The 113,566-nt window shown below is 73.3% G+C and carries 94 protein-coding genes and 3 pseudogenes (1 of these 97 only partly in view); 48 read left to right on the top strand and 49 right to left on the bottom strand.

All coding sequences use genetic code 11. The annotated features are described in order from the left end of the window. Positions 1–164 precede the first annotated feature (164 nt). Complete coding sequence (locus ACH4J0_RS09855) at positions 165–1,406, bottom strand: Mu transposase domain-containing protein (RefSeq protein WP_396238055.1); 1,242 nt, start codon at positions 1,404–1,406, stop codon at positions 165–167. Positions 1,407–1,834: 428 nt separating this feature from the next. Between ACH4J0_RS09855 and ACH4J0_RS09860 the strand changes: the two genes are divergently transcribed. Next, positions 1,835–2,092 carry a hypothetical protein gene (locus tag ACH4J0_RS09860; protein ID WP_396238057.1) on the top strand — a complete coding sequence of 86 codons (258 nt, stop codon included), beginning with the start codon at positions 1,835–1,837 and terminating at the stop codon, positions 2,090–2,092. Between the two features lie 88 nt (positions 2,093–2,180). After that, complete coding sequence (locus ACH4J0_RS09865) at positions 2,181–2,996, top strand: hypothetical protein (RefSeq protein ID WP_396238059.1); 816 nt, start codon at positions 2,181–2,183, stop codon at positions 2,994–2,996. Between the two features lie 52 nt (positions 2,997–3,048). On the opposite strand, the gene ACH4J0_RS09870 is transcribed toward ACH4J0_RS09865, so the two are convergent. Then, the gene (locus ACH4J0_RS09870; protein ID WP_396238283.1) at positions 3,049–3,444 is read right to left on the bottom strand and encodes a VOC family protein; all 396 of its coding nucleotides are present in this window, start codon (positions 3,442–3,444) and stop codon (positions 3,049–3,051) included. A 145-nt stretch (positions 3,445–3,589) separates the two neighbouring features. Here ACH4J0_RS09870 and ACH4J0_RS09875 point away from each other — a divergent pair, with 145 nt between their 5' ends. Continuing rightward, positions 3,590–4,486 (top strand): LysR family transcriptional regulator, encoded by an 897-nt coding sequence (locus tag ACH4J0_RS09875; protein ID WP_396238061.1) that lies wholly within the window; start codon positions 3,590–3,592, stop codon positions 4,484–4,486. A gap of 219 nt (positions 4,487–4,705) precedes the next feature. On the opposite strand, the gene ACH4J0_RS09880 is transcribed toward ACH4J0_RS09875, so the two are convergent. From ACH4J0_RS09880 to ACH4J0_RS09890, 3 genes are all read right to left on the bottom strand, one after another. Continuing rightward, positions 4,706–5,548: a hypothetical protein gene (locus tag ACH4J0_RS09880; protein ID WP_396238063.1), complete on the bottom strand. Its 843-nt coding sequence runs from the start codon at positions 5,546–5,548 to the stop codon at positions 4,706–4,708. A gap of 259 nt (positions 5,549–5,807) precedes the next feature. Next, positions 5,808–7,163: a metallophosphoesterase gene (locus ACH4J0_RS09885; protein ID WP_396238065.1), complete on the bottom strand. Its 1,356-nt coding sequence runs from the start codon at positions 7,161–7,163 to the stop codon at positions 5,808–5,810. A 178-nt stretch (positions 7,164–7,341) separates the two neighbouring features. Beyond that, positions 7,342–8,499 carry a LacI family DNA-binding transcriptional regulator gene (locus ACH4J0_RS09890; RefSeq protein WP_396238067.1) on the bottom strand — a complete coding sequence of 386 codons (1,158 nt, stop codon included), beginning with the start codon at positions 8,497–8,499 and terminating at the stop codon, positions 7,342–7,344. Between the two features lie 357 nt (positions 8,500–8,856). Here ACH4J0_RS09890 and hisC point away from each other — a divergent pair, with 357 nt between their 5' ends. The 6 genes from hisC to ACH4J0_RS09920 all read left to right on the top strand — a co-directional run bounded on the left by hisC (position 8,857) and on the right by ACH4J0_RS09920 (position 14,813). Further along, positions 8,857–9,942 (top strand): histidinol-phosphate transaminase, encoded by a 1,086-nt coding sequence (gene hisC / locus ACH4J0_RS09895; protein WP_396238069.1) that lies wholly within the window; start codon positions 8,857–8,859, stop codon positions 9,940–9,942. 285 nt (positions 9,943–10,227) lie between these two features. Then, complete coding sequence (locus ACH4J0_RS09900; RefSeq protein ID WP_396238072.1) at positions 10,228–11,586, top strand: efflux RND transporter periplasmic adaptor subunit; 1,359 nt, start codon at positions 10,228–10,230, stop codon at positions 11,584–11,586. A gap of 2 nt (positions 11,587–11,588) precedes the next feature. Next, entirely contained in the window at positions 11,589–12,386 is a 798-nt protein-coding gene (locus ACH4J0_RS09905) for an ABC transporter ATP-binding protein (protein WP_396238074.1), read from the top strand. Further along, entirely contained in the window at positions 12,383–13,594 is a 1,212-nt protein-coding gene (locus ACH4J0_RS09910) for an ABC transporter permease (protein ID WP_396238076.1), read from the top strand. The genes ACH4J0_RS09905 and ACH4J0_RS09910 overlap by 4 nt, the downstream gene beginning before the upstream one ends. Before the next feature lie 13 nt (positions 13,595–13,607). Beyond that, positions 13,608–14,216, top strand: a complete 609-nt coding sequence (locus ACH4J0_RS09915; RefSeq protein ID WP_396238078.1) for a hypothetical protein — start codon at positions 13,608–13,610, stop codon at positions 14,214–14,216. A 177-nt stretch (positions 14,217–14,393) separates the two neighbouring features. Continuing rightward, on the top strand, positions 14,394–14,813 hold the full coding sequence (locus ACH4J0_RS09920; protein ID WP_396238080.1) for a hypothetical protein: 420 nt from the start codon (positions 14,394–14,396) through the stop codon (positions 14,811–14,813). A gap of 146 nt (positions 14,814–14,959) precedes the next feature. On the opposite strand, the gene ACH4J0_RS09925 is transcribed toward ACH4J0_RS09920, so the two are convergent. Next, the gene (locus ACH4J0_RS09925) at positions 14,960–15,406 is read right to left on the bottom strand and encodes an anthrone oxygenase family protein (protein ID WP_396238082.1); all 447 of its coding nucleotides are present in this window, start codon (positions 15,404–15,406) and stop codon (positions 14,960–14,962) included. Positions 15,407–15,497: 91 nt separating this feature from the next. On the opposite strand from ACH4J0_RS09925, the gene ACH4J0_RS09930 reads away from it, so the two are divergent. Further along, positions 15,498–16,076 (top strand): TetR/AcrR family transcriptional regulator, encoded by a 579-nt coding sequence (locus ACH4J0_RS09930; protein ID WP_396238084.1) that lies wholly within the window; start codon positions 15,498–15,500, stop codon positions 16,074–16,076. A gap of 86 nt (positions 16,077–16,162) precedes the next feature. On the opposite strand, the gene ACH4J0_RS09935 is transcribed toward ACH4J0_RS09930, so the two are convergent. Further along, complete coding sequence (locus tag ACH4J0_RS09935) at positions 16,163–16,933, bottom strand: MerR family transcriptional regulator (RefSeq protein ID WP_396238086.1); 771 nt, start codon at positions 16,931–16,933, stop codon at positions 16,163–16,165. A gap of 4 nt (positions 16,934–16,937) precedes the next feature. Next, entirely contained in the window at positions 16,938–17,777 is an 840-nt protein-coding gene (locus ACH4J0_RS09940; protein WP_396238088.1) for an alpha/beta fold hydrolase, read from the bottom strand. A 113-nt stretch (positions 17,778–17,890) separates the two neighbouring features. Between ACH4J0_RS09940 and ACH4J0_RS09945 the strand changes: the two genes are divergently transcribed. After that, entirely contained in the window at positions 17,891–18,625 is a 735-nt protein-coding gene (locus tag ACH4J0_RS09945) for a helix-turn-helix domain-containing protein (protein ID WP_396238090.1), read from the top strand. Between the two features lie 6 nt (positions 18,626–18,631). On the opposite strand, the gene ACH4J0_RS09950 is transcribed toward ACH4J0_RS09945, so the two are convergent. Continuing rightward, a complete protein-coding gene (locus ACH4J0_RS09950; RefSeq protein WP_396238093.1) occupies positions 18,632–19,690 on the bottom strand; it encodes a nuclear transport factor 2 family protein in 1,059 nt (352 codons plus the stop codon). A 177-nt stretch (positions 19,691–19,867) separates the two neighbouring features. Here ACH4J0_RS09950 and sigJ point away from each other — a divergent pair, with 177 nt between their 5' ends. From sigJ to ACH4J0_RS10005, 11 genes and pseudogenes are all read left to right on the top strand, one after another. Next, positions 19,868–20,755, top strand: coding sequence for an RNA polymerase sigma factor SigJ (gene sigJ / locus ACH4J0_RS09955; RefSeq protein ID WP_396238095.1), 888 nt, complete (start codon positions 19,868–19,870; stop codon positions 20,753–20,755). A gap of 137 nt (positions 20,756–20,892) precedes the next feature. Continuing rightward, positions 20,893–21,369 carry a carboxymuconolactone decarboxylase family protein gene (locus tag ACH4J0_RS09960; protein WP_396238097.1) on the top strand — a complete coding sequence of 159 codons (477 nt, stop codon included), beginning with the start codon at positions 20,893–20,895 and terminating at the stop codon, positions 21,367–21,369. Between the two features lie 175 nt (positions 21,370–21,544). Then, entirely contained in the window at positions 21,545–22,372 is an 828-nt protein-coding gene (locus ACH4J0_RS09965; protein WP_396238099.1) for a response regulator transcription factor, read from the top strand. Positions 22,373–22,384: 12 nt separating this feature from the next. Continuing rightward, complete coding sequence (locus tag ACH4J0_RS09970) at positions 22,385–23,893, top strand: sensor histidine kinase (RefSeq protein WP_396238101.1); 1,509 nt, start codon at positions 22,385–22,387, stop codon at positions 23,891–23,893. Positions 23,894–24,324: 431 nt separating this feature from the next. Then, positions 24,325–24,447, top strand: coding sequence for a hypothetical protein (locus ACH4J0_RS09975; protein WP_396238103.1), 123 nt, complete (start codon positions 24,325–24,327; stop codon positions 24,445–24,447). Continuing rightward, on the top strand, positions 24,440–25,807 hold the full coding sequence (locus tag ACH4J0_RS09980; RefSeq protein ID WP_396238105.1) for an oxygenase MpaB family protein: 1,368 nt from the start codon (positions 24,440–24,442) through the stop codon (positions 25,805–25,807). The genes ACH4J0_RS09975 and ACH4J0_RS09980 overlap by 8 nt, the downstream gene beginning before the upstream one ends. A gap of 327 nt (positions 25,808–26,134) precedes the next feature. Further along, entirely contained in the window at positions 26,135–27,697 is a 1,563-nt protein-coding gene (locus ACH4J0_RS09985; RefSeq protein WP_396238107.1) for a cytochrome ubiquinol oxidase subunit I, read from the top strand. Positions 27,698–27,734: 37 nt separating this feature from the next. Beyond that, on the top strand, positions 27,735–28,763 hold the full coding sequence (gene cydB / locus ACH4J0_RS09990; protein WP_396238109.1) for a cytochrome d ubiquinol oxidase subunit II: 1,029 nt from the start codon (positions 27,735–27,737) through the stop codon (positions 28,761–28,763). A 4-nt stretch (positions 28,764–28,767) separates the two neighbouring features. Continuing rightward, positions 28,768–32,265, top strand: a complete 3,498-nt coding sequence (gene cydD / locus ACH4J0_RS09995) for a thiol reductant ABC exporter subunit CydD (protein WP_396238111.1) — start codon at positions 28,768–28,770, stop codon at positions 32,263–32,265. Positions 32,266–32,313: 48 nt separating this feature from the next. Further along, complete coding sequence (locus tag ACH4J0_RS10000; protein WP_396238113.1) at positions 32,314–34,122, top strand: GAF domain-containing protein; 1,809 nt, start codon at positions 32,314–32,316, stop codon at positions 34,120–34,122. Between the two features lie 84 nt (positions 34,123–34,206). After that, a pseudogene (locus tag ACH4J0_RS10005) lies at positions 34,207–34,459 on the top strand (ATP-binding cassette domain-containing protein); the annotation flags it as partial. On the opposite strand, the gene ACH4J0_RS10010 reads toward ACH4J0_RS10005, so the two are convergent. After that, complete coding sequence (locus ACH4J0_RS10010; RefSeq protein WP_396238115.1) at positions 34,456–35,304, bottom strand: HAD family hydrolase; 849 nt, start codon at positions 35,302–35,304, stop codon at positions 34,456–34,458. The pseudogene ACH4J0_RS10005 and the gene ACH4J0_RS10010 sit on opposite strands and share 4 nt — an antisense overlap. A 197-nt stretch (positions 35,305–35,501) precedes the next feature. On the opposite strand from ACH4J0_RS10010, the gene ACH4J0_RS10015 reads away from it, so the two are divergent. The 7 genes and pseudogenes from ACH4J0_RS10015 to ACH4J0_RS10045 all read left to right on the top strand — a co-directional run bounded on the left by ACH4J0_RS10015 (position 35,502) and on the right by ACH4J0_RS10045 (position 42,336). Beyond that, entirely contained in the window at positions 35,502–35,711 is a 210-nt protein-coding gene (locus tag ACH4J0_RS10015) for a hypothetical protein (protein WP_396238117.1), read from the top strand. 608 nt (positions 35,712–36,319) lie between these two features. After that, positions 36,320–37,225, top strand: a pseudogene (locus ACH4J0_RS10020) (LLM class flavin-dependent oxidoreductase); the annotation flags it as partial. An 812-nt stretch (positions 37,226–38,037) separates the two neighbouring features. Next, positions 38,038–38,628, top strand: a complete 591-nt coding sequence (locus ACH4J0_RS10025; protein WP_396238119.1) for a hypothetical protein — start codon at positions 38,038–38,040, stop codon at positions 38,626–38,628. 106 nt (positions 38,629–38,734) lie between these two features. Next, positions 38,735–39,745: an ABC transporter ATP-binding protein gene (locus tag ACH4J0_RS10030; RefSeq protein ID WP_396238121.1), complete on the top strand. Its 1,011-nt coding sequence runs from the start codon at positions 38,735–38,737 to the stop codon at positions 39,743–39,745. Beyond that, positions 39,729–40,628, top strand: coding sequence for an ABC transporter permease (locus ACH4J0_RS10035; RefSeq protein ID WP_396238123.1), 900 nt, complete (start codon positions 39,729–39,731; stop codon positions 40,626–40,628). Before ACH4J0_RS10030 ends, ACH4J0_RS10035 begins: the two co-directional genes overlap by 17 nt. Positions 40,629–40,649: 21 nt before the next feature. Continuing rightward, positions 40,650–41,567, top strand: coding sequence for an ABC transporter ATP-binding protein (locus ACH4J0_RS10040; RefSeq protein WP_396238125.1), 918 nt, complete (start codon positions 40,650–40,652; stop codon positions 41,565–41,567). A 52-nt stretch (positions 41,568–41,619) separates the two neighbouring features. Next, entirely contained in the window at positions 41,620–42,336 is a 717-nt protein-coding gene (locus tag ACH4J0_RS10045) for an ABC transporter permease (protein ID WP_396238127.1), read from the top strand. A gap of 7 nt (positions 42,337–42,343) precedes the next feature. Here the strand turns inward: ACH4J0_RS10045 and ACH4J0_RS10050 are convergent, their stop codons facing one another. The 11 genes from ACH4J0_RS10050 to ACH4J0_RS10100 all read right to left on the bottom strand — a co-directional run bounded on the left by ACH4J0_RS10050 (position 42,344) and on the right by ACH4J0_RS10100 (position 54,590). Then, complete coding sequence (locus tag ACH4J0_RS10050) at positions 42,344–43,582, bottom strand: CynX/NimT family MFS transporter (protein ID WP_396238129.1); 1,239 nt, start codon at positions 43,580–43,582, stop codon at positions 42,344–42,346. A 93-nt stretch (positions 43,583–43,675) separates the two neighbouring features. Continuing rightward, complete coding sequence (locus ACH4J0_RS10055; RefSeq protein ID WP_396238131.1) at positions 43,676–44,407, bottom strand: FadR/GntR family transcriptional regulator; 732 nt, start codon at positions 44,405–44,407, stop codon at positions 43,676–43,678. Between the two features lie 122 nt (positions 44,408–44,529). Beyond that, entirely contained in the window at positions 44,530–45,363 is an 834-nt protein-coding gene (locus ACH4J0_RS10060) for an HAD family hydrolase (protein ID WP_396238133.1), read from the bottom strand. Continuing rightward, on the bottom strand, positions 45,360–46,634 hold the full coding sequence (gene serS / locus ACH4J0_RS10065; protein WP_396238135.1) for a serine--tRNA ligase: 1,275 nt from the start codon (positions 46,632–46,634) through the stop codon (positions 45,360–45,362). Before serS ends, ACH4J0_RS10060 begins: the two co-directional genes overlap by 4 nt. Positions 46,635–47,152: 518 nt before the next feature. Continuing rightward, the gene (gene pheA / locus ACH4J0_RS10070) at positions 47,153–48,088 is read right to left on the bottom strand and encodes a prephenate dehydratase (RefSeq protein WP_396238137.1); all 936 of its coding nucleotides are present in this window, start codon (positions 48,086–48,088) and stop codon (positions 47,153–47,155) included. A gap of 121 nt (positions 48,089–48,209) precedes the next feature. Further along, positions 48,210–49,508 carry an iron uptake transporter deferrochelatase/peroxidase subunit gene (gene efeB / locus ACH4J0_RS10075; RefSeq protein WP_396238139.1) on the bottom strand — a complete coding sequence of 433 codons (1,299 nt, stop codon included), beginning with the start codon at positions 49,506–49,508 and terminating at the stop codon, positions 48,210–48,212. After that, positions 49,505–51,568: a FixH family protein gene (locus ACH4J0_RS10080; protein WP_396238141.1), complete on the bottom strand. Its 2,064-nt coding sequence runs from the start codon at positions 51,566–51,568 to the stop codon at positions 49,505–49,507. Before ACH4J0_RS10080 ends, efeB begins: the two co-directional genes overlap by 4 nt. Positions 51,569–51,581: 13 nt before the next feature. Next, a complete protein-coding gene (locus tag ACH4J0_RS10085; protein WP_396238143.1) occupies positions 51,582–52,085 on the bottom strand; it encodes a copper chaperone PCu(A)C in 504 nt (167 codons plus the stop codon). After that, entirely contained in the window at positions 52,082–52,750 is a 669-nt protein-coding gene (locus ACH4J0_RS10090) for an SCO family protein (RefSeq protein WP_396238145.1), read from the bottom strand. Before ACH4J0_RS10090 ends, ACH4J0_RS10085 begins: the two co-directional genes overlap by 4 nt. Positions 52,751–52,833: 83 nt before the next feature. Continuing rightward, on the bottom strand, positions 52,834–53,589 hold the full coding sequence (locus tag ACH4J0_RS10095) for a YcnI family protein (protein WP_396238147.1): 756 nt from the start codon (positions 53,587–53,589) through the stop codon (positions 52,834–52,836). Positions 53,590–53,786: 197 nt separating this feature from the next. After that, a complete protein-coding gene (locus ACH4J0_RS10100) occupies positions 53,787–54,590 on the bottom strand; it encodes a hypothetical protein (RefSeq protein WP_396238149.1) in 804 nt (267 codons plus the stop codon). Positions 54,591–54,819: 229 nt separating this feature from the next. Here ACH4J0_RS10100 and ACH4J0_RS10105 point away from each other — a divergent pair, with 229 nt between their 5' ends. Next, positions 54,820–55,446 (top strand): ATP-binding protein, encoded by a 627-nt coding sequence (locus tag ACH4J0_RS10105; protein WP_396238151.1) that lies wholly within the window; start codon positions 54,820–54,822, stop codon positions 55,444–55,446. 127 nt (positions 55,447–55,573) lie between these two features. Here the strand turns inward: ACH4J0_RS10105 and ACH4J0_RS10110 are convergent, their stop codons facing one another. After that, entirely contained in the window at positions 55,574–56,347 is a 774-nt protein-coding gene (locus ACH4J0_RS10110) for a hypothetical protein (protein ID WP_396238153.1), read from the bottom strand. A gap of 207 nt (positions 56,348–56,554) precedes the next feature. Between ACH4J0_RS10110 and ACH4J0_RS10115 the strand changes: the two genes are divergently transcribed. The 3 genes from ACH4J0_RS10115 to ACH4J0_RS10125 all read left to right on the top strand — a co-directional run bounded on the left by ACH4J0_RS10115 (position 56,555) and on the right by ACH4J0_RS10125 (position 59,140). After that, the gene (locus ACH4J0_RS10115; RefSeq protein WP_396238155.1) at positions 56,555–56,785 is read left to right on the top strand and encodes a hypothetical protein; all 231 of its coding nucleotides are present in this window, start codon (positions 56,555–56,557) and stop codon (positions 56,783–56,785) included. A 25-nt stretch (positions 56,786–56,810) separates the two neighbouring features. Beyond that, positions 56,811–58,124, top strand: a complete 1,314-nt coding sequence (locus ACH4J0_RS10120; RefSeq protein ID WP_396238157.1) for an amidase — start codon at positions 56,811–56,813, stop codon at positions 58,122–58,124. 407 nt (positions 58,125–58,531) lie between these two features. Beyond that, a complete protein-coding gene (locus ACH4J0_RS10125; RefSeq protein ID WP_396238159.1) occupies positions 58,532–59,140 on the top strand; it encodes a TIGR03086 family metal-binding protein in 609 nt (202 codons plus the stop codon). A 127-nt stretch (positions 59,141–59,267) separates the two neighbouring features. On the opposite strand, the gene ACH4J0_RS10130 is transcribed toward ACH4J0_RS10125, so the two are convergent. Next, complete coding sequence (locus ACH4J0_RS10130) at positions 59,268–59,420, bottom strand: hypothetical protein (protein WP_396238161.1); 153 nt, start codon at positions 59,418–59,420, stop codon at positions 59,268–59,270. 207 nt (positions 59,421–59,627) lie between these two features. On the opposite strand from ACH4J0_RS10130, the gene ACH4J0_RS10135 reads away from it, so the two are divergent. Continuing rightward, positions 59,628–60,449: an integrase gene (locus ACH4J0_RS10135; RefSeq protein ID WP_396238163.1), complete on the top strand. Its 822-nt coding sequence runs from the start codon at positions 59,628–59,630 to the stop codon at positions 60,447–60,449. A 67-nt stretch (positions 60,450–60,516) separates the two neighbouring features. Here the strand turns inward: ACH4J0_RS10135 and ACH4J0_RS10140 are convergent, their stop codons facing one another. Both ACH4J0_RS10140 and ACH4J0_RS10145 read right to left on the bottom strand, forming a co-directional pair. After that, positions 60,517–61,476: a pirin family protein gene (locus tag ACH4J0_RS10140; protein ID WP_396238165.1), complete on the bottom strand. Its 960-nt coding sequence runs from the start codon at positions 61,474–61,476 to the stop codon at positions 60,517–60,519. 125 nt (positions 61,477–61,601) lie between these two features. Continuing rightward, the gene (locus tag ACH4J0_RS10145) at positions 61,602–62,105 is read right to left on the bottom strand and encodes an SseB family protein (RefSeq protein WP_396238167.1); all 504 of its coding nucleotides are present in this window, start codon (positions 62,103–62,105) and stop codon (positions 61,602–61,604) included. 216 nt (positions 62,106–62,321) lie between these two features. Here ACH4J0_RS10145 and ACH4J0_RS10150 point away from each other — a divergent pair, with 216 nt between their 5' ends. Then, positions 62,322–64,151, top strand: coding sequence for an acyl-CoA dehydrogenase (locus ACH4J0_RS10150; protein WP_396238169.1), 1,830 nt, complete (start codon positions 62,322–62,324; stop codon positions 64,149–64,151). Between the two features lie 582 nt (positions 64,152–64,733). Beyond that, positions 64,734–66,047 (top strand): M18 family aminopeptidase, encoded by a 1,314-nt coding sequence (locus ACH4J0_RS10155; RefSeq protein ID WP_396238171.1) that lies wholly within the window; start codon positions 64,734–64,736, stop codon positions 66,045–66,047. 99 nt (positions 66,048–66,146) lie between these two features. Here the strand turns inward: ACH4J0_RS10155 and ACH4J0_RS10160 are convergent, their stop codons facing one another. Then, positions 66,147–67,961, bottom strand: a complete 1,815-nt coding sequence (locus ACH4J0_RS10160) for an NHL domain-containing thioredoxin family protein (protein WP_396238173.1) — start codon at positions 67,959–67,961, stop codon at positions 66,147–66,149. A gap of 156 nt (positions 67,962–68,117) precedes the next feature. Here ACH4J0_RS10160 and ACH4J0_RS10165 point away from each other — a divergent pair, with 156 nt between their 5' ends. Beyond that, positions 68,118–68,717: a hypothetical protein gene (locus ACH4J0_RS10165; protein WP_396238175.1), complete on the top strand. Its 600-nt coding sequence runs from the start codon at positions 68,118–68,120 to the stop codon at positions 68,715–68,717. 155 nt (positions 68,718–68,872) lie between these two features. On the opposite strand, the gene ACH4J0_RS10170 is transcribed toward ACH4J0_RS10165, so the two are convergent. Then, positions 68,873–69,379, bottom strand: coding sequence for a GNAT family N-acetyltransferase (locus ACH4J0_RS10170; RefSeq protein ID WP_396238177.1), 507 nt, complete (start codon positions 69,377–69,379; stop codon positions 68,873–68,875). Positions 69,380–69,468: 89 nt separating this feature from the next. Here ACH4J0_RS10170 and ACH4J0_RS10175 point away from each other — a divergent pair. Beyond that, positions 69,469–69,942: pseudogene (locus ACH4J0_RS10175) on the top strand (NAD(P)-dependent oxidoreductase); the annotation flags it as partial. A 23-nt stretch (positions 69,943–69,965) separates the two neighbouring features. Then, complete coding sequence (locus ACH4J0_RS10180; RefSeq protein WP_396238179.1) at positions 69,966–70,535, top strand: GNAT family N-acetyltransferase; 570 nt, start codon at positions 69,966–69,968, stop codon at positions 70,533–70,535. Positions 70,536–70,788: 253 nt separating this feature from the next. Here ACH4J0_RS10180 and ACH4J0_RS10185 read toward each other — a convergent pair whose 3' ends face one another. Then, positions 70,789–71,844: an aldo/keto reductase gene (locus ACH4J0_RS10185; protein WP_396238181.1), complete on the bottom strand. Its 1,056-nt coding sequence runs from the start codon at positions 71,842–71,844 to the stop codon at positions 70,789–70,791. Between the two features lie 402 nt (positions 71,845–72,246). Between ACH4J0_RS10185 and ACH4J0_RS10190 the strand changes: the two genes are divergently transcribed. The 4 genes from ACH4J0_RS10190 (at position 72,247) to cutA (ending at position 75,477) form a co-directional block, all read left to right on the top strand. Beyond that, positions 72,247–73,014, top strand: coding sequence for a hypothetical protein (locus tag ACH4J0_RS10190; RefSeq protein ID WP_396238183.1), 768 nt, complete (start codon positions 72,247–72,249; stop codon positions 73,012–73,014). A gap of 88 nt (positions 73,015–73,102) precedes the next feature. Continuing rightward, positions 73,103–74,071: an NAD(P)/FAD-dependent oxidoreductase gene (locus ACH4J0_RS10195; protein WP_396238185.1), complete on the top strand. Its 969-nt coding sequence runs from the start codon at positions 73,103–73,105 to the stop codon at positions 74,069–74,071. Between the two features lie 46 nt (positions 74,072–74,117). Beyond that, a complete protein-coding gene (locus tag ACH4J0_RS10200) occupies positions 74,118–75,035 on the top strand; it encodes a class I SAM-dependent methyltransferase (protein ID WP_396238187.1) in 918 nt (305 codons plus the stop codon). A 112-nt stretch (positions 75,036–75,147) separates the two neighbouring features. Then, a complete protein-coding gene (cutA, locus tag ACH4J0_RS10205; RefSeq protein WP_396238189.1) occupies positions 75,148–75,477 on the top strand; it encodes a divalent-cation tolerance protein CutA in 330 nt (109 codons plus the stop codon). Between the two features lie 4 nt (positions 75,478–75,481). Here cutA and ACH4J0_RS10210 read toward each other — a convergent pair whose 3' ends face one another. Together ACH4J0_RS10210 and ACH4J0_RS10215 are read right to left on the bottom strand one after the other, a co-directional pair. Continuing rightward, a complete protein-coding gene (locus ACH4J0_RS10210; RefSeq protein WP_030290358.1) occupies positions 75,482–76,132 on the bottom strand; it encodes a response regulator transcription factor in 651 nt (216 codons plus the stop codon). Further along, positions 76,096–77,460 carry a sensor histidine kinase gene (locus ACH4J0_RS10215; protein ID WP_396238190.1) on the bottom strand — a complete coding sequence of 455 codons (1,365 nt, stop codon included), beginning with the start codon at positions 77,458–77,460 and terminating at the stop codon, positions 76,096–76,098. The genes ACH4J0_RS10210 and ACH4J0_RS10215 overlap by 37 nt, the downstream gene beginning before the upstream one ends. 262 nt (positions 77,461–77,722) lie before the next feature. On the opposite strand from ACH4J0_RS10215, the gene ACH4J0_RS10220 reads away from it, so the two are divergent. Beyond that, positions 77,723–79,774: a serine hydrolase domain-containing protein gene (locus ACH4J0_RS10220; protein ID WP_396238191.1), complete on the top strand. Its 2,052-nt coding sequence runs from the start codon at positions 77,723–77,725 to the stop codon at positions 79,772–79,774. Between the two features lie 355 nt (positions 79,775–80,129). Here the strand turns inward: ACH4J0_RS10220 and ACH4J0_RS10225 are convergent, their stop codons facing one another. The 12 genes from ACH4J0_RS10225 to ACH4J0_RS10280 form a co-directional block, all read right to left on the bottom strand. Then, entirely contained in the window at positions 80,130–80,330 is a 201-nt protein-coding gene (locus ACH4J0_RS10225; protein ID WP_396238192.1) for an acyl-CoA carboxylase epsilon subunit, read from the bottom strand. Between the two features lie 151 nt (positions 80,331–80,481). Further along, entirely contained in the window at positions 80,482–81,591 is a 1,110-nt protein-coding gene (locus tag ACH4J0_RS10230; protein ID WP_396238194.1) for a methyltransferase, read from the bottom strand. Between the two features lie 40 nt (positions 81,592–81,631). Next, a complete protein-coding gene (gene fabG, locus ACH4J0_RS10235; protein WP_396238196.1) occupies positions 81,632–82,372 on the bottom strand; it encodes a 3-oxoacyl-ACP reductase FabG in 741 nt (246 codons plus the stop codon). Continuing rightward, positions 82,369–83,397 (bottom strand): beta-ketoacyl synthase N-terminal-like domain-containing protein, encoded by a 1,029-nt coding sequence (locus tag ACH4J0_RS10240; RefSeq protein WP_396238198.1) that lies wholly within the window; start codon positions 83,395–83,397, stop codon positions 82,369–82,371. Before ACH4J0_RS10240 ends, fabG begins: the two co-directional genes overlap by 4 nt. Further along, complete coding sequence (locus ACH4J0_RS10245; RefSeq protein WP_396238200.1) at positions 83,394–84,626, bottom strand: beta-ketoacyl-[acyl-carrier-protein] synthase family protein; 1,233 nt, start codon at positions 84,624–84,626, stop codon at positions 83,394–83,396. The genes ACH4J0_RS10240 and ACH4J0_RS10245 overlap by 4 nt, the downstream gene beginning before the upstream one ends. Continuing rightward, on the bottom strand, positions 84,623–84,871 hold the full coding sequence (locus ACH4J0_RS10250; RefSeq protein ID WP_396238202.1) for an acyl carrier protein: 249 nt from the start codon (positions 84,869–84,871) through the stop codon (positions 84,623–84,625). Before ACH4J0_RS10250 ends, ACH4J0_RS10245 begins: the two co-directional genes overlap by 4 nt. A gap of 35 nt (positions 84,872–84,906) precedes the next feature. Beyond that, a complete protein-coding gene (locus tag ACH4J0_RS10255) occupies positions 84,907–85,113 on the bottom strand; it encodes an MbtH family protein (protein WP_396238204.1) in 207 nt (68 codons plus the stop codon). Positions 85,114–85,205: 92 nt separating this feature from the next. Further along, the gene (locus ACH4J0_RS10260) at positions 85,206–92,360 is read right to left on the bottom strand and encodes an amino acid adenylation domain-containing protein (RefSeq protein ID WP_396238206.1); all 7,155 of its coding nucleotides are present in this window, start codon (positions 92,358–92,360) and stop codon (positions 85,206–85,208) included. Beyond that, positions 92,357–100,168, bottom strand: a complete 7,812-nt coding sequence (locus ACH4J0_RS10265; RefSeq protein WP_396238208.1) for an amino acid adenylation domain-containing protein — start codon at positions 100,166–100,168, stop codon at positions 92,357–92,359. Before ACH4J0_RS10265 ends, ACH4J0_RS10260 begins: the two co-directional genes overlap by 4 nt. Before the next feature lie 32 nt (positions 100,169–100,200). After that, positions 100,201–101,205 (bottom strand): 2,3-diaminopropionate biosynthesis protein SbnA, encoded by a 1,005-nt coding sequence (sbnA, locus tag ACH4J0_RS10270; RefSeq protein ID WP_396238210.1) that lies wholly within the window; start codon positions 101,203–101,205, stop codon positions 100,201–100,203. Positions 101,206–101,239: 34 nt separating this feature from the next. Then, a complete protein-coding gene (locus ACH4J0_RS10275; RefSeq protein WP_396238212.1) occupies positions 101,240–101,410 on the bottom strand; it encodes a hypothetical protein in 171 nt (56 codons plus the stop codon). A 255-nt stretch (positions 101,411–101,665) separates the two neighbouring features. Continuing rightward, on the bottom strand, positions 101,666–101,968 hold the full coding sequence (locus ACH4J0_RS10280) for a hypothetical protein (protein ID WP_396238214.1): 303 nt from the start codon (positions 101,966–101,968) through the stop codon (positions 101,666–101,668). 164 nt (positions 101,969–102,132) lie between these two features. Here ACH4J0_RS10280 and ACH4J0_RS10285 point away from each other — a divergent pair, with 164 nt between their 5' ends. After that, positions 102,133–103,137 (top strand): LuxR family transcriptional regulator, encoded by a 1,005-nt coding sequence (locus tag ACH4J0_RS10285; protein ID WP_396238216.1) that lies wholly within the window; start codon positions 102,133–102,135, stop codon positions 103,135–103,137. A gap of 101 nt (positions 103,138–103,238) precedes the next feature. Here the strand turns inward: ACH4J0_RS10285 and ACH4J0_RS10290 are convergent, their stop codons facing one another. After that, the gene (locus ACH4J0_RS10290; protein WP_396238218.1) at positions 103,239–104,057 is read right to left on the bottom strand and encodes an ABC transporter permease; all 819 of its coding nucleotides are present in this window, start codon (positions 104,055–104,057) and stop codon (positions 103,239–103,241) included. Then, positions 104,054–105,169 carry an ATP-binding cassette domain-containing protein gene (locus tag ACH4J0_RS10295; protein ID WP_396238220.1) on the bottom strand — a complete coding sequence of 372 codons (1,116 nt, stop codon included), beginning with the start codon at positions 105,167–105,169 and terminating at the stop codon, positions 104,054–104,056. The genes ACH4J0_RS10290 and ACH4J0_RS10295 overlap by 4 nt, the downstream gene beginning before the upstream one ends. Before the next feature lie 403 nt (positions 105,170–105,572). Between ACH4J0_RS10295 and ACH4J0_RS10300 the strand changes: the two genes are divergently transcribed. Both ACH4J0_RS10300 and sbnB read left to right on the top strand, forming a co-directional pair. Then, entirely contained in the window at positions 105,573–107,801 is a 2,229-nt protein-coding gene (locus ACH4J0_RS10300) for an MMPL family transporter (RefSeq protein WP_396238222.1), read from the top strand. 61 nt (positions 107,802–107,862) lie between these two features. Then, the gene (sbnB, locus tag ACH4J0_RS10305) at positions 107,863–108,870 is read left to right on the top strand and encodes a 2,3-diaminopropionate biosynthesis protein SbnB (protein ID WP_396238224.1); all 1,008 of its coding nucleotides are present in this window, start codon (positions 107,863–107,865) and stop codon (positions 108,868–108,870) included. A gap of 151 nt (positions 108,871–109,021) precedes the next feature. On the opposite strand, the gene metG is transcribed toward sbnB, so the two are convergent. From metG to ACH4J0_RS10320, 3 genes are all read right to left on the bottom strand, one after another. Further along, on the bottom strand, positions 109,022–110,743 hold the full coding sequence (metG, locus tag ACH4J0_RS10310) for a methionine--tRNA ligase (protein WP_396238226.1): 1,722 nt from the start codon (positions 110,741–110,743) through the stop codon (positions 109,022–109,024). 141 nt (positions 110,744–110,884) lie between these two features. After that, positions 110,885–111,091: a DUF397 domain-containing protein gene (locus ACH4J0_RS10315; RefSeq protein WP_030289510.1), complete on the bottom strand. Its 207-nt coding sequence runs from the start codon at positions 111,089–111,091 to the stop codon at positions 110,885–110,887. Further along, complete coding sequence (locus ACH4J0_RS10320) at positions 111,088–111,996, bottom strand: helix-turn-helix domain-containing protein (protein ID WP_396238229.1); 909 nt, start codon at positions 111,994–111,996, stop codon at positions 111,088–111,090. Before ACH4J0_RS10320 ends, ACH4J0_RS10315 begins: the two co-directional genes overlap by 4 nt. Before the next feature lie 255 nt (positions 111,997–112,251). Between ACH4J0_RS10320 and ACH4J0_RS10325 the strand changes: the two genes are divergently transcribed. Beyond that, the gene (locus ACH4J0_RS10325; RefSeq protein ID WP_396238231.1) at positions 112,252–112,407 is read left to right on the top strand and encodes a hypothetical protein; all 156 of its coding nucleotides are present in this window, start codon (positions 112,252–112,254) and stop codon (positions 112,405–112,407) included. Positions 112,408–112,550: 143 nt separating this feature from the next. Here the strand turns inward: ACH4J0_RS10325 and ACH4J0_RS10330 are convergent, their stop codons facing one another. Then, positions 112,551–113,153 (bottom strand): GNAT family N-acetyltransferase, encoded by a 603-nt coding sequence (locus ACH4J0_RS10330; RefSeq protein WP_396238233.1) that lies wholly within the window; start codon positions 113,151–113,153, stop codon positions 112,551–112,553. A gap of 126 nt (positions 113,154–113,279) precedes the next feature. Beyond that, positions 113,280–113,566 carry the 3' end of an adenylosuccinate synthase gene (locus ACH4J0_RS10335; protein ID WP_396238235.1) on the bottom strand. The gene runs 997 nt beyond the window's last position, so the window shows 287 of its 1,284 coding nt (coding positions 998–1,284); its start codon lies beyond the right edge, outside the window; the stop codon is at positions 113,280–113,282.

The raw sequence follows: 113,566 nt of genomic DNA on the forward strand, positions 1-113,566 counted from the left end.
CGGGCTGGCCGTCTCAGCCCCCTGATAGCCCCCCCCGGGCAACCGGGGACCCCCCCCCCCCCCCCGCCCCCCCCCGCCCGGGGGGGGGGGGGGCCCCCCCCCCCCCCCCCCCCCCCACAGCCGTGTTCCGCCGGGCGGAGGGCCGGGCCTCGGGCGGTGGCCGCTCAGCTCCCGGCGCCGCCGGTCGGGCGGTCCCGTGGGGCGGGCACCTGCGGCGTCGCGGCGCTGCCTTCCCCGGCGGTCCGGCGGGTGCGCTGGAGGGCGATCCGGGTGCGCAGCGCGTCGGCTTCGGCCAGGGCCTGCGGGGACGGTGGACGCGGCGTGTTCCGCCGGCAGAGCGGGGCGTCGGCCGGTACCGGTGCCGAGTGGCGCTCCAGCACGGTGATGGCACTGCTGTGCTCGACGACCGTCAGCCCGGCCTCCGCCGGAGCGAGCGGGCAGCGGGCGATCACGGCGCCGGCGGGGGTGGCGATGGACAGGTGGGACTGGTCGAGGCGTCGGCGGACTTCCACCGGTGCGTCGACCAGGTGCTCCGGCAGGGTGTAGAAGTTGCCGCGGAAGGGGACCAGTCCCCGGGCGGTGACGGTGCGGCGGGCGCGGACTCGGACCGGGTAGGGCGTGGGCAGCTCCCGGAGGGCCGCCGCGGTGCCGGTGCTCCCCCACCGGGCGTCCAGGCGTGCGGCGCACCGGGCCAGACCGTCCCAGGCGTCCCGGAGGCCGGCGTCGTCCGGCAGCCCGCGCCACCACGAGCGGAGGGCCTCGTCCAGGGTCCGGCGGGTGTACGAGCGCTGGTCGGCCGGCAGTCGACACTCGACGTGCACGCCGTAGTGCTCGGCCACCTGCCGGAACTCCGGTGTCACCCGGTCGGTCCGCTGGCACCAGACGGTCGGCGTCGGGCCGAACCGCCAGCATCCGGCGGTGCCCCCGAGCCGTCTCAGCACGATGTCGACGGCTTCGACGAGGTGGGGCAGCTCCTGGTCCTCCGCCAGCGCCACCGCCCAGCGGCCGATGCCCCAGCCGGCATCCGCGCCGGCGCCGGTGAGCGAGCCCACCAGCAGCCCCGCCCGGGGGCCGTAGCCCCAGGACGGCGGCGGCTCGGGCAGTCGCAGCCAGTCGAACTCGACGGCCCCTACGCCCGGTCCGGGAGCGGGCTGTCCGTTCCCGGCCGCGGCCAGGTCCTGGCACTGCCGGCAGCGCGGCCGGGCCTGGTGTCTGCGCAGGGCCCCGGTGAAGGTCGAATAGCCGCCCGAATAACCGAGATCGACGATCTCGTCGAAGAGGACGGTGGCGGCCAGGTGGGGGTCCTCGGCGAGACGCTGGCGGCAGTACGGCAGGAACTGGAGGAATCCGTCCTGAGGGGGAATTCTGATGCCAGGGATCCGCTCTCCCCGGAGGTAGGTCCCCACGGTTTTCCGATCACGCCCGAGGTGTCGGGAGATCCTGATTAACGACCATCCTTGGCGATGCAGCATTACCGCTTCCAGGTATTCCTTCCAGGACAGCAAGAAGCCTCCCAGGGTCGGTCCGACCCGGCGCAAGCCGATGAATATGCCAAGAGCAAGTCGGAAACATAGCATCGCGCGAAAAGCAGAAACGTTTCTCTTGTCATTGTTTTACTTGGGGATTTTTGGCGAGCGGTGCTGGTGGTGAGTATAGGATTACCCGAACTCCGGCCCTTCGTGTCGACCCGTCGCACCCGCTCCACGGGTGACGGGAAAATATTCACCCCCCGGCTCTTCGTCCTGGGTAATTTTGCAGAGCATCATCGATATCGAATATGGAAGGACGCCCGTACGCCGTAAAACCGCGCCCGCCGCTTCTCGTTGATGAACCCGTGACTTCACCTTGCCTGCCCTACGCCTCGTCGCCTCCGGTGCGGGAGCCGATCGCCCCGCTCGGGACATGGCTCTTCGTCCCCGACCGCCGCAACGCCGTGGGCGACGTGTCCACCGGCTACCTGTCGCGCAACGGCGAGCGTGTCGTCCTGTCGCACACCTCGCGCCCGCTGGCCGACCTCGTGCGGAAGATCAGCCAGCTGGAGAACGACTTCGCGGCGCGGATCGGCGCCCTGCTCTTCCCGGAGGAATCGTGACGCCACCGGTCCCACCGAACTGCTCCGCGCCGGACCGGGCCGGCCGCCGGAGCGATCCGAAGTCGGCCGACCGCGTGGGGAGCCTGCCGTGTACGACCGGATGACCGACCTCCTCGGCGCCTACGGGACCCGCGGTTACGGCGAGGTGGACCACGATGGGTGGGCCGCCTCCGGGGACCGGGGCCGCGAAGCGGCCCACCCTGCGGGCGACTGGTACGACGACGGATTCTCCTACGGCCTCGGCGCCGCGCCCGGTGACGCACAGGCGTTCAGCCCCGTCGTCGCGTCGGCCGTCGGCTGGGAGAACGAGACGGCGTTCGTGCCGCCCCCACGCGCCCCGGGGCTCACGGAGACGGCGTTCGTGCCGCCTCCACGCGCCCCGGTCGAGCCGTCCGGGCCTCGCGGGACGGGCGGACCGGTCGGGCCGTCGACTTCCCGGCACCGCCGACGCCCGCCCTTTCCCCGCCCGGCCTGGCCCCACCTGGTCAGCTCCGTCTTCGGTGCGCTGACGGCGCTGACGGTGACCGCGGCCTGCGCGCTGGGCCTGGTGTTCTCCTACGGGCCCCTCCAGGAACTGGCGTTCTCGTGCGTGCCGCGCGGACTGTCGCAGTTGTGGCCGGTGGTCGTCTACGGACCGTGGCTCGCGGGTTGTCTGTCGGTCCTGCGCGCCGTCCAGCACGGGCGCCAGCCGTTCCACTCCTGGGTGGTGGTCGTGCTCTTCTCCGGCCTCGCGGCCGGACTGTGCGTCGCCGATGTCCCCTGGACGCCGACCGCCGTCGTCGTCGCCGGGCTGCCACCGCTCACCGGCGTCATCTCGCTCCACCAACTGGTGCGCCAGCTCACCGCGGTCAGGGGGGCGCGCCAAGGGATGGACCGGCAGACCGGACACCGGGCGCGCCGGTGAACCTTCCCCGCGCCGTTCGGTTCGTGGCGGTCACCCTGTGCTCAGCCGGTGGTCAGTCCGTGTCCCCGGCGGCGTCCTGGGGGTACCAGCGGAGTTCGACGGTGTTGCCGTCCGGGTCCTGGACGTAGAGGGAGGTGGCGGTGCCGCGGGCGCCGTAGCGGGGGCCGGGGCCGTCGAGGACGGTGAAGACGCCGGAATCGACGACCTCCTGCCAGTCGAGGGGCTCCACGGTGAGGCAGATGTGGTCGACGTTGGACTCGTGCCGGGGGCGGTCGAACAGGTCGATGATCGTCGCGGAGTTGACCCGGACGGACGGAAAGGAGACCTTGCCGGCCCGCCATTCGTCGACCCGGACCGGCTCCAGGCCGAGGAGGCCGGTGTAGAAGGCCAGGGACCGCTCGATGTCGGCGACGTTGAGGACCAGGTGGTCGAGGGCGACGACGCGCATGGTGATCGGCTCCGGTGGTGTGGGTTCGCTGTGGACGGGCTCCACGATCCTCCGGAGGGAGGCGATCATCAATGCCGGATCGCCGTAGGATCGTTGAGCGGGATTGAACGATGCCGGGTGCGCGACGGCAGGGACGGGGGCGGGCATGCTGGAGCGGCTGGAGACGGAGGTCTTCCTCGCCCTCGCCGGGGAACTGCACTTCGGCCGGACCGCCGAGCGGCTGGGCCTCACCACCGGTCGGGTCAGCCAGGTCGTCAGGAAGCTGGAACGCCGGGTCGGTGCAGCGCTGTTCGACCGAACCAGCCGGTCCGTGCGGCTCACCCCGGTCGGCCGCCAGCTGGCCGATGACCTCGCCCCGGTGGTGGCCGCCATGGAGCAGGCGCTGCGCCGGGCGGTGGACGCCGGCCGGGGGGTGACGGGCGAGCTGCGGGTCGCGTTCCTCGGCGAGTGGACGGCCCCGGTACTGCTCAGGGCGGTCGCACTGTTCGGGGAGCGGTACCCGGACTGCCGGGTGGACGTGCGGGAGGTGCACCTCTCCAACTCCCGTTCCAGCCTGGAGGACGGCTCGATCGACGTCCTGATCGCCTCCCACCCTTTCGACGGCATGGCGCTCGGCCCGGTCCTGCTCACCGAGCGGCGTGCCCTGGCCGTCCCGGCCGGGCACCCGCTGGCCGCCGAGGCCTCGGTGTCGCTGGAGGTGCTCGCGGACCACCCGGTGGTGCAGTACCCGGCGGTCACCTCGGTCGGCTTCAAGCGCGACCGCACTCCCGAACGCACCCCGTCCGGCCGTCCCGTCCCCAAGGGCCCGTCCGGCGACACCTTCTCCGAGATGCTCAGCCTGGTCGCCATGGGACGTGGCGTCCTCCCGGTCGGCGAACACTGCCGCCAGTACTACCCCCGCCCCGACCTCGCGTACGTCCCCATCCACGACGCCCCGCCGATCGAACGCGGCCCGATCTGGCTCCCCGCCAACACCACGGAGCGCGTCCGGGCGTTCGTCCGCGCCACCGCTGACGTGGCCGGTGCCGGCGCGGTCCGATAGCGCTCGGCTTGCCGGGAGGAGTGGCGGGAGGGGCGGCGGGAGGGGCAGGAGACCGCGCGGAGGCGGGGTGGGGCGGGTCGGGTGAGTTGGGGGGCGCGGCGCCCTGCGGTTCGCGCCGCCGCTGACGTGGCCGGCGCCGGCGCGACTGCTGGACGGCCGATCCCGCGCAGCCGATGCCCCGCGGCCGGCCCCCGGCGGCCGGCCCCCCGCGCGGCCGGTTCAGCCGACGTCGTCGGGGCTGGTGAAGGCCGGCGGGGTGTAGCCGGGGCCGGTGAAGTCGGGGGTCGTGAAGGCGGTGGGCCGGGTGGTGCGGCCCTCGGAGTCCGTCCGTTCCTCGGGGCCGGTGAAGCCGTCGGACCCGGGGCTGGTGAAGGCGGGCGGGGTGTAGCCGGGGCCGGTGAAGCCGGGGGCCGGGCGGCCGGGGGCGGCAGGCAGGCGGGTGTGGAGGTACGGCAGCAGGCCGCGCTCGCGCAGTGCGGTGCGCCATTCGGCCCGGGCGGTGGCGAGTTCGGCGGCGAGCTCCGGGTCGGTGCCGGCCGGGGCGGCGGCTCCGTCGCGTACGGCGGTGAGCAGCAGCCCGACGATGCCGACGGCCATCGTGGCGACCCCGGCGGCGAGCGCGACCCAGCCGGCGGTGACCATCGAGCGGCCGAGGAGGAGGTCGGAGTCGGCGGCGCGCAACAGGTAGCCGACCAGCAGCAGGACCAGCCCGGCGGGCCAGGCGAGGATCGGGGTGAGCACGGTGAGGACGGGGAACAGCCCGGCGCCGCCGTCGGTGGAGCGCAGCTGGCTGACCAGCCCCGGGGCGTGGGGTTCGACGTCGGCCGGCGGCGGGGGTGTGGCGCGCAGGCTCTCGCGCAGCGCGGTGTAGTGGGCGTACTCGGTGCCGGCCGCGGTGTTGACGGCGTCGGCGTCGCGCAGGGCCAGGATGCGGAGCTGGTCGGCGGTGAGCGCGCCCGGGGCGCGCAGGGCGGCGAGGACGGTGCGGTCGCGCAGGGCTTCGCCGAGGAGGCGCTCGTACTCCGGGCGGTCCTCGGCGTGCAGCGGCGGGGGGTTGGACATGGGGACCCCGTTCATGCGGACCCCGGCCGGCATCGAGGGCGCGGGGCCGCATCGGGGACGCGGGACACCCTCGGGACGCCGGGACGGGCGCGGAGGCGGGCCGCCGGACGGGCGGCCGGGTGTGGTGTGCCTCATGGTAGGGGCGGGTGTGGCCGTGCTGACAGTCGGTTTCCGGAATTTCGCGCCCCGGGCGGCGTGTGTGCGGGGGCCCGAGCGCCGGGAACGAATGTTCCAGTGGCGCCGCGTTCTTGATCGGTCGTCAGATGGGGAGCCGGGCTACCAGCAGCCGGCCCTCCATGGTGACCCCGCCGTCCATCGCCACCGCCAGGTCGTCCGCGTACACGTACGGCCCCGGGATGTGCGGCGGCTGCCCGTCGTCCGCGTGCACCGCGCCGGTGAGGTACGGGATCGGGCTGTGCCCGTGCACGATCCGGGAGCCGCCGTAGGTGTCGAGCAGCTCGTGGACGGCCGTCGGGCCGGCGTCGCCGCGGAAGGCGAAGCGCTTGGTGAAGCGGCGGAAGCAGTCCCACCACTCGTCCACGCTGCCGTCCGCGAGCAGGCTGTGCACCGCGTCGTTGACGTCGGGGATGGACTCGCCGTACTCCAGGTACGCGGTGGTGTCGGAGTGCAGCAGCAGGTGCCCGTCCTCCAGCCCGATGGCGGGCAGCCGGGACAGCCAGCTGATGTGGTGGGCCTCCAGCCGGTCCAGGTCGTTCTGCTGGCCGCCGTTGAGCCGCCAGGCGGCGAGGAAGGAGGCGGTGCCGGCGGTGGACTGGACGGGCTCGTCGCCGTACTTGTGGGCGCCGAGGAACAGCAGTTCGTGATTGCCCATCAGGGCGCGGCAGTAGCCGCCGGCCGCGGCCGCCTCAGCGGCGAGCTGCATGACCAGGTCGATGACGCCGATGCCGTCCGGGCCGCGGTCGGTGAAGTCACCGAGGAACCAGATCCGGGCGCGGCCGGCGGACCAGTGGCCGTCGGCGTCGATCAGGCCCTGGTGGTGCAGTTCGGTGCGCAGCTCCTCCAGGTAGCCGTGCACGTCGCCGACCACGTACACCGGGCCGGGCGGCTCGCCGGGGCCGGGGGCCGGGTACGGGTAGGTCGGGGCGGACGGGTCGGGCAGCGGCGGGCCGAGCTCGATGGTCGGCGGGTCGTCGCGGTCGGGGAGCCGGAGGGCCGGGGAGGGCTGGTCGGGCAGGGTGGGCTCGTAGCCGGTGTGGTCCTGCGAGTTGTGGCCGGTGTGGTCCTGGACGTCGTGACCGGTGTGGTCCTGGACGTCGTAGCCGCCCTCGTACCCGGCGGCCTCGTAGCCACCCTCGTAATCACCCTGGCCCTGGTGGGAGAAGACCGTCGACTGGTCGACCGCCCCGTGGTCGCTGCCGAGTCCCTGGGCGTGCACGGTGTGCCCGTGGCCCTGGCCGTCGACGGGCCAGTGCTGTTCCAGGTAGCGTGCGCCGCCGTAGCCGCTGTAGGTCTCCGCTTCGTACGGCGCGCCCTGGTAGCCCACGGTGGGCTCGGGTTCGTAGTAGGTGCCGTACGGCAGCACATCGAGGTCCGGCTGGTGGCGGGGGCCTGAGTGGGGGTGCTCAGGTCCGGGGAAGCGGTCCTCGGGTGTCATTCGCCCATCATAGGAAGACCACTCTCCCGGCGTCGTCACCTGGTGGGTATCCAATCCTCCGGAGCGTCAGCCGGGCGGTCCCACAAGGTCCGTTTTGTCCCGGCTCGGTAGGGTCTCGTCGGCGTATCGACGGTGCTTCGTCGGCGTCTCGACGGTCGTCGGCCGATGCGGGTGAGGGCTACACCTCGCCCGGCTGGCGGGGCGGGCTGACGGTGGTGCGCGGGCTCCGCCGCTGGGAGGAGGCGCGGACGATCAGCTCGGTCGGCATCAGGGTGCCCGGTGGCGGGCCGGTGCCCGCGGTGCGGAAGCGGGGCGGGAAGAGCCGGGCGATGTCCACGCCCGTCCCGGAGTCGACGCCCTCGATGGCGTCGATCAGCAGGTTGACCACGGTGGTGCCGATCTTGCGCGGCTTGAGCGAGAGCGTGGTGATCGGCGGTTCGGTGGTCGCGTAGACGTCGCTCTCGCTGCAGCAGACCAGCAGCAGGTCGTCCGGCACCCGCAGGCCGTAGCGGCGGGCGGCGGCCAGCAGGTCGGTGCCGTTGGGGTCGAACAGGCCGTACACGGCGTCCGGCCGGTCGGGGCGGGCGAGCAGCCGGTCGGCGGCCACCGCGCCGGCCGCCGGGTCGTGGGCCGGGTAGGCCTCGTACACCGGCTCCTGGCCGACCTTGGCGCACCAGCCGAGGTAGGCCTCGGTGGAGAGCCGGGTGTAGGTGTCGGTGCTGGTGCCGGTGAGCAGGCCGATCCGGCGGGCGCCGGCCTCGGAGAGGTGGTCGAGGATGCCGAGCACGGCGGCCTCGTGGTCGTTGTCGACCCAGGCGGTGACCGGGCAGTTGCCGGGCTTGCCGTCGCTGACCACCGGCACGCCGGACCGGTACAGCTCGCTGACCAGCGGGTCCTGGTCGGGCGGGTCGATCACCACGGTGCCGTCCAGGGCGATGTTGCCCCAGACGTCGTGGCGGGAGGAGGCGGGCAGCACCACCAGCGCGTAGCCGCGGCCCAGGGCGGCGCTGGTGGCGGCCCGGGCCATCTCGGCGAAGTACGCGAACTCGGTGAAGGTGAAGGGCTCTTCGCCGTAGGTCGTGACGGTCAGCCCGATCAGGCCGGACCGTCCGGTGCGCAGGGTGCGGGCCGCCGCGGAGGGGCGGTAGCCGAGGCGCTCGGCGACCTCGCGCACCCGGCTGCGGGTCTCGTCGGGCAGGCGGCCCTTTCCGTTCAGCGCATCGGAGACGGTGGTGATCGACACTCCGGCGGCTGCTGCCACATCCCGGATGCCGGCCCGCTCCAGACGCCGTGAGGTGGTGGGTCGCCGACCGCTCTGGTTGGCTGCTGCTGTCATGGCGGACCGATCGTATGGCTCCTGACAAGGGTCTGTGACCGGCGCATCGGGAGCCTTCGGAGATACGTTTCTCCAAGAGTGAGCCGGGGTGCGCCCCTTCGATCCCCTCCTGAAACCAGGCGTCTTACCTCTGACATGTGCCAAAGGAACCGGGCAGAATGGCTGATCTGCGCCTGTAACCCGTCCGGGCATCTCACTCCTACGGGTGAGGGGCGGTCGGTATCGTGCAAGGCACCCGACCGGGGTGGTCCGGGCGCGCTCCGGGATCCCGGGGCGAAGCCGGGTCCCGGGGCACGGCGGCGATCCCGACCGTGCAGAGGGCGGGCGGACCGGCAGAGAACACGAAGGAGTACGACCGTGAGCAGTGGTACCTCAGCGCAGGGCCCGCGACTGCGCCCGAGCCTGGACGGCATCCCCACCTACAAGCCCGGCAAGCCGGCCGGCGCCGACGCCTACAAGCTGTCCTCGAACGAGAACCCGAACAACCCGCTGCCCGGCGTCCTGGAGGCGGCGGTCGCGGCGGCCGGCTCGTTCAACCGCTACCCCGACATGGGCGTCAGCGAGCTGACCGCCGTCCTGGCCGAGCGCTTCGGCGTCCCCACCGAGCACATCGCCCTCGGCACCGGCTCCGTCGGCGTCGCCCAGTCGCTGGTGCTCGCCACGGCCGGCCCCGGCGAGGAGGTGATCTTCGCCTGGCGCTCCTTCGAGGCCTACCCGATCATCACCCAGATCGCCGGTGCCACGCCCGTCCCGGTCCCGCTCAAGGCCAACGGCGACCACGACCTGGACGCGATGCTCGCCGCCGTCACCCCGAACACCCGGCTGATCTTCGTCTGCAACCCCAACAACCCCACCGGCAACGTGGTCCACCGCGCCGAGCTGGAGCGCTTCCTCGACGCCGTTCCCGGCGACGTCCTGGTCGTCGTCGACGAGGCCTACATCGAGTTCATCCGCGACCCCGAGGTGCCCAACGGCATCGACCTCTACCGGGACCGCCCGAACGTCTGCGTGCTGCGCACCTTCTCCAAGGCGTACGGCCTGGCCGGCCTGCGGGTCGGCTTCGCGATCGCCCACGAGCCGGTGGCGAACGCGCTGCGCAAGACCGCCGTGCCGTTCGGGGTCAGCCAGCTCGCCCAGGACGCCGCCGTCGCCTCGCTGCGCTCGGAGGAGGCGCTGCTGGTCCGGGTCGAAGCGCTGGTCGAGGAGCGCAACCGGGTCGTCGCCGGGCTGCGCGCGCAGGGCTGGGACATCCCCGACTCGCAGGCCAACTTCGTCTGGCTCGGGCTCGGCGAGCGCTCTGCGGACTTCGCCGCGGCCTGCGCCGCGGCCGGGGTGATCGTCCGGCCGTTCCCGGAGGGCGTACGGGTGTCGATCGGCGAGGCCGAGGGCAACACGATCTTCCTGACGGTGGCGGAGGCCTTCCGCAAGGAGATCGTCGGCTGATCGGCCGCCGGTGCCGGTGCCTCGCCGGTCCTCGTTTCCACAGGGGCGCACTCCTCGGGGGTGCGCCCCTGCCGCGTCCGTGGGTGTGAGCTGTCTGAGGATGCCCTGCCGGATGGCTGAGGATCGCTGGGAGGCCGCTGGGAGTTCGGCCAACGACCGCCCACGGCCCGGCCAAGCCGCCCGTCCGGAGCGGGCGATTGGGGCGGAATGCCCGGATCCGGCCGGTCAGTCTTCTCCCAGCCGCCGCCCAGGGTAGCGCAAGAGCGCCCCGCGAAGCTGTCCGCCATGAAGGTGCTCCCACGGCGGCGAGGTGCCGTCCTCGTCAACTCCGCGCTCGGCGTGGCACTCCTGGGCGGTGCCGCCCTGGTGTACGCCACCGTCAACGGCAGCGGCGGCACGGCGGCCGCCAAGCCGGTCGCCCGTACCGCGACCGTCGCCAAGGGGACGGTCCTGGCCACCGTGTCCGGAACCGGCACCCTGGTCTCGCCGACCGACGCCGCCCAGGACTTCACCACCGGCGGGCGGCTCACCGCCGTCAAGGTCGCGGTCGGGGACGTCGTCAAGAAGGGGCAGGTCCTGGCGACCGTCGACACCACGGCGGCCCAGCAGCAGGTGGACGCCGCCCAGGCGGCCCTCACCACGGCGAACGCCAACCTCACCAAGGCGCAGGCCGGTGTCACCACGACCACCACCGAGCCGCTGCCCGGGGCCACCACAGCCCCGCAGGGCGGCAGCGGCGGCGGTCGCGGGGCGGGCGGGAGCAGTACGCCCGCCCCGCAGACCACCACCATCACCACCACCAAGGTCGACGACGCGGCGGTCGCCCAGGCCCAGCAGCAGGTCGCCACCGCGCAGACCACGCTCTCCAACGCCCAGGCCGCGCTGGCCGGGACGACGCTCACCGCCTCGGTGGACGGTACGGTCGCCTCGGTCTCGGCGAAGGTCGGGGACACGGTGGGGGCGCCGTCCTCGGGTTCGGGTTCCTCCTCCACGACCAAGTCCACCGGGACGAGCGCCGGTTCGGGCTCGCCGAGCGGCTTCATCGTGCTGACCAACCCGACCGGGATGCAGGTCACCGCCAACTTCTCCGAGCTGGACTCGCTCAAGCTGAAGAAGGGCGAGGCGGCGACCGTCACCCTGAACGCCCAGTCCGACACCAAGCTCAACGCGACCGTCCTGTCGGTCAGTTCGCTGCCCAGCAGCGGTTCCTCCGGCGGCGCGGCCGGTTCGTCCGCCGTCCAGTACGCGGCCACCCTGCAGCTCAGCGGGGACACCAGCACGCTGCGCACCGGCCTCAGTGCGACCGTCCAGGTGATCACCGGCGAGGCGGACAACGCGCTCTCGCTGCCGACCTCGGCGCTCTCCGGCACCGGCTCCTCGCGGACCGCGACGGTGGTGCACGAGGGCGGCGCCACCGAGCGGGTCGACGTCGGCGTGGGCGTCGAGGGAGACAGCACCGTGCAGGTGGTCTCCGGGCTCAAGGAGGGCGACAAGGTCGAACTCCCCACCACCAGCGGCAACAACGGCTTCCCGAACGGGTCCTTCCCGGGCCTGGGCGGCGGCGGTGGCGGCCGGGGCGGCAACGGCGGCGCGGTCGGCATCCCGGGCGGCGGCGGTGGCGGCGGCCGGGGCGGTAAGGGCTGAGCATGCAGCACGTCATCGACAACCGCGTCCCCGCGCACCCCGTACCGGTGATCCGGATCCGCCGGCTCACCAAGTCGTACGGGCACGGCGACGCCACCGTGCACGCCCTGCGCGGCCCGTCCCGGCCCGGGACGGACGAGCCGGCCGGCGTCGACCTGGACATCGAGCAGGGCGACTACGTTGCCGTGATGGGCAGTTCGGGCTCCGGCAAGTCCACCCTGATGAACATCCTCGGCTGCCTCGACGTCCCCACCTCCGGCCGCTACCTGCTGGACGGCACCGACGTCGGCCACCTGGACGAGCAGCAGCTCGCCCTGGTCCGCAACCGCAAGATCGGCTTCGTCTTCCAGTCCTTCAACCTGGTCCCCCGCACCACCGCCCTCGCCCAGGTCGAGCTGCCGCTCGCCTACGCGGGCGTACGGGCCGCTGAGCGCCGGCGGCGGGCGATGGCCGCGCTGTCGCTGGTGGGCCTCGGCGAACGCGCCGGGCACAAGCCCAACCAGCTCTCCGGCGGCCAGCAGCAGCGCGTCGCGGTGGCCCGGGCGCTGGTCACGGCGCCCGCCATGCTGCTCGCCGACGAACCCACCGGCAACCTGGACAGCCGCTCCACCGAGGAGGTGCTGGGCCTGATCGACGGGCTCAACGCCACCGGCCGCACCGTCGTGATGATCACCCACGAGGACGAGGTCGCCCAGCACGCCAAGCGGGTGCTGCGGCTGGTCGACGGGCAGATCGTCAGCGACGTCCGGCAGGCGCCGGCGGACGGGCTGCCGCCGGCGCTCCTGGGGGTCCCGGCATGATCCTCTGGCAGACGCTCCGCTTCGCGGTCGGCGGGCTCGCCGCCAACAAGGTGCGCTCGGCGCTCACCATGCTGGGGGTGCTGATCGGTGTGGCCTCGGTGATCCTGCTGCTCGCGGTGGGCAACGGCTCGTCGCAGGCGGTGAAGGACTCCATCACCTCGCTGGGCACCAACTCGCTGACGGTCAGCGCCGGTTCGGCGTCCGGCGGCTCGCGGGCCACGTCGTCGGTGAAGAAGCTGACGGTCGCCGACGCGAAGGCGCTGGCGAGTGATGCCGACTCCTCGGCGATCAAGTCGGTCGCGCCGGTGGTCACGACCAGCGCGACCGCGCTGTACGGGAACGTCTCGTACAGCCCGGGCTCGATCGTGGGGACGTACCCGGCGTACTTCGAGACCGCCAACCAGAAGGTCGCCCACGGCGAGTACTTCACGGACGACGACGTGCTCGGTTCGCGCAAGGTCGCGGTGCTCGGCTCGACGACGGCCAAGCAGCTGTTCGACACCGAGGATCCGGTCGGGAAGAAGATCGCCCTCGGCGGGACGCCGTTCACCGTGGTGGGCGTGCTGCAGGCCAAGGGCGGCAGCGGGTTCACCGATCCGGACGACGTGGTGATCGCACCGCTGCCGACGGTGCAGAACGCCTTCACGGGCTTCGGCGCGGTCAACCAGATCCTGGTGCAGGCGTCCTCCGCCGACACCACGACGGCGGCGCAGTCGGAGATCACCCGGGTGCTGCTCGGCACCCATGCGATCGCCGACCCGACGAAGGCCGACTTCCGGATCACCAACCAGGCGTCCCTGCTGACCGCCCGGGAGAGCACGACGAAGACCTTCACCGTGCTGCTCGGCGCGGTCGCGGCGATCTCGCTGCTGGTCGGCGGGATCGGGATCACCAACATCATGCTGGTGACGGTCACGGAGAGGACGCGGGAGATCGGCATCCGCAAGGCGCTCGGTGCGCCCCGGGCCGTGATCCTGGGGCAGTTCCTGACCGAGTCCACGCTGCTGTCCGTGATCGGCGCGGGGCTGGGTGTCGCGGCCGGGATCGTCGGCTCGCACTTCAGCATCGTCGGCATCAAACCGGTGGTGATCCCCGAATCGGTGTTCGGCGCGTTCGGCATCGCCGTCGCGATCGGACTGTTCTTCGGCAGCTACCCCGCCAACCGGGCCGCCTCCCTGCGGCCGATCGACGCCCTCCGGCATGAGTAGGAGCACTTCTTCGATGGAGCACGACGAACAGGTTGCGCTGCTCTCGACCCCGCCGGACGCGCGCGACGTGACCGCGGAACTGGCCGCACCGCCGAGGCGGAAGTTGCCCTGGCTGTCGCTGGTGCTCGCGGGCGGAGTGATCGCCACCGGGGCGTTCGCGGGCGGCGTCTGGTACGAGCAGGGGAACGGCACTTCGAGCGGCAAGTCCTCCTCTCCCAGGGCGGCTGCGGCCGCTTCCGCGGGCGGCGGGTACGGCGGCGGGCAGAACGCCGGGCGTCGGGGCGGGCAGGGCCAGGGGCCGGGTCAGGGCGGTGCCCAGGCAAGCTTCACGCGCGGGACGGTGAAGGCCGTGGACGGGAACACGGTGTATCTGACCGACGCCAACGGCAACACGGTGAAGGTCACGACGGCTGACTCGACCAAGGTGCAGCTGAACAAGGACGGCAAGGTCTCGGACCTCCAGCCCGGGCAGAGCGTGACCGTCGTCGGGACGCCGGACTCCAGTGGTGGGTACAGCGCCAGTCAGCTCGTCGAGGGCTCCGCGGCCGGCGGCTTCGGTGGCGGCGGGTTCGGCGGTGGTGGGTTCGGTGGCGGCTCACCCCGGAAGCCGTCCGGCGGCTGACCCGGAACCCCTCCGGCGGCTGACCCTGAACCCCTCCGGCGGCCCCTTGCGCGGAGCAAGGGGCCGCCGGCCTGTCCGGGGTGGGTCTGGACCCACCCCAGGTGTGGGGCCAGACCGGTGTCACGCCCCTCGCGCCCTCCGTAGATTCGTTCTCACCACGACACGGAGGACAGAACCATGGCGATCACCGCGACTGCGAACCTCGACGACTCCCGTACCCACGAGGCCTTCGAGACCGCGAAGAAGTGCATCACGCTCTTCGGTGCCATCGGCCTGATCACCCTCGCGACCGTCGCGGTCATGGCCTCCACCGGCCACGGGACCACCCCGTTCATGTGGATCCGAGGTGTCCTCTTCCCCGCCCTTGCCCCGGTGCTCCTCCGTCTGACCACCCGTGCCGCCGGGGGCTCCCACAAGGCCTTCGACCGCATCCGGACCCTCTCCACCGTGATGCCGATCGCCGTGATCGCCGTCGACCTGATCCCGGGCATCTGCCCGGCCTGGTACGCGGTCCTCCAGGGCCTCTCCGCCCTCGCCCTCGTCCCCGTCGCCGTCCTCACCCGCACCAAGGCCGTCGTCGCCGCCTTCCGGCAGTGAGCCCGAGCCCCGTGCGGGAAGTCGGAAAGGCGGAGCGCGGGACGTCGGCCGGTCCGACTTCCCGCGCGGCCCCTCTTTCCCCGGCGGCTCCCTGCAGCTCGCAGGGAGCCGCCGGGGAAAGAGGGGCGACCACTTCCGCCCGGCGCTCAGACGAGGGCCGCGACCAGCAGGGTGAAGGCGGCGACGAGGACGGCGACGCGGGCGTAGTGGTAGCGGTCCCAGCGGTTCGACTGCTCCCTCCAGTCCGCCGGCCGGTTCTCCGGAGTCCAGGTCTTGCTCCGGTTGTTGATCGGGACGAGCAGCAGCACCGACATCACCACGCTCACGATCAGCAGTCCGCTGCCGGTGACCACCAGGCCGGTGCCGGGGTGGTGCCATCCGGCGACGGCCCAGACGGCGGCGAGGACGAGCGAGCCGATGTACCAGAACGGCATCACGGCGCCGAGCATCCGGCCGCCGTGGGCGCGGCCGAGCTGGTGGGCGTCCTCGGGGAGTGCGTTGAGGATCCGGTTGACGACGAAGGCGACGGAGAACTCCACCCCCACCATCACGCCGACGACCACCGTGGTGAAGACCTCTAGTGCGTTGAGCATGACGTTCCCTCCTGGCATCTAGCACTGCTAGCTCATGAAGCAACACTAGACCTGCTGCCGCTCTATTGTCTAGCGGTGCTAGGATCTCCTCATGTCGGTACAAGAACGCAAGCAGCGCGAACGGGCGGAGCGCGAACGCCTCATCGTGGCCACGGCCCGGGAACTCGCCGAGCAGCAGGGCTGGGACGCGGTCACCACCCGCCGCCTCGCCGAGCGCATCGAGTACAGCCAACCCGTCCTCTACAGCCACTTCCGCGGCAAGCGCGAGATCATCGGCGCCGTCGCCCTCGAGGGCGCCGCCGAGATGGCCGCGGCGGTGCGGGCCGCGACCGCCGCCGCGGACGGCCCCCGCGACCGCGTCGCCGCCCTCGCCCGCACCTACCTCGACTTCGCCGCACGCAACCCGGCGGTCTACGACGCCCTGTTCCAGCTCGACGGCGGCCTCCCCTTCGCGCGGGAGGACACCCCGGAGCCCCTGAAGGACGCCTTCGCCGCCCTGCTGGAGAGCCTCGGGGAGGTGGCGGGTGACGGTGTCCACCCAGGGGTGTTCACCGAGACGTTCTGGGCGGCCCTGCACGGACTGGCCACCCTCACCCGGGCCGGACGGCTCCCGCCGGAGTACGTCGAGCAGAGGGTGGCACTGCTGGTGGACCGGCTCGCCGTCGTCTGACGCAGGCCCAGTGCCGGGACGGTGCCGTCGCCGCCGCGCAGCACGGGCGGCAGTGGATCCGGGCGCTGGGGCGTGTCTGACAAGCCCTACGGGACGTCGACGCCCGCGGCGCGCAGCTTCTGCTCGATCAGTGCGGTCAGCCGGGTCCAGCCGGGCCGCTCGTCCTCGCCGTGGTGGGTGAGGAGTTCGTGGCGGGTGTCGCCGTCCTGGCGGGTCCGGAGGCCGCCCAGGGTGGGCAGCAGGGAGGGGTCGGCGATGAAGTGGGCGGCGACCTCCTCGGCGAGCTCCTCGATCCTGGGGTCGTCCGCGTCCCACTTCCCGGCGCTCCAGGTGAGCTTGACGACGGCGACGTGCCCCGGGTCCTCCAGGCCGTGCTCGATCTGGGCGAGGTAGTCGTCGAACCCCTCCGGCATCAGGGCCCGGACCAGGACCAGCCCCTCGTGGGCCGTCCTCACGTCGTCCGCGTCGAAGCCGAGTCCGGGCATCCGGTCGAGCAGGGCGCGGGCCCGGGCGGGCAGCAGGACCCGGTCCCCGGTGGCGAGTTGGCGCAGGGTCTCGCGCCTGGCGATCAGTTCGTCGATCCTGGCGGTGAGGTTCTCCTCGACGTCGACGAGGGCGGTGGCGAAGTCCTCGGGGGCGGCGTCGAGGATGGGGGCGATCTCGGCGAGCGGCACGCCCGCCCCGGCCAGGGTCCGCACCTGGACCAGCCGCAGCAGCTCCGGGCTGCCGTAGCGGCGGTAGCCGGAGCGGTCGCGCGCGGGCTCCTCGACCAGGCCGTTCTTGTGGTAGTGCCGGATGGTCTTCACCGTCACACCGGCGAAGGCCGCGGCCTGGCCGATCGTCACTCCTTCTGTCATGGCGTCAGTCGACCAGGCCGGGCCGGAGGGCGGCAACCTCCCGGACGGCGGTGGCGATGGCGCGGAAGTCCTTGCGGACGACGGTGGTGTGCTTGCTCGGGACGGTGGCGCTGACCCGGACGTCGGGGTTGCGGGCGAGGATCGGGTCGAGGGTGGCGCGCATCGCGGCGAGGCCTTCGGCGGTGCCGCCGAGGCTGGCGCCGGTGGCGACGAGGTAGCGCATCGGGAAGGTGACGAGGTCGAAGACGGGGGCGCTTGCGGCGACGATCTCGTTGAGTTCTATGTTGATCTCGGCGTGCTCGGCGGCGGACATCCGGGCGGCCATGCCGAGCGGGCGGACCAGCGGCATCAGCGGGGCGAACCGCTTGAACAGCGTGCGGATCTGCTCCTTGCCGGCCTCGCGCCCGCCTTCGACGGTGGCGAGGTAGTCCCAGGGGTAGCCGCCGTCGACCATGACGGCGCCGGCCAGGCGGTCGGGGTTGCGGGTGGACCAGTGCAGGGCGAGGGCGGCGCCGTAGGACCAGCCGACGACGATCGGGTTGCGGGCGCCGGTGGCGGCGAGGACGGCGTCGATGTCGCGCAGGCAGGCCTCGAAGGAGTAGTCGGCGGACTTCCGGGACTTTCCGCGGGCCCGTTCGTCGAAGGTGATGTGCCGGTAGCCGTCACCGAGTTCGGCGATGACGCGGCGCCAGTCCTTCTGGGTGCAGTAGGAGCCGTTGAGGTAGAGGACCGGGCGGCCGGAGCCCCCGGTGTCGGTGACCGCCAGGGCGGTGTCCTCCACCGGCAGCATGGCGGTCCTGGCGGGGCGAGTGGTGTTCCGTCGCACGTTCGGGTTCGTCGTCATGCCCTCAGCGTGTGGGTTGACCTTGGGTCAAGGTCAACCCCGTTCCGGGCGTGCTGCTTTCTTATGATGGAAAGCTACGGAGGGACCGACCACGGAGCACGAAGGGAGCCGCGATGCCGGGCGGCAGACTCACCCAGCAGGAACGCCAGCAGATCGCGCTGGGACTGGCCGACGGCCTCGCCTACGCGGAGATCGCCCGGCGCCTCGACCGGCCGACCTCGACGGTCACCCGCGAGGTGATGCGCAACGGCGGCCCCACCGCCTATCGCGCCGACCTCGCCCAGCGCGCCACCGGACAGCGCGCCCAGCGCCGTCGGCAGCCCGTGGCCCAGGGTCCGAGCGCCACCCCGCAGCCGCACGGCCGCGACGCCGAGGCGGTGCGCGCCTTCGAGGAGGTGCTCACCACCGTCATGATGCAGTCGGGCATGCCGAAGATGATGGCGCGGGTGCTGGCCTGCCTCTACGTCACCGACGAGGGCAGCCTCACCGCCGCCGAACTCGTCGAGCGACTCCAGGTCAGCCCCGCGACCGTCTCCAAGTCGATCGCGTTCCTGGACAGCCAGGGCATGGTGCGCCGGGAGCGCGACGAACGCCGCCGCGAGCGCTACTTCATGGACGACGACATGTGGTACCGGTCGATGATGGTCAGCGCCCGGACCACCGCCGAGCTCGTCGGCACCACCCGCCAGGGCGTCGGCATCCTCGGCGCCGGCACCCCGGCCGGCGCCCGGCTGGAGAACACCGCCCGCTTCCTCGACTTCATCTCCGAGGCCATCGCGCGTGCCGCCGAGCAGGGCCGCCAGGTGCTCCACGCGAAGCCCGAGAAGCCCTCGGACGCCGACGCCTGAGCCGTGTCAGTACCCGATGGCCTCGCGCAGCAGCAGCACGGTGCCCCGGGCGAAACGGGTCGGTGCGTTGAGCACCAGGAGCTGGTTGACGGCGCTGGGCTGGCCGTAGGCGGCCCGGGCGCGGGTGTCCTCCAGGGGCAGGACGTGCTCCTCCAGTCGCCGCAGGGCGGCGGGCAGGTCGGGCACCACCTTCTGGGCGCCGACGACCCAGATCGTCTCGCCGGCGCCACCGGCGTTGCCGGGCAGCTGGCTGCCGCTGGCCGAGGCGATCACCAGTGAGCCGGTCTCGGTGAGGGCGGCGACGCTGCCCACGGCGACGTCGGGGGCGGCGAGCAGGCGCCGGATGCCGTCGGACTCGGTGGTCCGGTCCATGGCCAGAACCCGGGACTTGACGGACCGGTAGCGGCTGCCGGAGTTGAGGTCCTCGTCGATGCCGGAGAGCCGGAGCGTCTCGCTGGCGGCGGTGAACACGGTGGAGTCCGCCGGGATCAGCTCCCGGACTCGGGTGCGCGCGGCGGCGGCGTCGTCGAGGAGTTCGGCGGTGAAGCCCCGCGCCGCCAGTGCGGCGGCCGTCCGCTCCAGGCGCTCCGCGTCCGCGGGGGCGGTGAAGGCGGTGCGGTCCCGCGCACCGCGCGGTGCCGAGCCGCCCAGTGGGCTGGTGTCGACGTACCGGACCTCGTAGACCCGCTCGGCGAACCGCCAGCCGTCCGCAGTCCGCCGGTAACGGTCGTGGTAGATCGCGTAGTTGAGGCCTTCCCGGCCGTCCAGCAGTCGGACGACCTCGTGCATGTGGGCGCGGCCGGTCGCGGTGTCGCCGTCGATCCGGATCGCTCCGGGGTGGGTGTTCTGGACGAAGAAGTCCCACTGCTCCTGGAGCTTCGCCCGTCCGGCGTGGATCTGCTCCGGCCCGACCAGCTCGATCGGGACGTTGGGCATCCGCAGGACGCCGTCCGGGGCGAAGAGGGCGGCGAGGCGGGCTCCGTCGCGCATCATCACCGCGTCGGTGAACTCGGCCTGCAGCGCCTGGATCTCGACGCGGTCGGCGATGGCCTGGAAGTCGTTCACGGGGGTTCCTCCCGGTGGTTCGGTTCCGTCTGCCCCCTACGACAAGGCAGCGCGCCGGAATGTGAGGCGCGGGGGCGGACGTGGTGGCGGAGGCGGGCGTGGGGCGGAGGCGGGGGCGGACGTCACATTCCGGCGCGCTGCCTTGTCGTAGGAGCAGGAGACGACAGGAGACGGAGCATGGACCAGGACCTGAGCGTGATCACGAGTGAGCGGCGCCAGCTGATCAACGTGGCGTACCGGCTGCTCGGCTCGCTCGCCGACGCCGAGGACGTCGTGCAGGAGACCTACGCCCGCTGGTACGCGATGCCTCCGCAGGAGCGGGAGGCCGTCGTCTCGCCCGGTGGCTGGCTGACCACGGTCGCCAGCCGGATCTGCCTCAACCAACTCGGTTCCGCCCGGGCCCGGCGGGAGCGCTACGTGGGCGAGTGGCTGCCCGAGCCGCTGCCCGGGCACCGGGAGGAGCCCGACGGCGCGGCCGCGGACCCGGCGGACCGGATCACCCTCGACGAGTCGGTCAACATGGCCTTCCTCGTCGTCCTCGAGGCGATGACCCCGGCCGAACGGGTGGCGTTCATCCTCCACGACGTCTTCCAGTACCCGTTCGCCGAGGTGGCCGCGGTGGTCGGCCGGTCGGCGGCGGCCTGTCGCCAGCTGGCCTCCTCGGCACGCCGCAGGATCCGGGCGGCGCAGGCCCCGGCGACGCCGACGGGCGTGCAGGCCGGGATCGTCCGGGAGTTCAAGCGGGCCTGGGAGGCGAAGGACGTCAGGTCGCTGATGGAGCTCCTGGACCCGGACGCCACCGTGATCGCCGACGGCGGCGGCCTGGTCGGTGCCCTGTTGGAGCCGCTCACGGGCAGCGAGTGGATCGCCCGGGCGTACGCCGACTCCGCCCGGCTCATCGGCGGCCGGGCGCTGCGGGAGTGCACGGTCAGCGGTTTGCCCGGTCTTGTGGTCCAGCAGGACGGTGTCACCGACACGGTGATCGCCTTCCGGATCGCCGGGGAACGGATCACCCACATCTGGGCGGTGCGCAACCCGGAGAAGCTCCGCCCGTGGAACGAGTGACGCAGGTCACGGGCAGGGCCGTCACGGGACGCCCGGCCACCTTGTCCAAGAGGGCGCCGGCGTCCTCGCCGGCGAGAACACCGGCGAGGACGGCCCACGAGAACGCCGACGAAGAACGAAACCCGAGGGAGCACACCATGGAAGCCCGTCTGAACGCCTCCGCCAGCCCGGTCATGGGCAAGGTCTACAAGCACCTCGTCGCCGCGCACCAGCCGATCGCGGACTCGACGCTGCCGTACGCGACCCAGGAGCTGGTGCGGCTGCGGGCCAGCCAGATCAACGGCTGCGGATACTGCGTCGACATGCACTTCAAGGACGCCGTGCACGCGGGCGAGGAGGCGACCCGGCTGAACCTGGTGGCGGCCTGGCGCGAGGCCACCGTCTTCACCGACGCCGAGCGGGCCGCCCTGGAGCTGGCCGAGCAGGGCAGCCGGCTGGCCGACGGCGGTGGGGTCACGGACGAGGCGTGGGCGAACGCGGCGAAGCACTACGACGAGGAGCAGCTCGCGGCGCTGGTCTGCGTCATCGCGCTGATCAACGCGTTCAACCGGGGCAACGTCATGATCCGCCAGCCCGCCGGCGACTACCGTCCGGGCCAGTTCGCCCAGCACTGACCGCCACGTAGCGTGTGGTTGCGGCCGGGGAGGGCGCTCCCCGGCCGTTCGGCGTTCCCGCACACCCGTACGCACACCACCGAGCCCACCCCTGGGGCCTTGTCGCCCAAAAACCGACCGATAAGGTGTTAATCCAACATTCATCCATGCCGCATAGCCTCCGGGGGCTAGCCTCATGCTGAACGTCATCGTCCGACCGGGAGGCGAAACCCCCGTGCAAGGCACTGTCACCACACCGGGCGGCTCCACCGTGGCCGGGGGCCAGGGCGAGGCCTTCCTCCTCGTCGTGGACGACGAGCCGAACATCCGCGAGCTGCTCGCCGCCTCGCTGCGGTTCTCCGGGTTCCGGGTGGCCTCCGCCGCGAGCGGGACCGAAGCCCTCGAACTGATCGCCGCCGAGCGGCCGGACCTGGTGGTCCTCGACGTGATGCTGCCCGACCTCGACGGTTTCACCGTCGTCGAGAAGCTGCGCGAGCGCACCAGCCGGGGCCAGATCGCCGGCCCCGCGCACGGACACCCCGGCGACCACCTGCCGGTGCTCTTCCTCACCGCCAAGGACGGCGTCGGCGACAAGGTCCAGGGGCTGGCCGCGGGCGCGGACGACTACGTCACCAAGCCGTTCAGCCTGGAGGAACTGATCGCCCGGATCCGCGCCATCCTGCGCCGGGCCGGCGGCCCCGCCGAGGACGGCCGACTGGTGGTCGCCGACCTCTGCCTCGACCCGCTCGCCCACGAGGTCACCCGGGCCGGCACCCCGGTCGCGCTCTCCCCGACCGAGTTCAAGCTGCTGCACTACCTGATGGCCAACGTCGGCCGGGTGGTGTCCAAGGCGCAGATCCTCGACCACGTCTGGGCCTACGACTTCGGCGGCGACCTCTCCATCGTCGAGTCCTACATCTCCTACCTGCGCCGCAAGCTCGACTCCGGCCCGGCGCACGGCCCCAAGCTGATCCACACCGTGCGCGGCATCGGCTACGCGCTGCGCCGCCCCCCGCAGGGCTGACCGGATCCGCTCGTGTTCAACCGTTTCACCTCCCGGCTGTCACTGCGCGCCCGGCTCCTGGTCCTCGCGCTCGCGCTGGTGACCACCGGGCTCGCGGTCAGCGACACCTTCGTGCTGGGCACCGTACGGGCCCAGCTGGTGGAGCAGCTGGACGAACAGCTCCAGCGCTACGGGCAGCCGCTGTCCCGCAAGGCCCCGGTCCAGCTGACCGCGCCGGGCGCCAAGCCGGTCGTCAGCGGGCGGCGGATCAGCCTGCCCAGCCAGTACCTGGTGCAGTGGCTGTCCTCGGACGGCAAGGTCCAGGCCGTCCTGCGCCAGCCCGTCTCGGACAGCGACCCGGCGCCGCAGTTGGCCGGACTGGACCCCACCCAGACCGCCCCGGACACCCCTTTCGACCTGCCCGACCAGCGCGGCCACCACAGCTGGCGGGTGCTGGTGCTGCCGCTCCAGCCACCCCGCTCACCGTCCCCCGGGCTCGGCGCGTACGTCTCGCCGGCCACCACCCCGACCTACGTCATGGTCGCCGTCTCCCGCGAGGACATCGACGCCACCACCGGCCGGCTGAGCACCTCCTTCCTGGCCATCGGCGGCGGCGTGCTGGTGCTGATCACCGCACTCGGCTTCTTCGCCGTCCGGGCCGGGCTGCGGCCGCTGCGGCGGATCGAGGCCGGTGCCGCGCGGATCGCCGCCGGCGAACTGTCCCACCGCATGCCGGAGCTCTCCCCGGCCACCGAGGTCGGCCGGCTGTCGATCGCCCTCAACGGCATGCTCACCCAGATCGAGGCGGCCTTCGCCGCCCGCGCCGAGTCCGAGGCCCGGATGCGGCGCTTCGTCGCCGACGCCTCGCACGAGCTGCGCACCCCGCTGGCCGGCATCCGCGGCTTCGCCGAGCTGTACCGGATGGGCGCACTGCCCACCGAGGCGGACGTCACCCGGACCATGAGCCGGATCGAGAGCGAGGCGGTCCGGATGGGCACCCTGGTCGAGGACCTGCTGGTGCTCGCCCGGCTCGACGAGGAACGCCCGCTCGACCTCGCCCCGATGGACCTGCGCACCCTCGCCGCCGACGCCCTGCACGACCTCACCGCCCTCGACCCGAGCCGCCCGGTCGCGCTCACCGGCCCGGCGGGCAACGGCGCGCCCGGCGCAGCGCCCGTGCTCGGCGACGAGGCCCGGCTGCGGCAGGTGGTCACCAACCTGGTCGGCAACGCCGTCAAGCACACCCCGTCCGGGACCCCGATCCGGATCGGGGTCGGCGGCGGCGCCGACGGGGTCTGCCTGCTGGAGGTCGCCGACTCCGGGCCCGGCCTCACCGAGGAGCAGGCCCAGCGGGTCTTCGACCGCTTCTACCGGGTCGACGCCTCCCGCAGCCGCGACAACGGCGGCGGCGGCGGACTCGGCCTGGCCATCGCCACCGCCCTCACCCGCGCCCACGGCGGCACCCTCACCCTGGACACCGCCCCGGGCGCCGGCGCCACCTTCCGGGTCGAACTGCCCACGAACGGCGACCGGCTTTCCTGAGCTTTTGTCGGTTCGTCAGTTCCTTGGCTAACCGGTCAATCCGGCGACCCATTTCGTTGCCGGAAGTCGGCACGGAGGGTGGAGAATCCGTGTGCCTCTGATCAGCGCTGCCGGGACGTCAAGGCCCGCCCGGACAAAGGATTCCCCCTTCTCCTCGACCCGGAAGGGGTCATAGTGAAACCCCGCCGCGCCTTGGTATCGGCCGCCGTTCGCGCCCGCTCGGGAGGAGGCCGCGAACCCCACCGCACCCCGGACCGCAGGGCGGGCCCCGGCCCGCCCTGCGGTTCTGCGTCTCCGGCCCCGGAAACACCTCGATCGGGTGAAGCCGCCCCCGTTCACCCGGTCGGTCCTCCGGTCGTGTGCGACCGTGCTGCCGTTGCTCGTGCGGGATCGCGCGGGCTGACCGGACCGGACGGGAAAGGGGTGTTCCCATGGGCGCGCTCGCTACTGAGGTGACCGTCGTGAACCTGGACCAGGTGCTTCGGGAGCTGTGGAAGTCCTCGGACCTGCCCGAGGGCTATCGCCCGGAGATCACCGGGGAGCCCCGTGTCTGACCGGACCGTCTCCTTCAGGCGCGACCTGTCCGAGTGGCGGATCGCCCTGGTCGCGTGGCGGCTCCTGGTGCTGCAGGCCGCGGACCCGGCGGTGGGGGCCGGGATGCAGGAGCACTCCACCTACCGGGCGCACCCCTGGCGGCGGATCGAGCACACCCTGGGGAGCGGCCGGCGGCTGTTCTACCAGGACGCGGACACCCTGCGGCGGGAGGTCGCGCGGCTGGACCGGTCGCACAAGCGGATCCGCGGGACGATGCCGGACGGCCGCCCCTACGACGCACGGGACCCTGCCACCAGGGTGTGGGTGCTGCTGACGCTGTTCGAGTGCGTGGCGGCCATGCGGCGGCTCGGTGGGGATCCTTACGGCGTCGGTCAACTGGAGTCGGCGTACCGGGATTTCAGGGAGTCGATCGCCGCCTTCGAGCTGCCGGATGAGGAACTCCCCAAGACGGCCGCCGACCTGCCCGCCTACTTCGCCCGGTACGCCCGCGAGAAGCTCGAGTTCACCGAGTCGGCCCGCTACCTGCTGGACGACATCCTGCGCGAGGCCCCCCGGCCGCGCCGGCTCTGGTTCCTCGGGGACGCCGGCTGGCGGGCCGTCCGGGGGGTCGTGGCCAGGGTGATCCGGGAGCTGACGGTGGCGGACCTGCCGCCGGTGGTGCGGGAGCGGTTCGGTCTGGCCCGGACCCGCCGCGGGGCGCTGCTGTCCGCCGTGCTGCACCGGGGTGCCGGGGCCGTCGTCCCGCTCCTTCCGGACCGGGTGCGCTACCGCTCCCCGGACGCGCGGCAGCGGCCGCCGGGCCGGCTGCGTCCGCAGCGGAAGGACGCCCGCGTCTCCCGGGTGGACCGGTTCTTCCGGGAGGTGCTGGACCAGACCGGGGACGGCTTCATCACCGTGCACGACCTGCGGGCGATGGCCCACAACGTGTGCTGGCAGCTGGAGTTGGACGAGGAGGCCGAGGCGCGGGTGTACCGGGCCTTCGACGGCTGGTGGGAGCAGCTGCGCACGGCGATGGACGCCAACGGGGACGGCAAGGTGAGCCGGGAGGAGTTCACGGCGGCCACCCTGGCGGGCCTCGACCGGGACGAGGCCTACCTGGAGCAGGGGCTGCTGCCCGCGCTGCGGGCGGTCTTCGTCGCGGCCGACACCGATGGCAGCGGCTTCCTGGAGTTCGACGAGTACCGCGCGGTGTTCGGTGGCCCGCGCGTCCATCCGGCCGAGCTGTCGCACGGCTTCCGCCGGCTGGACGCGGACGGGGACGGGCGGATCACCCTGGACGAGTTCGTCGGCGGTTTCACCGGGTTCTTCACGGCCCGGGCCGACTCCACCCCGGGGGCGCAGCTCCTCGGCCGCCCGTAATCACGGCGCTAGCACGCCCCGTTCGCCGGAGCGAGCGGGGCGTACTGCTGTCAAGCGCCGGTTCGGCCAAGAGCGGGCGGCCGTCCGCCGGGTCGTTCGTTGCCGCGCCCCACGCCGGTCCGCAGACTGTGCTCACCGTCACGCACCGCCACGCCCTGTCAACCCCACCCCACCTGCGGTTCCCCCGTAAGGATGGTGGATACTGTGCTTGTGAACGTGTTCACGTTCACAAGCGGACAAGTCTGCGTGGTTGAGCAGCGGTCTACGACCAGAGATGAAGTTTGTCCGAAACAGCCCTGGAAGCAGGGCCGGCGGAGAGAGGGCGACGTGGAACTGGCAATCGCTCACGAGACGATCGCGCGATGGCAATTCGGCATCACCACCGTTTACCACTTCCTCTTCGTGCCGCTCACCATCAGCCTGGCCGCGATCGTGGCCGGGCTGGAGACCGCCTGGGTGCGTACGAACAAGGAGAAGTACTTCCACGCGACCAAGTTCTGGGGAAAGCTCTTCCTCATCAACATCGCGATGGGCGTCGTCACCGGAATCGTGCAGGAATTCCAGTTCGGCATGAACTGGTCCGACTACTCCCGCTTCGTCGGTGACGTCTTCGGCGCCCCGCTCGCGATGGAGGCGCTGATCGCCTTCTTCTTCGAGTCCACCTTCATCGGCCTGTGGATCTTCGGCTGGGACAAGCTGCCGAAGAAGATCCACTGCGCCTGCATCTGGATGGTCTCGCTGGGCACCGTGCTCTCCTCCTACTTCATCCTGGCGGCCAACTCCTGGATGCAGCACCCGACCGGCTACGCGATCGACAAGGCCACCGGCAAGGCGCGGCTCACCGACATCACCGAGGTGCTGTTCCAGGACACCACCCTCACGGTGGTCTTCCACACCCTGACCGCCGCCTTCCTCACCGGCGCCGCCTTCATGGTCGGCATCGCCTCCTTCCACCTCTGGAAGGCCAGGCGGCTGCTCGTGAAGAGCGGAGGGGTCGAGACCGCCGACCCCAGGAAGACCGCCGTGATGCGCACCTCGCTGCGCCTCGGCCTGGTGCTCGCGGTCGTCTTCGGCGCCGGCACCGCGCTCAGCGGCGACACCCTCGGCAAGGTCATGTTCGAGCAGCAGCCGATGAAGATGGCCGCCGCCGAAGCGCTGTGGGACACCCAGTCGCCCGCGCCGTTCTCGATCTTCGCGGTCGGTGACGTCGGCAAGGGCCACAACTCGGTCGCGCTGGAGGTCCCCGGGGTGCTGTCCTTCCTCGCCCACAGCGACTTCAGCTCGTCCGTCCCCGGCGTCAACGACACCGCCGCCGCCGAGGCCGCCGCCCACGGCGGCAACCCCAAGGACTACATCCCGAACGTCTTCGTGACCTACTGGGGCTTCCGGTTCATGATCGGCTTCGGGATGACCTCCTTCGTGGCCGGCCTGATCGGCCTCTGGACGACCCGTCGGAAGTTCCTGCTGCGCCCCGAGTTCCGCACCGGCGACACCGAGGTGCCCCGGCTGATGCTCACCCCGAGGCGGGAGCTGAGCCCGCTGCTCACCAGGTGGAGCTGGCGGATCGGCATCCTGACCATGGGGTTCCCGCTGATCGCCAACAGCTTCGGCTGGATCTTCACCGAGATGGGCCGCCAGCCCTGGGCGGTGTTCGGACTGATGACCACCGCCAGCGCCGTGTCCCCCAACGTGGGCGTCGGCACCCAGATCGGCGCCCTGGCCACCTTCACCACGCTGTACGCGGTCCTCGCCGTCGTCGAGGTCCGGCTGCTGGTCAAGTACGCCAAGGCCGGTCCGGTGGTGACCGAGCAGCCCCCGGCCGAGGACCCGTCGCTGCGCGGCCCGTCCGGGGGCGAGGACGCCGACAAGCCGCTCGCCTTCGCCTACTGATCCGCGGAACTGACCCACAGATAGGAGACCCAGGGTCATGCAACTCCACGACGTCTGGTTCGTGCTGATCGCGGTCCTGTGGATCGGCTACTTCTTCCTGGAGGGCTTCGACTTCGGGATCGGCATCCTCACCAAGCCGCTCGCCCGGGACACCGCCGAGCGCCGGGTGCTGATCAACACGATCGGCCCGGTCTGGGACGGCAACGAGGTCTGGCTGCTGACGGCCGGCGGCGCCACCTTCGCCGCCTTCCCGGACTGGTACGCGACGCTGTTCAGCGGCTTCTACATCCCACTGCTGGCCATCCTGGTCTGCCTGATCGTCCGCGGCGTGGCCTTCGAGTACCGGGCCAAGCGCGATGGCGCCCGGTGGCAGCGCAACTGGGAGGAGGCCATCTTCTGGACCTCCCTCCTGCCGGCCTTCCTGTGGGGCGTGGCCTTCGCCGACATCGTCCGCGGCGTGGACATCGACGCGCAGAAGAACTACGTCGGCGGCCTCGCCGACCTGCTCAACCCGTACGCGCTGCTCGGCGGACTGGTGACGCTCACCCTGTTCACCTTCCACGGCGCGGTGTTCGCCGCCCTCAAGACCGTGGGCGAGATCCGCGAGCGGGCCCGCAAGGCCGCCCTCCAGGCGGGCCTGGCAGCCGCCGTCCTCGCCCTCGTCTTCCTGGTCTGGACCCAGACGGACAGCGGCAACGGCCGCAGCCTCGCCGCCCTGGTGGTCGCCGTGCCGGCCCTGGCCGGCGCCCTGGTGGCCAACCGGCTCGGCCGCGAGGGCTGGGCGTTCGTCCTCTCGGGGGCGACCATCGTGGCCGCGTTCGCGATGCTCTTCCTGGCGCTCTTCCCGAACGTCATGCCGTCCACGCTGAACCCGGCGTGGAGCCTGACCGTCGGCAACGCGGCCTCCTCGCCGTACACCCTCAAGCTGATGACCATCGTGGCCGCCGTGTTCACCCCGCTGGTGCTGCTCTACCAGGGCTGGACGTACTGGGTGTTCCGCAAGCGGATCGGGGTGCAGCACATCCCCGCCGGTCACGGGCCGGCCGCCCCGACCGACCGGGCCTGACGCCGTGAAGCCGGTCGACCCCCGACTCCTCGGGTACGCCCGCACCACCCGTGCCTTCCTCGCCGGATCCGTGCTCCTCGGCGCGGCGGGCGCGGCCCTGGTGGTCGCCCAGGCGAGCCTGATCGCCGAGATCGTGGTCCGCGCCTTCCAGCGCGGCGCCACCCTCGGCGAACTGACCACCCCGCTGGCGCTGCTGGCGCTCACCGCCGCCGGACGCGGGCTGGTCGGCTGGCTCACCGAACTCACCGCGCACCGGTCCGTCGCCCGGGTGAAGTCCACCCTGCGGCGCCGACTGCTCGACCACGCCACCGCGCTCGGCCCGTCCTACCTGGCGGGCCGGCGCACCGGCGAACTCACCACCCTGGCCACCCGGGGCATCGACGCCCTCGACGACTACTTCGCCCGCTACCTGCCGCAGCTCGCCCTGGCCGTGGTCGTCCCGGTGATCGTGCTGCTGCGGATCGCCGGCGCCGACGTCACCTCGGCCGCGGTCATCGCCGGGACGCTGCCGCTGATCCCGCTGTTCATGGTGCTGATCGGGATGGCCACCCAGTCCCGGATGGACCGGCAGTGGAACACCCTGGCCCGGCTCTCCCACCACTTCCTCGACGTGGTCGCCGGCCTGCCCACCCTCAAGGTCTTCAACCGGGCCCGCAGCCAGGCCGCCACCATCGCCCGGATCACCGCCGACTACCGCAGGGCCACCCTGCGCACCCTGCGGATCGCCTTCGTCTCCTCCTTCGCGCTGGAACTGCTCTCCACCCTGTCCGTCGCGCTGGTCGCGGTCACCATCGGCTTCCGGCTGGTGGACGGCTCCCTCGACCTGGAGACCGGACTGCTGATCCTGATCCTCGCCCCCGAGGTGTACTTCCCGATCCGCCAGGTCGGCGCGCTCTACCACTCCAGCGTGGAGGGGCTCACCGCCGCCGACGAGGTCTTCCGGGTGCTGGAGACCCCGCTGCCCGCCGCCGGGACCGTCCCGGCCCCCGACCTCACCGGCGCCGTGATCACCGCCGAGGGCCTGATCGTACGGCACTCCGGGCGCGCCCTGCCCGCCCTGGACGGCGCCGCGCTGACCCTGGCCCCGGGCTCCAGCACCGCCCTCACCGGCCCCAGCGGAGCCGGCAAGTCCACCCTGCTGGCCGTCCTCCTCGGCCTCACCGCCCCCGAGGCCGGCACCGTCCGGATCACCGCCGCCGACGGGCGCACCCACGACCTCGCCGAACTGGAGCCCGGCAGCTGGCGGCGCCAGATCGCCTGGGTGCCGCAGCACCCGCACCTGTTCGCCGGAACCGTCGCCGACAACCTGCGGCTCTACCGGCAGGAGGCCCCGGACGAGCAGCTGTGGACGGCGCTGCGTGCCGCGCACGCGCTCGACTTCGTCACCGACCTGGACGCCGAACTGGGGGAGGACGGTGCCGGACTCTCCGCCGGACAGCGCCAGCGCCTCGCGCTCGCCCGGGTCCTGCTCGCCGACGACCGGCCGCTGGTGCTGCTGGACGAACCCACCGCCAACCTGGACGGCGCATCCGAGGCCGCCGTCGTGGACGCCGTCCGCACCCTCGCCGAGGACCCGGCGCGCACGGTGCTGGTGGTCGCCCACCGGCCGGCCCTGCTGGCCGTCGCGGACCGGCGGGTCCGGCTGGCCGGGACCGAGCGCCCGGAGGCGAGCGGGCGGGGCACCGAAGCGGTTGTTCCGCCGGCCCACGGCGGGAAGCCGACCCCGGCACCCGCCGTGCCCGAGGAGCCCGGGGCCGAGCCCGCCGCCCCCCGGCTGGCCCTGTCCGTCCTGCTCGGCGCGCTCGCCCTCGGCAGCGCCGTCGCCCTGATGGCCACCTCCGGCTACCTCATCTCCCGGGCCTCCCAGATGCCCCCGGTGCTCTACCTGATGATGGCCGTCACCTCCGTACGGGCCTTCGGCATCGGCCGCAGCGTCTTCCGCTACGCCGAACGGCTGGTCTCCCACGACGCCGTGCTGCGCACCCTCGGCACCCTGCGGGCCGCCGTGTACCGCCGGCTGACCGTGCTCGCCCCGGCCGGGCTGCCCGCCTTCCGGCGCGGCGACCTGCTCTCCCGGCTGGTCGCCGACGTCGACGCGGTCCAGGACCACCACCTGCGGTGGCGGCTGCCCGCCGCCGTCGCAGCGGTCGTCGCGCTGGCCTCGACGGTCGCGATGGGCGCCTTCCTGCCCGCCGCCGGACTGGTGCTCGGTCTCGGGCTGCTGCTCGCCGGGGTGCTGGTGCCCGCGTTCGCCGCTCGCTGGTCCGCCGGTGCCGAGCGCCGTCAGGCCCCCGCCCGCGGGCACCTGGCCACCTCCGTGGTGGACGCCTTCACCGGCACCGCCGAGCTCACCGTGGCCGGCGCGCTGCCCCGCCGACTGGCCGCCGTCCGCACCGCCGACGCCGCGCTGACCGGGCTCGCCGCCCGCTCGGCCGCCACCACCGCGCTCGGCACCGGGCTGATCGCGCTGCTCACCGGACTGACGGTGGTGGGCGCGGCGGCCGTCGGCATCCAGGGGGTGCGCGGCGGCGCGCTCGCGCCGGTCTGCCTGGCCGTCGTGGTGCTGACCCCGCTGGCCGCCTTCGAGGCCGTCACCGGGATGCCGCTCGCCGTCCAGGCCCGCCAGCGCAGCCGCGCCGCCCGGGCCCGGCTGGACGAGGTTCTGGCCGCCCCGGCGCCGGTCGCGGAGCCTGCCGAACCGCTGACCCTTCCGGAGCAGCCGCTGCCCGTCGCGGTGCGCGGGCTGACCGTACGGCACCCCGGGCGGAGCGTGGACGCGCTGGCCGGGGTCGACCTCGACCTCGCGCCCGGCCGCCGGATCGCCGTGGTCGGCCCCTCCGGCTCCGGCAAGACCACGCTCGCCCAGGCGCTGCTGCGCTTCCTGGAGCCGGCCGCCGGAGCGGTCACCTTCGCCGCCGGTCGTCCACAGGCTGTGGACAGCCGTGCGCTCACGGGCGAGGACGTCCGCCGGGTGATCGGCCTCTGCGCGCAGGACGCCCACGTCTTCGACAGCTCGCTGCGCGAGAACCTGCGGCTCGCCCGACCGGGTGCCGACGAGGAGGACCTGCGCGCCGCGCTCGCCGCCGCCCGGCTGCTGGACTGGACCGCCACCCTGCCCGAGGGTCTGGACACCATGGTCGGCGAGCACGGCGCCCGGCTCTCCGGCGGCCAGCGCCAGCGCCTCGCGCTCGCCCGGGCGCTGCTCGCCGACTTCCCCGTCCTGGTCCTGGACGAGCCCGCCGAGCACCTCGACCTGCCCACCGCCGACGCGCTCACCGCCGACCTGCTGGCCGCCACCGCGGGCCGCACCACGGTGCTGATCACCCACCGGCTCGCCGGCCTGGACGACGGCACCGTGGACGAGGTGCTGGTGCTGGACGGCGGGCGGGTCGCCGAGCGCGGCCGCTGGTCGGAACTGATGGCCGACCCGGACGGCCGGCTGCACGCGATGTGGCGGCGGGAGCGGGAGGCGGACGGCCTGCTGGAGCCGGTGGGCGCGTGATCGTTGCTCCGACCTTCGGCTGAAAACCGTACAAACTAGGCTTTCTGCATGGACCCCACGCCAGACCCTCCCGAGGCCGTGCCCGAGCCGACACCCCACCGGGTGCCCGAGATCGCCTCGCTCGGGCTGGACACCCTGGTCACCGAGGTCGCGGAACGCCTCCAGTCCGCCGCCGCGGTCACCGACCGGATGCAGCGGCTGCTGGAGGCGGTGGTCTCCATCGGGGCCGGGCTCGACCTGCACGCCACCCTGCACCGGATCGCCACCGGCGCCGCCGAACTCGTCGACGCCCGGTACGCGGCCCTCGGCGTGATCGCCCCCGGCGGGGACGGCCTGGCCGACTTCATCCACGTCGGCATCGACGACGCGGCCGCCGCCGGGATCGGCGAACTGCCCGCCGGCCGCGGCATCCTCGGCGCGCTCATCGACCGCCCCGAACCGCTGCGGCTGACCGAGCTCGGCGCCGACCCCCGCTCCTCCGGCTTCCCCTCGCACCACCCGCAGATGCGGACCTTCCTGGGCGTGCCGATCCGGATCCGCGAGGAGGTCTTCGGCAACCTCTACCTCACCGAGAAGAAGGGCGGCGGTGCCTTCACCCCCGAGGACGAACAGGTGGTGCACGCGCTCGCCGCGGCCGCCGGCGTGGCCATCGAGAACTCCCGGCTGTACGAGGAGGGGCGCCGCCGCGAACGCTGGATCGCCGGTGCCGCCGCCGTCACCACCGCCCTGCTCTCCGCCGAGCAGGCCGAGGGCGCGCTGACCGTCGCGGCCGAGCAGGTACGGGAGTTGGCGGACGCCGCGCTCGGGATGATCCTGCTGCCCACCGCCCCGGTCGGCGACGGGGACTGCCAGATGCGGGTCGCCCACGCCTCCGGCGAGGCCGCCGAGTTCGTCCGCGGCGAGCTGCTGCCCAAGGACAGCTTCGCCGCCCGGCTGCTGGAGGGGGACAGCGTCTACCTGGACGACATGTCCGGCGACCCCACCGTGGTGATGCGGCTCGCCCGCAGCTTCGGCCCGTCGATGGCCGTGCCGATGGTCGCCCGCGGGCGGGTGCTCGGCGGGCTCTGCGTCTGGCGCCCGCGCGGCGCGCTGCCGTTCACCGACTCCGAGAAGCAGCTCGCCGAGACCTTCGCCTCGCAGGCCGCCCTCGCCCTGCGGCTCGCCGAGGGCCAGCGCGACCAGCAGCGCCTGGCCGTCTTCCAGGACCGCGACCGGATCGCCCGCGACCTCCACGACCTGGTGATCCAACGGCTGTTCGCCACCGGGATGATGCTGGAGAGCGCGGCCCGCCGGGCCGTCGTCCCCGAGGTGAGGGTCGGCATCGGCAACGCGGTGGACGAGCTGGACGCCACCATCCAGGAGGTCCGCACCACCATCTACGCCCTCCAGCACGACAACCACGGCGACGCCCCCGACACCCTGCGCACCCGCGTGCTGCGCGAGGCCAGCCAGGCCGCGGCGGCGCTCGGCTTCAAGCCCTCGGTGAGCTTCGTCGGACCGGTGGAGAGCCTGGTCGGCGAGAACACCGGGCGCCAACTCCTCGCCGCGCTGCGGGAGATGCTCTCCAACACGGCCCGGCACGCCCGGGCCTCCCGGGTCGGCGTGGAGATCGACGCCACCGTCCACCTGGGCGACGCCGGCCGGCCCGTCGGCGGCGACCCGGAGTCGCTGGACCGGGGCGGGCGGCCCGGCGTGCTGCTCAGCGTCACCGACGACGGGGTCGGCATCCCGCAGGGCGGGCGGCGCAGCGGACTGCTCAACCTGACCCGGCGGGCGGAGGCGCTCGGCGGGGCCGCCTGGCACGAGAGCGGTCCGTACCGGAAGGGGACCGTGGTCCGCTGGACCGCGCGGCTATAAGGGCTCTGGTGCCGACGACCGACACCACGCACCAGCCGCACGACCCGGCGGGTGGGGGTGTCGGCGGCCGGGTCGTGGCACACCCCGGGCGGCGCCCTCTCCGGCGGTCAGCAGCAACGCCTTCGCATCGCACGGTCGTTGGCCGTCTCGCCGGACATCCTGCTGATGGACGAGCCGTGCTCCGCGCTCGACCCGACCTCCACCCGCCGGGTCGAGGAGCTTCCTGGCCGCCCACGACACCCCGGGCCGGATCGTCGAGGCCGGCCAGACCGAGCGGGTCTTCGGCAGCGCGCGCGACCAGCGGACCTCCGACTGCGTCAACGGCCGCTTCGGCTAGAGCAGTTCGAGCAGCTGCTCCAGCACCGCCGCGACGCCGTCCTCCTCGTTGCTCACCGTGCGCCGGGCCACCGCCGCCAGCACCTGCGGGTGCGCGTTGGCGACGGCGTACGCGGTGCCCGCCCAGGCCAGCATCTCCAGGTCGTTCGGCATGTCACCGAAGGCCACCACCTCGCTGCGGTCGATCCCGTGCTCGGCGCACCAACGGGCCAGCGTGCTGGCCTTGGTGACGCCGGGCGCGCTGATCTCCAGCAGCGGGATCGGCGAGGAGCGGGTGATCTCGGCCAGGTGCCCGGCCGCGGTCCGGGCCTCGCTGAGGAAGGTGTCCGGGTCCAGGTCGGAGTGCTTGGCCAGCAGCTTGAACAGACCCCGCACCGGGCCGCCGTCCGCCAGCAGCCGTTCGGCCGGGCCGATCGCGCGGACCTCGGTGTCGCCCCACATCAGCACCTCGTACTCGGGTTCGCGGGCCCAGCCGTCCGCGTACTCGAAGGCGAAGGCGGTGCCGGGCAGCCGGGCCCGCAGCGCCTCCACCACGGCCAGCGAGGTCCCGGCCGGCATCGGGAAGTACTCGATCAGCTCGCCGCCGCGCCGCACGTCCACTATGGCGCCGCCGTTGGAGCAGATCGCCACCCCGTGACCGCCGATGTGCGGGCTCAGCTGCTGCATCCAGCGCGGCGGACGGCCGGTCACGAAGACCACCTGCACCCCGGCCGCTTCGGCCGCCGCCAGGGCCGCGGCGGTGCGATCGCTGACGGTACCGCCGGAGCACAACAGGGTGCCGTCCAGGTCGGTGGCGATGAGGCGGGGAGCGGTACGGGCTTCGGTCACCGGTCCATCTTCGCCCATCACCGCCGCCCGGTCACCGCCGCGGTCGGGGCGGCGGCCAGGGCGGGGCCAGGGCCGTGTCAGGGTCGACGCGATGACCGTACGGACGGGTTCCGGCCCTTCGCGCGCCGTTTCCGGCCGATCCGCCGCCGCCCGGGGTGTCGTCACCGGCCCGGCGGGCAGGACTCCTCCCGGTCACCCCGTCGGCAGGAAGAGCCATGCCCACTCGCCAGCTCCGTGACGAGCCGCCCCCGACCCTCCCCTCCCCGGACGCCCGGGGTGCGGACACCCAGGCCGCGCGGACCGCTCCTTCCCGGGAGCCGGTCCTGCTCGGCGAGGTCCTCTTCCACACCCTCGCCGAACTCGCCCGGCGCACCCCGGACCCGGTTCCCGGCCTCCCGGCCCAGCGCACCCGCCCGCACCCGTGACGCGCGGCCCGGCGGTCGGCCCGGCCGGGCTCAGCCCAGCTGGGCTGATCTCAGGAGCACTGGCCGGCGACCCCTGGGAGGCGATCGTGCCCGCCGTCACGCTCGGCGGACTGGTGGGTGCCTTCGTGGATCTTCGCTACGGTTCCCCTCGCTAACGCGTTCCAAGGGTGCGGCTCGGACGGCCTGGCCATCCGAGCCGCACCTTCGTTTTTTGGACCTTGCCAGGACGAGGACCAGGCCCACGCAACGCGTCCAGGCAGGGCATCCGGAGGGTGGACGGGGACGGGCACCGTGGTTTCCTGGCGTCGGCAGCCGGTCAGGGCAGCAGAAGGCAGGAAGACGCACAGCCAGCAGAGAGCGACCAGAGCCAGGGTGACGTCGTGCTTGTTCGCAGGGATGACGCACATGCTCGGCGGTGTACAGATGCCCACGCGCTCGAGGCGATTGACGACGGGCGCCTGAACGTGGATACCGCGCCGCGCTACCCAAGGGTGAAGAGGTCAAGATGTACGGCTTCAGGGAACTGCGTGAGACGGAGTCGGACGCCGATCTCGTTGCTCGGCGCTCAGCTCAGCCCCCGTGACTGATGGGGACGCGGTGTCTTCCGCCCCGTTAGGGTCGATGACATGCGTCTCAGCACAGTGATCCTCCCCATCTACCGGTGGAGCGAGGGGCAGAAGATCTGGCGGCGGGCCGAGGACCTCGGCTTCCACGCCGCGTACACGTACGACCACCTGTCCTGGCGGTCCTTCCGCGACGAGCCGTGGTTCGGCTCGATCCCGACGCTGACCGCGGCTGCCGCCGCGACCGAGCGCCTGCGGCTTGGGACGCTCGTAACGTCGCCGAACTTTCGCCACCCGGTGACGCTGGCGAAGGAGCTGATCACGCTGGACGACGTGTCCGGCGGGCGGGTCACGCTGGGGATCGGGGCCGGCGGGACGGGGTTCGACGCCACGGCGATGGGGCAGGAGGCGTGGTCGCCGAAGGAGCGGGCCGACCGGTTCGGCGAGTTCCTGCCGCTGCTGGACGAGCTGCTGCGCGAGGACGCCACCACCCGCGAGGGCACCTACTACTCGGCGGTCGAGGCCCGGAACATCCCCGGCTGCGTGCAGACCCCGCGGGTGCCGTTCTACGTGGCCGCCGCCGGCCCGCGCGGGATGCGGCTGGCGGCCGAGTACGGGCAGGGCTGGGTGACGTACGGGGACCCGAAGGGCCCGGCGGACGTGCCGGTCGAGCAGGCCCCCGCGGTGATCGCCGCGCAGATCGAGAAGCTGACGGCGGCCTGCGAGGCGAAGGGCCGGGACGTCGCGACGCTGGAGAAGGTGCTGCTCCAGGGCTCGACGGCGGAGAAGCCGCTGCAGTCGGTGGACGCCTTCGTCGACTGGGCGGGCATGTACCGGGAGCTGGGGATCACCGAGCTGGTCATCCACTGGCCGGTGCCGGACTCGGTCTACGAGAACGACCTCGCCGTCTTCGAGCGGATCGCCACCGAGGGCCTGGCCCAGCTCGGCTGAGCCGGGCCCGCTCCACGTGGTTCGCGCCGCCGACCGACATGGAGCAACCTGTCCGCCAGTGGCCGATCGGACACTGGCGGACAGGCATCGAGACTCAGCTGTCGCGTCCCCAGGTCTGCAGTTGCTTCCTGCACGTCCTCGATGTCCGGCCCTGCGCATCGGTGCAGCAAGACTGGCGTGTCCTCAGCCGACCCGTAGTCGTGCCCCGACCCGGCCCAGTCGACGGAGTCAAGTCCGTCCCACATGCGCGGGACATTGCCGTCGCCCCCGCCTATGTGCTCCTCAGTGCCTTCAGCGGGTCCGTCCGGGCGGCGCGCAGGGCCGGGTACGGGCCACCAGACGCCGCCGGCCCGTACGCCGTCGATCGCGGCCATCCGGTGGTCGGCGTCGGCGGGGAAGTCGCTCGGCGGGTTGGCGCCAGGGGCGACGCCGTCGGTGCGCGGCTGGTCGGTGACGGTGACAGTGGTGGCCTTGGTGAGGCTGAACCACTCGCCGATCTGGCCTGTGGCGGTCGCGGTGAGGCCGAGGGCGGCGACGAAGGCACCGATGCCGAGCACCGCGAACGCGCAACGGGCCAACTTCTGATATCCCTCACCTCGATCGACCCGTCACATCAGAGCCGCCTGCGGATCGTGGATCCCTCCACGGTTCCTCCGAAGCACTGGCCCACATCGACCTGGCCGGGCGGAGCGGTTCGGCGGGTCGTGGACGAGGGCGAGCCGGGTGGCCGTTCGGGGTGGCAGGGGCGGGAGGCGCTAATCTGTGCGCCGCACCTTTATCTGATCATGTGTTAAACGGGGGGTTCTTTCGTCATGTCTGTTTCCAGGAGGCTGCTCGCCACCGCTCTGGTCGCCACCGCCGCGTTCGGCCTCGCGGCCTGCGGGCCGGACGACTCGTCCGACCAGGGCGCCGGCACCGCCACCGCGACCGCCGCTCCGGCCACCGGGGCCCCGACCGCCGCCCCGGCCACCGGCAGCGCCAGGCCCGCGCCGAGCGGAAAGCCCGCCCAGAGCGGAAAGCCCACCGACGGCGCCCCGGAGGGCTTCTGCACCAGCGCCCCGTTGCCCGCCGGGCAGAAGTGGATCGACGTGCAGAAGGGCACCAGCGCGACGGCCCTGGTCTACAAGGAGACCAAGGACGCCTGCGGCGTCGACGACGTCGCCCACGAGGCGGTGGGCCCCGACAAGACCGCCCAGTTCGCCACCACCGTCAAGGGTCACCTCAGGTCGGTCGTCGCCGCGCCGAAGGACGTCAACGCGGCCGACCTGGCGAAGCACATCAACGAGTGCATCGCCACGCCGGGGAACCAGAAGGGCTTCTACCCCTGCTCGAGCGGCGTCTACACGGTCGCGATCGACGCCTCCGGCAAGGTCACCGAGATGTGGGAGCGCCCGAGCTCCTGATCCCGCGTCGGACGTGGCGTCGGGCCGGTCGGCCCCTGGCCGGCCCCTAAGGGGGAGCGGGCCCGACGTCATACCGGGGCAGTAGGAGCCCTCGTCATTCCAGCTCATGCCCCTTGCGGCGCAGGCCCGTTACGTTGAGGGCGTGTCCACTGCTGTCATCAAGACCGAGGGCCTCACCAAGAGGTTCCCCCGGGTCACCGCCCTCGACCAGCTGACCGTCGAGGTGCAGCCCGGGGTCGTCGGGCTGGTCGGGGCCAACGGGGCGGGCAAGTCCACCCTGATCAAGATCCTGCTCGGGCTCGCCCCGGCGACCTCCGGACGCGGCGAGGTGCTCGGCCTGGACGTCGCCACCCGGGGCCCGGAGATCCGCGAACGGGTCGGCTACATGCCCGAGCACGACTGCCTGCCGCCGGACGTCTCGGCGACCGAGTTCGTGGTGCACATGGCCCGGATGGCGGGACTGCCCGCCACCGCCGCCCGCGAGCGCACCGCGGACACCCTGCGGCACGTCGGCCTGTACGAGGAGCGGTACCGCCCGATGGGCGGCTACTCGACCGGCATGAAGCAGCGGGTCAAGCTCGCCCAGGCACTGGTGCACGACCCGGAGCTGGTGCTGCTCGACGAGCCGACCAACGGCCTGGACCCGGCCGGCCGGGACGAGATGCTGGGGCTGATCCGCCGGGTCCACTCCGACTTCGGGATCTCGGTGCTGGTCACCACCCACCTGCTCGGCGAGCTGGAGCGGACCTGCGACCACCTGGTCGTCATCGACGGCGGCAAGCTGCTGCGCTCCTCCTCCACCGCCTCCTTCACCGAGGCGACGGCCGTCCTCGCGGTCGAGGTCACCGACCACCCGGAGGACCTGGTCCCCGAACCGGGCGCCGAGGTGCGGGACCGGCTCGCCGCCGCCGGGCTGGACGTCCAGCCGGAGGGCTCGCACCTGCTGCTGGTCCGGCTGGCCGACGAGGACACCTACGACACCATCCGCGACACGGTCGCCGGACTCGGCCTCGGCCTGGTCCGGCTGGAGCAGCGCCGGCACCGGGTCGCCGAACTCTTCACCGACCACGACAGCGACAGCGCCAGGGGAGGTACGGACGATGCCGCAGCCTCCTGACACCAGGCCCGCCGACACCGGTGTCATCCACGACATCGGCTACCGCGGCTACACCGGCCCCCGCCTGGGCCGCGCCCACGCCACCCGCTCGCTCTTCACCCAGAGCCTGCGCGCCGCGTACGGCCTCGGCCGCTCCGGCAAGTCCAAGGTGCTGCCGATGCTGCTGCTGGGCGTGGTCACCGTGCCGGCGATGATCTTCGTCGCGGCCGCGGTCGCCCTGCGCCGGGACGAGCTCCCGGTCGGGTACGCCGGCTACCTCTCCAGCCTCAGCCTGGTGGTCTCGATCTTCCTCGCCTCCCAGGCGCCGGTACTGCTCTCGCGGGACCTCCGCCACCACACCGTCCCGCTCTACTTCTCCCGCCCGATCACCCGCGCCGACTACGTCCGGGCCAAGTTCGCCGCCATGGCCTGCGCCCAACTCCTGCTGATGACGGCTCCTCTGGTGGTGCTGTACGCCGGCGCGCTGCTCACCGGGATGGACTTCGGGCACAACACCGGCCAGTTCCTGTCCGGCCTGGCGGCGGCCGTGCTGTACGCCCTGGTGCCGACCTCGGTCGCGCTGGTGATCGCCGCGAGCACCCCGCGCCGGGGGTTCGGGGTGGCCGCCATCATGGGCTACCTGGCGGTGAGTTCGACGGTGGCGGCCGTGGTGGTCGGCATCAGCAGCCCCTCCCCGGGCGGCTCGGACGCCGCCCAGTGGACGGCGCTGATCTCGCCGAACGGCCTGGTGGAGTCCCTGGTCAACGAGGTGTTCGACCTCGGCTCCGGGCTCGACCGCCGGCACGCGCCCGGCGGGCTCGGCACGGTGGTGTTCGCCCTGGTCGCCGTGGCGATGGTGGCGGGCTCGTACCGCCTCCTGCTGCGCCGCTACGAGAACGTCTAGCGAGAGGTCTGAGAGGGCGGCATGGCCACCATCACCATCGACAAGGTCTCCCGTTGGTTCGGGAACGTGGTCGCGGTCAACGACATCACGATGTCGATCGGCCCCGGCATCACCGGTCTGCTCGGCCCCAACGGCGCGGGCAAGTCCACCCTCATCCACATGATGAGCGGTTTCCTCGCGCCCTCCAGCGGCGCGGTCACCCTGGACGGCGCGCCGATCTGGCGCAACCAGCAGGTGTACCGGCAGATCGGCCTGGTCCCGGAACGGGAGTCGATGTACGACTACCTGACCGGCTGGGAGTTCGTCCTCGCCAACGCCGAACTGCACGGCCTGCCCCAGCCCGGCGCCGCCGCCCGGCGCGCCCTGGACCTGGTCGAGATGGCGTACGCCAAGGACCGCCGCACCGGGACGTACTCCAAGGGCATGAAACAGCGGGTCAAGATGGCCTCGGCGCTCGTGCACGACCCCGCCGTGCTGCTGCTGGACGAGCCCTTCAACGGCATGGACCCGCGCCAGCGGCTGCAGCTGATGGACCTGCTGCGCCGCTTCGGCGAGGACGGCCGGACGGTGCTGTTCTCCTCCCACATCCTGGAGGAGGTCGAGCAGCTGGCCCGGCACATCGAGGTCGTGGTCGCCGGACGGCACGCCGCCTCCGGCGACTTCCGGCGGATCCGGCGTCTGATGACCGACCGCCCGCACCGCTACCTGGTCCGCTCCAGCGACGACCGCCGGCTCGCCGCCGCACTGATCGTCGACGGCTCGACCACCGGCATCGAGGTGGACGAGCGGGAGCGGGCGCTGCGGATCGAGGCGGTGAACTTCCAGGGCTTCACCACCCTGCTGCCCCGGGTCGCCCGGGAGGCCGGCATCCGGCTGTACACCGTCTCCCCGGCGGACGAGTCGCTGGAGAGCGTCTTCTCGTACCTGGTCTCCGCATGACACCCGGCCTGACCCTCACCGACATCCGGACCCAGGAAGGGGCCGACCGACCATGAACCCGACCGTCGCCAGGCTGACCCTGCGCGGCCTGCTCGGCCGCCGCCGCGGCGCCCTGCTGCTGGTGGCGCCCGCCCTGCTGCTGATCGTCTCGGCGATCGCCGGCGGGTCGAACGGCGACGCGCACGGCCTGACCGTCAAGATCCTCGGTCAGCTGGACCTCGGCACCCTCGTCCCGATCCTCGGGCTGGTGATCGGCACCGGGGTGATCGCCACCGAGATCGACGACGGCTCGATCGTCTACCTGCTGGCCAAGCCGCTGCCCCGCTGGAAGATCATCACCACCAAGCTGGCCGTCGCGATCGGTACCACCTGGGTGTTCGCCGCCGTCCCGACGCTGCTCGCCGGGCTGCTGCTGTACGGCACCCGGGACGGCGTGGCGCTCGGCTACACCGTGGCCGTGCTGGTCGCCGGGGCCGCGTACAGCGCGCTGTTCCTGCTGCTCGGCGTGGTCACCCGGCACGCGGTGGTGGCCGGGCTGGCGTACGCGCTGATCTGGGAGTCGCTGATCGGCAACTTCGTCGAGGGCGCCCGGACGCTGAGCGTCCAGCAGTGGGGCCGGGCGGTCGCCGAGGCGGTGGCCGGGGACACCGCGATCGGTGCCGACGTCTCGCTCGGGGCGGCCGTCCCGCTGCTGCTGGTGGTCACCGTCGGGGCGAGCGTGCTGGCCTCGGTGAAGCTCGCCGGGCTGACCCTCGCGGCCGAGGAGTAGCCGGGCCCTACAGGGTCCGGTCGCGCCCCGCGCCGAAGCCCGCCGCGCCGACCACCGCGACCAGCACCAGCATCAGCACCAGGGTGGCCTCCCAGCCGCCGGTCAGCTGGTGCAGCGCACCGGCGCCGACCGGGCCGGCCGCGGCGACCAGGTAGCCGATCGCCTGGGACATCCCGCCCAGCTGGGCGGCGCCGGCCGCGGTGCCGGTGCGCAGCACGATGAACGCCAGGCCGAGGCCCAGCGAACCGCCCTGGGCCACGCCGAGGATGGCCGCCGAGATCCAGGCGCCGGAGACCGGAGCGACCAGCAGGACGGCGATGCCGAGCCCGTTCAGAGCGGCCATGGTGACCGCCAGCGCGCGCTGGCTGGTCATCCGGCCGGCCATCAGCGGCACCAGGAAGGCGCCGGCCACCTGCACCAGGTTGGAGAAGGCGAAGACCAGGCCGGCCTGGCCGCGGTCCATGCCGTGGTCGGCCAGGATGGTCGGCATCCAGGCGACCAGGGTGTAGACCAGCAGCGACGAGATGCCCATGAACAGGCTGATCTGCCAGGCCAGCGGGGACTTCCAGAGGCCTTCGATCGGCTTGCCGGGCCGGGCGGCCGCGGCCACCGCGGCCTTCTCCTGCCGGGAGCGCAGCACCTGCGGCAGCCAGGCCACCGCCGCGACCAGCGCGAGCAGCGACCAGGCGCCGAGCGAGGCCCGCCAGCCGCCGCCGAGCGCGTGCTCCAGCGGGACGGACGTGCCGGCGGCGAGGGTCGCGCCGACCAGCATGGTGGTCGAGTAGACACCGGTCATGGTGGCGGCGCGGTCCGGGAACTCCCGCTTGACCAGGCCCGGCATCGACACGTTCAGCACCGCGATGGCCACGCCGATCACCACGCAGCCCGCGTACAGCGCGAAGACCGAGGGCAGCACCCGCAGCAGCACGCCCGCGCCCAGCACCAGCACCGCGCCCAGGACGACGCGCTCGGCGCCGAACCGGCGGGTCAGCCGGGGGGTGAGCGGGGCGCCGACGCCCTGGAAGAGCACCGGGACGGTGGTGATCAGCCCGCTCGCGGTGGCGGACAGGCCGAAGGTCCGCTGGATCTCGGCGACCATCGGGGAGACGGCGGCCAGGCAGGCGCGCATGTTCAGCGCGACCAGCACGATGCCGGTCAGCAGCAGGACGGGGTGGGCCAGCCGGGTGCGGACGGGGAGCGGGGCAGGGGTGGTGACAACCGGCTGCTGGGCACGGGTGACGGCCATGGGCGTGCTGTTCTTTCGTGGATCAGGGGTGGCGCGGGCACGGCGAGGACGGCCGCCGGCCGCGGGACGGACGGAAGCGGGGCTCTCGCCGTCCTACTTCCGGGCCGCGATGGCCGCGAGAAGCTGCTCGACGGCGGCGGTGGGCTCGGCGAGCAGCGCGCGACAGGCCGTCTCGGCGCGGTCCGGGTCGCCGCTCTCGATCGCGTCGACCAGCGCCTCGTGGGTGGCCACGACCGCCTCGGGCATCTCGTGGTCGCCGAAGGCGGCGGTCATCGCCTCGCGCACGGAGGCGCCGAAGTAGTGGTACACCTCGGCCAGGGCCGGGTTGTGCGCGGCCTCGACGACGGCGGTGTGGAACTCCAGGTCGTGTTCGACGGTGGCCTCGCGGCTCGCCCGCTCGGGGTGGGTCGCGAAGACCTCGGCCTCGCGGGCCAGCGCGGCCCGCATCCGCCGGATGTCCTCGGGGGTGTGCCGCAGGGCGGCCAGTCGGGCGCCCTCGGTCTCCAGCGCGGCGCGGACCTCCAGGACGTCCCGGATGCCCGAGCGCTGGACGCCGCGCAGCACCGCCGCGGGGTCGCTGGTGGACCGAACGAAGGTGCCCTCGCCCTGCCGGGAGACCAGCATGCCGGCGTGCACCAGCACCCGGATCGCCTCCCGCACGGTGTTCCGGCCGACCTGCAGCCGCTCGGCGAGCTCGTGCTCGGTGGGGATCTGCGACCCCACCGGCCAGGCGCCGCCGGCGAGTTGCTCGCGCAGCTGGTCGATGGCGGTGTCCACCAGGGATCGCCGCCCGGCCGCCTGCAGACTGTTGCCGTCGCCGCTCATGCCGGGCCTCCCTTCGCGCACCACTCATCGGTCATCGGTCATCCTACAACTGCTTGCCCGGTCATCCTACAACTGCGGAGCGCCGCTTCCCCTTCCGGATGGCAGGGGCCGGGGCGTCGGTCCTAGACCGCCGGGAAGAGGCGCTCCAGGACGACGGCCACGCCGTCCTCGTCATTGCCGGCGGTCACCTCGTCGGCGACGGCGCGCAGTTCCTCGTGTGCGTTGGCCATGGCCACGCCGTGCGCCGCCCAGCCGAACATCGGCACGTCGTTGGGCATGTCGCCGAAGGCGATGGTGTCGGCGGCGCGCACGCCCAGGCGGCGGGCGGCGACGGCCAGCCCGGTGGCCTTGGACAGGCCCAGCGGCAGCAGTTCGACCACGCCGGCCCCGGCCATCACCACGCCGACCAGGTCGCCGACGGCGCGCCGGGCGGCCTCGGCGAGGGCGTCGTCGGTCAGTCCGGGGTGCTGGATGTAGAGCTTGGCGACCGGGGAGCCGAGGAGTTCGCCGCGCTCGACCCGGACGACCGGGAGGTCGGTGCCGATCTGCAGTTCGTAGCCGGGGCCGGCCAGCACCTGGCCGTCCAGGCCGTCCTGGTTGGAGGCGACGGCCAGCGGGCCGGTCTCGGCCTCGATCTTCTCGATCGCGAGGGCGGCGAGCCGGCGGTCCAGGGTGAGCGAGGTGAGCAGCTTGTGCGCGCCGGCGTCGTAGACCTGGGCGCCCTGGCCGCAGACCGCTATCCCGGTGTAGCCGATCTCGTCGAGAACCGGGCGGGCCCAGACGGCCGAGCGGCCGGTCACCACGATGTGCAGCGCGCCCGCGCCGGTGGCCGCGGCCAGCGCGGCGCGGGTGCGCTCGGAGACGGTCTCCGCGCTGGTCAGCAGCGTGCCGTCGAGGTCGGTGGCGACCAGCCGGTAGGGCAGGTCGCCACCGATCGGGTGTGCGGTCGGGGTCACTTGACCGGCTCGAGGACGGTCCGCCCGCCGAGGTAGGGCCGCAGGGCCTCGGGCACGACGACCGAGCCGTCGGCCTGCTGGTGGTTCTCCAGGATCGCCACGATGGTGCGCGGGACGGCGACCAGGGTGCCGTTCAGGGTGGCGAGCGGGCGGGTCTTGCCCTCCTCGCGCATCCGGATCGACAGGCGGCGGGCCTGGTACTCGGTGGTGTTCGAGGTCGAGGTGACCTCGCGGTACTTGCCCTGGGTGGGGATCCAGGCCTCGATGTCGAACTTGCGCGCGGCCGAGGAGCCGAGGTCGCCGGAGGCGACGTCGATCACCCGGTACGGCAGCTCCAGCGCGTTGAGGAAGTCCTTCTCCCACTGGAGCAGGCGGCGGTGCTCGTTCTCCGCGTCCTCGGGCGTGGTGAAGACGAACATCTCCACCTTCTCGAACTGGTGGACGCGGATGATGCCGCGGGTGTCCTTGCCGTAGGTGCCGGCCTCACGGCGGAAGCAGGACGAGTAGCCGGCGTAGCGCAGCGGCAGCTTGTCGGCCTCGATGATCTCGTCCATGTGGTACGCCGCGAGCGGGACCTCGCTGGTGCCGACGAGGTACTTGTCCTCCTCGGGGAGGTGGTACACGTTCTCGGCGGCCTGGCCGAGGAAGCCGGTGCCGTCCATGGCGGCCGGGCGGACCAGGGCCGGGGTGATCATCGGGATGAAGCCGGCCGCGGTGGCCTGGGCGATCGCCATGTTGACCAGGGCGAGCTCCAGCAGCGCGCCGGGACCGGTCAGGTAGTAGGAGCGGGCACCGGCGACCTTGGCGCCGCGCTCGGTGTCGATCGCGCCCAGCAGCTGGCCGAGCTCGACGTGGTCGCGCGGCTCGAAGCCCTCGGCGGCGAAGTCGCGCGGGGTGCCGATCTCCTCCAGGGTGACGAAGTCCTCCTCGCCGCCGACCGGGGCGGCCGGGTCGATGAGGTTCGCCAGGGAGCGGAGCAGGCGGTCAGCCTCCTCCTTGGCCGCGTTCTGCTCGGCGTCCGCGGCCTTGACCTCGGCGGCCAGTTCCTTGGTGCGCTGCAGCAGGGCGGTCTTCTCCTCGCCCTTGGCCTGGGCGACCTGCTTGCCGAGCACCCGCTGCTCGTTGCGCAGTTCGTCGAAGCGGCTGCCCGAGGACCGGCGCCGCTCGTCGGCGGAGAGGAGGGCGTCGACCACGTCGACGTCCTCGCCACGGACGCGCTGCGAGGCGCGCACTCGGTCAGGGTCCTCACGGAGCAGGCGAAGGTCAATCACAGGGCCAAGCGTACCGGGCGGGCGTTCCTCCACCGGTACCGGTTTTCCCCTGGGGATAACTCACCCGATCCTGTGGATAACTCCTGTGGGGAATCCACCGGGCCCGGACCGGGGGCCGGTTATCCACAGGTCCGGGGCCGGACCTGTGGACGGCGGGGGAGGATCGCCATCCGCTCGACGAAACCGGGGAATTGAGGTTTCAAACCTCAATCAACCTTCTCGGGTGAGGGAATTGATGCACTCGCACGGGTGATTTGCAGGCAAGCGGGTGACTCTGGTCCGATTGTTCATCTCTGTGACGCTAACCGATGATCCGACCAGTTCTGGGCAATGGCTATACCGGTTTGTCGACTCATCCCCAGACCTGTGGATAACTTCCGGCTGTGGACAGCGGCGAGGCCTGTGGACAGCGGCCCCCGGAGCCGGACGTTCCTGTGGATGACGGTGCGGTCACCGGCCGCACTTGATCAGTCCGGTCGATAACGGTCGGAAAAGGTCAGAAAGCCGGGAGAAGGCGCTCAGATGTCCCCGCGTCCGTCGAGCGCCCGGGAGAGCCAGTCCGCCGCCGCCGTGAAATCCTCGTCCGAGGTCCCCGGCCGCCGGTGCCTGGACCCCTGCCGGTCGGCGCGCGGATAGGAGCCGAGGAACCGCACCTGCGGGCAGATCCGCTTGAGGCCCATCATCGCCTCGGCCACCCGCCGCTCGGACAGGTGCCCCTCGCAGTCGATCAGGAAGCAGTAGCTGCCCAGCCCCTCCCCGGTCGGCCGGGACTCGATCCGCATCAGGTTCACCCCGCGCACCGCGAACTCCTGCAGCAGCTCCAGCAGCGCCCCCGGGTGGTCGTCCGGCAGCCAGACCACCATCGAGGTCTTGTCCGCCCCGGTCGGCGAGGAGACCCGCCCCGGCCTGCCGACCAGCACGAACCGGGTGGTCGCCCCGTGGGAGTCCGCGATCTCCTTGACCAGCGGGTCCAGCCCGTAGATCGGCGCCGCGAACTCGCCCGCGAACGCCCCGTCGTACCGGCCCTCGGCGACCAGCCGGGCGCCGTCCGCGTTCGAGGCCGCCGACTCCCAGGTGGCGTCCGGGAGGTTGGCCGCCAGCCACTTGCGCACCTGCGGCTGGGCCACCGGGTGGCTGGTCACCGTCTTCACCCCGGACAGCTCGGTGCCCGGACGCACCAGCAGCGCGAAGGTGATCGGCAGCAGCACCTCGCGGTAGATCATCAGCGGCGCGCCGGCGGCCAGTTCGTCGTTGGTCGCGGTGACCGCGCCCTCGACCGAGTTCTCGATCGGCACGAACGCCCCGGCGGCGTCCCCGCCGCGCACCGCGTCCAGCGCCAGCGCCACCGAGGACAGCGGCACCAGCTCCCGGGTCGCCGCCTCGGGCAGCGTGTGCAGCGCCGCCTCGGTGAAGGTGCCGGCCGGGCCGAGATAGGTGTAGCGGGTGGCCGACATGACGCCTCCGTTGCGAATGGTGTGGTGCCTGGTGGTGCCTGGTGGTGCCGGAGCAGTCACCATAACGATTCCGCGCTCCCGGCAGGAAAGCGTTCCAGTGGCCGGGACCGCTCTTGCGGAACTACCCCTCCAGCAGCTGCTGACCGAGGTAGCCTCCGGCCGGCACTCCCGGTGGGACGGCGTACAGCCCGCTCGCCTCGTGCCGCAGGAAGCGGGAGAGCCCGTCCCCCCGGGAGAGCTTGCGCTGCACCGGGGTGAAGCCCTTGCGCGGGTCGGCCTGGAAGGCGAGGAAGAGCAGCCCGGCGTCCGGAGAGCCGTCCGGCAGCACCCCGTCGTGATACGAGAAGCCGCGCCGCAGCATCGCCGCCCCGCCGTTGCCCGCCGGTGCCGCGACCCGGATGTGGGCGTCGGAGGGGATCGCCGGTCCGCCGTCCGGACCCTGCGCGGAGAGGTCCACCGCGGTGCCCTCGCCCGACCCGGCCGGTGCGCTCAGCGGCGAACCGTCCGCCTTGCGCCGTCCGATCACCCGCTCCTGGCGCTCCACCGGCAGCTCCTCCCAGTGGTCCAGCAGCATCCGGATCCGCCGGAACACCAGGTAGGAGCCCCCGGCCAGCCAGGCAGGCTGGTCCCCGCCCGGGGCGCAGAACACCGTGGCGGCGAAGCCCTCCTGGCCTGGCCTGGGGTTGTTGGTGCCGTCGACCTGGCCCATCAGGTTGCGCCCGGTCATCGGCCGCGCGGTCGCGCCCGGCGTCCGGGCGAAGCCGGCCGACTGCCAGCGCAGCGCCGCCGTACCGGCCGCCAGCTTCTGCAGCGTCCGCAGGGCGTGTGCCACCACCAGCGCGTCGTCGGCACCGATCTGGAGGAACAGGTCGCCCTCGCCGCGGGCCGGGTCGAGCGCCTCGCCGGGGAAGGCGGGCAGCGGTTCGAGGGCGGCCGGGCGGCGGTCGGCCAGCCCGGCCTTGTCGAACAGCGCGGCCCCGAAGCCGAGGGTGACGGTGAGCGAGCAGGGCCCGGCGTCCAGCGCGACCTGGTTGTCGAACTCCTCGGCCGGCTCCCCGGCGGTCAGCCGGTCGACGGCCCTGGTCCAGCGCTGCAACAGGGTGCGCAGTCCGTCCCGGCCGGCGCCGTCGGCCAGGTCGAAGGCGGCCAGCCGGACGCCGGCCTGCTGGGGTTCGAGGATCCCCGCCTGGTGCTCGCCGCGGAACGGCACCCGGCCGGTGCCGAGCACGCCGCCGCCCGCCGCGGCGCCCGTGCCCCCCGGCGCGCCGTCGCCCCGGCGGTCGTAGGCGACCGCTCCGGCCACCCCGGTCCCGGCGCCGACCAGCAGTCCGGCGCCGGCCGTGCCGAGCAGCGCCCGGCGGGTGAAGCCCGCCGGGCCGACCTTCTCCTTGTCGTCCACCGCGTCGTCCACCGCGCTCACCCGATCTTGAACTGCTGGGTCGGGGTGGTCTGGTCGATGTCGGAGGAGCGGATCTGCACCGAGACCACCCAGGTGCCGGCCAGCGGCAGCTGCGCGGTGCCGCTCCAGCGGCCGGTGCCCTCCGGGGTGAGCGTGACCGGCAGCGGGCCGAGGTCGCGGTCCGGCAGGGTGAAGGCGAGCTGCACCTCGGGGACGTCCACCGGCCTGCCGTCCGTGCCGTCCAGCGCGAGCTTGACCTCGTTCGGGCCGGTCCCGGCCGGATTGAGGGTGACGGTCGCGGTGCCCTTGGCGTTCGGCGTCCGGCCCTTGGTGTCGTACGGCAGCTTGAGCTCCACCGTGCGGCCCGGCTCGGTCTGCGGGGCCGCGGGGGCCGCCGTACCGGCGCCCGCGGTGGTCCCGGCCGCCTTGATCTCGCCCGCGACCCGCCCGGGCGGGGAGTTGGTGAGCATCGTGGTGACCACCAGCACCGCCACCGCGACCAGCGCCTCGACCAGCACCGAGCGGCGCAGCCCGGCCCGGGTCGGGGTCAGCCCGCGCTCGCGCCCGGCGCTCGCCGCGGCGGCCCGCTGACGGTCCAGCTGAGCCTGCCGCACCGGGTCCTCGCTGCGCGCCGCGGCGCCGACCGGCTCGGGCACCTCGGCCCGTTCGACCTCGGCCGCCTCGGCCGGGGCCGAGCGCAGCCGGGCCAGCCAGCTGCGGGAGACCCAGGCCACGCCCAGCATCACGACCACGCAGCCGCTCTTCACCAGCAGCAGCTTCCCGTACTCGGTGCCGGTCAGTGCGCCCCAGCTGCCCAAACCCCGCCAGGACTGGTAGATCCCGGTGGCGGCCAGTACGGCCACCGAGCCGAAGGCGACCTTGGAGAAGCGGTCCACCACCTCGGCGCCGACGCCCTCGCGCAGTGCGACCAGCAGCGAGGCCAGACCGCCCAGCCAGAGCGCCATCGCGATCAGGTGCAGGATGCCGAAGGGCAGGGCCAGCCAGACCTGGACGCCCACCGAGGCGTGGTCGGCGCCGACCCAGGTCGCGGAGAGCGCCACCGCCAGCACCAGCCCGGCCACGCCCAGTCCGAGCCGCACCTCACGCTGCGGCCGCTCGGCGGCCCGCCGCTCCAGGTCACGCAGCTCGGCGGCCTCGGCCTCGTCGGCGTCGGTGGCCCCGGGGTCCGCGTCCTCCGCAGCCGCCGCGGGGGCCGGCTGCGGCGGCTGCCCCAGCTGGCCGACCAGCAGCGACAGGAAGATCCCGGCCGCGGCGAGCAGCAGCAGCCGGGCGGCCAGCGCGGTGCCGATCCGCTCGTCGAGGGTGGCGCGCACCAGCGACAGGTCGAGGGCCTGTCCGACGCCGGTGCCGCGCTCGTACGGGCCGCGCAGCATCAGCACCGCGACGGTCGACGCCAGCAGCGCCGTCCAGCCGGTCATCAGCAGCCGCTGCACCGGGCGCCGGGTGGCGCCGGCCGGCCAGCAGACCAGCACGAAGGCGGCGACCCCGGCGAGCAGCGCGAAGGCCGCGTACGCGACGGTGCGCCCGGTCCCGTACAGGGCGGCGACCAGGGTGTCCGCCTTGGCGCCCTGCAGTGCGGTGGTGGACACCGAGGTGTCCGAGGGCGCGCCGATGGAGAAGGTGAACGCCCCGCCGACGGGGTGCGAGTCCTCCGAGACGGCCCGCCAGGCGACGGTGTAGGTGCCGTTGGCCAGGCCGCTGTTCAGGCCGACCCGGGCGGTGTCGCCCTTGCCGTCGGCGTGCGCCGGGTTGCCGGTGTCCACGGGCCTGCCGGCCGGGTCGAGCACCCGTACGGAGTCGCCGGACAGCGAGACCGTCTCGCTGAAGGTCAGGGTGACCGCCTGCGGTGCGGTGGCGACCACCGAGTTCTGCGCCGGGTCGGTGGAGTCCAGGGTGGCGTGCGCGGAAGCCGGGCCGGCGCCGGCGAGCATCAGCGCGAGCAGTGCGCCGAGCAGTGCGACGAGTCCGGCGACGCGGCGGCGCCGGGCGGTCGGGCGCTGCGCCGTCGGGTGCTGGGCGGTTCGGCGCTGGGCGGTCCGGCGGTGGGCGGCCTTCTCCATGCTGGCGGGTCCCCTAACTCTGGCCGGGACGGTAGGTGAGCTCCTTGACCGGCACCTTGACGGAGATGGTGCCGGACTTGGCGAAGGTCAGGTCGAGCTCCAGCTCGTCGCCCAGGGCGGGGGCCTTCTGCCATCCCATGATCATGAGGTGGGTGCCTCCGCGGGCGAGCTGCAGCGCGCCGTGCGCGGGCACGTCCAGGCTGTCCACCTGCTGCATGGTCGACGTGGTCGAGCGGTGCATGGTGACCGACCCGGCGGCCGGGCTGGACACCTTGACCAGCTGGTCCGGCCCGCCGTCGTTGCGGACGGTCAGGTAGCCGGCACCCATTCCGCCGGCCGGGGGCAGCGGGATGTAGGGGTCGGCCACGCTCAGCTTCGCCGGCCCGGCGTCGGCGGCGGCCGCGGCGCCCTGACCGCCGGTTCCGCAGGCGGCGAGTATCGCCCCGCCGCCGAGGACCGTCGCCAGCACCGCGCCGGCCAGGGCGGAGCGGCGGAAGCGGCGGTCGGCCGCCGTCACGCCGCCACGCCCTTGGCGAGCAGCGGCAGGTCGTGCTCGTAGGTCTTCTCCTCGGTGCCGCTCATGTAGAGCACGTGCGCCTTGTCGTCCGAGGGGAGGAAGGCCAGCACCTGTGCGCCGTGGGTCGAGGTGACGGTGCCGTCCGCGTTGACCACCGGGTCCTCGATCATGATGCCGAGCGACCTGGCGGCGGTCTTCACCTTGGCCAGGTCGCCGGTGAGGCCTATGAAGTCGGTGCCCATCGAGTCCAGCCAGGTGCGCAGCACCTTGGGGGTGTCGCGCTGCGGGTCGGTGGAGACGAAGACGACGTCGATCTTCTTCCGGTCCTCCGCGGACAGCGCCTTCATCGCGACCCCGATGTCGCCCATGGTGGTCGGGCAGACGTCCGGGCAGCTGGTGTAGCCGAAGAACAGCAGGGTGGCCTTGCCGTTGGTCTGCTGCCGCAGGTCGTACGGCTGGCCGGAGGTGTCGGTCAGCTGGAGGTCGGGCTTCTCGAAGTTCTTCGCCAGCTTGGTGCCCTGGTACGGGCTGTCGTCCTTCTGCTGGGTGACCTTCGCGGGGGTGGAGCCGCCGCCGGAGGAGCCGCAGGCGGAGAGGGTGAGCGCGGCGGCCAGGGCGAGGGCGGCGGCGCCGGCCAGGCGGGCGGTGCGGGCGGTGCGGGGCATGGTGGATCCGTTCGGGCGCGGGTGGGACCACCGGCGGGCCGTACCGCTCTACGGGTACGGGTACGGCCCCGCCGGTGCGGAGGTCAGGAGGCGGAGCCGCTGTTCTTGCGGCGCAGGCCGAGCACGCCGACGGCGGTGCCGATCACGCCGACCACGATGCCGACCACGCCGAGGGTGCGGGCGGTGCCGTCGCTGGACTTGGCGTCGCCGTCGGAGGCGGCCCGGTCCGAGCTGTCCCCGTGGGCGCCGGCCGCCGGGGAGGCGGAGGCGGTGACGCCGTGGCCGTCACCGGAGGCGGCCTTGGTGAGCTTCAGGGTCGGCGCCGGGTGGGCCGGCTCGGGCTGGCCGGCCTGCGCCTCGTCGATCCAGCGGACGACGTCACCGTTGTCGTAGGTCTGCAGGGCCTTGAACACCATGCTGTCGGCGTCGGTCGGCAGCGGGCCGAGCGACAGCTTGAACTCCTGGAACTGGCCGGGGGCGATCTTGGTGCCGGCGTCGGCGGTCCAGGTGATCTTGGAGACGGCCTCGTTGACGTCGCTCCCGTGCACCTTGAGCGGCTTGTCGAGCTTGGACTTCTCGACGGCCGCGGTCCAGCCCGGCATCGGGAGGGTCCGGACCGAGGCCAGCGGGTGGTCCAGCGGCAGGTTGACCTCCAGCTTCACCGTGCTCGCCGTGTCGCTCTCGTCCGGCACCTGGAAGTTGACGGTCGCGTAACCGCCCTGGGCGGCCGAGCCCGGGTTCACGGTGACGTGCGCGAAGGCCGGGCCGGCCAGCGCCACCACGGAGGCGGCGGCGGTCAGGGCGACGGCGGCGGTACGGCGGGCGGAAAGGGAACGCATGACGGGGGTCTCCGATCGGAGCTCGGCGGCCGGCCGGACCGGGCGACGGGGAACCGTGCCTCGGCGGCGCCGCACGTGCGGACGTGTGAGGGCAGAGCCGGGGGCCGCCGTCGCCGTGGGCGGACGGGAACGGCCCGGACACCGCGCACCCCACCGGGGCGGCCGCCACCGCTCGACGGCGACGGCGGAACACCGGGTCAGTGCGCGAGGACCCCGCACGGCGGACCGCGCCGCACCACGCTGTGCCGCAGCACCGCGCTCGTGGGCAGCCGGTCCGCGCCGCCGCCCGCACCGAACCGGCGGGCCGGACCGGCCACGCCGAACAGGCCGCGCAGCAGCGCGGCCACCAGCACCAGCGCCGAGCGAAGCGGCGCCGCCCAGTGCTCCCGGGCCGCCGACGCGGCCACCCGCACCAGCCGCCACAGCGCCGCCTCGCCGCGCCGCAGCCACCAGCCCGCCACCAGCGCGGCGGCCAGGTGCCCGGCCAGCATCGACGGCGTCATCCCCAGCACGCCGCCCTGCCACCACGGCGCGGCGGCGTACGCGTGCGGGTCCAGGCCCGCCGAGGAGACCAGCTGCTCCGGGGAGGTGCCGCCGGGCAGGCCGAGCAGCGTGCCCGGACGGGCCTCGTTGCAGATCAGCCGGCCGGCCGCCTGCGGTACGGACATCGCGCCGTGGTGCATGCCGGAACCGTGGCCGCCGAGGCCGTGGAAGAGGCAGTGCAGTCCGATCTGCCCCGCGCCGAGCGCACCGGCGATGGCCGCCAGCGAACGCTCCCGCCCGCCGCACGCCACCGCGAGCACCAGCACCGCGGCGAAACCCGTCGCCAGCGCGGCCGGCGGCACGTTCCCGCCACCGGCCAGGGCGTGCCCGGCCGCCGCTATCAGCGTGCAGACCAGTGCGAACGGGACCGCCCGGGCAAGCCGCAGGTCCCAGGCGGCCCCCACCGGCCGAGCCGGTGCAGGGGTGCCCTGGAACGGGGCGGCGGGGAGGGCAGTCATGGCCGGGCCATCATCTCATCGCGTACACCGCCGACACGGGCAGGGTGGGAAATCCCTACGAATGCCCCGTTCGGCGGCGGCGTACACCTCACTCCGTGCGCCCTTCGGCACACGGCCCGTCCACAGTCCATCCGCCGAACGGGCGGTAGCCGCCCCCGGGCACGGTTCGCCGCCGATTCGCCCGGAGATACCTAGTTGTATGTGGAGCCGCAGCCAGGAGGGACCTCCCGTGGACATCTGGTGGACTCTGCACCTCAAGCGCGACCCGGCCAGCGTCCCGCTGGCCCGGCGCATCCTGCTCGGTGCCATGGCGACCGCGGGCGTCGACCCGCAGATCGCCGACGACCTCGGCGTCGCCCTGACCGAGGCCTGCGCCAACGCCGTCGAACACGGTGCCACCGGCCGACCCGACGACGGCTTCCAGGTCACCGCCGCGATCAACGGCGACCGCCTGCGGATCGAGGTCACCGACTCCGGCCCCGGCCTGCCCGTCCCCAGCGCCCCGGCGGCCGCCCGCCGCCCGGCCGCTTCCGCCCCGGCCGGCCACGCGCCCCGCCGCCACCGCCGCGGCCGCGCCACCGTCCCGGCCCGCGTCCTCACCGCCCACCGCCCCCGCCGCGACGGCCACCCGTACGACACCCACGTCCTGCCCTGTCGCCCCTCGGCCCCCACCCTGCGCCCGGTCGACCTCGACACCCTCCCCGACCTCACCGCCGAGTCCGGCCGAGGCCTCTTCCTCATCCACGCCCTCACCGACCACGTCCAGCTCCGCAACCACCCCCTCCGCGGGGCCATCGTGAGCTTCGACAAGATCCTCAAGTGGCGGGACGACGCGCTGCTGAGGGCGGCTTCGTAGGGCTGGTGCCGCACGCGCGTCCGCAGGGAGACGCTCCTCCCGGTTCTTCGGCCGGCCCCGCCAGCCCTTCGGGGCGGTCCGGCGGGGGCTGCGGGGGACTGCCGTGGGCGGCGGGAGGGGGCCGGGGTCAGTCGGTCACGGGGCGGCGGCGGGTGAGCAGGAGGAGGGTGGTGCCGAGGAGGAGGGCGGTGGTGCCGGCGATGGCGAGGGGGCGGGTGGCGGTGCCGGCGCCGGTGTCGGCCAGGTGGGTGGGGGCCGGGGCGTGGTCGGTGGCGGCGGGGTCGGCGGGGGTGAGCAGGGCGGTGTGGGCGGCGGTCAGCTGGGGGCAGGTGTACTTCTTCGCCGGGGCGGAGCCGCTCGGGAGCACCTCGGACCTGGCGGTGAAGCTGAGGCGGTGGTCGCCGTGCGGGGCTCCTGCGGCGAACCGCACGGTGAGGGTCAGCTTCTGGCCCTGGGGGAGCTGGTAGGTGCCGGTGTTCACCGGGGTGCCGGTGACGGTGAGGGCCTTCCAGGCGCCGGCCCCCGCGCGCAGTTCCACCGGGAGGCCGCTGCCACCGGCGTCGGCGAGGGCGACGGTGGTGGCGAGCTGCTTGACCGTCGTGGTGCTGGGGTTGGTGAAGGTGACGGCGAGTCCGCCCGCGGCGTCATTGCTGCTGGTGACCGGGATCGGGTCGGCGGTCGTGCCCTCCGGGCAGTCGCCCACCGGGGAACCGGTGGCGGTCGGGGTGGCCGCGGGGGTCCCGGCGGGAGCGGACGGCGTGGTGGACGCCGCGGTGGACGGCGTCGCGGCGGGCGTGACGGCGCCGGTGTCGGCCGCGAGCGCGGGGGCCGTGGCGAGGGCGACCGGACCGATGGTGAGCACGAGCAGGGTGCAGGCGGCGGGAAGGCGGGCGGGACGCATCGGTGGGCTCCAGCGGTGGGGTCGGGGTTCGCTCTCCGGGGAAGACCACCGAGGGGCCCGAACGGTTGTCCGCGCCCCTCGGTTCGTCTGGCGGAGGGTCAGCCGTGTGCGCCCGCCCTGCGGCGGCGCAGGAAGAGGGTACCGGCGCCCGTCGTCGGCACCGGCCTCCGGTTGCCGGGGGCGCGGGGCGGTCGGACGATGGGGGGCATGATGCACCAGATGCGAGCCGAGTACGGGGTCGGCGGGGAGGCCGACGGGGTGCGGTTGTGGCACATGGTCCGGGGTGCGCAGAGCGTGGCGATGTGCGGCCGGGAGCTCGATCCGGGGGCACGGGTGCGGGAGGCGGTGGACTGGGGGAAGACGCCGGAGCTGTGCTGCCACACCTGCGGGGCGTACTTCCTGCGCGAGACGCCGTACCTGTCGGCCGAGCACCAGTGAGCGGCCGGGCGCTACGGTGCTCGGTATGGACGAACCTCTGGTCCGGCCGCGGTCGTTGACCCGCGAGGCCGCCGGGCTGCGGGCCGGTGCGCCCGGTCTGCCCGAGCACGTGGACCGCTTCTGCGCGCTGGTCGAGCGGGTGGATCCGCTGCTCCACGCCTTCGTGGCGGAGCCCGGGCGGTACGACCGACTCCAGGCGCGCGCAAGCGAGTTGGCCGAGCGGTACCCGGAGCCGGCCGGGCGGCCGCCGCTGTACGGGGTGGCGGTGGGGGTCAAGGACATCGTGCACGTGGACGGGCTGCCCACGCACGGCGGCTCCGCCCTCCCGCCGGGCGTGCTGGCGGGTCCGCAGGCCGTGGTGGTGGACCGGCTGCTGGCGGCGGGGGCGATGGTCGCGGGCAAGACGGTGACCGCCGAGTTCGCCGCGAGCGCCCCGGGCCCGACCCGCAATCCGCACCAGCCGGGGCACACTCCGGGCGGTTCCAGCAGCGGGTCGGCGGCGGCGGTCGCGGCCGGGCTGGTGGCGCTGGCGATCGGCACCCAGACGGTCGGTTCGGTGATCCGCCCGGCGGCGTACTGCGGGGTGGTGGGCTTCCGGCCGACGTACGGGCGGATCCCCGTCGCGGGGGTGATCCCGAACGCGCCGAGCTTCGACACCCTGGGCCTGTTCACCGCCGACCTGGCGGGCGCGGCGCTGGCGGCGCCGCTGCTCTGCGACGGCTGGCGGGGGGCGGCCCCCGGCCCGGAGGCCCGCCCGGCGCCCGTGCTCGGGGTGCCGGACGGCCCGTACCTGGAGCGGGCCGAACCGGTCGCGCTGCGCGCCTTCGAGGAGTGGGTGGCGCGGTTCGAGCGGGCCGGGCTGGCGGTGCGCAGGGTGCCGCTGTTCCCCGACTTCACCGAGGTCACCCGGCAGTCGCAGATCGTGAACCGGTTCGAGCTGGCCCGCAGCCACGCCGACTGGTTCGCCCGCTTCGGCGGCCTGTACCGGCCGGAGACGGTGGCGAGCATCAGGACCGGCCAGGGGATCGCGGCGGAGGACCGGGCGGCCGCGCTGCGGTTCCGGGAGTGGCTGCGCGAGCGGGTGGCCGCGGCGACCGCGACGGCCGGGGTGGACCTGTGGCTGGCCCCGTCCGCGCCGGGCGGGGCGCCGGAGGGGCTGCACGCCACTGGGGACGCGGTGATGTCGCTGCCGTGGAGCTACCTCGGCCTGCCCGCGCTGAGCCTGCCGGCCGGGCGGACCCCGGAGGGGCTGCCGCTCGGTCTCCAGGTGGTCGGCGCGGCGGGCGGGGACGAGCGGTTGCTGTCCCAGGCCTCCGTGCTGGAGCGGGTGTTGAGTTAGGGCCTGTCCGGCCGATCCCGCCGGGTGGCCGGCGCCGAGCATCCCCCTGGGCCCGTCCGGCGGCTTTTTCCCGGCCGCCTTCTGCGCCGGGCTCGGCCTGGACGACACCGTCGAGCGGGCCCTGCGGAGTCGCATCGAGGAGGACCTGTTCGCCGAGGACGCCGGTGCCTGGGAGCGCTACGACGCGGCGGGCCGGGCCGGGGCGATCGAACTGCCGATCCTGGTGCTTCACGACGAGGGCGACGACGTGGTGCCGCTCGGGCAGGCACACCGGCTGAAGCGGGCGTACGGGGAGCAGTTGGACCTGGTGGTCACCCGGGGCTCGGCCACCGGAGGATCATCGGGGAACCGACCGTCGTTGATCAGGTGATCGGATTCATTTCCGCGGGACTGGGGGCCACTGCCGCATGAAGCTCGTCGAACTGCACGCACAGGCGATGGAACTGGCCGTCGAGGTGGTGGACGCCGTCCGGCCGGACCAGTTGGACCGGCCCACCCCGTGCGCCGGGTGGACGCTGCGCCGGCTGCTGGAACACTGCGTCGGCCAGCACCGGGGTTTCGCCGCGGCCGCCCGTGGCGCCGGGCCGGACCTGGCGCTGTTCGCGGACGCCACGCTCGGCGCGGATCCGGCGGAGGACTTCCGCCGCACCGGCGCCGACCTCGTCGCCGCCTTCCGGGAGGCGGCCGTCACCGACCGGGCGCTCTGGCTGCCCGAGATCCGCGACGGCGGCCCCTTCCCGCTCGACCGGGCGGTCGGCTTCCACCTGGTGGACACCCTGGTACACGGCTGGGACGTCGCCGCCGCGCTCGGCGGCGCGGACCGGCTGGTCGCGGCTGTGGACGGTGACGACGCCCTGGTCACCGCGCTGCTGGCGGTGAGCGAGGCCGTCCCGGACACGCCGGAGGCGCGGGCGCCCGGCCGGGCCTTCCGCCCTGGCCTCGAACCCGGCGGCGGCGCGGGCCGGTTCGACCGCGCCCTGGCGCTGCTCGGCCGCGACCCGGCCTGGAAGGCCTGAGCCGGCGGCCGTGAACAGCCGGTCGGGAGTCACCGGTCGTGAACCGCCGGCCGTGAACAGCCGGTCGGGAGTCACCGGTCGTGAACCGCCGGCCGTGAACAGCCGGTCGGGAGTCACCGGTCGCGGGTCACCGGTCGCGAACCGTCGGTCGCGGGTCACCGGTCGCGGGTCGCCGGTCGCGCTGCTCGTCCGGGAAGCGCGGGCCGCCGATCAGGTAGAACAGCGCGGCGGTCGGAAAACCGAGCGAGGCGGCGACCAACACGATGAACTGCCAGAACATCGCCATCATCCTCCTCGACGGGCCCGGGCCGTTCGGGAACCCGGAGGGGGTCCCGAACCCGAGCGTCGCTGATTGACCGGATCGGGCGGCCGCTATCCGACGGTATGGCCGAATCGCCACCGCTGCCACCGGACCCCGTGCCCCGGCCCGCGCCACACCGGCGCACGGGTCTGGGCGCGGGCCGGGGGCGGCGGCCACACTGTCGGGATGCAGCTACAGCTCGCAGGGGAAGCACGGCGGCCGGACCGCGAGAGCGAGGACTTCGCGGCGGCCTCGCCGGAGGCGTTGGTCCTGCTGGACGGCGCCAGCTCGCCGACCGGCCTGGAGTCCGGGTGCCGGCACGGAACGGCCTGGTACGTCCGGCGCTTGGGGGTGCACCTGCTCGCCCGGCTCACCGACCGGACGGACCGGTCGATCGCCGAGTGCCTGGCCGACGCCATCGTGGAGACGGCCGCGCTGCACGGCGGCCGCTGCGACCTCGGCCACGCCAACACGCCCGCGGCGATGGTGGTCGCGGCCCGGCGGCACGGCGAGTCGCTGGAGTACCTGGTGCTCGGTGACTCGTTGCTGGTGCTGGAGTTCAAGGACGGCCCGCCCAAGGTGATCGGCGACAACCAGCGCTTCCCCGGCGGGGAGGAGCTGCGCCGGCAGGTCTGGGCGACCGTCCCCGGCTCGGCCGAGCGGGCCGCGCTGCACCTGGAGTACGCGCTGGCGGTGCGCGCCGCCCGCAACCGGGGCACCGGTCCGTGGATCGCCGCCGCCAGCCCGCGGGCGGCCGAGCACGCCGAGACCGGCTTCGTGCCGCTGGACCGGCTGCACGCGCTGGCCGCCCTCACCGACGGCGCCTCGCGCTACACCGAGCGCTTCGGGCTGGGCAGTTGGGGCGACGTGCTGCGGCTGCTCGCCGAGTCCGGCCCGGGCGAGCTGATCGCCCAGGTCCGCGAGGTGGAGCGGGCGGACGCCACCTGCGAGCGCTGGCCGCGCGGCAAGGCCCATGACGACGCCTCCGCCGTCTACGCGTTGCTGTAGCCGGCGGAGGCGTCGTTCGGACGGGGCGCCCGGACCGCATTGTCCGGGTGCCCCGTCCTCGCCCGGATCAGTGGGCGTCGGTGGGGACGGTGCCGAGGCGGCCGGCCTGGAAGTCCTCCATGGCCTGCTGGAGTTCGCGGTGGCTGTTCATCACGAACGGGCCGTACCAGGCGACGGGCTCGCGGATCGGCAGGCCGCCGAGGAGGACGACCTCCAGGTTGGCGCTGCGCGAGTCCTGGTTCCCGTCGGCGCGGATGGTGAGGGAGTCGCCGTCGCCGAAGACGACGGCCTGGCCCATGCCGAACGGGCGGCGCTCCTGGCCGGCCGAGCCGGTGCCGGCCAGTCCGTAGGCGAGGGCGTTGAAGTCGGAGCGCCAGGGCAGGGTGACCTGGGCGCCGGGGTTGACGGAAGCGTGGATCATCGTGATCGGGGTGTGGGTCGAGCCCGGGCCCTGGTGGCCGTCGATCTCGCCGGCGATCACGCGGAGCAGGGCGCCGCCGTCCTCGGAGCTGAGGAGCTTGACGCTGCCGCCGCGGATGTCCTGGTACTTGGGGGCGATCATCTTGTCGGCGGCGGGCAGGTTGACCCACAGCTGGAGGCCGTGGAACAGGCCGCCGGACATCACCAGCGACTCCGGCGGGGTCTCGATGTGCAGCAGACCGGAGCCGGCCGTCATCCACTGGGTGTCGCCGTCGGTGATGACGCCGCCGCCACCGTGCGAGTCCTGGTGGATGAACGTTCCGTCGATGATGTAGGTGACCGTCTCGAAGCCGCGGTGCGGGTGCCAGGGGGTGCCCTTGGGCTCGCCGGCCGCGTAGTCCACCTCGCCCATCTGGTCCATCATGATGAACGGGTCGAGGTACTTGGTGTTGATCTTGGCGAAGGCGCGGCGGACGGGGAAGCCCTCGCCCTCGTAGCCCTCGGGGGCGGTGGCGACGGTCAGTACCGGCCGGGCGTTCGCGACGGCCGGGTCCGGCGTGGTCACGCGCGGGAGGGTCAGCGGGTTGTCGACGGTCACGGCGGGCATGTCGGCCTCCTTCGAGGGGGGTTCTCTGGCCTACGTCCACCAGATTAGTTCAATCCTCAACAACAAGCAAGTTGAAAATTGAACTATGTGGCGACGGAGGAGCGCGGCTCCTCTTCCCGGGGTGGCTATCCGTACATCCGGCGCATGGTGAAGTCGACCATCTGCTCGACCGCCTTGGCGTCGAACACCATCCGGTGCTCGCCCTCCATGTCCAGCGCGAAGCCGTAGCCGGTCGGGAGCAGGTCGAGCACCTCGGCGCCGGTGACGGTGAAGTGCTTGGAGTCCTTGCCGGCGTAGCGGCGCAGCTCCTTGAGGGAGCTGAACATCGGGATCACCGGCGTCGGGGTGTTGTGCAGTGCCAGGAAGCCGGGGCGGTCGCCGCGCGGGCAGTGCACCTTGGAGGTGATGAAGATGGCCTGGAAGTCCTCGACCGCCATCGAGCCCGTGGTGAACGCCCGGACCGCGTCCGCCAGGGACGGCGGGGAGGGCTCCGGGTAGAGGGACTGCTGGGGCGCCTGCCCCTGCGTGCCGTAGGCGTCCGGTCCGGGCATGCCGTTCATGCCCGGCTGCGGACCCGCCTGCTGCTGGTAGGGGTCACCCGGGTATGCGTTCTGGTCATATCCGTACACACGGACAGGCTAGCGGGAGCGCACCCGCCCGCGCTGGCGTCGATCCTGACAAGGAGTGGTCGTCCCGGCTTGTGGGACGTGACCACGTTCATAGCGGATTCACCGTCGGGGGCTTGCCCAAGTTACCGCTGGGTAGCATCATGATGCCTACTGGTGGGTACGGGACGCCCGAAACGCGGCGGTCACCCGGAAGCGACGAACCGGAGAAAACAGGCCATGGGTCACTACAAGTCCAACCTGCGGGACGTGGAGTTCAACCTCTTCGAGGTGTTCGGTCGCGACCAGGTGTACGGCACCGGGCCGTTCGCGGACATGGACGTCGAGACCGCGAAGAACATCCTCAGCGAGATCGCCCGCCTCGCCGAGAACGACCTCGCCGCGTCCTTCGCCGACACCGACCGCAACCCGCCGGTGTTCGACCCGGAGACCAACACCGCGCCGATCCCGGCCACCTTCAAGAAGAGCTACCAGACCTTCATGGACGCCGAGTGGTGGCGTCTGGGCATCCCGGAGTCGATCGGCGGCCAGGTCACCCCGAACTCGCTGATCTGGGCCTTCGCCGAGCAGATCCTGGGCTCCAACCCGGCCATCTGGATGTACTCCTCCGGCCCGGCCTTCGCCGGCGTCATCGCCGAGGAGGGCACCGAGGAGCAGCTGAAGGTCGCCCAGCGGATGACCGACCGCCTGTGGGGCTCCACCATGGTCCTCACCGAGCCCGACGCGGGCTCCGACGTGGGCGCCGGCCGCACCAAGGCGATCAAGCAGGAGGACGGCTCCTGGCACATCGAGGGTGTGAAGCGCTTCATCACCTCGGGCGAGCACGACATGTCCGAGAACATCATCCACATGGTGCTGGCCCGTCCCGAGGGCGGCAAGCCGGGCACCAAGGGCCTCGGCCTCTTCATCGTCCCGAAGTTCGACTTCGACTGGGAGACCGGCGAGCTCGGCGAGCGCAACGGCGTCTACGCCACCAACGTCGAGCACAAGATGGGCCTCAAGGCGTCCAACACCTGCGAGATGACCTTCGGTGCCAAGCACCCGGCCAAGGGCTGGCTGCTCGGTGAGACCGTCGACGGCATCCGCCAGATGTTCAAGATCATCGAGTTCGCCCGCATGATGGTCGGCACGAAGGCCATCGCCACCCTCTCCACCGGCTACCTGAACGCCCTGGAGTACGCCAAGGAGCGCGTGCAGGGCGCCGACATCTCGCAGTTCCTGGACAAGACCGCCCCGCGCGTCACCATCACCCACCACCCGGACGTGCGCCGCTCGCTGCTGACCCAGAAGGCCTACGCCGAGGGCATGCGCGCGCTGGTCCTGTTCACCGCGTCCACCCAGGACGACATGCTGGCCGCCAAGCTGCGCGGCGAGCGCGACGAGGCCGCCGAGCGCCTCAACGACCTGCTCCTGCCGATCGTCAAGGGCTACGGTTCGGAGAAGTCCTACGAGCAGCTCGCCCAGTCCCTGCAGACCTTCGGTGGCTCCGGCTACCTGCAGGAGTACCCGATCGAGCAGTACATCCGCGACGCCAAGATCGACACCCTGTACGAGGGCACCACGGCGATCCAGGGCCAGGACTTCTTCTTCCGCAAGATCGTCAAGGACGGCGGCCAGGCGCTGGCCGCGCTGTCCGAGCAGATCCAGAAGTTCCTCGCCTCCGCCGAGGGCGGCGACGCCCTGGCCGCCGAGCGCGAGCTGCTCGCCAAGGCCGCCGGTGACCTGGAGGCCATCGTCGGCAAGCTGATCGCCGACCTGACCTCGGTCGAGCAGGACGTCAAGAACATGTACAAGGTGGGCCTCAACACCACCCGCCTGCTGATGGTCTCCGGCGACGTCGTCGTCGGCTGGCTGCTGCTGCGCCAGGCCGCGGTGGCCCTGGCCAAGCTGGAGGCCGGCGCCTCGGAGAAGGACGTGCCGTTCTACCAGGGCAAGGTCGCGGCGGCCCGCTTCTTCGCCAAGAACGTCCTCCCGACCATCGCCCCGCAGCGGGCGATCGCCGAGGGTATCGACAACGAGATCATGGAGCTGGCGGAGGAGGCCTTCTAAGGCCCCTCCCACCCGTCGCCCGCCACCACCCTCCTTGGGGCGCGCTGCGCGCGGCACCTCTTTGACCGCCTGACGAAACCCTCACGCCGAAGGGCCCGGCTGCCACCGGGCCCTTCGGCGTTCCCACGTCCGGCTCGGGGGCCGACGACGCGGTCACCCCGGTCGAGGCCGGGCGGGCGGCGGAGTGGGTGGTTCGGGGCCGGATTCGGGGCCGAGTTCGGGTTCGGTGGTGTTGCCGGCGGGCCTGGTCGTCGCGGACAACTGGGTTCTCTCCCCAGGGACTTCACTGCCCCTCCGGATCCCTCCTCCCCCGACTCCGCGCGGAGCACGCGCGGTTCGTGGTCCGTGTGCGGATCCGGCCCTCCCCCCGTCGGCCGGTGCGCCGCGAGGGGGCCATCCGACGGTGTGCGACCGGAGTGGTTCAGGGCGTGAAGGAGGCCCGCTGAAGTGCGCGTTCACCGCTGTGTCCGTGTTCCCCATCGGTTGCCGCGTATCGAATGCCGTGTCCGTGTACGGGCATATGCTCAGGGTGCGAAGCCGACCCCCCATCCGGCTTCGGCCCTCCCTCGACCCTGGAGCAGCATGTCGACCGCCGCCCGCCGGGCATTCTTCGACCGGACGCACACCGACGATCTGATCACGTTCCTCGGCACCTCGCCGTCCCCGTACCACGCGGTCGCGAGCGCCGCCGAGCGCCTGGAGAAGGCGGGGTTCCGTCAGGTCGCGGAGACGGACGCCTGGGACGGGACGGCCGGCGGGCGCTACCTGATCCGCGGTGGCGCGCTGATCGCCTGGTACCTGCCGGCGGGAGCGGGGCCGGCGACGCCGTTCCGGATCGTCGGCACCCACACCGACTCGCCCAACCTGCGGGTGAAGCCGGTGCCGGACACCGGCTCGGCCGGGTGGCGGCAGGTCGCGGTGGAGATCTACGGCGGGGTGCCGCTGAACACCTGGCTCGACCGGGACCTCGGCCTGTCCGGCAGACTCGCGCTGAAGGACGGCACGGCGCGGCTCGTCCAGCTGGACGAGCCGCTGCTGCGCGTCCCCCAGCTCGCCATCCACCTGGACCGCCAGGTCAACGACGGCATGAAGCTCGACCGGCAGCGCCACCTCACCCCGATCTGGGGCCTCGGTCCGGTCGACGAGGGCTCGCTGATCGCCTACGTCGCCGAGCGGGCCGGGCTGGCCGCCGAGGACGTGGCCGGCTGGGACCTCATGACCCACGACGTCCAGCCCGCCTCCTACCTGGGCCGCGACCGCGAGCTGCTGGCCGGCCCTCGCCTGGACAACCTGCTCTCGGTGCACGCGGCCACCGCCGCGCTGGCCGCCGTCGCGGTGGCCGTCGCCGAGGGCGAGGTCACGCTGCCGTACATCCCGGTGCTGGCCGCCTTCGACCACGAGGAGACCGGCAGCGAGTCCGACACCGGCGCTCAGAGCCCGCTGCTCGGCAACGTGCTCGACCGGACGATCCACGCCCGCGGCGGCTCCCCGGAGGACCGCGCCCGGGCGTTGGCCGGCACCGTCTGCCTGTCCTCGGACATGGGCCACGCCGTCCACCCGAACTACTCCGAGCGGCACGAGCCGGGCCACCACCCGCTGCCGAACGACGGGCCGATCCTCAAGGTCAACGTCAACAACCGCTACGCGACCGACGGCGTGGGCCGGGCGGTGTTCGCGGCGGCCTGCGAGAAGGCCGGCGTGCCGTGGCAGACCTTCGTGTCCAACAACGCGATGCCCTGCGGTACGACGATCGGCCCGATCACGGCGGCGCGGCTGGGAATCAAGACGGTGGACTGCGGCATCGCGGCGCTGTCCATGCACTCGGCGCGCGAGCTGTGCGGGGCGGAGGACCCGTACCTGCTGGCGAGCGCGATCAAGGCCTTCCTGGAGGGCTGAGGCGTTCACGGGGAAGGGGCCCGGCGTTTTGCCGGGCCCCTTCCCCGTGAGCGGGTCATTCCCCCGCGGTCAATCCCCCACCGGTGATTCCCTGCCCGGTTACTCCATGCCCGCGAGGACCAGCGGGAGGCGGCGGACGCCGTCGGCGACCAGCTTCACCGGCACGCCCCAGTCCTGCTGGTGCACGTGACAGGCCGGGAACTCGATCTCCGGGTCGTCGTCGCAGGAGGCGGCCATCGCCGAGACGTGCAGCACGCCCTCGGTGATCCGGTCGGACAGCACCAGCTCGCGGGAGAGGTCGGTGTCCGCGCCCGCACCGGAGACCAGGAGCTCGGGCGGGGTCGCGCTGACCAGCAACCGGGTGGACGGGCCGTAGCGCTCGTCCAGCTTCTGGCCGCTCGGCGCCTCGAAGACCACGTCCAGCCGCAGCGCGCCGGGTGCCACCTCGGTGGCCGCGCGCTGGGTGCGGTGCGCCACCGACTCCACCCGCACCGCCTCCTCCGGTAGCCGCAGCCGGGTCAGCCGGTGCCGGGCCGACTCGACCACCACGATGTCGCCGTCCACCAGCACCGCCCCGGAGGGCTCGCGCAGATCGGTGGCCAGGGTGGTGACCTCGCCGCTCGCCGGGTCGAAGCGGCGCAGCGCGTGGTTGTAGGTGTCGCTGACGGCCACCGAGCCGTCCGGCAGCACGGTCACGCCCAGCGGGTGCTGGAACAGGGCCTGGTCGGCGCTGCCGTCGCGGTGGCCGAAGTCGAACAGGCCGGTGCCGACGGCGGTTTCGACCGTCATGGTTTCACGTGAAACGAAGCGCAGCGCGGAGGTCTCGGAGTCGGTCACCCAGAGCCTGCCGCCGTCCGCGGAGACGGCCAGGCCGGACGGCTGGGCGAACCAGGCCTCGGCGGCCGGGCCGTCCACCAGGCCCTCGTTGGTGGTGCCGGCCGCGACGCCGACCGTGCCGGTCGCCGGGTCGTACGCCCACAGCTGGTGCACGCCGGCCATCGCGATCCACACCCGGCCGTCGAACCAGGCGACGTCCCAGGGCGAGGAGAGGTCCACCTCGCGGGCCGGGCCCTCGGTGGCCGAGCCCTGCCACCACTGGCGGCCGGTGCCGGCCAGGGTGGTGACGCTGCCGTCGGCGAGGCGCACCCCGCGCAGTGCGTGGTTCACGGTGTCGGCCACGACCACGTCGTGGTCATGGCCCTCCGGCAGCAGTGCGAGGCCCTGCGGCTCGCTGAACCGGGGGCTGGTGCCGTCCACCAGACCGCGCTGCCCGTCACCGATCCGGCGCACCACCGTCTCGCCGTCCTCGGCCAGCTCGACCAGCGAGTGGTGGCCGGAGTCGGCGACCAGGAAGTGCCCGTTCGGCAGCCGGACCGCCTTGCCGGGGAACTTGAGGTCGTCGGTGCTCGGCTCGGGCGCCACGTACGGGCCGTCCCCGCGCCGCAGGGTGCCCTTGGCCTCGTGCTCCGCCTCCAGCTCGCCCACCAGCCGGGCGATCGCGTGGGCGTGGCCCTCACCGGCGTGCTGGGCCACCACGTAGCCCTCGGGGTCGATCACCACGAGCGTCGGCCAGGCCCGGACGGCGTACTGCTTCCAGGTCGCGAGCGCCGGGTCGTCCAGCACCGGGTGGTGCACCTCGTACCGGGCGACGGCGTCCACGACGGCCTGGTGGTCGGCCTCGTGCACGAACTTGGGCGAGTGCACGCCGACGATCACCACGGTGTCGCGGTGCTTCTCCTCCAGCTCGCGGAGCTCGTCGAGGACGTGCAGACAGTTGATGCAGCAGAAGGTCCAGAAGTCCAGGACGGTGATCTTGCCCCGGAAGTCGGCGAGGGTGAGGTCCTTGCCGCCGGTGTTCAGCCAACCGCCTGCCCCGACCAGCTCGGGGGCGCGTACACGTGCACGAGATGCCATGGCTGTATCCAACCCCATGGGGGGTCGGGGGCATTCCGGTGCAGTCCAATGGCGGATCCGGGAGATTCGGCAACCACCGCACCCCCGGGTGGGCCGGTGGCTAGGGCGCTGGGCATCGGGTGTGTGATGGCGGGTGATTGTCCTCGGAGGGGACTCATGACGGGCGACGAGGACGGCAACCAGATCACCGGCCCGGTCCAGGGGTACGCCGTGCAGGCCGGGGGAGTGCAGAACGTCTTCATCGGTCCGCCAGTTGCCGTGCAGGCCCCGGTCGAGGACCCCAGGGAGCGGTTCCTCGCGGCTTTTCGCGCGCAGGCGCTCGCGCAGGCCGGCAGCACGTTCCGGCTGAGCATGTTCTTCGTGTCGGCCGGTTCGGCCATCCTGCTGTGCGGCGCGGCGCTGGTGCTGCTTCGGCACGGCTCGGCGGCCGACAGCACGGCGGGGTTGATGACGGGCCTGAGCGGGGTGCTGATCAGCACGTGCGGAGGGGCTTTCGCGCTGCACGCCAATCGGGCGCGGAAGCATCTGACGGCCCAGGCGGATCAGGTCGGGGAGGAGCTCCGCTCGGACCGCACGCTGGAGCAGACGCTCGCCATGATCGATCACATCGAGGATCCGGTGATCCGGGACCGGCTCAGGTCCATCACGGCCATGCGGACCCTGGGGCTGGCCCCGACGCCGGAGGACGTCGCGAGCCGGGTGCTTCCGCACGACGTCGGCGCACCCGAGATCGATCCGAAGCCGCCCACAACGTAAGAGCCAGAAGTCCAGCATGGGGCCGGTGTCCGGCCCGTGGTCGAGGCCGAGCAGCCCAGTCCGTCGGTGCTGGGTGCGAGGCCCTCGGGCCGGCGCAGGGACAGCGAGGCGTCGACGGACACGGTGGCTCCTCAGGGGTCTTCGGGCCTCGGGTGCTACGGGTGCGAAAGAACGGCCTGCCAGCGGATTTCGCCGTCCTGGGTGTGCGGGGTCGGGTGGAGGCCGAGGGCGCGGGCGATGCGGGCGGAGGCTCCGTGGTCGGGGTGGATGTGGGCGAGGGCGGTGGTGACGCCGGTGGCGGCGAGGTGGGCGAGCAGGGAGCGGGCGGCCTCGGTGGCCAGGCCGCGGCGCTGCCAGGGGGTACCGACGACCCAGGCGAGTTCGGCTTCGGCGGCCCCGGGGCGGACGGTGGTCTGGACGTAGCCGGTCAGGGCACCGTCGGCGCGCAGCCGCAGGGCCCAGTTGCCCCAGATCTCGGCCGGGTCGGGGGATCCGGCGGCGAGCCGGGCGCAGCGGGCGCGCATCTCCTCCGGGGTGGCCGGGCGGCCGCCGGTGAAGGCGTGCAGGGCGGGGTCGGCGAGGGCGGCGGCGAGTTCGTCGGCGTGGTCGGGGGTGAGGGGGAGGAGGTCGAGGCGCTCGGTGCGCAGGGGGGTGATCAGCATGGCGGTATTGAAGCGCTGCGGCGCGCCGGTGCTTCGTGGCGGGTGCGGGTCCGGGTCAGCTGCTGCTCGCGATCGCGGCGTGCGTCGACCACGTGTTCTACAGCGGCTCGGCGGAGCTGCTGGAGGAGCACCGGGAGGCGCTGGCCGCCCCGGCCGGGGTCCGGTACGTCGGCGCGGACGCCGGGCACGCGGCGCTGCACGACGTGGCGCTGCTCAGCGCGATGTACGGGATGTTCGCCGGGGTCGCGCACGCCTTCGCGCTGGTGCGGGGCGAGGACGTGGAGCCGGGCGGTCTGGCGCCGCTGCTGGGGGGGGTGGATCACCGCGATGGCCGGGCCGTGGAGCGGACGGCCGCGCAGCTGGAGAGCGGCGACTACACCACGGGCGTGGTCTCCAACCTGGCGATGCAGGTGGCGGGCAAGGAGAGGCTGCTGCGTACCGCGGAGGAGCAGCGGGTGAGCGTCGAACTGCTGTCCCCTTTCTTCCGGTTGATGGAGCACCGGCTGGCGCTCGGCAGCGGCGCCGAGGACCGGACCGGGGTGGTCGACCTGCTGCGGCGGTGAGGGGCGGCCGGTAACGTACCGGCATGGCTGACCTTGAAGAACGCGCCGATGTCGTCGCGTCCGGCTCACGGCGTACCGGGGCGGGGGTGGGCGTCCGCCGGCGGCGCGCCGCCGACCTCGCCGACTGCGTCCGGGCCCTGGCCGACGTCCACGCCGCCGACGGCTACCCCACCGAGTGGCCCGAGCGGCCCGCCGCCTGGCTCACCCCGGACGGCCTGCTGGCGGCCTGGGTCGCCGAGGCGGACGGCCGGATCGCCGGGCACATCGGCCTCGTCCGCAGCACCCCGGGGGACATGGCCCCCGGACGGTGGAGCCGGCGGACCGGCGGACGCCCGGAACTGACCGCCGTGATCGGCCGGTTGTACGTCGCTCCGGCGGCGCGCGGGCGGGCCGCCGGAGCGCTGCTGATGGAGTGCGCCGTGGCGCACGCGCGGGTGCTCGGGCTGCACCCTGTGCTCGACGTGCTCGCCACCGACACCGCCGCCCTGGCCCTCTACCGCCGCCTCGGCTGGACCCCGCTCGGCAGTGGCGAACAGCGGTGGGACTCCGGCCGTACGGTCGTGGTCCACTGTTTCGCCGCGCCGAGGGGCTGAGCCGGACGGGCTGTGACCGCCCGGCCGCGCCGTCGGGCGGTCGTTCTGGGCCAGGATGATCTCGACGCCTTGTTCGAGGCTGGTGAAGTCCGCTCCGTTCCGGGTGCGCAACGGCAGGCCGTGAGCGGCAGCCGTGGCCGCGATCATCAGGTCCGTGCGGCGCGGGTGGGGGCCGCTTGGTCTGGATCGTGAGTGTGACCACCGGCTCCGTCGCCATGGCCACGCCCTGCGCTGCGTTGCTCGGCGGCCCCGGTCAGCCCGCCGAGCGGTCGGCGGTGGGGCGGCGGCGCAGGGCCGGGGTGGTGAGGGACGGGGGCTGCCAGGCGCCGTCGGCCCGGTACAGGTCGGTGCCGGGCGGGACGACGGCGTCGATCCGGTCCAGAGTGGCGTCGTCGAGGACCAGGTCGGCGGCCTTGAGGGCGGATTCGAGCTGTTCCATGATGCGCGGGCCGATGATCACCGAGGTGACGGCGGGATGGGCCAGCGGGAAGGCGGTGGCCAGCTCGGGCAGGGTGCGGCCGAGGTCCTCGGCGAGCTCGGTGAAGGCCTCGACCGCGTCCAGCTTGGCGGCCGTGGTGGGCAGCGCCGGGTCGAAGCGGCCCGGGTTGATGGCGGCGCGCCCGGTGGTCAGGTCGATCGGGCGGCCCTTGCGGTAGCGGCCGGTGAGGAAGCCGCCGGCCAGCGGGCCCCAGGTCAGCGCCCCCATGCCGAGCCTCTGCACCACCGGCAGAACGTCCCGCTCGATGCCGCGGGCGAGCAGCGAGTACGGCGGCTGCTCGGTGCGGAAGCGCGGCAGGGCGCGGCGCTCGGCGACGTGGTGGGCGTCCACGATCTGCTCGGCGGGGAAGGTCGAGCAGCCGAAGGCGAGGATCTTGCCGGCCCGGACCAGGTCGCCCAGGACGGCGAGGGTCTCCTCGATGTCCGTGGTGTGGTCCGGCCGGTGGATCTGGTAGAGGTCGATCCGGTCGGTGCGCAGCCGGCGCAGGCTCTCCTCCACCTCGCGGACGATCCAGCGCCGCGAGTTGCCGCCGCGGGCCCGGCCCTCGCCCATCGGGAAGTGCGCCTTGGTGGCGAGCACGATGTCGTCCCGGTCGCCGCGGGCGGCCAGCGCCTTGCCGACGATCTCCTCGGACTCGCCGGCCGAGTAGATGTCGGCGGTGTCGACGAAGTTGATGCCCCGGTCGAGTGCGGCGTTGATGATCCGGGCGCAGTCGTCGTGGTCGGGGTTGCCGATGGCGCCGAACATCATCGTGCCGAGGCAGTAGGCGCTCACCTCGATGCCGGTGCCGCCGAGGATGCGGTAACGCATGGTCGTACTCCCCCAGGTTGGTGGGTCGGTGCTGCGGTGGTGGCTCAGAGGCTACGAGTTGGAGTGCGCTCCAAGGCAAGGGCGGATGTGGATCCCCCTGGTGGGGGAGCCGGATCAGCACGCGGGCGGAGGCCGGTGCGGGGTGGTGCGGGTGAGCCTGGGGCCATGGGGAATCGTGAGTGGGCGCGGGACGGCCGGGCGGTGGCCGGCTGGGGCGTGGGTTACGCGGGTTTCGGGCTGGGCTGTGCGCTGAGCGGGACGGCGCTGTGGGCCGCCGCCTGGTTGGGGTGGGTGGTCGCCGGGGTCGGGCTGGCGGCGGCCGGGGCCGGCTGGGCGGCGTCGCGGTCCCGACCGTGGCGACAGAGAAGGTGGTTGACGGACCGGCGGTTGACGGAGCGGTGGTTGACGAGGGTGCTCTGGCTGCTGTGCGGACTGGCCGGGGTGGCGTCCTGGAGCCTGTTGATGGACGTGGTGACGCTGCTGTTCGGGCAGGCCGTGGACAGCGTCCCCGACGCGGTGCACAAGGCGCTGGCGGCGGTCGGGGCGCTGCTGCTGGCCGGGACCGCCAGGGCCCGGCGGCCGCTCGCGGACCGGCCGGCGCCCGGCCGCCCGGCCCCCTCCTCGGCCCCGGCGACCGTCCAACTCGCCGCCTGGGCCGGGAGCCTGGCCTTCCTCCCGTACGTGGTGATGAAGCTGATCTGGGCGTCCGGCGGCAGCTTCGCCGGGGTCAGCGGGGACGAGATGTACGCGAGCTACGTCCACAACGGCTCCTCCGGGCTCTGGCTCGCGCTGGAGCGCTGGGGGCTGGACGGCACGGTGCTGCTGGCGGCGATCGGGGTGTTCCTGCTGTGGGGGCTGGTGCGGCCGTGGGGGCAGGTGTTCCCGTGCTGGACCCTGCCGCTGCGCGGGCGGGCCGTCCCGCGCTGGCTGCCGCTCACCCCGGCGCTGATCGGTGCGGCCACGCTGGTGCCGTACGGGCTGGTCGGGATCGGCTACCTGTCGCTGTGCTCGGCCGGGGTCTTCGGGATCCGGCAGGGCGAATGGGCCACGCCCGGGCAGGCCCTGCAGGTGGCCTGGGTGGGCGCCTGCGCCTTCGCCGGGTACGGGGTGGCGCTGGCGGTGGCCACCCGGTCGTACTGGCGGCGGACCGGGGGCGACCGTGTCTCCTGAGCCGTTTGCCGAAGCGTTTGCTGGGATGGCAACAAAGCTTGCCGATACGGGATGGTCGGTCGCAGCCTGGCGGTGGAGGTGACCGACGATGAGCGGAAAGAACACGGCGGAGCGCTACGACGCGGTGGTGATCGGCGCGGGCGCGGCGGGACTGAACGCCGCCCTGGTGCTGGGCCGGGCCCGGCGGCGGGTCGCGGTGGTGGACGCGGGTGAGCCGCGCAACGCCCCCGCCGCCCACATGCAGGGCTTCCTGAGCCGGGACGGGATGCCGCCGGCCGCACTGCTGGCGGTCGGACGGGAGGAGGTCGCCCGGTACGGGGTGGACCTGATCGACGGGCGGGTCGAGCACGTCGAGAACGCCGAGCCCACCGAACTCGGCTTCGTCGTCCACCTGGCGGCCGGACCGGTGCTCCACGCGCGCCGGGTGGTCGTCGCCACCGGACTGCGGGACGGACTGCCGGAACTGCCCGGCCTCGCCGAGCGCTGGGGCCGGGACGTGCTGCACTGCCCGTACTGCCACGGCTGGGAGGTCCGCGACCGCCCGCTCGGGGTGCTCGGCACCGACCCCCGGGCGGTCGACCAGGTGCTGCTGCTGCGGCAGTGGTCGGCGGACGTGGTGCTGTTCGCCCACACCCTGGACCTGACCGGGGCCGACCACGAGCGGCTCGCGGCGCGCGGCGTCCGGGTGGTCGAGGGCCGGATCGTCCGACTGGTGGCCGACGACGGGCGGCTGCGCGGCGTCGAACTCGACACCGGGCAGGTGGTCGGCCGCGAGGCGGTGTTCGTCTTCCCGCAGCCGGTGCCCCGGGACGCGCTGCTGGTCGGCCTGGACTGCGAACGGGACGACAACGGCTGGGTCACCACCGACCGGACCGGCCGCACCAGCGTGTCCGGCGTCTGGGCGGTCGGCAACGTAGCCGACCCGCGCGCCCAGGTGGTCACGGCCGCCGGGACGGGTGCGTCGGCCGCCTTCGCCCTCAACCACGACCTGGTGGACGAGGAGATCGGACGGGCGGTCGCGCTGCGCCGCGCGACCGGTCCGGCCGTGGCCGCCTGAGCGGCGAAGCCACCACCACCGAACCCACCACCGAAGAGGGGACACCATGTCCGCACGCCAGCACCAGCCCGCACACCAGCACCAGCCCGGGCACCAGCACGCCGGCCACGGCCACGGCCACGGCCACGTGCCCGCCGCAGACCTCGACTGGGACGCCCTCGCGGCGCACCTGGAGCTGGAGGCCGACCTGCGCGCCGGGGCCGTCACCGAGGCCGGGCACTGGCTGTCCGGCCTCGCCGGAGACGGCGCGGTGCGCCGGGTGCTCGACGTCGGCGCCGGGCCCGGGGTGATCGCCGGGCTGCTCGCCGAGGTCTTCCCGGCGGCCGAGGTGGTCGCCGTCGACCAGTCGGCCGCCCTGCTGGAACGCGCCCGGGCGCGCCCGGGCGGCCGCCTCGGCACCCAGCAGGCAGACCTGCCCGCCGAGTTCGACAAGCTCGGCGAGGCCGACCTGATCTGGTCCGGCAACGCGATCCACCACCTCGGCGACCAGCAGGCCGCGCTCACCGCCCTGGCCGGACGGCTGCGGCCCGGCGGCCTGCTCGCCGTCGCCGAGAGCGGCCTGCCGGCGCGCTACCTGCCCCGCGACTTCGGCCTGGGCCGGCCCGGCTTCCAGGCCCGGCTGGACGCGGTGCACGAGGACGGCTTCGCCGCCATGCGCGCCGAACTGCCCGGCGTCACAGCGGAGATCGAGGACTGGCCGGCCATGCTGCGGAGGGCCGGACTGGTCCCCAGCGGCACCCGCACCTTCCTGGTCGACCACCCGGCCCCGCTGGCCCGGCCGGTCCGCGCGTACCTGCGCACCCAGCTCGTCCGGCGCCACGACCAGCTCGCCGAGGTGCTCGACCCGGAGGACCGGGCGACCCTGGAGGCGCTGATCGAACAGGACGCCCCGACCGGCGTCCTGCACCGGCCGGACGCCTTCTACCTCTCGGCGATGACCGTCCACACCGCCCGCCGGGACTGAGAGCCGCCCCCGCCCGTCGCCTCCGAGGCCGCGACGGGCGGGGGTCTCCAGGTCGGTCGGGGCCTCGGCGTCGGTCGGGGCCTCAGGTCGGGCGGGGCCTTAGGGTCGGCGCATGACAGCGAACGAACAGGGCTTCGTCGTGGTGACCACCACCCACGAGAGCGAGGAGCGGGCCCGGGACCTGGCGGCCGCCGTGGTACGGGAGCGGCTGGCGGCCTGTGCGCAGGTGTACCCCGTCCGCTCGGTGTACTGGTGGGAGGGCGCGGTGCAGGACGCCGAGGAGTGGCGGATCGACCTCAAGACCCGGGCCGAACTCGCCGACCGGCTGGCCGGGTTCGTCGCCGGACGGCACCCGTACGACACGCCCGAGGTGATCGCCGTGCCCGTGGTGGCCGGCAGCCCCGGCTACCTGCGCTGGGTGGCCGGGGAGACCGCCGCGTAGCGGGTCAGGGCGCGACCTGGAGGAAGGCCAGCACCGCCAGCACCCGGCGGTGGTCCTCCTCGGAGGGCGGCAGGTCGAGCTTGAGGAAGATGTTGGCGGTGTGCTTCTTCACCGCCCGCTCGGTGATCACCATCCGTTCCGCGATCGCCCCGTTCGAGCGCCCCTCCGCCATCAGCTCCAGCACCTCGCGCTCACGCGGTGTCAGGCGCTCCAGCGGCTTGGTGCGTTCGGTGTTGCTGACCAGCATCGCGATCACCTGGGGATCGAGCGCGGTGCCGCCCGCCGCCACCCGGTGGACCGTGGCCACGAACTCGTCGGGGTCGAAGACCCGGTCCTTCAGCAGGTAACCGATCGCGCCGCTGCCGTCGGCGAGCAACTCCTTGGCGTAGAGCTGCTCCACGTACTGGGAGAGCACGAGCACCGGCAGACCGGGGATCTGCCGGCGCGCCTCCAGAGCCGCCTGGAGGCCCTCGTCGGTGAACGTCGGTGGCAGTCGTACGTCGACGACTGCCACGTCCGGACGTTCGGTGAGGAGGGCCTGGAGGAGGTCCGGTCCGGTGTCCACCGCGGCCACGACCTCGAAGTCGTAGGCCTGCAGCATCCGGATCAGACCGTCCCTCAGGAGGAAGAGGTCCTCCGCGAGTACAACTCGCACGGCAGCTCCATCGTCAGGGTCGTGGGGCCGCCGAGCGGGCTGCGGACGGCCAGGACTCCGTCGAAGGTAGCAAGCCGGCGCTCGAGTCCGCGCAGGCCGGTGCCGCGGGAGGGGTCGGCGCCGCCGGTGCCGTCGTCCGTGATCTGGGCCTTCAGGGTGCCGTTCTCGTACCAGAGTTGGACGTCGACGTGGCTGGCGCCGGAGTGCTTGGCGGCGTTGGTGAGGGCCTCGGAGACCGCGAAGTACAGGGCGGACTCGACCGGGGCCTCGGGGCGGCCGGGCAGGTCGGCGGAGACGGTCACGTTCAGCGGGCTGTCCATGCACAGGGCCCGGACGGCGTCGGCGAGTCCGCGGTCGGCCAGCACCGGCGGGTGGATGCCGCGGACCAGGTCGCGCAGCTCGTTGAGGGCGGAGGCGGAGGCCTGACGGGTCTCGGCGAGCAGCTGCTTCGCGGCCTCCGGGTCCCGCTCGACCAGGCGCTCGGCCACGCCCAGGTTCATGCCCATGGCGACCAGTCGGGCCTGCGCCCCGTCGTGCAGGTCCCGCTCGATGCGGCGCAGTTCCGCGGCCTGGGTGGTCAGCGCGTCGCGCCGGGTCTCGGTGAGGTGGGCGACCTTGCGCTCGGCGGCCAGCGCCTCGGCCCGGGCGGTCGGGCCGAGCAGCGACTTGGCGAGCGCGGTGTGGGCCCGCATGGCGCCGGGGGCGATGGCCAGGCCGGCCAGCAGCACCGGGACGCCGAACAGGGCGGCGGTGCCCGCCGCACCCGAGCTGGTGACGTGGATCCACAGGTACCAGGTGTTGCCGCCGTTGTCGGCGATCGACTGCCAGACCTGGGGCAGCAGCAGGCCGAGGACGCCGTAGGCGAACACCGCCAGCGGGAAGATCGCCACCGTGAAGCCGACCACCGGATCGACCAGCAGCCAGAGCAGGTCGCGCCAGGTCGCCTGGTCGGACAGCATCGCCTGGCAGCGCTTCCAGGCCCCCTTGAAGCCCGCCTCGGCATCCGGCAGCGGCTGGTAGGGGTCGCGGATCTCGACACCGGTCCAGTCGGCGGCGAGCCGGCGCCGCAGGCCGGCCAGGCCGCGGATCGCCAGGATCGTGGGCGGAACCAGCAGTGCGCCGACGCCGAGGCCCAGGAGGGAGGCGGCGACCGTGGCCGCGGTGAGCAGCAGCAGCTGCGGCACCGCGAGGGCTGCCAGGACCGGACCGCGCAGGCAGGACCGGATGGCGTTGCCCAGCGCCCGGAGCGGGTTCCGCCCGGTGCGGCCGGTCGTGGTGTCGGTGTTCTGCACGTTGTTCACAACTCCCGTGGTGATGCTGCTGGTCATGACCGCTCGGCCCCTTCCGTGACGGCCTCGCGGCCGGTATCCCTACCCGTTGCTTGCTGACGACATCCAGACTGCCGTCCGCCGCGATTCCGATCACTGGGCCCTGGACCCCTCTTGGTGGTACCTGGGTACACCCCCCGATCGACGACCAGAGGCCATGTCCGGGGGAGGGCATCCCTCCTAGTGTTGTCGGTGTCGGGAAGCGACCCGCCTCAGCGCGCCGGAGCTTCCACAATCCACTTGTTCCGAAAGGGAGTTCATCATGGGCGAGCGTCGTGCAGAGGCGAACCGGCCGCTGGTCAGGCGGGGTTGGGTCCGACTCGTGATGGTGCTGGCGGCCATCGGTCTGTTCCTGTACGGGCTCACGCCGGACCGTGCCCACGCGGCCACCGCGGCGGGCGGCAGCGGGAGTTCGGCGGCGGGCGGCTCGACGGCACCACCCGACCCCGGGTCGGTGAAGCGGCTGTTCGACGAGATCGTGCCGAAACTGCTCGCCGAGCACAAGATCCCCGGCGCGGCGGTGAGCGTGGTGGCCGGCGGGCAGCAGGTCTTCGCCGGCGGGTACGGGGTCTCCGACGTGCCGAACCGCACGCCCGTCGATCCGGCCCGGTCGGCCTTCTTCATGGGCTCCGACGCCAAGGTGTTCACCGCTGTCGCCGTCCTCCAGCAGGTCCGGGCGGGCAAGTTGGACCTCCACGCGGACGTCAACACCTACCTGACCGCCTTCAAGATCCGGGACAGCTACCCGGGGCACCCGGTCACCGTGGAGAACCTGCTGACACACACCGGCGGCTTCGACGACACCTTCATGGGACTGGCCGAGGCCGAGCCCCAGCGCAGCGGCGGCCTGGGGGCCGCGCTGGCCGCCCACCAGCCGGACCGGGTCCGTGCTCCCGGGGTGACCGCCGCGTACGACAACTACGGCGTCGCGCTCGCCGGTTACCTGGTCGAGGTGGTCTCCGGCCAGCCGTTCGACCAGTACGTCGCCCAGCACGTCCTGCAGCCGCTCGGCATGGACCGCACCACCTTCACCCAGCCGCACCCCGCCCCCATCGACGCCGACCTGGCCCACGGCTACCGGCCGGAGGGCGGCGGACAGACCGAGACCAAGGGGCTGTACGGGCCGCTGACCCCGACCGGGGCGGCCGCCGTCACCACGGCGAGTGACATGGGGCGGCTGATGCTCGCCCAGCTGCAGGGCGGGTCCGTCGACGGCCGGTCGATCCTGGACCGGGAGGGCGCCGTCCTGCTGCTCGCCCGGCACTTCGGGCCGGACCAGCGGATGCCCGGGATGGCGTACCTGCTCGAACAGCGCAACCGGAACGGGCAGCAGCTCCTGGTCAAGGACGGGGACGTGCCCGGGTTCCACAGCAACCTGGCGCTGCTGCCGGCCCGTGGGGTCGGACTGTACGTGACGGTCAACGGGGACGGCGAGGGGTCCACCGGCGGGTGGATGACCCAGCAGGTGCTGAACGACTTCGTCGATCGCTTCTACCCGGCTGCGGGGGCCGCGGGCGCCGTTGCTCCTGCCGGGGTGGGCGGGGACCTGTCGAAGTTCACCGGGGACTTCAGGTCGACGCGGGTCAGCCAGTCGAACCTGACCAAGGCGGCGGCGCTGATGGGGTCGGTGCACATCGCCGCCCGTGACGGGCGGCTGGTCGTGACCGGGCCGGTGACCCGGGATCCCTCGGCGGGGGAGACCCAGTGGGAGCAGGTGCAGCCGGGGCTCTTCCGGCAGGTCGGCGGGAGTTCTCAGATCGCCTTCGAGCTGAACGGGGACGGGGAAGTCACGTCGATGCTGACGGACGGTGACCCGACTATCGCGTACGAGCCGTTGGCCTGGTACCAGGCCCCGGAGCTGCACCAGCGGATCGCCCTGGGGAGCCTGGCGGTGCTGGTGCTGACGGTGATCGGGTGGGGCGTGGCGGCGGTGGTGCGGGCGGCGCGGGGCAGGGGGCGGGCCGGGCAGCCGGTGGCGCGGCTGCTGGGCTGGCTGACGGGGGCGGTGCTGGTGGTCGCCACGGGGTGCTTCGCGCTGCTGACCTCTGACTCCAATGCGCTGAACCAGACGCTGTTCCTGGGGGACTCGCCGCTGCTGAAGGTGGTGCCGGCGATGTACCTGGGGGCGGCGGTGCTGACCCTGCTGATGGTGATCTGTGCGGTGGTCGCGTGGCGGCAGGGGTGGTGGGGGGTGTTCGGGCGGCTGCACTACACGGGGGTGACGGTGGCGGCGCTGGTGTTCCTGGTGTTGGCGGGGGGTTATGACCTGATCGGGACGGGGTACCTGGCGGGGTCGTTGGATCTGATCGGATGAGGGGGGTGTGGGGGCCCGGGGCCGGGGAGGCTCCGGGCCTTTTGCTTTTGTACGGGAGGGGGGCTGTGGGTTCTGCGGTGGGGGGTGGGCTTTCGGGAGGGTGGGGCCGGGGCGGTTCCTGGGGTGGCCGCTCCGGGGGCTGGATGATTTTCCGACTGCCGACTCTCATCGTGGGGGGGAGGGGGAGGGGGAGGGGGAGGGGGAGGGGGAGGGGGACGTGGGGTGGGGGGTGTTGTGGGCGCGCGAGATGTGGCCCGCGCGGCCACGGAGGGTGCTGGGGTGGGGCCCGCGCGGCCTGTGGTGGTTGGGGGGAAAGGCCGACGGCCCCGACGTTTGGGGTGTCGGGGCCGTTCGGTCAGGCGACGATTTGCCAGGAGGTGGTGGGGGTCGGGGGTCTGAGGGAGACGTCGTGCCAGCGGACTCTGCGAGGGGTGGGTCGGGGGCTGGGTGGGGTGGCGGCTCGGGCTTTGAGGTGGAGGAGGACGGTGAGGGCGGCGATCTCTTCGGGGGTGAGGTCGGTGCGGTCGGTGCGGAAGAGGGGGGTCTGGTCGGTCATGGTGGGCCTCCGGGTGGGGGAACCCCGACGGGCCCCCCCCCGGGGGGGGGGGGGGGGGGGGGGGGGGGGGGGGGGGGGGGGCCGGGGGGGGGGGCCCCCCCGCGGCCCCGGCCGGGGGGGGGGGGGGCGGTGGTGGGGGGTGAGGGGTGGGTCAGGCGTGCTTGACCAGCAGGAGGCGGTGCATGGGGGTGTCGAGCAGGGCGACGCGGCGCAGGCCGGCGTCGGCGAGCCACTGGTCGTAGTCGTGGACGGTGAAGGCGTCGCCGCCGCCGGTGGCGAGCATGGAGGCGGCGAAGAGGCGGAAGAAGCGGTTCTGGGTGTTGCCGTCGGTGCTGTCCTCGTCGACGATGTGGTCGGCGATGGCGATCACGCCGTCCTCGGTGAGGGCCTTGGCGGAGCGGAGCAGGAGCTCGCGGGCGGACTCCGGGGTCTGCAGGTGGAAGATGTTGACGAAGAGGGCGACGTCGACGCCGGTGCCCCAGTCGTCGGCCCAGAAGTCGACGACCTCGGGGTTGAAGCGGTCGGCCACGCCGAGGCGGTGGGCCTGGGCGTTGGCGATCGGGATGATCCGCTCGGCGTCCAGGGCGCGGGCGTTGAGGCCGCTGAACTCCTGGAGGAGGAGCTGGCTGTAGATGCCGGTGCCGCAGCCGACGTCGAGGAGGGTGCGGCCGGTGCCGTCGGTCCAGCCCTGCTCGCGCAGGGCGGTGGCGAGGGTGGAGGCGATCGGCGGGGCCCAGAAGTTGATGCCGCGGACGAGGGAGGTGTAGTCCTCCTCGGAGATCTGGTTGAGCTGCTGCGAGCCCTCGGAGTTGCGGGCGCCGGTGCGGACGTTGGTGGCGAGGTTGCGCCAGGCGTTCCAGGCGACGTTGCGGTCGTGCCGGATCTTGCCGACCAGGCTGTACAGGCCCTCGGGGGCGAAGATGTCGTGCATCTCCGGTGGCAGGGAGTAGACGGCCTGGCCGTCCGCCGCGCGGCTGCGCTCGACCACGTCGTACGCGGCCAGGCCGTCGAGCAGGACGCGGGTGGCGCGCAGGTCGGTGCCGAGCTTGCTGGAGAGCTCGCCGGCGGTGGCCGGGCCGCTGATCAGGGCGGTGAAGGCGCCGAGGTCGTGGGCGGCCTCGATGACGCCGGTGGCCCAGATGCCGATGAGGTGCTCGTACATCCGGTGGGCGGCGTTGACGCCGGTGCCGCGGCCGGGAAGCAGCTCGGTGTCGACCAGCGGGGTGTGGTTGTCAGAGGTGCGCACGGCGGGGATGGTCATGGTCGTTTCTCCTAGAGGAAGTTGACGGTGCGTCTGGTGATCACAGGACGATTCCGCCGTCGATCTGCAGGACCGAGCCGGTGAGGTAGGCGGACTGCGGGCCCGCCAGGAAGGCGACCGAGTCGGCCACCTCGTCCGCCGTGCCGAAGCGACCGAGCGGGATGTGCTTGAGGGCCTCGGTGCGCTGGGCGTCGGTGAGCACCGAGGTCATGTCGGTCTCGATCATCCCGGGGGCCACCGCGTTGACCCGGACGCCGTAGCGGCCGACCTCCTTGGCGAGGGCGCGGGTGAGCGCGATGATGCCGGCCTTGGAGGCCGCGTAGTTGCTCTGGCCGGGGTTCCCGTAGACGCCGGAGACCGAGGAGAGCGTGATGATCGAGCCGCCGCGGCGCTTGACCATCGGGAAGGCCACCGCCCGGCAGAGGTTGGCCGTGCCGGTGAGGTTGGTGTCGGTGACCGCCTGCCAGTCCTCGTCGGCCATCAGGAGGAGCGGCTTGTCTCGGGTGATCCCGGCGCTGGCGATGGCGACGGTGATCGGGCCGAGTTCCTGTTCGGTTCGGGTGACCCAGGCGCGGACGGCGGCGGCGTCGGTGACGTCGACCCGTTCGGCCAGGACGCCGACGCCGAGTTCGCTGAGCTCCTTGGTGAGGAGGTCGGCGGCCTGCTGGTCGGACTGGTAGCAGAAGCTGATCGCGTAGCCCTCGGCGGCCAGCCGCAGGGCGGCCGCCCTGCCGATGCCGCGGGAGCCGCCGCTGATCAGGACGGTGCCGGGGGCGCTCATCGGGCACCGCCGGTGAGGCGCAGGACGGCGCAGGCGGCCAGGCCCTGGTGGTCCAGCGAGGCGATCACGGCGACGCGGCCGGTGGCCGCGGGGTCGTTCTCGGCCAGGGACAGCACGGTGGTGAGGGAGAAGACGGTGCCGGCGGAGCCGGTGTCGCCGAGCAGGGCGGGAACCCGGTCGACGGCCTCGGCGCCCACCAGTGCGGCGAGCTGGTCCCCGGCCGGCTGCCCGGTGACGGCCGCGGCCCAGACCTCGTCGGGGGTCGCGCCGGCCTGGTCGAGGGCCTCGCGGACGGTGTCGGCGAGGGCCTGCGCCGGGTCGTCGTCGATGTCCAGACGGACGTCCAGGGCGAGCAGTTCGGCCAGCACCCGGCGGCCGGGCGGCAGTGTCCTGGCGGTCTCCATCAGCAGGACGGCGCTGCCCTCGCCGAGGGGCTGGTCGGTGCCGCCGGCCAGCCACTCGCGGGTGGTCGACTGCTCCTCCACCGCGCCGATCACGGCTCGTTCGGCGCGGTCGGCCGCCAGCAGGCGGCGGGCGTAGCCGAGGGCGAGCAGTCCGCCCGCGGCGCCGCCGGCCAGGGTGGTGTTGGGGCCCTTGAGGTCGAAGCGGATGGCGGTGGCCGCGGCCGGTCCGTTCATCAGCACGTTCGGCATCAGCTGGGCCGGCACGTCGTAGGGCTTGTCGCCCTCGAAGGAGGCCCGGCTGAACCCGGCGGAGCTGTGGGCGCTGCCGAGGGTGGTGCCGAGGACGAGGGCGGTGCCGCCGCCGGTGGCGATCGGGCTCTGCGCGGCCTCGGCCTCGTCGAGCAGTTCGCGGACGGCGGTGACGGCCAGGCCGGTGGCCCGGTCGAAGGTGCGGGTGCCGGCCTTGCCGAGCACCTTGCGGGTGTCGAAGTCCGGTACCTCGTGGGCCGGTTCCCCCCGGCCGACCCCGGCCGCGAACGCGTCGCGGCCGAGGCCGAACGGGGAGACGGCGGACCACGCGGTGATCAGCGGTGCGTCCCGGTGGATGGTGCTGGGGCTCATCGGCTGGGCTCCTCGTCGTGGCGCCCCAGGACGACGGAGGCGTTGTTGCCGCCGAAGGCCAGGCCGTTGTTGACCACCACCCGGAGGTCCGCGGGGACGGAGTGGTTGGGCACGCAGTCGATCTGGCACTGGGGGTCGGTGGTGCGGTGGTTGACGGTGGGCGGGATGAAGCCGTGGGCCAGCGCGAGCGCCGAGGCGGCCGCGCCGAGCGCGCTCGCCGCGCCCATCGAGTGGCCGAGCATCGCCTTGAGGGCGACGGTGCGCGGCGGGGTGTCGCCGAAGACCTCGCGGATCGCGCGGGTCTCGGTGATGTCGTTGGTGGGGGTGCCGGTGCCGTGGGCGGAGACCAGGTCCACCTCGGTCGCCTTGACCCCGGCGTCGGCGAGCGCCAGCTCCATGCAGCGGGCGACGCTCGACTGGTCGGGTGCGGTCGGGTGGTGGGCGTCGCAGTTGAGCCCGTAGCCGAGCAACTCGGCGTAGATCCGGGCGCCGCGGCGCCGGGCGGACTCGAGCGTCTCCAGGACGAGGATCCCCGCGCCCTCGGCCGTGAGCAGCCCCTCCCGGTCGGCGTCGAACGGACGGCAGAAGTCCGAGGAGACCAGACCGAGCCGGCTGAACCCGGCGAAGGTGCGGCGGCAGATCGCGTCCGCGCCACCGACGACGGCGATGTCCGCCTCGCCGCCGCGGACGGCGTCGAAGCCGTCGCCGATCGCGTAGTTGCCGGCCGCGCAGGCGGTGCCGAGGACGGTCGGGACCGCCCGGGGGAGCCGCAGCTCCCGGGCGATGGCCAGGGCCAGCTGGTGGGACGGCAACCGGCCGGCCACCAGCCGGTCCGCCGGGTGCTCCGGTCCCTTCGCCACCGACTCGGCCATCATCTTGTCGAGTTCGGCGGCCTCGCCGTCGGTGGTGCCGACGGTGACCTGGGCGCGCAGCCCGGCGAGCTCCTGCTCGTCGAGGCCGGCGTCCTGGACGGCCATCCGGGCCGCCGCGACGGCGAACTGGGTGGCGCGGCCGAGCTCTTCGACCGGCAGGCGGTGGATCCACTGCTCCGGTTCGAAGCCGTCGACCTCGTGGCCGGAGGTCCGGAGGAAGCCGGTGGTGTCGAAGCTGGTGATCGGACCGGCGCCGCAGCGGCCCTCGCGCAGGGCCGAGGTGAACTCCTCGACCCCGTTGCCGATGCTCGACAGGACGCCGATGCCGGTCACCACCACGCGCTGCGGCTCGGTCATCGCGCGTTCGCCCGGGAGAGGACCTCCAGCACGGCGGACAGGTTGACCATGTTGGCCAACTCCTCCTGCGGGATGGTGACGTTGAACTCCTTCTCCAGGCGGGCGAGGACCTCGATGGCGTTCAGCGAGTCGGCGCCGTAGTGGTCGATGAAGTGGTCGGTCAGGGTCAGCTCCTCGACTTCGAGGTCGAGGCAGTCGGCGACGATCTCGCGGACCTTGGCCTCGTCGATGGCGACAGCGCTCATGGTGTGCTCCTCAGGGGTTTCGGGTTGGGTGGGGCTCAGGCAGTGGCGTCGATCAGGCTCTGCGGGCGCAGGTCGGTCCAGGTGCGCTCGATGTGGTCGAGTGCCTCCTGCCGGGTGCTCGCGCCCTTGACGGTCCGCCAGCCGGCCGGGACGTCGGCGAAGGCGGGCCACAGGCTGTGCTGGTTCTCGTGGTTGGCGAGCACGAGGAAGGTGCCCTGCTCGTCGTCGAACGGGTTGCTCATGATTCTGGTCCTTTCGGAATTCCCGGAAATCGTCCGCTCTCCGGGCGCGGCGGCCCCGGCGAGGAATTGTCCGGGGCGGTCGCCGACTGTTTTCAGTCCGACTTCCGCAGGGCGGCCGACAGGGTCTTTCCGATGAATTCGGCCGGTGTCGGTTCGAGCATTGAGTCGTGGTCGCTGTCGACCGGGTGCCGGAGGATCCGGCCGGTCACGTGCTCCCCCCAGGAGCCCGCGTCCGGGTCGCCGGGGGCGACGCCGCGGGTGGCCGCGAACAGGAGCAGGTCGCCCTGGAAGCGGCCGGGGCGGTGGGCGTCGCCGAGCAGGCTGTGGGTGCGGATCACCCCGAGCAGCCGGACCAGCTCGGTCTCGTCCAGCTCCGCGAGCGCGTTGCCTGCCTCGGCGAGGCGTTCGCGGGCGGTGGCCAGGTCGACCGGCCCGTCGCCGGGGAGGCCGGCCCGTTCGAGCAGTTCGGCCAGGACGGCCCGGTCGTCCGGCACGTCCTCGGCGGGCGAGCCGCTGCCGGGGTAGCCGTCCAGGTCGGCGAGCAGTTCGACCTGTTCGCCGCGGGCCTGCAGCTGGACCGCGATCTCGTGGGCGACGAGCCCTCCGAACGACCAGCCGAGAATACGATAAGGCCCCTGAGGCTGGATTTCCAGCATTTCTCCGAGATACTTTCCGGCGATTTCCCGCACGGACTCCGGGGACTTTTCCGGGGAGCGCACCCCGCCCGCCTGGAAAGCGTACACGGGAATGTCCGCGTCAATTTCCGCGGCGAGGGTCAGGAAGGGCCAGCCGAGTCCGACCGCGCCGTGCACGCAGAACACCGGACGGCGGGTGCCGGTCGGCCGGATCGCCAGCACGGGCGCGAACGGGTCCTCGGGCGCACCGGTGCCGTCGACGGCACCGGCCACCAGAGCCAGGCCGGCCACCGTGCGGTGGGCGAAGACGTCGGCCGGGGTGAGCTCCAGTCCGGCCGCCCGGGCCCGGCTGACCAGCTGGATGGACTTCAGGCTGTCGCCGCCCAGTTCGAAGAAGCCGTCCTCGGCGCCGACCCGGTCCAGGCCGAGTACCTCGGCGAACACCCGGCTGAGCGCGAGCTCCACCGGTCCGCTGGGCGCGCGGCCGTCCGACCGGGCCACCGCCCGGTCGTCGGCCCCGGGCGCGGGCAGCGCCTTGCGGTCCACCTTGCCGTTCGGGGTGAGCGGCAGCTCCTCCAGCGGGACGTACGCCGCCGGGAGCATGTACTCCGGCAGTACGGCCGCCAAGTGGGCTCGCAGCGCGGCGGGTTCGGGCCGCTCGGGGCCGGCGGGCACCAGGTAGGCGACCAGCCGGCGTTCGCCCGGCGAGTCCTCCCGATCGGTCACCGACGCGCGCTCGACCAGGGGATGGTCCGTCAGTACCGCCTCGATCTCGCCGAGTTCTATGCGGAAGCCGCGGATCTTCACCTGGTGGTCGATCCGGCCGAGGTAGTCGATCGCGCCGTCCGGCCGCCAGCGGGCGAGGTCGCCGGTGCGGTACATCCGCGAGCCGGGCGGCCCGTACGGGTCGGCGGTGAAGCGCTCGGCGGTCAGGCCCGGGCGGTCCAGGTAGCCCCGGGCGAGGCCGGCGCCGGCCAGGTACAGCTCGCCGACGACGCCCGGCGGCACCGGGCGCAGCGCGGCGTCCAGCAGCCGGGCCTGGTTGCCGGCCAGCGGGCGACCGATCGGCGGGGTGCCGGTGTGGTCGGGCGCCAGGTCGACGCCGACCGAGTAGATGGTGGTCTCGGTCGGGCCGTACAGGTTGCTGACCTTCGCCGCGGCGCCGGTCAGCGCCGCCGCCAGGGCCGGGCTGAGGGCCTCGCCGCCGGTCATCACGTGCACCCCGGCCAGCGAGTCGGGCCGCGCGGTGACCAGTGCGTGCCACAGCGTCGGGGTGGCCTGCATGACGTGCGCCCCGGTGGCGAGGGTCAGTTCGGCCAGCAGCTCCGGGTCGCGGACCGTGTCGTGCGGGGCGAGCACCAGCCGGGCGCCGCTGAGCAGCGGGCCGAACAGCTCCAGGTTGGCGATGTCGAACCCGAAGGTGGTGACGGCCAGCAGGGTGCGCCCGGGAGCCAGGCCGACCCGCTCGGTGAGGTCCAGCAGGTGGTTGACCAGCGCCCCGCGCGGCACCACGACGCCCTTGGGGCGGCCGGTGGAGCCCGAGGTGTAGATGACGTACCCGCCGTGCTCGGGCCGTACCGGCTCGGCCAGTTCGGCCGGGCGCAGGTGGTCCGCGGCCTGGCCGTCGACCAGTGCGCGGGTGGCCGGGTCGTCCAGCAGCAGGAGCCGGCCGTTGCCCAGGCCGGGGACGGCCGCGGCCACCCCGGTCAGGGTCACGGTCAGCACCGGCTGGGCGTCCTTGGCCATTCCGGCGATCCGGTCCGCCGGGTACGACGGGTCGATGGGCAGGTAGGCGGCTCCGGTCTTGACCGCCGCGAGCGCCGCCACCACCAGGTCGACCGAGCGCGGCAGCGCGATCGCCACCAGTCGGTCCGGCGCAGCGCCCTGGGAGACCAGGGTGCGGGCGAGCCGGTTGGCCCGGCGGTGCAGCTCGGCGAAGTCGAGCCGCTGGTCGGCGTACTCGAGCGCGATCGCGTCCGGGTGGGCGTCCGCGGTGGCCTCCAGCAGGGTGGCGAGCGGCTGCCCGTCGCCCCGGGCGGCGGCGCCGGCCCCGAGGGCCAGCAGCTCCTCCTGCTCGCCGGGCAGCAGCACCGGGGCGGCGCTGATCGGCCGGTCCGGCTGGTCGACCAGGACGCCCAGCAGGTGCACCAGCCGGTCGGCCAGTCGCCGGGCGCCGGCCGCGCTGAACAGGTCGGTGCTGTACTCCAGCCGCCCCTCCAGCCCGCCGGTCCCTTCCTGCTCCGCGAGTTCGAAGCAGAGGTCGAGCCGCGCGACGCCGAGCTCGGCCGCGCCGGCCTCGGCGGTGATGCCGGGCAGCTCCAGCCGGGCGGCGGCGTTGTTGTGCAGGGCCAGGAGGGTCTGGAACAGCGGGTTGCGGGCCGGGGCGCGCTCGGGGCCGAGGGCGTCGACCAGCTTCTCGAACGGCAGGTCCTGGTGGGCGTAGGCGGCCAGGTCGGTGGCCTTGACCCGCTCCAGCAGCTCGCGGAAGGTCGGCGCGCCGGACAGGTCGGTGCGCAGCACCAGGGTGTTGACGAACATGCCGACCAGGTCGTCCAGCGCGTCGTCGGTGCGACCGGCGATCGGGGTGCCGAGCGGGATGTCCTCCCCCGCGCCGAGCTTGCCGTACAGGGTGGCCAGCGCGGCCTGGAGCACCATGAACAGACTCGCCCCGCTCTGCCGGGCCAGCGCGACCGCCCGGTGGTGCAGCTCGGCCGGGACGGCGAAGCGGACGCTGTCGCCGCGGTAGCCGGCGGTGGCCCGTCGGGCGGTCTCCACCGGTAGCTGCAGCTCCTCCGGCAGACCGGCCAGCTGCGCCTTCCAGTAGGCGGTCTGGCGCGCGACGACGGACTCCTGGTCGTCCTCCTCGCCGAGCAGTTCGCGCTGCCAGAGCGCGTAGTCGGCGTACTGCACCGGCAGCGGCGTCCAGGCGGGCGCGCGGCCGGCCAGCCGGGCGGCGTAGGCGGTGGAGAGGTCGCGGGCGAGCGGGCCGTTGGACCAGCCGTCACCGGCGATGTGGTGGATCACCACGACCAGCAGGTGGTCCTCGGGGCCGGCCGCGAGCAGGGTGGCCCGGATCGGCGGCCGGTTCGCCAGGTCGAAGCTCGCGGTGGCGAACTCCTCGGCGGCCGGGGCGAGTTCGCTCTCGTCGAGCTCGCGGACCGGCAGTTCGACGGCGGCCCGCCCGACGGACAGGACCTGCTGGTGCGGCAGCCCGTCGCGGTCCGGGAAGACGGTGCGCAGGCTCTCGTGCCGCTCGACCACGTCCGTCAGCGCGGCGGTCAGCGCCGCGCGGTCCAGCGGGCCGCGCAGCCGCAGCGTCCAGGGCAGGTTGTAGGTGGCGGAGGGGCCCTCCAGCCGGTCCAGGAACCAGAGCCGCTGCTGGGCGTAGGACAGCGGCAGCAGCTCCGGCCGCTCCCCGGCGGTCAGCGCGGGGCGGACGGCGTCCTGGGTGAGCCGCCCGGCCAGCGCGGCCACCGTGGGCGCCTCGAAGACCGTGCGCAGCGGCAGTTCGGCCCCGAGCAGGGTGCGCACCCGGCTGACCAGCCGGGTGGCGAGCAGCGAGTGGCCGCCGAGCTGGAAGAAGTCCTCGTCGATGCCGACCCCGGGCAGGTCCAGCACCTCGGCGAAGGCTGCGCACAGCACCTCCTCCTGCGGGGTGCGCGGGCCGCGGCCGGTCGCGGGGGCGAGGTCGACCTCGGGCAGCGCCTTGCGGTCCACCTTGCCGTTGGGGGTCAGCGGCAGGGCGTCCAGCACCACCAGGGCGGAGGGCACCATGTACTCGGGCAGGATCGCGGCGGCCGCCGCCCGGCCCCAGGCCGGGTCGATCGGGCCGGTCACGTAGCCGACCAGCCTGGCATCGCCGGCCCCGCCGCGGCGGACCACCACCACGGCGTCGCCGATCTGCTCGATCGAGCGCAGCGCGGCCTCGACCTCGCCGGGCTCGATCCGGTGGCCGCGGATCTTGACCTGGTGGTCGACCCGCTCCAGGAACTCCAGCTGGCCGTCCGGCCGGCGGATCACCCGGTCGCCGGTGCGGTACATCCGCGCGCCCGGCAGCGGGCTGAACGGGTCGGCGACGAACACCGAGGCGGTGCGCCCGGGCTGGTCCAGGTAGCCGCGGCCGACGCCGCGCCCGCCGACGTACAGCTCGCCGGGGACGCCGTCCGGCACCGGGCGCAGCGCGTCGTCCAGGACGTACAGTCCGGTACCGCGCACCGCCCGGCCGATGGGGGCGCGCACCGAGTCCAGCTCCGCCGGGGAGCCGATCACGGCGTGCGTCACGTCGTCCGAGCACTCGGTCGGGCCGTACGCGTTGACCAGCGGGACGGCCGGGTAGCGGGCGAACCAGCGGTGGGCCAGGTCGGCGGGCAGCGCCTCGCCGGTGACCACCAGCTTGCGCAGGCCGTCCAGGACGGGCGGCTCGGCGCCGTCGTCCCAGTTGTCCAGGGCGGCCCGCAGCAGCGAGGGGACGACCTCCAGCACGGTGACGCCCTCGGGGGCTACCAGGCCGAACAGCGCCTGGGGGTCGGCGGCGAGTTCGCGGCCGGTGACCCGCAGCCGCCCGCCGACGACCAGCGCGGAGAGCATCTGCCAGACCGAGATGTCGAAGGTGACCGGGGCGTTGTGGACCAGCACGGTGTGCTCGTCCAGCTCCAGGTCGTCGATCTTGGCGAACAGGTGGTTGACCATGCCCGCCCGGTGCACCATGGCGCCCTTGGGGCGGCCGGTGGAGCCCGAGGTGAAGATGACGTACGCCAGGTCGTCGCCGGCGCCGCGCGGCGCCGGCGGCTCCTCGGCGACGGACTCGCCCAGCTCCAGCACCGGGACGTCCAGCCCGGCCGCGGCCAGCAGTTCGGCGGCCGTGGCGCGCTCGTTCGGGCCGACCAGCAGGGCGCTCACGTGCGCCTCGGCGGCCAGCACGGCGCCGCGACTGACCGGCGCGGCGACGTCCAGCGGCAGCCAGGCCGCGCCCGCGCCGAGCACGCCCAGGACGGCGGTGACGAAGCCGCAGCCGGGCCGGGCCAGCACGCCGACCGGTCCGGTCGCGGCGCCCGCGTCGAGCAGCGCCCGGGACAGGGCGCCGGCCCGGCCGGCCAGCTCGCGGTAGGTCAGCCGCTCGGTGCCGTCGGAGACGGCGACGGCGGCCGGGGTGGTCCGGGCGAACTCCTGGACCCGCGCCACCACGTCCGTCCACGGGTCGGTCTCGGCCGGCTCCGGGGCGGTGACGGCCAGCCGGGCGCGCTCGCCGGGCAGCAGCAGGTCCAGCTGCCCGAGCGGGCGGTCCGGCTCGGCCTGGGCGGTGCGCAGCACGTGCAGCAGCCGCTCGGCGACGACGGCGGCCTCGGCCGGGGTGAACCGGGCGGTGTCGTAGCCGACCTGGAGCCGCAGCCGCTCGCCGGGCAGGGCCATCAGGCTGAGCGGGTAGTGGTTGGCGTCGCCGGCCCGCAGACCGGTCAGCCGCAGCCCGGCGACCTCGCCGGCCAGCGCCTTCGGGTCGAGCGGGTAGTTCTCGAAGACCAGCACGCTGTCGAAGAGGTCTCCGACCCCGGCCAGGCGCTGGATGGTGTTGAGGCCCAGGTGCTGGTGCGGCAGCAGGGCGGACTGGCGGTCCTGGAGGGCGGACAGCAGCTCGGTGAAGCTCTGCGCCGGGTCGAGGTCGACCCGCACCGGGAGGGTGTTGATGAACAGCCCGACCATGCCCTCGACGCCCGGAAGCTCCGGGGGGCGGCCCGAGACGGTGCCGCCGAAGACGATGTCGCGCAGCCCGGTCAGGGTGCCCAGCACGGTCGCCCAGGCGCCCTGCACCACGGTGTTGACGGTCAGGCCGCGGCTGCGGGCCCAGCCGGTGAGCGCGGCGAACTCCCGCTCGTCCAGCTCGACGGCGTGCTCGCCGGGCATGCCCCGCCGGACGGACCCGTTGCCCGCGGCCGCGCCGGACAGCCGGGTGGGCTCGGTGAAGCCCTCCAGGGCGGCCGTCCAGGCCGCCTCGGCCGCCGCCTTGTCCTGCCGGGCCAGGTGGGCCAGGTAGGACTTGTACGGGGCGGGGCGCGGCAGCGAGAGGCCGCCGTCGGCGTAACAGGCGAACAGCTCGCGCACCACGATCGGCATCGACCAGCCGTCGAAAAGGATCTGGTGGGCGGTCAGCACCAGGCGGTGCTCCCGCTCGCCGAGCCGCAGCAGGCTGAAGCGCAGCAGCGGAGGGCGGGCCAGGTCGAAGGGGCGCAGCCGGTCGTGCTCGACGACCTCCTCGGCGGTTACTCGCCCGCTCGCCTCCCCGTCCGCGCCGTCCCGCAGGTCCAGCTCGCGCCAGTCGAGCGCGACCCCGCGCGGCACGACCTGCACCGGGTCGCCGTTCTTGCGGTAGCGGAAGGCCGCCCGCAGGTTGGGGTGGCGCTCCAGCAGGGCGGTGACCGCGGCGCGCAGCCGTGCCGGGTCCAGCTCTCCGGCCAGGTCCATCACCAACTGCACGGTGTAGACGTCGAGTTCATCGCGGTGGTACTGCGCGTGGAACATCAGTCCTTCCTGCAGCGGTGCCACCGGCAGGATGTCGCTCAGATTGGAGCTCCGCCCGGGTCGCCGCCCGGCGCGGGGCTCGGCCGAGGCCGTGGTCACAGCTCGTCCCCCCAGTCGTCCATCTCGTCCTCGAATTCGTCGATCTCGTCCTGGCTGAGTGCCACCAGGTCGAGGTCGGACGGCGTCCAGCCGCCGGCGCCGGGCTCCCGGGTGTGCCGCACCAGGGCCCGCAGGGCCCGGAACCAGCCCTCGGCCAGTTCCTCGGCGTCGGACTGGGCCAGGGCCCGTCCGGCCCAGGTCCAGCGGGCGCTGAGCCGCGGGCCGTCCGGGCCGTCCTCGGTCACCGCGTTGACGTCCAGGACGTGCGGCAGCGGCATCTCCGGGTCGGATCCGGCGGCCAGGGCGGCGGACTGCTCGGTCAGCGACCAGTCCTCGCCGGTGGGCGCGGGCATCCGGCCCAGGTAGTTGAAGCCGAGCTGCGGCCGGGCCGTACCCGACAGTTCCTCCGCGCGGTCCAAGTAGCGCAGCTGGCCCCAGCCGAGCCCGTGCCCGGGCACCATCCGCAGGTGCTCCTTGACCAGCTTGAGGCTGTGTCCGGCGGCCGGGCCGCCGGCCAGCGCCTCGGCCAGGTCCACCGGGCCCGGGTGCAGCCGCAGCGGGTAGGCGGTGGTGAACCAGCCGACCGTGCGGGACAGGTCCACGCCGGGGGCGAACTCCTCGCGCCCGTGGCCCTCCAGCTCGACCGGCACCGGCCCCGGCGGCCGTCCGGTGCGCCGCCGCCAGTCCGCGACGGCGAGTGCCAGGGCGGTCAGCAGCACGTCGTTCACCTCGGCGTGGAACGCCCCGGTGACCTCGGTGAGCAGCGCCGCCGTGGTGTCGGCGTCCAGGGTGCGGTGCAGCGTACGGGCGGTGGCGACGGTGTCCACCGCCGGGTCGGCGGGCCGGTGGCCCAGCGGGGCCTCCTCGCCGGCCGACTCGGCTTGCCACCAGTCGAGTTGGGCGCGCAGCTCGGGCGCGCCCGCGGTCCGCTCCAGCAGTCCGGACCAGTGCCGCAGCGAGGTGCCGACCGGCTGCAGCCGCACCGGCTCGCCCGCCAGGACGGCCGCGTGCGCCCGGGCCAGGTCGGGCAGCAGCACGCGCCAGGACACCCCGTCCACCACCAGGTGGTGCAGGGTGAGCAGCAGCTCGCCGCCCTCGCCGGGCGCGCCCGGGTGCCAGAGCGCCTGGACCATCACGCCCTCGCCGGGCGCCAGCCGCCGTCGGGCGGTGACCGCCTCGGCGGGCCAGTCGGCGGCCGGGCCCTCGAGGATCCGCAGCAGTGCGCCGGCGTCGACCGTGCCGGGCTCGGTGATCAGCAGCGACCAGTCCGGCAGCAGCCGCATCCGCAGACCGTCGTGGTGGTCCAGCAGCGCCTGGAGGGCCGCGGTCAGCGACTCCCCGGTGGCGTCGGCCGGGGTGCGGACCAGGACGGCCTGGTGGAAGCCGTCCACCGGGCCGCCGAGTTCGCGCAGCCAGTGCCCGATCGGCAGCTGCCCCATCGGGCCGACGCCGTCGTCGGTGCCGACCGTGGCGACCACCCCCTCGTCCTCGCCGTCGCGGGCCACCACGGCCAGCGCCGCCGGGGTCCGGTGGGTGAAGACGTCCTGCGCGGTGACCACCAGTCCGGCCGCGCGGGCCCGGCTGACCAGCTGGATGGAGACGATGCTGTCGCCTCCCAGGTCGAAGAACCCGTCGTCGGCGCCGACCTCGGGCAGACCGAGCACCTCGGCGAAGACCGCGCAGAACGCGGCCTCCCGGGCGTCGGCCGGGGCCCGGCCGGTGGAGGCGGCGGCGTAGTCGGGCGCGGGCAGCGCCCGGCGGTCCAGCTTGCCGTTGCCGGTCAGCGGCAGGGTCTCCAGCGGGACGAACGCGGAGGGCACCAGGTAGTCGGGCAGCTCCGCCGCGAGCGCCGCCCGCAGCTCGCCGACCGGCAGGTCGGCCGGGGTGACGTAGGCGACCAGCCGCTTGTCGCCGGGGCGGTCCTCGCGGACCACCGCGGCGGCCTGCTCCACGCCCGGCCGGGCGAGCAGCGCGGTCTCGATCTCGCCGAGCTCGATCCGGAAGCCGCGCAGCTTGACCTGCTCGTCGACCCGGCCCACGTAGTCCAGCTGACCGTCGGCCGTCCAGCGCACCAGGTCTCCGGTGCGGTACATGCGGTCGTCCGGGCCGCCGTACGGGTCGGCGGTGAAGCGCTGGGCGGTGAGCTCCGGCCGGTGCAGGTAGCCGAGGGCCACCCCGGCGCCGGCCACGTACAGCTCGCCGATCACGCCGGGCGGCGTGGGCCGCAGCGCCTCGTCCAGCACGTACACCCGGGCGCCGGCCAGCGGTCGGCCGATCGGCGGCTTGACCGCTCCGGCCAGCGGCTCGCTGACGGTGGCGCAGACCGTGGTCTCCGTCGGGCCGTACGCGTTGAGCATCCGCCGGCCCGCGGACCAGCGCTCCACCAGCTCGGGCGGGCAGGCCTCGCCGGCCGTGATGAGGGTCAGTCCCTCGGGCATCGGCAGTCCGACCGGCCAGGCGGCGAGCACCGTCGGCGGCAGGCAGACCACCTCGATGCCGGCCTTCGTGACCAGCTCGGCCAGCGGCTCGCCGGGCGCCCGGTCGGCCTCCGCCGCCAGCACCAGGACGGCGCCCGCGAACAGCGCGGTGAGCAGCTCCCAGGCGGCGGCGTCGAAGCTGAACGAGGCGAACTGGAGCAGCCGGGTGCCCTCGCCGACGCCGAAGCGGGCGTGCTCGGCGGCCAGCGCGGCCACCGCCCGGTGCGGCACCAGCACGCCCTTGGGACGGCCGGTGGAGCCGGAGGTGTAGATCACGTACGCCGGGTGGTCCGGGCCCAGCGGGGCGACCCGCTCGGCGTCCTCCGGGTCGTGCGCGGGGGCGCCGGCGATCGCGGCGACGGTCGCCGGGTCGTCCAGCAGCAGCACCGGTGCGGCCACCTGCTCGGGCAGCCGTCCGGCCACCGAGCCGTGGCTGAGCACGGCCAGCGGACCGGAGTCCTCCAGCAGGTAGGCGATCCGCTCGCGCGGGTACGCCGGGTCGACGGGCAGGTAGGCCGCGCCCGTCTTGAGGACCGCGAGCACCGCGACGACCGCGTCGACCGTGCGCGGCAGCGCCAGGGCGACGATCCGTCCGGGGCCCGCGCCCAGGGCGATCAGGTGGTGGGCGAGCCGGTTGGCGCGCTCGTTCAGCTCGCCGTAGCCGACCTCGGCGCGCACGGCGCCGTCCTCGAACCAGCGCAGCGCGGGCCGCTCGGGCGCGCGGTGCGCCTGCGCCTGGAACAGCGCGGGCAGCTGGACCGCGCCGACGGTGGTCGGGGTAGCGGCCCCGCTCCAGGAACCGAGCAGCAGCTCGCGCTCCTCGGGCAGCAGGGCGTCCAGTCCGCTGAGCGGCCGGTCGGGCTCGCCGGTGAGCAGGCCGATCAGGTGGGCCAGCCGGTCCGCCAGGCCGCGGGCGGTCCGCTCGGTGAACAGGTCGGTGCTGTACTCCAGGGTGCCGGTGAGGCCGTTCGGCTCGCCCGACCCGTCGTACTGCTCGACGAGTTCGAAGGCCAGGTCGAACTTGGCCGTCCCGGTGCCGACGGGGCTGACCTCGGCGGTCAGGCCGGGCAGCTCGGGGCGGGCCCCGGCGTTGTTCTGGAAGGCCAGCATCACCTGGAAGAGCGGCTGGCGGGCCAGCGAGCGGCCGGCGCCGAGCCGGTCGACCAGCTTCTCGAACGGCACGTCCTGGTGGGCCAGGGCGGCCAGCACGGTCTCCCGGGCCCGGCCGACCAGGGTGCGGAAGGTCGGGTCGCCGCCCAGGTCGGTGCGCAGCACCAGGGTGTTGACGAAGAAGCCGACCAGGCTGTCCAGGGCCTCGGCGGTGCGCCCGGCGACCGGGGTGCCGAGCGGGATGTCCGTACCGGCGCCGAGCTTGCCGAGCAACACGGCCAGCGCCGCCTGCACCACCATGAACGGGCTGGCGCCGGACTCCCGGGCCAGCGCGGCCAGGGCGCGGTGCGCCCGCGCGTCCAGCCGCAGCGGCACGGTGGCGCCCCGGTAGCTGGGCACCGCCGGGCGCGGGAAGTCGACGGGCAGCGCCAGCTCCTCCGGCAGGTCGGCCAACTTGCTTGCCCAGTAGTCAAGCTGACGGGACATCAGTGACTCGGGGTCGTCCTGCTCGCCGAGCAGTCGGCGCTGCCAGAGGGTGTAGTCGGCGTACTGGACGGGCAGGTCGTCCCAGTCCGGAGCGCCGCCGGCCAGCCGGGCGCGGTAGGCGGCCTGCAAGTCGTCGACCAGCGGGCGCACCGACCAGCCGTCGGCCGCGATGTGGTGCTGCACCAGCAGCAGCACGTGCTCCTCGACGCCGGTCTCGAACAGCACCGCGCGCAGCGGCGGTTCGGCGGCCAGGTCGAAGGGCGTGCCGGCGCGGGCGGCCAGTTCGGCGTCCAGCTCCTCGGCCGGGCGGCCGGTGAACGGGACGACCGGCAGCTCGGGCCCGGCCTCGCCGACCGGCAGCACCCGCTGGTGCGGGCGCCCGTCCTCGGCGGGGAAGACGGTGCGCAGGCTCTCGTGCCGGGCGACCACGTCGGCCAGTGCCCCGGCGAGCGCCGCCCGCTCCAGGGCGCCGGTCAGCCGGACCGCGTGCGAGAGGTGGTAGGTGGCACCGGCGGCGTCCAGCTGGGAGAGGAACCAGAGCCGTTGCTGCCCGGGGGAGAGCGGGATCCGCTCCGGCCGCGGGCCGGCCACCAGCTCCTCGCGGGCCGGCTCGGCGCCGTCCAGGGCGAGCGCCAGGGCGAACGGGGTGGGCGCCTCGAACAGGGTGCGGATCGGCAGCTCGACGCCGAGCCGGGCGCGCAGCCCGGTGACCACCCGGCCGGCCAGCAGCGAGTGCCCGCCGAGCGCGAAGAAGTCCTCGTCGGCGCCGACCTCGTCCAGCTCCAGCACCTCGGCGAACAACGCGCACAGCAGCGCCTCGCGCTCGGTGGCCGGGGCCCGGAGCTCACGGCGCAGCGCGCTGAAGTCCGGCACCGGCAGGGCCTTGCGGTCCACCTTGCCGTTGGGGGTCAGCGGCAGCGCCGCCATCGGCACCAGCACGGCCGGGACCATGTAGTCGGGCAGCGTCCGGGTCAGTTCGGCGCGGACGGCGGCCGGGTCGGCGTCACCGGCGAGGTGGGCGACCAGCCGGGCGCCGCCGGACGGGTCCCGGGCGACGGTGACCACCGCGTCGGCCACGCCGGGGACGGCGCGCAGCGCGGCCTCGACCTCGCCGGGCTCGATCCGGTGGCCGCGGATCTTGACCTGGTGGTCGACCCGCTCCAGGAACTCCAGTTGCCCGTCCGCCCGGTGCACCACCCGGTCGCCGGTGCGGTACATCCGCGCGCCCGGCAGCGGGCTGAACGGGTCGGCGACGAAGGCCCCGGCGGTGCGCCGCGGGTCGTCCAGGTAGCCGCGGCCGACGCCGCGCCCGCCGACGTACAGCTCGCCGGGCTGGCCGGCCGGGACGGGCTGGAGCGAGTCGCCGAGGACGTAGAGCCGGGTGTCGCGGACCGGGCGGCCGATCGGGGCGCGCACCGAGTCCAGCTCCGCCGGGGAGCCGATCAGGGCGTGGGTGACGTCGTCCGAGCACTCGGTCGGTCCGAAGGCGTTGACCAGCGGGATGCCGGGGCGCAGGGCGAACCAGCGGCGGGCCAGGTCGGCGGGCATCGCCTCGCCGGTGACCACCAGCTTGCGCAGCACGGACAGCGCGGGCACCGGCGCGCCGGCCTCCCAGGAGTCCAGGGCGGCGCGCAGCAGCGAGGGGACGACCTCCAGCACGGTGACGCCCTCGGCGTCGGCGAGCGCGAACAGCGCGCCCGGGTCGGCGGCGAGCTCGCGGGACACCACCCGCAGCCGCCCGCCCGCGACCAGCGGGCTCAGCATCTGCCAGACCGAGATGTCGAAGGTGACCGGGGCGTTGTGCACCACGGTGTCGGTCTCGGACAGCTCCAGGTCGGCGTGCTTGGCGAGCAGGTGGTTGACCATGCCGTCGCGGTGCACCATGGCGCCCTTGGGGCGGCCGGTGGAGCCCGAGGTGTAGATGACGTACGCCAGCTCGGCGGGGCCACCGGCGGTCGGCAGCAGCTCCTCGTCGCGGGCGTCGTCGAGGACCAGCGCGGACACGGCCGGCCCCGGGCGCTCCCCGGGCAGCGCGCCGAGCAGGGTGTCGACGTACGACTGCTGGTCCTCGCCGTGCAGCAGGACGGCGGCGCCCGCGGCCCCGACCAGCGCCGCGCCGCGGGCGGCCGGGGCGTGGACGTCCAGCGGCAGCCAGGCGGCGCCGGCGCCGAGCACGCCGAGGACGGCGGTCACGAAGCCGGCGCCGGGGGCGGCGGCGATCGCCACCAGCCGGTCCGGCCCGGCGCCCGCGGCGACCAGCCGGCGGGACAGGGCGCTGGCCCGGGCGACCAGTTCGGCGTAGTCGAGCCGGCCGGCGTCGTCCTGGACGGCGGTCGCACGGGGCCGGGCCAGGGCGAGTTCGCGGATCCGCGGCAGCACGTCGGTGAAGACCTCGGGCTGCCGCCCGTAGCCGTTCCCCTCGGCGAGGACCCGCTCGCGCTCGGCCGCCGGCAGGGCGGCGATCCGGCCGACCGGCAGCTCGGTGGAGACGGTGGCGAACTCGGCCAGGTAGCCGAGCAGGGAGTCGCGGAAGAGGTCCAGGCGCTCCTGGGGGTAGCGGTCGGCGTCGCCGTCGATCCGCAGCTCGCAGCCCTCCTCGCCGCTGTCCAGGAACAGGATCTGCAGGTCCGGGACGGGGCCGGTGGAGAGGTTGCGGACCCGGGCGCGGCACTCGCCGAGGGCGAACTCGCCGCCGGTCTGCAGCACGTTGACGGTCGGGCCGAAGGTGCGGCCGGCGTCGCCGGTCAGCCCGAGCTCGCGGCGGATCTCGTCGTGGCGGTGGCGCTGGTGGCGCAGCGTGCCGCGCAGGGTGGCCGCGACCTGGGTGAGCAGGCCGTCGCGACCGAGCGCGGGGTGGGCGGCGACCGGCAGCGGCAGGAAGTTGGCGCGCATGCCGGGGACGGACTGCGTTAGCGGGGTGGTCCGGGCGGCGACCGGGAGGGTCAGCACGACGCGGTCGGTGCCGGCCAGCTGGGCCAGGCAGCCGGCGGTGGCGCCGATCAGCAGGGTCTGCCAGGTGACCCGCTCGGCCCAGGCGGCGTCCTGCAGCCTGGTGACGGTGTCGGCCGGGATCAGGCCGGTGCTGCGCAGGGTGCTGCGGGCGGGCGCGCCGAGGTGGGCGGAGAGCACGGTGGGCTCGATGCCGTCGGCCAACTGCTCGGCCCAGTAGGCGCGGTCGCGCTGGTGGGCGGGGGAGGCGAGGTACTCGCCCTCCTCGGCGAGCAGCTCGGCGAGGGTCGGGTCGGCGGCCGGCTCGGCGTCCGGCAGGTCGTACTCCGCGGCGAGACGCGCGTAGACGAGGGACCGGCTGAAGCCGTCCACCAGGATGTGGTTGGCCTTCACGTACAGCCAGGCCAGTTCGGGGCCGATCAGCAGCAGGGTGGCGGCGAAGGCGTCGGGGCCGAGCGAGGACGGGAGCTGCCGGTCGGCGTCCAGGAACGCCTCGGCGGCGGCGAGCGGGTCCGGCTCGCCCGTCAGGTCGAGCACCGGTAGGGGGCGCTCGTGGGGCGGCTCGACGAGCTGCACCGGCTGCCCGTCGCGCTCGACGAAGCGGACCCGCAGCGCCTCGGTGCGGTTCTGCACGCGCTGCCAGGCGGCCCGCAGCCGCTCGTGGTCCAGCGGGCCGGTCAGCTCCAGGCAGTCCGCCATGGTGAACACGGGGTTGCCCGGGTCGAGCTGCTGGGCGAACCACATCTCGCGCTGGGCGGCGGACAGCGGTAGCTCTTCGGGACGCACTGTTTCAAACGGACGCGCATTATGACGCATCGTCATCTTACCCCCGTGACAATGGCGTTGGGCGGCGTAAGGCGCTCGACGGCGTCCAGCGCGTCGGCCCCGTAGATGTCGCGCACCCAGGCGCTCTGATAGATGGTGTCGAGGTAGCGGTCGCCCAGGTCGGGCGAGACGGCGACGGCGACGACGTCCTTGCCGCCGCGGTGCTTCGCCAGCCAGGCCGCGGCGCCGCTGACCACCGTGCCGGTGGAGCCGCCGAACAGGAAACCGCCGCGGGCGAGCCGGTGACAGGTCCGGACGGTGTCCAGTTCGGGCACGTGCACCACGTCGTCGACGAAGTCCTCGTCCAGCAGGGCCGGCCGTACACCGGCACCCAGGCCGGGGATCATCCGCGGTCCGGGCTCACCGCCGAAGGTGACGGAGCCGACGCTGTCCACCGCGACGATCCGGGTGGCCGGCCGGTGCTCCCTGAAGTAGCGGGCGCAGCCCATCAGCGTGCCGGTGGTGCCGGCGCCGACGAACAGCACGTCCAGCTCGGGGAACTGGCGGTGGATGGACGGGGCGGTGGTGCGGTAGTGGGCCCGCCAGTTGTCCGGGTTGGCGTGCTGGTTGAGCCACACGTACCGCGGCGAGGAGGCGCACAACTCCCGGACGTAGTCCAGCCGGGCGCCCAGGAACCCGGTCTCCGGCGACGGCTCGGTGATCATGTGAACATGTCCGCCGAGCGTTTCGATGAGCTGGCGGGTGGACAGATTGGTACGTGGGTCGACAACGCAGATGAACTGGTAGCCCCGGACGGAGGCGATCATGCTGAGCGCCATCCCGAGGTTGCCCGAGGAGGACTCCACCAGGATGGAGTCGCGGTTCAGCCGCCCGTCGCGCTCGGCGGCGTCGACCATGCTGAGGGCGGCTTTGAGCTTGACGGATCCGGCGAAGTTGAAGCCCTCGCACTTGAGGTACAGCGGGTAGTCGAACATCGCCCGCAGGTCGACGAAGAGCTCGTCCTCGTTGAACTCCTGCGGTGTTCTGATGATGGGCATCGGCCCGTCCCCCTTCGCGTCGAGTGACGGGACGTCAGTCCCAGATGATGTCGTCGCCGTGCACGGTGGTGGTCGCGCCGGCCGCGACGGCCGGGGTGGCGACGGCGGTGGCGGCGCCGGCGGTCGGCGCGGCGAGGGTGATGCCGGCGGCCAGCAGGCCGAGGAGGGCGGCGGCGCGGCCGGCGAAAACGGTGATGCTGCTCATGGTGAACCCCCGGTGGCAAAGACGTCGCGGGCCGCGGAATAAGCGGCGGCGAAACAACTGAAACGGATGAGTGCGCTACCGGGTTCGAAACCTGCGGTGAATGGCTAGGCGAGCCCGGCTCTCTAATCCTGCGGGAAGGGGGTTCCGGCCCCCTTCGGCACGACCAAGTCTGTCTCGCACACACGTTCCGTGCCATGGTTCGCCGCTGTCAGGGTCCTGCTATGGCAGCACCCTGCACAGCCTCCGCCCCGGGCGTCACTCCTCCAGCAACGGCAGCCGGTCTTCGCTGAATTGGGCCGCCAGTCGCCATCCGCGCAGTTCAGGTGCGTCCCGTAGGCAGCGGCTGGTGATTCGGCGCGCGGCGGAATCCAGGTCTCCGCTTTTCGGTGGCCCCAGAAAGAAGACGAGATCGGCGCCGAGGGGGTCGATCTCGACATAGACGTGCTCAAGTCCCTCGCCCGGAAGGGCGGCCTTACGGAGCAGTTCGACGAGTTTGTCGGGCGTGACCTGTTCCGGTCCGACCATACCCCGAACCAGACGTCCGACAGTGATATACATGTCAAATCCTCTCGTGGGTGGACCCGCTCGAAGCCGGCAGGAAAGGACCTGACCCGAAACCTCGGGTGGCTCTGAGCCAGGTGTCGTAGCATGCCCCCGAGTTCCGGTGATGAGGGGACGCTTTCATCAGGTTCGAAATATCGGGGGGACAGGCGGTGCTGTCAGTGTTAGGACTGGATCCCGACGCCGAGGCCGTGTACCGGACGGTGCTGGCCAGGCCGGAGCTCGGAATCGCGGGGGTCGCGCAGGATCTCAACTGGCCGGAACAACGCGTCCGGGACGCCCTGGACGGGCTGGCCCGGCTCACCCTGATCAGGCACTCCGAGCTGGAGCCCGGACACCTCCTCCTGGTCAACCCGGAGGTCAGCCTGGCGATGCTGATCGGCCGACAGGAGGCCGAACTCGCCGAGCGGCAGCGCCAGATCGCCCAGAGCCGGCTGGAGGCCGCCAAGCTCGTCGCCCAGTACGCCGAGAACCGCAAGGGTGAACGCGGCCTGGGCGTCGAACAGTTGGAGGGTGTCGACCAGATCCGGCTGCGGCTGGAGGAACTCTCGCACTCCTGCACCAGCGAGATCATGGGTTTCGCGACCGGCGGCGGGCAGTCCCAGGCCGCCCGCCGGGCGAGCCAGGCCGCCGATCAGGCGGTCTTCGACCGCGGCGTGCAGATGCGCAGCATCTACCTGGAGAGCGCGGCCAACGACGGCGGCACCACCGCCCACCTGGACTGGCTCACGGAGAAGGGCGCCCGGGTCCGGGTCGCGCCCGCGCTCCCGATGCGCCTGGTGATCTTCGACCGCAAGGTCGCGGTCGTCCCGACCGATCCGGACGACACCAGCGTGGGGGCCCTGGTGCTGTCCGGTCCCGGACTGGTCTCGGCGCTCTGCGCACTCTTCGAGTACGTCTGGGAGAACGCCGCCCCGTACGGCAGGGCCCCGGTCAGGGGGGCCGAGGGCCTCAACCCGCAGACGATGGCGGTGCTCAGCCTGCTCGCGCAGGGCCACACCGACGAGGTGGTGGCCCGCAAGCTCGGCGTCTCGGTGCGCACCTCGCGCCGGATCACCGCGGAGCTGATGGCCTGGCTCGGCGGCCGGAGCCGTTTCCAGGCCGGGGTGATCGCCGGCGAGCGCGGTCTGCTGCAGGGCGGCGCTTCGACGCGCGGGGGCGACTAGGGCCTGCCGCCGGACGGGCCCCGGGCCCACGCGCCCACGCGAACGGCCGGTCCGGGCGGGACACCTACCGCCTCGCCCGAACCGGCCTGCCCCGTACTCCATCAACGCGTCACCGCGGTGCGGTAGACCCGCAGGTTCACCGGGACCAGCACCGCGAGCAGGGCCGCCACCACGATCGCGGCGAGCAGCACCGGGTGCCGGTCCGGCAGGCTGGAGCCGACCACCGTCGGGGCGTTGCCCCACAGCTCGCGGCAGGCCGCGGCGACCAGGCTCACCGGGTTCCACTCGGCCACCGCGCGCAGCCAGGCGGGCAGCCCGGACAGCGGCATGAACGAGTTGGACAGGAACGACAGCACGACCAGGAACAGAGCCGAGATGCCGTTGATCGCCTCGGCGTTGCGCATCAGCATGCCCACCAGCGCGCCCAGCCAGAGCATCGCGTAGGCGAAGGCCAGCACCAGGACGAAGCCCAGCACCGCCGAGCCGGCGTCCTTGTGGATCCGCCAGCCGACGCCGAGGCCGGCCAGGGTGACCGCGAAGGTGGCGGCGGCGGCGGTCAGCAGGTCGGCCGCGGTGTGGCTGACCAGCACCGCGGAGCGGCCCATCGGCAGCGAGCGGAAGCGGTCGATCAGGCCGGTGCGCAGGTCGGTGGCCACACCCAGCGCGGCCACGCCGACGCAGGTCAGGCCGACCTGGGCGAACACTCCGGCCATCACGTAGTCGTGGTACTCGCCGGAGCCGGCCACGGTCACCACGCTGGCGAACAGGTAGCCGAGCACGACCACCATGGTCACCGGGGTCAGGGTGATCGCGATGACCTTCTCGGGGGTGCGCCGCAGGTGCCGCAGGTGGCGGCCGATCAGTGCGGCGGTGTCGCCGAGGGCCGTGCCGAGGCCGGCCGGAGCGCCGATGTCACTCACTGCTCGTCTCCCGTCCGTGCGGTGGCGGCGGCCACCGGTTCCCGCTCGGTCTTCTCGTCGCTCCCGGCCTGCGCGGCCTCGCCGGTCCGCGCGGCGTGGCCGGCTCCGTCGGTCCCGTGGCCCTTCGAGCCCGGTTCGAGCTGCTGGGTGCCCTGCTCCGGGGCCCGGCCCACCTGGGTCCCGCGCCCGGTCAGGTGGAAGAACACGTCGTCCAGCGACGGGCGGCGCAGTGCGAAGTCGGTCACCGGCACGCCGGCCGTCTCCAGGGCGACCGCGGCGGCGGCGATGGTGCCGATGCCGTCGGCCAGCTGGACGGTGATCCGGCGCCCGGTGCGGTCCACCTCGGGCTGGGCGGCGGCCACCGGCGCGAGTACGGCCAGGGCCTGCGGCAGGGCCGCGTCGGTGGCGACGCCCACCTCCAGCCACTCCTCGCCGACCTTGCGCTTGAGCTCGTCGGGGGTGCCCTCGGCGATCACCTGGCCGGTGTCGATCACCAGGATGCGGTCGGCCAGGAAGTCGGCCTCCTCCAGGTACTGGGTGGTGAGCAGCACGGTCACCCCCTGGGCGACCTGCTCGCGGACCATCTCCCAGAGCACCAGCCGGCTCGCCGGGTCCAGCCCGGTGGTGGGCTCGTCCAGGAACAGCACCTCGGGCCGCCCGATCAGTGCGGCGGCCAGGTCCAGCCGGCGGCGCATGCCGCCGGAGTAGGTCTGGGCCGGCTTCTCGGCGGCGTCCTCCAGCTCGAACCGGGCGAGCAGTTCGGCCGCCCGCGCGCGGGCGCCCTTGCGGCCCAGGTGCAGGAGCCGGCCGAGGAGTTCGAGGTTCTCGCGGCCGGTGAGCAGCCCGTCCACGGCGGCGTACTGGCCGGCCAGACCGATCCGGCGGCGCACCTGGCGCTGCTGGCGCACCACGTCGAAGCCGGCCACCTCGGCCCGCCCCTGGTCCGGTTCCAGCAGGGTCGCCAGCAGCCGGACGGTGGTGGTCTTGCCGGCGCCGTTGGGCCCGAGCAGGCCCAGCACGGTGCCGGCCGCCACCTCCAGGTCCACGCCTCTCAGCGCGTGGTGCTCGCCGTATCTCTTGCCGAGACCGGACGCCCGAATGGCGGTGTCCATCATTCATTCCCCCTTTCACGGAGGTCGGTCGAACGTTCGGAAAACAGATGCCGGAGCGCATTCCGGCGTGGAATCACGGAAATTCATCGGAATCGTTCGGCGGCCGGTCGGCGTTGCCGCATCTTCGTCCCGGCTTCACCCGGAGGTGGCCCGCTCGAATGGTTGTCCCTCAACGGGAACCGACCGTAGCACCGGGGAAACGGGCCCGGTAAGGGGCTCCGGCCGGGCTCGGCTGGCAGCAGCTTGCCACCGCAGGATGCTGCAACTCCCGGAGGCTCCGCGGCCGTTCGCGAGGGCCTACGGTCATGGGTATTCCTCCGGTCCCCCTCATGCCGGTGAGGACACATCCGAACCCGACTGTCGCCACTGCGGCTTGATCATGCCGCCTATCGCAGGAGAGGTAATGGCACGTCAAAGCAACTTCGCGGCCAGGCTGGGCGAGTGGAGTGCCCAGCACCGCAGGACCGCCGTCATCGGCTGGGTCGTCCTGGTCGTCCTGGTCACCGTGCTCGGTGGCATGGTCGGTCAGAAGAGCCTGACCCAGGCCGACTACGGGACCGGGGATTCCGGCCGCGCCGCCCAGGTACTCAAGGACGCCGGGATCAACGACCCGGTCAACGAGCTGATCCTGATCCACAGCGACGGCCTGACCGCGGACTCCCCGGAGTTCCACAACGCCGTCCAGGCGACCGCCGACGCGGTCAACAAGACAGGTCTCGCGGAGAACCTGCGCGACCCGTACACCACCCAGGCCTTCTCGGCCGACAAGCACTCGGCACTGATCATGTTCGCCGTCACCGGCGACCCGGACACCGCGGCGGACCGGATCGACCCGGTGATCACCGCGGTGCAGGACACCGCCAAGGCCCACTCGCAGGTGACCATCGGCGAGTTCGGCGGCGCGACCGCCCTCAAGGGCATCAACGACAGCCTCGGCGACGACTTCACCCGCGCCGAACTGACCGCCCTGCCGGTCGCGTTGGGCATCCTGCTGGTGGTCTTCGGTGCCTTCGTCGCGGCCGTGCTGCCGGTCGCCCTGGCGGTCACCGCCTGCATCGGCGCGCTCGGGCTGCTCTCGCTGAGCAGCCAGGCGGTGCCGGTGGACGGCATGACCAACTCGGTGATGTTCCTGATGGGTCTGGCCGTCGGCGTCGACTACTGCCTGTTCTACCTGCGCCGCGAGCGCGAGGAGCGGGCCGCCGGCCGGGACAAGGCGACCGCGCTGCGGATCGCCGCCCACACCTCGGGCCACTCGGTGATGGTCTCCGGCTTCACCGTCATGGTCGCGATGGCCGGCATGTTCCTCTCGGGGCTGACCGTCTTCGAGGGCTTCGCGATGGCCACCATCGAGGTCGTCGCGGTCGCGGTGGTCGGCTCGATGACCGTGCTGCCGGCCCTGATGTCGATGCTCGGCGACAAGGTCGCGTCCGGCCGGATCCCGTGGATCAGCAAGCGCCGCCAGGCCGCCGCCGCCAACCCCAAGCCCGCCAACGCGCTGCTGCGCGGCGTGCTCGCCCGCCCCGGCATCTTCGCCGTGCTGTCCGCCGCGGTGCTCGTGGCGCTGGCCGTGCCGGCGCTCGGCATGAAGACCGAGAAGCTCGGCATGGACAAGCTGCTGCCCTCGGACAACCCGCTGGTCTCGGTCTCGCAGCGGATCGACCGGGAGTTCCCCGGCTCGCCCTCGCCCGCCACCGTGGTGGTCAAGTCCGACAACATCGACTCGCCGCAGGTCGCCAAGAGCATCGACGACTTCAAGGCCGCCGCACTGGCGTCCGGCAAGACCGGCAACCAGATCGACGTGCGGTACTGGAAGGACAAGAACATCGCCGAGATCAGCGTTCCGCTGGCCGGCAACGGCACCGACGCCACCTCCAAGGCGGCCCTGGCGGCGCTGCGCGGGCAGCTGGTGCCGCAGACACTCAAGACCGTCCCGGGCACCACCGCGCTGGTCGCCGGCGACCTCGCCTTCTCGGTCGACTACAACGACCAGCTGCACCGCAGCATCGTCCCGGTGTTCGCCTTCGTCATGGGCGTCACCTTCCTGCTGATGCTGTTCTCCTTCCGCTCGCTGACCATCTCGATCACCTCGATCCTGCTCAACCTGCTCTCGGTGGCCGCCGCGTACGGCGTGATGACCGCGGTGTTCCAGCACGGCTGGGGTGCCTCGATCGTCGGCACCAAGGCGCCGGGCGCGATCGAGTCCTGGATGCCGCTGTTCGTCTTCGTGGTGCTCTTCGGCCTCTCGATGGACTACCACGTGTTCGTGGTCTCCCGGATCCGTGAGGCGTACCTGTCGGGCAGGTCCAGCCGGGAGGCGGTCGGCCTCGGCATCCGCAACACCGCGGGGGTGGTCACCAGCGCCGGTCTGATCATGGTCGCGGTGTTCGCGGTCTTCGGCACTCTGGGCATGCAGGACTTCAAGCAGCTCGGCATCGGCCTGGCGGTCGCGGTCCTGCTGGACGCCACCCTGGTCCGCGCGGTGCTGCTGCCCGCGGTGATGGCCCTGCTCGGCGACCGCAACTGGTACCTGCCGCGCTGGCTGGGCGGCGGCCGCGGCGCCCGCGCCCACGCCGGTGGGGCGCACGCCGCCAACGGCCACCACGAGCCCGCCGGCACCGCCTACGTCGGCTGATCACCTCGCCCCCGATTCCCATCCCCGCCCGTGCAGGGCGGCCTCGACTGGAGCCATCACCGTGTTCGAGTTCAGAGTCATCGACGGCACCACCGCCCGCGAGGTCATCGCGGGAGCCCGCCGGCGGATCGTCCAGGAGGTCCGGGAGACCTACCTGACCCACGGCGCCGGAGAGTCGGTCAACCCCGACAGCTACTTCCTGCGCTTCCCGGCCAAGCCGGACGCCCGGATCATCGCCCTGCCGGCCTACCTCGGCGGCGGGGTCGGCCTGGCCGGCATCAAGTGGATCAGCAGCTTCCCGGCCAACATCGAGCGGGGCTTCCCGCGCGCCTCGGCCGCCCTGCTGCTGAACGACTACGAGACCGGCTACCCGTTCGCCGTCCTTGAGGCCTCGCAGATCAGCGCGGCCCGCACCGCGGCCTCCGCGGTGCTCGCCGCCGAGGTGCTCAGCGGCGGCCGTACGGCGGGCCGGCTCGCGGTGGTCGGCGCCGGCATCATCGCCCGCAACATCCTGGAGTTCTTCGGCGCCCAGGAGTGGGCGATCGACGAGCTGGTGGTGCACGACCGCGAGGCGAAGTACGCCCAGGCGCTGGTCGACCACGCCGACGCCCAGCTCGGCTACCCGGCCCGGGTGGTGGAGGACCTGGGCGAGGCGCTCAAGGGCGCCGACGTGGTGGTGCTGGCCACCACCGCGGGCGAGCCGTACATCCTCGACCCGGAGACCTTCGCCCCCGGCCAGCTGGTGCTCAACATCTCGCTGCGCGACCTCGCGCCGCAGATCATCGGCGGCGCGTACAACGTGCTCGACGACGTGGAGCACTGCATGAAGGCGAACACCTCCCCGCACCTGGCCGAACAGCTCTACGGCAACCGGGAGTTCGTCACCGGCACGCTCGCCCAGGTGATCGAGGGCGAGGTCGCCGTCGGCACCGACCGTCCGGTGGTCTTCTCGCCCTTCGGCCTCGGCGTGCTCGACCTGGCGGTCGGCGCGCTGGTGCACGACGAGGCGGTGGCCGCCGGCAAGGCGACCGAGATCCCCGGCTTCTTCGCGGAGACCACCCGCTGGTAGTCCGGAGCCCGGTAGTCCCCAGCCCGCCCCACCGGGCCGGCCGGGGGGCGTGTCCGACACGCCCCGGGGCCCGCCCCCGACGGGCCCGTCACCACCGACGAGGGCCCCGACCGTGACGGTCGGGGCCCTCGTGGGTGTCCGTCGGCCGGCCTCAGCCCTCGGTGCCGCCGAAGCGGGCCGTCCAGGCCGCCAGGTCCTCGTCCGTGATCTTCGCGAACAGCACCGGCGGCACGGTGAACGGCGTCCCGGCCGGGACGAGGTCCAGCGCCCGGGCCTCGTCCCCGGTGATCCAGGTGCGTCCGTCCGAGGGCAGCGCGAAGGCGCCGCGCATCGCCGCCGCCGCGGTCGGGATGAACGGCTCGGACACCACCGCGTACAGGTGGATCAGGTTCATCGCCGTCCGCAGGGTCAGCGCCGCCGCCTCCGGGTCGGTCTTCACCTGCTGCCAGGGTGCCTTCTCGTCCAGGTACGCGTTGCCCGCGCTCCACAGCGCGCGCAGCGCCTGTGCCGCCTTGCGGAAGTTGAGCCCGTCCAGCTGGGCCTCGTACTCGGCCAGCAGGCCGGCGACCTGCTCGCCGATCCGCGCCTCGGCCTCACCGGCCGCGGCCCCGGCGGGGACCTCGTCGCCGAAGCGCTTGCGGCTGAAGGAGAGCACCCGGTTGACGAAGTTGCCGAGGGTGTCGGCGAGGTCCTTGTTGACCACCGAGGCGAAGAGGTCCCAGGTGAAGCTGGAGTCGTCCGACTCGGGGGCGTGCGCCATCAGGAAGTAACGCCAGTAGTCGGCCGGCAGCAGCTCCAGCGCGACGTCGGTGAAGATGCCGCGCTTCTGGCTGGTGGAGAACTTCCCGCCGTAGTACGTCAGCCAGTTGAAGGCCTTGACGTAGTCGACCTTCTTCCACGGGCGGCGAGAGCCGAGGATGGTCGCCGGGAACATCACGGTGTGGAAGGGGACGTTGTCCTTGGCCATGAACTCGGTGTAGCGGACGGTGTCGTCGGCCTCGTACCACCAGGACTTCCAGTCCCGCGACCGCTCGGCCGGGGCCGCGTCCGCCCACTCCTTGGTGGCGCCGACGTACTCGATCGGGGCGTCGAACCAGACGTAGAACACCTTGCCCTCGGCGGCCAGTTCGGGCCACACGTCGGCCGGCACCGGGACGCCCCACTCCAGGTCACGGGTGATCGAACGGTCCTGGAGGCCCTCGGTCAGCCACTTGCGGGCGATCGAGGACGCCAGCACCGGCCAGTCGTCGCCGTGGGCGGCGATCCACCGCTCGACCTCCTCGGTCAGCTTCGACTGGAGCAGGAACAGGTGCCGGGTCTCCCGGACCTCCAGGTCTGCGCTGCCGCTGATCGCCGAGCGCGGCTCCAGCAGGTCGGTCGGGTCCAGCACCCGGGTGCAGTTCTCGCACTGGTCGCCGCGGGCCTTGTCGTAGCCGCAGTGCGGGCAGGTGCCGACGATGTAGCGGTCCGGCAGGAAGCGGCCGTCGGCGTTGGAGTACACCTGGCGGATCGAACGCTCCTCGATGAAGCCGTTGCGGTGCAGCTCGCGGGCGATCTCCTGGGTGATCTCCCGGTTCTGCGGCGAGGAGCTGCGGCCGAAGTGGTCGAAGGACAGCGCGAAGCCGTCGTACACCGCCTTCTGGGCGTCGTGCGCCCGGGCGCAGAACTCCGCGACCGGCAGCCCGGCCTCCTGCGCGGCCAGCTCGGCGGGCGTGCCGTGCTCGTCGGTGGCGCAGATGAACAGCACCTCGTGGCCGGTCTGGCGCAGGTAGCGGGAGTAGACGTCCGCCGGGAGCATCGACCCGACCATGTTGCCCAGGTGCTTGATCCCGTTGATGTACGGAAGGGCGCTGGTGATCAGGTGCCGAGCCATCCTCGGATGCTCCGATTTCTCCCGCACGCGCACCCCGACCCGGAGTGCTGTGCCAGGCGCAGGGGTCCTCTGTGGGCTGCCCAGCCTACCGCCGTCACGGCGGGGGCACGGCCGGGTTCACGGCCGGGTTGACGGCCCGGTTCACGGCCGGGCGCGGGTGAAGTCGGCGTACCGGTCGAACTCCCCGGCCTTCACCCCGCGGACGAACGCCGCCCACTTGCGCGGAGTCGTCCGCACCACTACCTCGGGCAGGTCCGACTCCCGGATCTCCACCAGGCCGCCCGCCGATCTGACCTCCACGCAGTCGGTGCTCTCGCCGCTGGCTGACGCCTTGCGCCACGTACTCATGTGAAGTCTTTCAGTAAGGCCCGGATGAAGTCCCGGGACTCGGCCGTCCCGAGCGCGATCGCCGCGGTCTTCTCCTTGATCCGGCGGTAGGAGGCCAATTCCGCCTCGGTGTGCACGAACTTCGGCCCGTGCGAGAGGTCGATCTGGACGGTGTCGAGCTCCGGGACCGGCCCGCGGGCGAGATACAGGCTCTCCCCGGACCCCGTGTAGGTGGGCACGCTGAACGGGATCACCCGGATCTCCACGCCCGGCCGCTCGGAATTCTCCAGCAGGCTCCGCAACTGGTCGCGCAGCACTTCCGGACCGCCGAACTGCATCCGGAGTGCGGATTCGTGCAGGATTGCGCTGTACGGCTTCGGGCGGTCGACGAAGATCTGCTGGCGCCGAATCCGGAATGCCTTCCGGACCTCCGCCTCCTGCCGGTAGTGCGCGGGAAGCCGCTCGAACACCGCGGCGGCGTAGTCCGAGGTCTGCAGCAGCCCGGGGATGAAAGTGCTGTTCAGGATCGACAGCGACGCCGCGTGGTGCTCCATCTCCGCGATGTCGACGATCCCGCTGGGCATCCGCCCCCGGTAACTGTCCCACCAGTACTTACGGCGGTCCTGCGTCATCGCGAGCAGCGCGTCGAGGTACGGGCCCTCGGGGCAGCCGCAGGTGCGCGCCCAGGTCCGGAGCCGCTCGGCGCTGATGCCCGACTTCCCGTTCTCCATCTGGGAGATCTTGGGCAGGTCGGTGCCGATCGTGGCGGCCAGGCTCTTGGGCGTCACGCCCACGCGCTCGCGCATCTTGCGCAGTTCGATTCCCAGGCGCTGCTGGCGCACGGTCGGCGACAAGCGGGGTGGCATGACTCTCTTCTCCGGATCGCGGCTACGGTCGATGCTTCCGGTGAAGTGTGCCGTGGACACCGGGCACTAGCTAGTGAAATGGGGGATACCCCACGATGGAGTGAATGTCCAGTCCCTCGGTAGCAACTCTGGCACCCTGACTCTATGGTCGTCCGTGTCACTCACTGACTTGTTGCCCCGTAAACAGTCGCCAAGTCGCCAATCAGCCGTAAATACACACCAGATGCATGGTCAGGGCGTTCGACATCACCGACCGGAGACAGCCGTGCCCCTTCCGTCGCCCCTCCGTCTTCCTCCCCGCATTTCCCTGTCCTGGTGAACGCCCTCCTCGTCGCCGGATTGTCCGCACTCCTCCTCGCCGTCCTGTTCGTCGGCTGGCTGGTCTGGCTGGTCAATACCCAACCCCGGCTCCCCCGCCCCGCGAAACGCGAGTTCACCCCACACCGCGCCGCCCGCGCCGAACGCGACTAGCCCGCCCCACCCTTCACCCCCTCCTCCCTCCCTACCTCCCTCCCTGAACACAGGAGGGCCGGGCCCGCGCTCCCCGCGCAGGCCCGGCCGGCAAAGCGGTGCGGGCCGTGGCCAGGTTGGCCCACCGGTGATGGGGTGAAGGCTCAGCCGCGCGAAAGTCGCTCCTGCAGACGGGACTTGGCGGCGGGCCACTCGTCGGCGAGCATCGAGAAGTAGGCGCTGTCGCGCCAGGTGCCGGTGGGGCGGAGGCGGTGGCGGCGGAAGGTGCCCTCGTACTGGGCGCCGAGGCGCTGGATGGCGTTGCGGGAGCGCTCGTTGAGGGCGTCGGTCTTCCAGAAGACGCGGCCCATGCCGAGGTCCTCGAAGGCGTGGGTGAGCAGCAGCAGCTTGGCCTCGGTGTTGACCGCGGTGCGCCAGACCGAGCGGGCGTAGAGGGTGCCGCCGATCTCCAGGAACTCGTCCTCGGCGTTGAGGTCGTGGTAGCCCGTGATGCCGACGGCGGTGCCGCTCGCGAGGTCGACGGCCGCGAAGTGCACCGATTCGCCCGTGGCCGCCTCGGCGATGCGGGCGTCCAGGATCAGGCCGAGCTCCTGCTCCGTAGTGGGCGGGAGGTTCATGGTCCAGCGCCAGACCTCGGGCTCGGAGCCGACGGTGGCCCAGAGGTCGGCGACGTGGCGGCGGTCCAGGGGCTCCAGGCGGATGTGGTTGCCGGTGAGGGTGACGGGTGAGGGCAGCGTCGCGGTCATGATCCGAACGTAGCGCGCTTCTGCACTAGAGGCAACGGATCTATGAACTAGTGCAATAGTTGAGCGTCAAGCGAAGGGCCCCGCGGGACGGAACCGTCCCGCGGGGCCCTTCGAAAGCGCTCGGGCTCAGATGAACGAGTTGATCTGGATCGTCTCGTCGCGGCCCGGGCCGACGCCGATGGCGGAGATCGGCGCGCCGGACATCTCCTCCAGCGCCTTCACGTACGCCTGGGCGTTCTTCGGCAGCTCGGCGAAGGTCTTCGCCTTGCTGATGTCCTCGGTCCAGCCCGGCAGCGTCTCGTAGATCGGCTTGGCGTGGTGGAAGTCCGACTGGTTGTAGGGGAGTTCCTCGACCCGGCGGCCGTCGATCTCGTAGGCGACGCAGACCGGGATCTGCTCCCAGCCGGTGAGCA

The organism is Kitasatospora sp. NPDC017646 (assembly GCF_044329365.1).
Taxonomy (GTDB): Bacteria; Actinomycetota; Actinomycetes; order Streptomycetales; family Streptomycetaceae; genus Kitasatospora.

What these genes read in the sequence shown, in the direction of transcription:
- ACH4J0_RS09870 (WP_396238283.1), bottom strand. Translation starts at nt 3,444, where the DNA reads ATGCGCGTCGTCGCCCTCGACCACCTGGTCCTCAACGTCGCCGACATC.
- ACH4J0_RS09875 (WP_396238061.1), top strand. Translation starts at nt 3,590, where the DNA reads ATGCTGGAGCGGCTGGAGACGGAGGTCTTCCTCGCCCTCGCCGGGGAA.
- ACH4J0_RS09880 (WP_396238063.1), bottom strand. Translation starts at nt 5,548, where the DNA reads ATGTCCAACCCCCCGCCGCTGCACGCCGAGGACCGCCCGGAGTACGAG.
- ACH4J0_RS09885 (WP_396238065.1), bottom strand. Translation starts at nt 7,163, where the DNA reads ATGACACCCGAGGACCGCTTCCCCGGACCTGAGCACCCCCACTCAGGC.
- ACH4J0_RS09890 (WP_396238067.1), bottom strand. Translation starts at nt 8,499, where the DNA reads ATGACAGCAGCAGCCAACCAGAGCGGTCGGCGACCCACCACCTCACGG.
- ACH4J0_RS09900 (WP_396238072.1), top strand. Translation starts at nt 10,228, where the DNA reads ATGAAGGTGCTCCCACGGCGGCGAGGTGCCGTCCTCGTCAACTCCGCG.
- ACH4J0_RS09905 (WP_396238074.1), top strand. Translation starts at nt 11,589, where the DNA reads ATGCAGCACGTCATCGACAACCGCGTCCCCGCGCACCCCGTACCGGTG.
- ACH4J0_RS09910 (WP_396238076.1), top strand. Translation starts at nt 12,383, where the DNA reads ATGATCCTCTGGCAGACGCTCCGCTTCGCGGTCGGCGGGCTCGCCGCC.
- ACH4J0_RS09915 (WP_396238078.1), top strand. Translation starts at nt 13,608, where the DNA reads ATGGAGCACGACGAACAGGTTGCGCTGCTCTCGACCCCGCCGGACGCG.
- ACH4J0_RS09920 (WP_396238080.1), top strand. Translation starts at nt 14,394, where the DNA reads ATGGCGATCACCGCGACTGCGAACCTCGACGACTCCCGTACCCACGAG.
- ACH4J0_RS09925 (WP_396238082.1), bottom strand. Translation starts at nt 15,406, where the DNA reads ATGCTCAACGCACTAGAGGTCTTCACCACGGTGGTCGTCGGCGTGATG.
- ACH4J0_RS09930 (WP_396238084.1), top strand. Translation starts at nt 15,498, where the DNA reads ATGTCGGTACAAGAACGCAAGCAGCGCGAACGGGCGGAGCGCGAACGC.
- ACH4J0_RS09935 (WP_396238086.1), bottom strand. Translation starts at nt 16,933, where the DNA reads ATGACAGAAGGAGTGACGATCGGCCAGGCCGCGGCCTTCGCCGGTGTG.
- ACH4J0_RS09940 (WP_396238088.1), bottom strand. Translation starts at nt 17,777, where the DNA reads ATGACGACGAACCCGAACGTGCGACGGAACACCACTCGCCCCGCCAGG.
- ACH4J0_RS09945 (WP_396238090.1), top strand. Translation starts at nt 17,891, where the DNA reads ATGCCGGGCGGCAGACTCACCCAGCAGGAACGCCAGCAGATCGCGCTG.
- sigJ (WP_396238095.1), top strand. Translation starts at nt 19,868, where the DNA reads ATGGACCAGGACCTGAGCGTGATCACGAGTGAGCGGCGCCAGCTGATC.
- ACH4J0_RS09960 (WP_396238097.1), top strand. Translation starts at nt 20,893, where the DNA reads ATGGAAGCCCGTCTGAACGCCTCCGCCAGCCCGGTCATGGGCAAGGTC.
- ACH4J0_RS09965 (WP_396238099.1), top strand. Translation starts at nt 21,545, where the DNA reads ATGCTGAACGTCATCGTCCGACCGGGAGGCGAAACCCCCGTGCAAGGC.
- ACH4J0_RS09975 (WP_396238103.1), top strand. Translation starts at nt 24,325, where the DNA reads ATGGGCGCGCTCGCTACTGAGGTGACCGTCGTGAACCTGGACCAGGTG.
- cydB (WP_396238109.1), top strand. Translation starts at nt 27,735, where the DNA reads ATGCAACTCCACGACGTCTGGTTCGTGCTGATCGCGGTCCTGTGGATC.
- ACH4J0_RS10000 (WP_396238113.1), top strand. Translation starts at nt 32,314, where the DNA reads ATGGACCCCACGCCAGACCCTCCCGAGGCCGTGCCCGAGCCGACACCC.
- ACH4J0_RS10010 (WP_396238115.1), bottom strand. Translation starts at nt 35,304, where the DNA reads ATGGGCGAAGATGGACCGGTGACCGAAGCCCGTACCGCTCCCCGCCTC.
- ACH4J0_RS10015 (WP_396238117.1), top strand. Translation starts at nt 35,502, where the DNA reads ATGCCCACTCGCCAGCTCCGTGACGAGCCGCCCCCGACCCTCCCCTCC.
- ACH4J0_RS10025 (WP_396238119.1), top strand. Translation starts at nt 38,038, where the DNA reads ATGTCTGTTTCCAGGAGGCTGCTCGCCACCGCTCTGGTCGCCACCGCC.
- ACH4J0_RS10030 (WP_396238121.1), top strand. Translation starts at nt 38,735, where the DNA reads ATGCCCCTTGCGGCGCAGGCCCGTTACGTTGAGGGCGTGTCCACTGCT.
- ACH4J0_RS10035 (WP_396238123.1), top strand. Translation starts at nt 39,729, where the DNA reads ATGCCGCAGCCTCCTGACACCAGGCCCGCCGACACCGGTGTCATCCAC.
- ACH4J0_RS10040 (WP_396238125.1), top strand. Translation starts at nt 40,650, where the DNA reads ATGGCCACCATCACCATCGACAAGGTCTCCCGTTGGTTCGGGAACGTG.
- ACH4J0_RS10045 (WP_396238127.1), top strand. Translation starts at nt 41,620, where the DNA reads ATGAACCCGACCGTCGCCAGGCTGACCCTGCGCGGCCTGCTCGGCCGC.
- ACH4J0_RS10050 (WP_396238129.1), bottom strand. Translation starts at nt 43,582, where the DNA reads ATGGCCGTCACCCGTGCCCAGCAGCCGGTTGTCACCACCCCTGCCCCG.
- ACH4J0_RS10055 (WP_396238131.1), bottom strand. Translation starts at nt 44,407, where the DNA reads ATGAGCGGCGACGGCAACAGTCTGCAGGCGGCCGGGCGGCGATCCCTG.
- pheA (WP_396238137.1), bottom strand. Translation starts at nt 48,088, where the DNA reads ATGTCGGCCACCCGCTACACCTATCTCGGCCCGGCCGGCACCTTCACC.
- ACH4J0_RS10080 (WP_396238141.1), bottom strand. Translation starts at nt 51,568, where the DNA reads ATGGAGAAGGCCGCCCACCGCCGGACCGCCCAGCGCCGAACCGCCCAG.
- ACH4J0_RS10090 (WP_396238145.1), bottom strand. Translation starts at nt 52,750, where the DNA reads ATGCCCCGCACCGCCCGCACCGCCCGCCTGGCCGGCGCCGCCGCCCTC.
- ACH4J0_RS10095 (WP_396238147.1), bottom strand. Translation starts at nt 53,589, where the DNA reads ATGCGTTCCCTTTCCGCCCGCCGTACCGCCGCCGTCGCCCTGACCGCC.
- ACH4J0_RS10100 (WP_396238149.1), bottom strand. Translation starts at nt 54,590, where the DNA reads ATGACTGCCCTCCCCGCCGCCCCGTTCCAGGGCACCCCTGCACCGGCT.
- ACH4J0_RS10110 (WP_396238153.1), bottom strand. Translation starts at nt 56,347, where the DNA reads ATGCGTCCCGCCCGCCTTCCCGCCGCCTGCACCCTGCTCGTGCTCACC.
- ACH4J0_RS10115 (WP_396238155.1), top strand. Translation starts at nt 56,555, where the DNA reads ATGATGCACCAGATGCGAGCCGAGTACGGGGTCGGCGGGGAGGCCGAC.
- ACH4J0_RS10120 (WP_396238157.1), top strand. Translation starts at nt 56,811, where the DNA reads ATGGACGAACCTCTGGTCCGGCCGCGGTCGTTGACCCGCGAGGCCGCC.
- ACH4J0_RS10125 (WP_396238159.1), top strand. Translation starts at nt 58,532, where the DNA reads ATGAAGCTCGTCGAACTGCACGCACAGGCGATGGAACTGGCCGTCGAG.
- ACH4J0_RS10130 (WP_396238161.1), bottom strand. Translation starts at nt 59,420, where the DNA reads ATGTTCTGGCAGTTCATCGTGTTGGTCGCCGCCTCGCTCGGTTTTCCG.
- ACH4J0_RS10135 (WP_396238163.1), top strand. Translation starts at nt 59,628, where the DNA reads ATGCAGCTACAGCTCGCAGGGGAAGCACGGCGGCCGGACCGCGAGAGC.
- ACH4J0_RS10140 (WP_396238165.1), bottom strand. Translation starts at nt 61,476, where the DNA reads ATGCCCGCCGTGACCGTCGACAACCCGCTGACCCTCCCGCGCGTGACC.
- ACH4J0_RS10150 (WP_396238169.1), top strand. Translation starts at nt 62,322, where the DNA reads ATGGGTCACTACAAGTCCAACCTGCGGGACGTGGAGTTCAACCTCTTC.
- ACH4J0_RS10155 (WP_396238171.1), top strand. Translation starts at nt 64,734, where the DNA reads ATGTCGACCGCCGCCCGCCGGGCATTCTTCGACCGGACGCACACCGAC.
- ACH4J0_RS10160 (WP_396238173.1), bottom strand. Translation starts at nt 67,961, where the DNA reads ATGGCATCTCGTGCACGTGTACGCGCCCCCGAGCTGGTCGGGGCAGGC.
- ACH4J0_RS10165 (WP_396238175.1), top strand. Translation starts at nt 68,118, where the DNA reads ATGACGGGCGACGAGGACGGCAACCAGATCACCGGCCCGGTCCAGGGG.
- ACH4J0_RS10170 (WP_396238177.1), bottom strand. Translation starts at nt 69,379, where the DNA reads ATGCTGATCACCCCCCTGCGCACCGAGCGCCTCGACCTCCTCCCCCTC.
- ACH4J0_RS10180 (WP_396238179.1), top strand. Translation starts at nt 69,966, where the DNA reads ATGGCTGACCTTGAAGAACGCGCCGATGTCGTCGCGTCCGGCTCACGG.
- ACH4J0_RS10185 (WP_396238181.1), bottom strand. Translation starts at nt 71,844, where the DNA reads ATGCGTTACCGCATCCTCGGCGGCACCGGCATCGAGGTGAGCGCCTAC.
- ACH4J0_RS10195 (WP_396238185.1), top strand. Translation starts at nt 73,103, where the DNA reads ATGAGCGGAAAGAACACGGCGGAGCGCTACGACGCGGTGGTGATCGGC.
- ACH4J0_RS10200 (WP_396238187.1), top strand. Translation starts at nt 74,118, where the DNA reads ATGTCCGCACGCCAGCACCAGCCCGCACACCAGCACCAGCCCGGGCAC.
- cutA (WP_396238189.1), top strand. Translation starts at nt 75,148, where the DNA reads ATGACAGCGAACGAACAGGGCTTCGTCGTGGTGACCACCACCCACGAG.
- ACH4J0_RS10215 (WP_396238190.1), bottom strand. Translation starts at nt 77,460, where the DNA reads ATGACCAGCAGCATCACCACGGGAGTTGTGAACAACGTGCAGAACACC.
- ACH4J0_RS10220 (WP_396238191.1), top strand. Translation starts at nt 77,723, where the DNA reads ATGGGCGAGCGTCGTGCAGAGGCGAACCGGCCGCTGGTCAGGCGGGGT.
- ACH4J0_RS10225 (WP_396238192.1), bottom strand. Translation starts at nt 80,330, where the DNA reads ATGACCGACCAGACCCCCCTCTTCCGCACCGACCGCACCGACCTCACC.
- ACH4J0_RS10230 (WP_396238194.1), bottom strand. Translation starts at nt 81,591, where the DNA reads ATGACCATCCCCGCCGTGCGCACCTCTGACAACCACACCCCGCTGGTC.
- fabG (WP_396238196.1), bottom strand. Translation starts at nt 82,372, where the DNA reads ATGAGCGCCCCCGGCACCGTCCTGATCAGCGGCGGCTCCCGCGGCATC.
- ACH4J0_RS10240 (WP_396238198.1), bottom strand. Translation starts at nt 83,397, where the DNA reads ATGAGCCCCAGCACCATCCACCGGGACGCACCGCTGATCACCGCGTGG.
- ACH4J0_RS10245 (WP_396238200.1), bottom strand. Translation starts at nt 84,626, where the DNA reads ATGACCGAGCCGCAGCGCGTGGTGGTGACCGGCATCGGCGTCCTGTCG.
- ACH4J0_RS10250 (WP_396238202.1), bottom strand. Translation starts at nt 84,871, where the DNA reads ATGAGCGCTGTCGCCATCGACGAGGCCAAGGTCCGCGAGATCGTCGCC.
- ACH4J0_RS10255 (WP_396238204.1), bottom strand. Translation starts at nt 85,113, where the DNA reads ATGAGCAACCCGTTCGACGACGAGCAGGGCACCTTCCTCGTGCTCGCC.
- sbnA (WP_396238210.1), bottom strand. Translation starts at nt 101,205, where the DNA reads ATGCCCATCATCAGAACACCGCAGGAGTTCAACGAGGACGAGCTCTTC.
- ACH4J0_RS10275 (WP_396238212.1), bottom strand. Translation starts at nt 101,410, where the DNA reads ATGAGCAGCATCACCGTTTTCGCCGGCCGCGCCGCCGCCCTCCTCGGC.
- ACH4J0_RS10280 (WP_396238214.1), bottom strand. Translation starts at nt 101,968, where the DNA reads ATGTATATCACTGTCGGACGTCTGGTTCGGGGTATGGTCGGACCGGAA.
- ACH4J0_RS10295 (WP_396238220.1), bottom strand. Translation starts at nt 105,169, where the DNA reads ATGGACACCGCCATTCGGGCGTCCGGTCTCGGCAAGAGATACGGCGAG.
- ACH4J0_RS10300 (WP_396238222.1), top strand. Translation starts at nt 105,573, where the DNA reads ATGGCACGTCAAAGCAACTTCGCGGCCAGGCTGGGCGAGTGGAGTGCC.
- metG (WP_396238226.1), bottom strand. Translation starts at nt 110,743, where the DNA reads ATGGCTCGGCACCTGATCACCAGCGCCCTTCCGTACATCAACGGGATC.
- ACH4J0_RS10315 (WP_030289510.1), bottom strand. Translation starts at nt 111,091, where the DNA reads ATGAGTACGTGGCGCAAGGCGTCAGCCAGCGGCGAGAGCACCGACTGC.
- ACH4J0_RS10330 (WP_396238233.1), bottom strand. Translation starts at nt 113,153, where the DNA reads ATGACCGCGACGCTGCCCTCACCCGTCACCCTCACCGGCAACCACATC.